General features: G+C 42.9%; 74 protein-coding genes and 1 tRNA gene (1 of these 75 only partly in view). 28 read left to right on the forward strand and 47 right to left on the reverse strand.

Going from position 1 to position 115,343, the window contains the following annotated elements; translation table 11 throughout:
* Nucleotides 1–9 precede the first annotated feature (9 nt).
* The gene (locus tag ISG33_RS06375) at nt 10–1,809 is read right to left on the reverse strand and encodes an acyl-CoA dehydrogenase C-terminal domain-containing protein (RefSeq protein ID WP_195732654.1); all 1,800 of its coding nucleotides are present in this window, start codon (nt 1,807–1,809) and stop codon (nt 10–12) included.
* A 52-nt stretch (nt 1,810–1,861) separates the two neighbouring features.
* Entirely contained in the window at nt 1,862–3,988 is a 2,127-nt protein-coding gene (locus ISG33_RS06380; protein ID WP_195732655.1) for a 3-hydroxyacyl-CoA dehydrogenase NAD-binding domain-containing protein, read from the reverse strand.
* A gap of 340 nt (nt 3,989–4,328) precedes the next feature.
* Here ISG33_RS06380 and ISG33_RS06385 point away from each other — a divergent pair, with 340 nt between their 5' ends.
* Together ISG33_RS06385 and ISG33_RS06390 are read left to right on the forward strand one after the other, a co-directional pair.
* On the forward strand, nt 4,329–5,093 hold the full coding sequence (locus ISG33_RS06385) for an SDR family NAD(P)-dependent oxidoreductase (RefSeq protein ID WP_195732656.1): 765 nt from the start codon (nt 4,329–4,331) through the stop codon (nt 5,091–5,093).
* Nucleotides 5,094–5,349: 256 nt separating this feature from the next.
* Nucleotides 5,350–5,709: a DUF3718 domain-containing protein gene (locus tag ISG33_RS06390; protein WP_370545304.1), complete on the forward strand. Its 360-nt coding sequence runs from the start codon at nt 5,350–5,352 to the stop codon at nt 5,707–5,709.
* Nucleotides 5,710–5,821: 112 nt separating this feature from the next.
* Here ISG33_RS06390 and ISG33_RS06395 read toward each other — a convergent pair whose 3' ends face one another.
* The 4 genes from ISG33_RS06395 to ISG33_RS06410 are packed head-to-tail and all read right to left on the reverse strand — an operon-like array spanning nt 5,822 to nt 9,812.
* Nucleotides 5,822–6,796 carry an NADPH:quinone oxidoreductase family protein gene (locus ISG33_RS06395; protein ID WP_195732658.1) on the reverse strand — a complete coding sequence of 325 codons (975 nt, stop codon included), beginning with the start codon at nt 6,794–6,796 and terminating at the stop codon, nt 5,822–5,824.
* A gap of 1 nt (nt 6,797) precedes the next feature.
* On the reverse strand, nt 6,798–7,859 hold the full coding sequence (locus ISG33_RS06400; RefSeq protein ID WP_195732659.1) for a phosphotransferase family protein: 1,062 nt from the start codon (nt 7,857–7,859) through the stop codon (nt 6,798–6,800).
* Nucleotides 7,860–9,083 carry an acyl-CoA dehydrogenase family protein gene (locus ISG33_RS06405; RefSeq protein ID WP_195732660.1) on the reverse strand — a complete coding sequence of 408 codons (1,224 nt, stop codon included), beginning with the start codon at nt 9,081–9,083 and terminating at the stop codon, nt 7,860–7,862. It abuts the gene before it with no gap.
* A 57-nt stretch (nt 9,084–9,140) separates the two neighbouring features.
* Complete coding sequence (locus ISG33_RS06410) at nt 9,141–9,812, reverse strand: histidine phosphatase family protein (RefSeq protein WP_195732661.1); 672 nt, start codon at nt 9,810–9,812, stop codon at nt 9,141–9,143.
* Between the two features lie 249 nt (nt 9,813–10,061).
* On the opposite strand from ISG33_RS06410, the gene hemN reads away from it, so the two are divergent.
* Nucleotides 10,062–11,432: an oxygen-independent coproporphyrinogen III oxidase gene (hemN, locus tag ISG33_RS06415; protein ID WP_195732662.1), complete on the forward strand. Its 1,371-nt coding sequence runs from the start codon at nt 10,062–10,064 to the stop codon at nt 11,430–11,432.
* Here hemN and ISG33_RS06420 read toward each other — a convergent pair.
* Nucleotides 11,429–13,843, reverse strand: coding sequence for a zinc-dependent metalloprotease (locus ISG33_RS06420; protein WP_195732663.1), 2,415 nt, complete (start codon nt 13,841–13,843; stop codon nt 11,429–11,431). The two genes, hemN and ISG33_RS06420, sit on opposite strands and share 4 nt — an antisense overlap.
* Before the next feature lie 191 nt (nt 13,844–14,034).
* Between ISG33_RS06420 and ISG33_RS06425 the strand changes: the two genes are divergently transcribed.
* Entirely contained in the window at nt 14,035–14,445 is a 411-nt protein-coding gene (locus tag ISG33_RS06425) for a hypothetical protein (protein WP_195732664.1), read from the forward strand.
* A 20-nt stretch (nt 14,446–14,465) separates the two neighbouring features.
* Here ISG33_RS06425 and recD read toward each other — a convergent pair whose 3' ends face one another.
* The 3 genes from recD to recC are packed head-to-tail and all read right to left on the reverse strand — an operon-like array spanning nt 14,466 to nt 24,291.
* On the reverse strand, nt 14,466–16,679 hold the full coding sequence (gene recD / locus ISG33_RS06430) for an exodeoxyribonuclease V subunit alpha (RefSeq protein ID WP_195732665.1): 2,214 nt from the start codon (nt 16,677–16,679) through the stop codon (nt 14,466–14,468).
* Between the two features lies 1 nt (nt 16,680).
* The gene (locus ISG33_RS06435) at nt 16,681–20,607 is read right to left on the reverse strand and encodes a UvrD-helicase domain-containing protein (RefSeq protein ID WP_195732666.1); all 3,927 of its coding nucleotides are present in this window, start codon (nt 20,605–20,607) and stop codon (nt 16,681–16,683) included.
* Nucleotides 20,608–24,291 (reverse strand): exodeoxyribonuclease V subunit gamma, encoded by a 3,684-nt coding sequence (gene recC, locus ISG33_RS06440; RefSeq protein ID WP_195732667.1) that lies wholly within the window; start codon nt 24,289–24,291, stop codon nt 20,608–20,610.
* A 261-nt stretch (nt 24,292–24,552) separates the two neighbouring features.
* Between recC and ISG33_RS06445 the strand changes: the two genes are divergently transcribed.
* Nucleotides 24,553–25,206, forward strand: a complete 654-nt coding sequence (locus ISG33_RS06445; RefSeq protein ID WP_195732668.1) for a dUTP diphosphatase — start codon at nt 24,553–24,555, stop codon at nt 25,204–25,206.
* Between the two features lie 94 nt (nt 25,207–25,300).
* Here the strand turns inward: ISG33_RS06445 and ISG33_RS06450 are convergent, their stop codons facing one another.
* From ISG33_RS06450 to ISG33_RS06475, 6 genes are all read right to left on the reverse strand, one after another.
* Nucleotides 25,301–26,449: an outer membrane protein gene (locus ISG33_RS06450; RefSeq protein WP_229333469.1), complete on the reverse strand. Its 1,149-nt coding sequence runs from the start codon at nt 26,447–26,449 to the stop codon at nt 25,301–25,303.
* Between the two features lie 13 nt (nt 26,450–26,462).
* Entirely contained in the window at nt 26,463–26,873 is a 411-nt protein-coding gene (locus ISG33_RS06455) for a type 2 periplasmic-binding domain-containing protein (protein WP_195732669.1), read from the reverse strand.
* Nucleotides 26,874–27,202: 329 nt separating this feature from the next.
* Complete coding sequence (locus tag ISG33_RS06460) at nt 27,203–28,876, reverse strand: AMP-binding protein (protein ID WP_195732670.1); 1,674 nt, start codon at nt 28,874–28,876, stop codon at nt 27,203–27,205.
* A gap of 157 nt (nt 28,877–29,033) precedes the next feature.
* Complete coding sequence (locus tag ISG33_RS06465) at nt 29,034–33,668, reverse strand: EAL domain-containing protein (protein ID WP_195732671.1); 4,635 nt, start codon at nt 33,666–33,668, stop codon at nt 29,034–29,036.
* A gap of 191 nt (nt 33,669–33,859) precedes the next feature.
* Nucleotides 33,860–35,602 carry a D-lactate dehydrogenase gene (dld, locus tag ISG33_RS06470; RefSeq protein ID WP_195733067.1) on the reverse strand — a complete coding sequence of 581 codons (1,743 nt, stop codon included), beginning with the start codon at nt 35,600–35,602 and terminating at the stop codon, nt 33,860–33,862.
* Nucleotides 35,603–35,709: 107 nt separating this feature from the next.
* Entirely contained in the window at nt 35,710–37,413 is a 1,704-nt protein-coding gene (locus ISG33_RS06475; protein WP_195732672.1) for an L-lactate permease, read from the reverse strand.
* Nucleotides 37,414–37,631: 218 nt separating this feature from the next.
* Here ISG33_RS06475 and ISG33_RS06480 point away from each other — a divergent pair, with 218 nt between their 5' ends.
* On the forward strand, nt 37,632–38,537 hold the full coding sequence (locus ISG33_RS06480; protein WP_195732673.1) for a LysR family transcriptional regulator: 906 nt from the start codon (nt 37,632–37,634) through the stop codon (nt 38,535–38,537).
* Between the two features lie 45 nt (nt 38,538–38,582).
* Here the strand turns inward: ISG33_RS06480 and ISG33_RS06485 are convergent, their stop codons facing one another.
* Both ISG33_RS06485 and ISG33_RS06490 read right to left on the reverse strand, forming a co-directional pair.
* Nucleotides 38,583–39,719, reverse strand: coding sequence for a DcaP family trimeric outer membrane transporter (locus ISG33_RS06485; RefSeq protein ID WP_229333470.1), 1,137 nt, complete (start codon nt 39,717–39,719; stop codon nt 38,583–38,585).
* A gap of 313 nt (nt 39,720–40,032) precedes the next feature.
* Nucleotides 40,033–41,346 (reverse strand): ribonuclease J, encoded by a 1,314-nt coding sequence (locus tag ISG33_RS06490; protein WP_195732674.1) that lies wholly within the window; start codon nt 41,344–41,346, stop codon nt 40,033–40,035.
* Between the two features lie 282 nt (nt 41,347–41,628).
* Between ISG33_RS06490 and ISG33_RS06495 the strand changes: the two genes are divergently transcribed.
* Together ISG33_RS06495 and ISG33_RS06500 are read left to right on the forward strand one after the other, a co-directional pair.
* On the forward strand, nt 41,629–43,038 hold the full coding sequence (locus tag ISG33_RS06495; protein WP_195732675.1) for a DUF4397 domain-containing protein: 1,410 nt from the start codon (nt 41,629–41,631) through the stop codon (nt 43,036–43,038).
* 102 nt (nt 43,039–43,140) lie between these two features.
* Nucleotides 43,141–43,848 (forward strand): heparan-alpha-glucosaminide N-acetyltransferase, encoded by a 708-nt coding sequence (locus tag ISG33_RS06500; RefSeq protein WP_229333471.1) that lies wholly within the window; start codon nt 43,141–43,143, stop codon nt 43,846–43,848.
* Here ISG33_RS06500 and ISG33_RS06505 read toward each other — a convergent pair.
* Genes ISG33_RS06505 through ISG33_RS06515 form a run of 3 tightly spaced genes read right to left on the reverse strand, consistent with a single transcriptional unit; the run spans nt 43,833 to nt 48,967 of the window.
* Entirely contained in the window at nt 43,833–44,648 is an 816-nt protein-coding gene (locus ISG33_RS06505; protein WP_229333472.1) for a sugar-binding protein, read from the reverse strand. The two genes, ISG33_RS06500 and ISG33_RS06505, sit on opposite strands and share 16 nt — an antisense overlap.
* A gap of 15 nt (nt 44,649–44,663) precedes the next feature.
* Nucleotides 44,664–47,609 (reverse strand): gluconokinase, GntK/IdnK-type, encoded by a 2,946-nt coding sequence (locus tag ISG33_RS06510; RefSeq protein ID WP_195732676.1) that lies wholly within the window; start codon nt 47,607–47,609, stop codon nt 44,664–44,666.
* The gene (locus ISG33_RS06515; RefSeq protein ID WP_195732677.1) at nt 47,606–48,967 is read right to left on the reverse strand and encodes an MFS transporter; all 1,362 of its coding nucleotides are present in this window, start codon (nt 48,965–48,967) and stop codon (nt 47,606–47,608) included. The genes ISG33_RS06510 and ISG33_RS06515 overlap by 4 nt, the downstream gene beginning before the upstream one ends.
* Nucleotides 48,968–49,199: 232 nt before the next feature.
* Between ISG33_RS06515 and ISG33_RS06520 the strand changes: the two genes are divergently transcribed.
* From ISG33_RS06520 to ISG33_RS06550, 7 genes are all read left to right on the forward strand, one after another.
* On the forward strand, nt 49,200–50,195 hold the full coding sequence (locus ISG33_RS06520; RefSeq protein WP_195732678.1) for a LacI family DNA-binding transcriptional regulator: 996 nt from the start codon (nt 49,200–49,202) through the stop codon (nt 50,193–50,195).
* Nucleotides 50,196–50,312: 117 nt separating this feature from the next.
* Complete coding sequence (locus tag ISG33_RS06525; RefSeq protein WP_195732679.1) at nt 50,313–50,999, forward strand: ABC transporter ATP-binding protein; 687 nt, start codon at nt 50,313–50,315, stop codon at nt 50,997–50,999.
* Between the two features lie 23 nt (nt 51,000–51,022).
* Nucleotides 51,023–51,985, forward strand: a complete 963-nt coding sequence (locus ISG33_RS06530; protein WP_195732680.1) for an HlyD family secretion protein — start codon at nt 51,023–51,025, stop codon at nt 51,983–51,985.
* Nucleotides 51,978–52,967 (forward strand): HlyD family secretion protein, encoded by a 990-nt coding sequence (locus tag ISG33_RS06535; RefSeq protein ID WP_195732681.1) that lies wholly within the window; start codon nt 51,978–51,980, stop codon nt 52,965–52,967. The genes ISG33_RS06530 and ISG33_RS06535 overlap by 8 nt, the downstream gene beginning before the upstream one ends.
* Nucleotides 52,964–54,196 carry an efflux RND transporter periplasmic adaptor subunit gene (locus tag ISG33_RS06540; RefSeq protein WP_195732682.1) on the forward strand — a complete coding sequence of 411 codons (1,233 nt, stop codon included), beginning with the start codon at nt 52,964–52,966 and terminating at the stop codon, nt 54,194–54,196. Before ISG33_RS06535 ends, ISG33_RS06540 begins: the two co-directional genes overlap by 4 nt.
* Nucleotides 54,193–55,449, forward strand: coding sequence for an ABC transporter permease (locus ISG33_RS06545; protein WP_195732683.1), 1,257 nt, complete (start codon nt 54,193–54,195; stop codon nt 55,447–55,449). The genes ISG33_RS06540 and ISG33_RS06545 overlap by 4 nt, the downstream gene beginning before the upstream one ends.
* Nucleotides 55,450–55,523: 74 nt before the next feature.
* Complete coding sequence (locus ISG33_RS06550) at nt 55,524–56,312, forward strand: substrate-binding periplasmic protein (RefSeq protein WP_195732684.1); 789 nt, start codon at nt 55,524–55,526, stop codon at nt 56,310–56,312.
* Between the two features lie 63 nt (nt 56,313–56,375).
* On the opposite strand, the gene ISG33_RS06555 is transcribed toward ISG33_RS06550, so the two are convergent.
* The 12 genes from ISG33_RS06555 to ISG33_RS06610 form a co-directional block, all read right to left on the reverse strand.
* A complete protein-coding gene (locus tag ISG33_RS06555) occupies nt 56,376–57,014 on the reverse strand; it encodes a molybdenum cofactor guanylyltransferase (protein WP_195732685.1) in 639 nt (212 codons plus the stop codon).
* A gap of 43 nt (nt 57,015–57,057) precedes the next feature.
* Complete coding sequence (locus ISG33_RS06560) at nt 57,058–57,858, reverse strand: hypothetical protein (protein ID WP_195732686.1); 801 nt, start codon at nt 57,856–57,858, stop codon at nt 57,058–57,060.
* Complete coding sequence (locus tag ISG33_RS06565; RefSeq protein ID WP_195732687.1) at nt 57,855–58,445, reverse strand: hypothetical protein; 591 nt, start codon at nt 58,443–58,445, stop codon at nt 57,855–57,857. Before ISG33_RS06565 ends, ISG33_RS06560 begins: the two co-directional genes overlap by 4 nt.
* 14 nt (nt 58,446–58,459) lie before the next feature.
* Entirely contained in the window at nt 58,460–58,984 is a 525-nt protein-coding gene (locus tag ISG33_RS06570) for a hypothetical protein (RefSeq protein ID WP_229333473.1), read from the reverse strand.
* Nucleotides 58,984–59,421, reverse strand: a complete 438-nt coding sequence (locus ISG33_RS06575) for a hypothetical protein (protein WP_195732688.1) — start codon at nt 59,419–59,421, stop codon at nt 58,984–58,986. The genes ISG33_RS06570 and ISG33_RS06575 overlap by 1 nt, the downstream gene beginning before the upstream one ends.
* A 36-nt stretch (nt 59,422–59,457) precedes the next feature.
* Nucleotides 59,458–60,414, reverse strand: a complete 957-nt coding sequence (locus ISG33_RS06580) for a hypothetical protein (RefSeq protein ID WP_229333474.1) — start codon at nt 60,412–60,414, stop codon at nt 59,458–59,460.
* Nucleotides 60,415–60,423: 9 nt separating this feature from the next.
* Nucleotides 60,424–60,921: a hypothetical protein gene (locus ISG33_RS06585; RefSeq protein ID WP_195732689.1), complete on the reverse strand. Its 498-nt coding sequence runs from the start codon at nt 60,919–60,921 to the stop codon at nt 60,424–60,426.
* A gap of 250 nt (nt 60,922–61,171) precedes the next feature.
* Nucleotides 61,172–62,461, reverse strand: coding sequence for a hypothetical protein (locus tag ISG33_RS06590; RefSeq protein ID WP_195732690.1), 1,290 nt, complete (start codon nt 62,459–62,461; stop codon nt 61,172–61,174).
* Nucleotides 62,458–63,042 (reverse strand): hypothetical protein, encoded by a 585-nt coding sequence (locus tag ISG33_RS06595; RefSeq protein WP_195732691.1) that lies wholly within the window; start codon nt 63,040–63,042, stop codon nt 62,458–62,460. Before ISG33_RS06595 ends, ISG33_RS06590 begins: the two co-directional genes overlap by 4 nt.
* Nucleotides 63,032–64,843, reverse strand: a complete 1,812-nt coding sequence (locus ISG33_RS06600; RefSeq protein WP_195732692.1) for a hypothetical protein — start codon at nt 64,841–64,843, stop codon at nt 63,032–63,034. The genes ISG33_RS06595 and ISG33_RS06600 overlap by 11 nt, the downstream gene beginning before the upstream one ends.
* Nucleotides 64,840–67,209 (reverse strand): FHA domain-containing protein, encoded by a 2,370-nt coding sequence (locus tag ISG33_RS06605; RefSeq protein ID WP_195732693.1) that lies wholly within the window; start codon nt 67,207–67,209, stop codon nt 64,840–64,842. Before ISG33_RS06605 ends, ISG33_RS06600 begins: the two co-directional genes overlap by 4 nt.
* Nucleotides 67,206–69,707: a bifunctional serine/threonine-protein kinase/formylglycine-generating enzyme family protein gene (locus ISG33_RS06610; protein WP_195732694.1), complete on the reverse strand. Its 2,502-nt coding sequence runs from the start codon at nt 69,705–69,707 to the stop codon at nt 67,206–67,208. The genes ISG33_RS06605 and ISG33_RS06610 overlap by 4 nt, the downstream gene beginning before the upstream one ends.
* A 180-nt stretch (nt 69,708–69,887) precedes the next feature.
* Here ISG33_RS06610 and ISG33_RS06615 point away from each other — a divergent pair, with 180 nt between their 5' ends.
* The 4 genes from ISG33_RS06615 (at nt 69,888) to ISG33_RS06630 (ending at nt 76,758) form a co-directional block, all read left to right on the forward strand.
* Nucleotides 69,888–70,400, forward strand: coding sequence for a hypothetical protein (locus ISG33_RS06615; protein ID WP_195732695.1), 513 nt, complete (start codon nt 69,888–69,890; stop codon nt 70,398–70,400).
* 124 nt (nt 70,401–70,524) lie between these two features.
* Nucleotides 70,525–71,967 (forward strand): TolC family protein, encoded by a 1,443-nt coding sequence (locus tag ISG33_RS06620; protein ID WP_195732696.1) that lies wholly within the window; start codon nt 70,525–70,527, stop codon nt 71,965–71,967.
* Nucleotides 71,960–73,567, forward strand: coding sequence for an efflux RND transporter periplasmic adaptor subunit (locus ISG33_RS06625; RefSeq protein WP_195732697.1), 1,608 nt, complete (start codon nt 71,960–71,962; stop codon nt 73,565–73,567). Before ISG33_RS06620 ends, ISG33_RS06625 begins: the two co-directional genes overlap by 8 nt.
* Nucleotides 73,564–76,758 (forward strand): efflux RND transporter permease subunit, encoded by a 3,195-nt coding sequence (locus ISG33_RS06630; RefSeq protein ID WP_195732698.1) that lies wholly within the window; start codon nt 73,564–73,566, stop codon nt 76,756–76,758. Before ISG33_RS06625 ends, ISG33_RS06630 begins: the two co-directional genes overlap by 4 nt.
* Nucleotides 76,759–76,781: 23 nt before the next feature.
* Here ISG33_RS06630 and ISG33_RS06635 read toward each other — a convergent pair whose 3' ends face one another.
* Complete coding sequence (locus ISG33_RS06635) at nt 76,782–77,222, reverse strand: hypothetical protein (protein WP_195732699.1); 441 nt, start codon at nt 77,220–77,222, stop codon at nt 76,782–76,784.
* Nucleotides 77,206–77,772, reverse strand: a complete 567-nt coding sequence (locus tag ISG33_RS06640) for a hypothetical protein (RefSeq protein ID WP_195732700.1) — start codon at nt 77,770–77,772, stop codon at nt 77,206–77,208. The genes ISG33_RS06635 and ISG33_RS06640 overlap by 17 nt, the downstream gene beginning before the upstream one ends.
* A gap of 254 nt (nt 77,773–78,026) precedes the next feature.
* Here ISG33_RS06640 and ISG33_RS06645 point away from each other — a divergent pair, with 254 nt between their 5' ends.
* A complete protein-coding gene (locus ISG33_RS06645) occupies nt 78,027–80,114 on the forward strand; it encodes a S9 family peptidase (RefSeq protein ID WP_195732701.1) in 2,088 nt (695 codons plus the stop codon).
* Nucleotides 80,115–80,223: 109 nt separating this feature from the next.
* Here the strand turns inward: ISG33_RS06645 and ISG33_RS06650 are convergent, their stop codons facing one another.
* The 3 genes from ISG33_RS06650 to ISG33_RS06660 all read right to left on the reverse strand — a co-directional run bounded on the left by ISG33_RS06650 (nt 80,224) and on the right by ISG33_RS06660 (nt 86,500).
* The gene (locus ISG33_RS06650) at nt 80,224–83,781 is read right to left on the reverse strand and encodes an ABC transporter permease/M1 family aminopeptidase (protein WP_195732702.1); all 3,558 of its coding nucleotides are present in this window, start codon (nt 83,779–83,781) and stop codon (nt 80,224–80,226) included.
* 9 nt (nt 83,782–83,790) lie between these two features.
* Nucleotides 83,791–84,681, reverse strand: a complete 891-nt coding sequence (locus tag ISG33_RS06655) for an ABC transporter ATP-binding protein (RefSeq protein ID WP_195732703.1) — start codon at nt 84,679–84,681, stop codon at nt 83,791–83,793.
* Between the two features lie 232 nt (nt 84,682–84,913).
* Nucleotides 84,914–86,500: an ABC-F family ATPase gene (locus ISG33_RS06660; protein ID WP_195732704.1), complete on the reverse strand. Its 1,587-nt coding sequence runs from the start codon at nt 86,498–86,500 to the stop codon at nt 84,914–84,916.
* Between the two features lie 195 nt (nt 86,501–86,695).
* Between ISG33_RS06660 and ISG33_RS06665 the strand changes: the two genes are divergently transcribed.
* Complete coding sequence (locus tag ISG33_RS06665; protein ID WP_195732705.1) at nt 86,696–87,181, forward strand: YehS family protein; 486 nt, start codon at nt 86,696–86,698, stop codon at nt 87,179–87,181.
* Nucleotides 87,182–87,236: 55 nt separating this feature from the next.
* On the opposite strand, the gene ISG33_RS06670 is transcribed toward ISG33_RS06665, so the two are convergent.
* From ISG33_RS06670 to ISG33_RS06685, 4 genes are all read right to left on the reverse strand, one after another.
* Nucleotides 87,237–88,346, reverse strand: a complete 1,110-nt coding sequence (locus ISG33_RS06670) for an SMP-30/gluconolactonase/LRE family protein (protein WP_195732706.1) — start codon at nt 88,344–88,346, stop codon at nt 87,237–87,239.
* Nucleotides 88,347–88,399: 53 nt separating this feature from the next.
* Nucleotides 88,400–91,816, reverse strand: a complete 3,417-nt coding sequence (locus tag ISG33_RS06675; protein ID WP_229333475.1) for a S41 family peptidase — start codon at nt 91,814–91,816, stop codon at nt 88,400–88,402.
* A 172-nt stretch (nt 91,817–91,988) separates the two neighbouring features.
* Nucleotides 91,989–93,980, reverse strand: coding sequence for a putative bifunctional diguanylate cyclase/phosphodiesterase (locus ISG33_RS06680; RefSeq protein WP_195732707.1), 1,992 nt, complete (start codon nt 93,978–93,980; stop codon nt 91,989–91,991).
* A gap of 153 nt (nt 93,981–94,133) precedes the next feature.
* Entirely contained in the window at nt 94,134–95,390 is a 1,257-nt protein-coding gene (locus ISG33_RS06685; RefSeq protein WP_195733074.1) for a multifunctional CCA addition/repair protein, read from the reverse strand.
* A 538-nt stretch (nt 95,391–95,928) separates the two neighbouring features.
* Between ISG33_RS06685 and ISG33_RS06690 the strand changes: the two genes are divergently transcribed.
* Together ISG33_RS06690 and ISG33_RS06695 are read left to right on the forward strand one after the other, a co-directional pair.
* Nucleotides 95,929–98,574, forward strand: a complete 2,646-nt coding sequence (locus ISG33_RS06690) for a TonB-dependent receptor plug domain-containing protein (RefSeq protein WP_195732708.1) — start codon at nt 95,929–95,931, stop codon at nt 98,572–98,574.
* A 137-nt stretch (nt 98,575–98,711) separates the two neighbouring features.
* Nucleotides 98,712–100,226: a tetratricopeptide repeat-containing sulfotransferase family protein gene (locus ISG33_RS06695; RefSeq protein ID WP_195732709.1), complete on the forward strand. Its 1,515-nt coding sequence runs from the start codon at nt 98,712–98,714 to the stop codon at nt 100,224–100,226.
* A gap of 18 nt (nt 100,227–100,244) precedes the next feature.
* Here the strand turns inward: ISG33_RS06695 and ISG33_RS06700 are convergent, their stop codons facing one another.
* Complete coding sequence (locus tag ISG33_RS06700) at nt 100,245–102,188, reverse strand: M1 family metallopeptidase (protein WP_229333476.1); 1,944 nt, start codon at nt 102,186–102,188, stop codon at nt 100,245–100,247.
* Nucleotides 102,189–102,364: 176 nt separating this feature from the next.
* Here ISG33_RS06700 and ISG33_RS06705 point away from each other — a divergent pair, with 176 nt between their 5' ends.
* The 4 genes from ISG33_RS06705 to modC all read left to right on the forward strand — a co-directional run bounded on the left by ISG33_RS06705 (nt 102,365) and on the right by modC (nt 107,058).
* A complete protein-coding gene (locus ISG33_RS06705) occupies nt 102,365–104,275 on the forward strand; it encodes a methyl-accepting chemotaxis protein (RefSeq protein WP_195732710.1) in 1,911 nt (636 codons plus the stop codon).
* A gap of 170 nt (nt 104,276–104,445) precedes the next feature.
* Entirely contained in the window at nt 104,446–105,168 is a 723-nt protein-coding gene (modA, locus tag ISG33_RS06710; protein ID WP_195732711.1) for a molybdate ABC transporter substrate-binding protein, read from the forward strand.
* Between the two features lie 89 nt (nt 105,169–105,257).
* Nucleotides 105,258–105,953 (forward strand): molybdate ABC transporter permease subunit, encoded by a 696-nt coding sequence (gene modB, locus ISG33_RS06715; RefSeq protein ID WP_195732712.1) that lies wholly within the window; start codon nt 105,258–105,260, stop codon nt 105,951–105,953.
* A gap of 1 nt (nt 105,954) precedes the next feature.
* Nucleotides 105,955–107,058: a molybdenum ABC transporter ATP-binding protein gene (gene modC / locus ISG33_RS06720; RefSeq protein ID WP_195732713.1), complete on the forward strand. Its 1,104-nt coding sequence runs from the start codon at nt 105,955–105,957 to the stop codon at nt 107,056–107,058.
* Nucleotides 107,059–107,078: 20 nt separating this feature from the next.
* On the opposite strand, the gene ISG33_RS06725 is transcribed toward modC, so the two are convergent.
* Nucleotides 107,079–107,534, reverse strand: coding sequence for a DUF2721 domain-containing protein (locus tag ISG33_RS06725; protein ID WP_195732714.1), 456 nt, complete (start codon nt 107,532–107,534; stop codon nt 107,079–107,081).
* A gap of 90 nt (nt 107,535–107,624) precedes the next feature.
* Nucleotides 107,625–110,606, reverse strand: a complete 2,982-nt coding sequence (locus ISG33_RS06730; RefSeq protein WP_195732715.1) for a response regulator — start codon at nt 110,604–110,606, stop codon at nt 107,625–107,627.
* 436 nt (nt 110,607–111,042) lie between these two features.
* Here ISG33_RS06730 and ISG33_RS06735 point away from each other — a divergent pair, with 436 nt between their 5' ends.
* Nucleotides 111,043–113,160, forward strand: coding sequence for a tetratricopeptide repeat-containing diguanylate cyclase (locus ISG33_RS06735; RefSeq protein WP_195732716.1), 2,118 nt, complete (start codon nt 111,043–111,045; stop codon nt 113,158–113,160).
* Nucleotides 113,161–113,199: 39 nt separating this feature from the next.
* Here ISG33_RS06735 and ISG33_RS06740 read toward each other — a convergent pair.
* Together ISG33_RS06740 and ISG33_RS06745 are read right to left on the reverse strand one after the other, a co-directional pair.
* Nucleotides 113,200–113,276: transfer RNA gene (locus tag ISG33_RS06740), tRNA-Pro, on the reverse strand.
* 87 nt (nt 113,277–113,363) lie between these two features.
* Nucleotides 113,364–115,343, reverse strand: the 3' portion of a protein-coding gene (locus ISG33_RS06745) for a putative bifunctional diguanylate cyclase/phosphodiesterase (RefSeq protein ID WP_195732717.1). Its footprint extends 408 nt past the window's final position; only the last 1,980 of its 2,388 coding nucleotides appear in the window; the start codon falls outside the window, past its right edge — the gene reads right to left on this strand; its stop codon occupies nt 113,364–113,366.

The raw sequence follows: 115,343 nt of genomic DNA on the forward strand, positions 1-115,343 counted from the left end.
TACCAATAACTATCCATGAAAGAAATTGTCTGCATCCATTTGCATTAAGTTCTCAGATCCGGAATTAATTGCTGAAACAAGAGAGCGTGTGCGCGTAAGCATTCTATCAAAGTAAAACTGAGCTGTTTGCAATTTAGACTGATAGAAGTCAACCTCACTTGTTCCTTCATCTAATTTTTGCTGAGCTACTACCGCCATTTTTAACCAGAAATAGCCCACGGTCACATAGCCAGAATACATTAAATAATCAACCGATGCGGCTCCAAGCTCTTCTGGATTATTGGCTGCTGATAAACCAATATCTTGGGTCATCTGTAACCATTCGTCAACGTGCGACTCTATAGCGTTAGACCAGTGGTTGAACTGACTATTGTCACGAATTGATGCACAATACTCTTTGATTTCTGTTGTGAAGACTTTAAGCAATTCACCCTTAGACCCCATTATTTTGCGTGCTAATAAATCTATTGCTTGAATGCCTGTTGTACCCTCATACATTGTGCAAATACGTGTATCACGTGCCAACTGTTCCATGCCCCACTCTTTAATGTAGCCATGCCCACCATACACTTGCATGCCATAACTTGTCGTTTCTTGCGCTGTTTCAGTCAAAAAGGCTTTTACTATTGGTGTTAATAAAGCCAGTTTAGCTTCCGCAATTTGCTTTTCTGCTGGATCTTGTGAATATTGAGTTACGTCCACCATTTGCATGCAATATATCGCCAATGCTCGATTGCCCTCTCGAAGCGCTTTCTGGGTGAGTAACATACGACGAACGTCAGGATGCACGATGATTGGATCGGCAGGCCCATCAGGATTTTTAACACCTGTTAGTGAACGGAATTGAGTGCGGTCTTGAGCATAGCTTAACGCACCTTGAAAAGCTGCCTCGGTGGCAGACAAGCCTTCGACACCTGTTCCTATTCGAGCCATATTCATAAACACGAACATACAGTTCAACCCACGATTTGGTTCGCCAATCAATATGGCATTGGCTGCATCAAAGTTCATCACACAGGTTGCACTGCCCTTAATACCCATTTTGTGTTCGATTGAACCGCATTTCACCGTATTTCTATCAGTGATATTTCCATCAGCATCCACATTAAATTTGGGCACGATAAATAAAGAAATCCCTTTGGTACCTTTGGGTGCATCGGGTAAACGCGCCAATACAATGTGCACAATGTTGTCGGACATATCATGCTCACCAGCAGAAATAAATATTTTGGTACCAGTAAGCTTATAAAGCCCGTCTTCAGCAGGCTCGGCCTTACACTTAAGCATCCCCAAGTCTGAGCCACAATGCGGTTCTGTTAAACACATTGTGCCTGTCCAGCTACCCTCAACTAGTTTTTCTAGGTAAACCTTTTTCTGCTGCTCAGTACCATGAGCTTTCAGCGTCTCCATGCAGCCTTGGCTCAAACCTGGATACATGGCCCAGCTATGGTTTGCCCCTGAAAACCACTCGGCCATCGATGTAGATAAAGAGTATGGAAGCCCTTGACCACCAACTTCAATAGGATGAGACATTGAAGGCCAGCCGCCCTCAACGTACTGCCTGTAAGCTTCCTTGAAACCGGTTGGCGTTGTGACCTCACCGTCTTTCCACGTACACCCTTCGTCATCACCCACGGCATTGAGCGGTGCGAGAATGTTTTCTGCAAACTTAGCCGCCTCTGAATAGATTGCGCGCACTAGGTCGTCGGTGGCGTCTTCGAAACCAAGCTTTTGATAGTGCTTTTCAAACCCGAGTAACTCATTGGTTACAAATAAAGTATCACGTTGTGGGGCTTTGTAATTCTGCATATATTCCTCTACTTTCGATAATATGAACGCTACAGCTCATTTCGATATAAAATTATGTTAATGACGAAAAGCTTTTGCCTTCGTTCGCCAATTCTTCTAATAAACTCGATGGCTCGAACCAATGTTGTCCGTATTCTCCAAGTTCGTTTTTGTAATGATTTAGTCTGTCGCGTATTACATCGAGACCAATTTCATCAGCGTATTTCATCGGCCCTCCTCGGAAGACAGGGAAACCGTAGCCATAAACGTAGATCACATCGATATCACTCGATTTCGCTGCAATCCCTTCTTTTAATATGTCGGCCCCCTCGTTGATTAAGGGGTAGATACAACGTTCCAAAATCTCTTGGTCACTAATTTCTCGCTGCACTATGCCTAATCGAGCGGCTTCCTGCTTTGCTATTTCTAGTACTTCTGGGTCAGGAATAGGCTTCCTGCTGCCGGCTTCATAAAGATATGCTCCTTTGCCAGCTTTGAGGCCATTTCTCCCCTGCGCGACGAGTTTATCGGCAACGATGCAATAGCTAGGATCGTGGGAAATGAAATCTCTGCGTGATTCACGCACAAAGAAACCGATATCGAGGCCTGCCATATCACCCATCGTGAAGGGCCCCATTGGTAAACCAAATTGCCCTATGACTCGATCGACTTGTTCCGGAGAAGCGCCCTCGAGCATCAGTCTATTAGCTTCACGCCCATAAGGCTCAATCATTCTGTTGCCAACGAAACCAAAACAAACACCAACAAGAACACCCACTTTTCGAATCGTTTTCGCAAGCTTCATCGCGGTTTTGATCACATCATCTGCGGTTTGTTTGCCGCGCACTATTTCAAGTAACTTCATGACATTAGCGGGCGAGAAGAAATGTAATCCAATCACATCTTGAGGCCGGCTGACAGAAGATGCGATCTCGTCTAAATCTAAAGTTGAGGTATTTGATGCCAATATAGCACCGGATTTGCACACTTTGTCGAGTGCCCCAAATACTTCTTTTTTCACCGACATTTTTTCAAACACAGCTTCGATAACCAAGTCGACATCAGATAAATCATCGTAGGATGTGGTGCCTGTTAATAAGGCCATCCTTTGTTCAACTTGGTCGCTGCTTAACTTTCCTTTCTTAGCTGAGTTTTCATAATTACGTCTGATTAGCGCTAGGCCTTTATCAAGCGCCTCTTGCTTAAGCTCTAATATCACAACGGGTATACCGACGTTGGCGAAATTCATTGCAATACCGCCGCCCATAGTACCTGCACCTATAACCGCGACTTTATTTACGTCCCGGGCTTTTAGGTCATTAGATATGCCCGACACATGTGATGCCGCGCGTTCTGCAAAAAAGAAATGCTGTTGAGCGCGAGCTTGTGGCGTTTTCATACACTCCATGAAAAGTTCAGCTTCGCGCTGCAGACCAGACTTAAAATCGAGGGTATATGCCGACTCGACCGCTTTCACACAATGACCAGGCGCAAAATAGCCTTTAGTTTTTAAAGCAACACCCTTGGCATATTCTGAAAATAGAGCCTTCGTTTTATCATCAAAACTGAGGTCGATATCGCAAACGCGTTTTGCTGGTAAGTTCTCATTTACGATGTTATCAGCAAAAGCCTTTGCTGCCTGCTCAAGCTCTTGAGGCGTATCAACTATCACGTCGAATACCTTGGGAAGTTTGGTCACCTTGGTTGGTGCACCACTTACAATCATATCAAGCGCAGTTTTTGCATCAGCTAATCTTGGCAAACGCTGTGTGCCGCCGGCACCAGGCAGTATGCCTAAATGTACTTCTGGAAGTCCTACCTTATTAGCAGCATGCGATATTCGATAGTGACATGCCAACGCTAACTCAAGACCTCCGCCAAAGGCATTGCCATTCACAACAGCTATTACAGGCTTGGTAGACTGCTCTATTACATCGAGTACCTCTGGCAACATTGGGGAAAGATCACCACCGCTGAATTCTGAAATATCGGCACCTGCGGAGAATAGCGGAAGCTCAGAGCTAAGCACTATCACTTTCACATCTTCGTCAGCTAAGGCCTTGTTGATGCTATCAATTAAGCCTACTCTCAAGGCTTTTGACAAAGCATTAACGGGTGCACTGTGCATAGCTATAGAAGCAACAGTAGCATGAGCACTGTAGCTAACCACAGCCGAAGCATTTGACTTAGATTCAGACATAACTTTCCCCAAATATAAAATTGAAAGAATAAGATATGACAAAGCCTTGTATCAGCCCACTTTATTGATTTTATAAATCAGAATAACTACAACTAATCCGACCATTGATGTCTGCTACCAAAATACCCTTCAGGCTTTCGCTTTTAGAAGACAGCACCGTCCTTAGCAATATAGTTATACATTGAGAATCTAAATAGTCTTTGTAATCTTGCTTCACTATACTGAGCTACAATAAATTGAATTTACAATTGATTAACATTGCTATCGGCTTCAATAAAACGCCAAAATCAACAAATTCATAGCCTTAATACCAACTAAAAATAAAACACAAGGAAACTTCATGGATAGCTTATTAGATTTCACCAATAAAACAGCAATCATCACAGGCGCTGCCAATGGTTTTGGTCGCCTATTGGCAAAAGAACTTAATAAACGCGCTTGCAACTTGGTGTTGAGCGATATTAATCAGGCTGGACTTGATGAGACCTTAGCCACGTTAATGCAGCCAAATAACGCTAGAACACTTGTCGCCGACGTGCAACATGAATCTTCAGCTAAAGCGCTAGTTGAACTTGCTTGTAGCGAGTTTGGCCAACTTGACATCGCGGTTAATAATGCAGGAATCGCACATGAAATGGCCGCGACACACGAACTCACTGAAGAAATATTTGATCAGCAATTTGCGGTCAATGTAAAGGGGGTCGCTTTTGGAATGAAATACCAAATTCCTGCCATGCTTAAAGCGGGTCATGGACATATTCTTAACGTGAGCTCTCTGGCTGGACTAGGAGGTGCACCAAAAGCCGGCGCTTATGTTGCTGCAAAACATGCTGTGGCAGGAATTACTAAAACAGCAGCCGTTGAATACGCACGCTATAATATTCAAACAAACGCCATATGCCCGTTTTTCAGCCCAACAAATATAATGGACGTTGAAGGCCTTAACTCTGAAGAAATCAGAGCAACACTTGCCAAGGGCACGCCAATGAAAAGGCTCGGAGATCCCCAAGAAATGGTCAATGTAATGCTTCTATTATTATCGCCCGGCAATACGTATATGAATGGGCAAACAATAGCTGTTGATGGCGGGGTCACGTCCTGGTAGGGCTGCAGAGTGAACGTTTAAAAAAATAACAAAATCATACTAAATTACAAGTAACAAGCCCTAGAGCTAAGTTATTGTTTAATATAACCTTATATATTACTAAAGGATCATATTGGTATTACTTAAAATACCTTAGTATTCTATAAGGCAGTGAATCGTACTACACTTAAGTCTATATTCGCACCGTTCCCAAAACGAAACAGAGGTGTAAATCATGTTGAAAATGAAACTATGCGCTCTAGCAGTACTCGTTCCAATGGCTTTCGTGTCAACCCCGGCCAAAGCTAGCGATGATGTCACTGCTGCGCTATCAAATATATGTAAGATTGTGGTCGCCGACGACAAAAGTGAGCTTCGCAAGAAAATCAAAGTCGTGCAATCCAACTTTAGATTAAAGCTCAAAGATTATTACGAAGGCGTAAAGTGCAACGGCAACAGCATGATACGTGCCGCTGTTCTAAATAACGCGGTTGAAGCTGGTACCTTGCTAGTCAAGAAAATGCCAAAGAAAAATCTACAACAACCTGAATCCGATGGTAAGACACTTCAAGCTTGGATATCAGAGCAAGGTCTTTCTGATAATCCTATCGCAGCGGCGCTTCAGGATAGAATTTAAGGGAAGCTATGTTAATCCCTCCATATTGAAAACTTTCAACATGGTAGGCGGGGGAAACCTTGCCACTTAGGCGACTCGTCGAGAGTCGCCTTTTTTATGAGCTCAGTAAAAACTAAGGAAGTAAGACTATCTTTCCTTTGACTTTTCTATCTGTGACTTTTGCGATTGCTGCTATTGCATTTTGTAGCGGAAATGCCTCATCGATAACAACCTTCACTTTGCCCTGAGCACACCAAGTTAATAGTTCTTTCATATTCGCCATAAAATCATTGGGTTGATGTTGAGTAAAGGAACCCCAGAATACACCAACAACAGAGAAGCCTTTTACTAAAGCAAGATTAACAGCAAATTTGGGAATTTCGCCACCAGCAAATCCAATGACCAATAAACGGCCATTCCAAGCCATTGAACGTGCGCAAGTGTTAAACATATCGCCGCCTACACACTCGTACACAACGTCAACCCCTTTGCCGTTAGTGTGTGATTTTATGGCAGCTTTGAGGTCTTCTTTTTGATAATTAATGCAAATATCAGCCCCATTTTCTTTTGCAACATCACATTTGTCATCTGTTGAACATACCGCTATAACGGTTGCGCCCATTAGCTTACCAATTTGAACTGCCGCTAGGCCAGTGCCACCAGCTGCACCTGTTACCAGCAAAACATCGTCCTTACTCAAATTTGCACGCTGTTTTAAAGCATGGTGAGCCGTAGCGTGAGCTGTGACTAAGGCAGCAGCTTGATCTAAAGGAATAGTATCTGGAATCGGAACAACGTGGGTCATCGGCAGGGCCACTTTTTCAGCATAACCTCCCAACATACAAAGGCCGATCACCTTTTGGCCAAGTTTAAGGTGCTGAACGCCCTCGCCTATTTCGGCAATCGTACCAGCAACCTCACTCCCGGGAATAAAGGGCAAGTCGGGTTTCATTTGATACAGCCCTTGTACTAAAAGTGAATCAGGAAAGTTAACGCCTGCTGCAGCAACATCGATGACCACCTGTCCTTTGCCTGCTATTGGAGCATCACGGTCTTCAAACTTAAGCTCACTTACCGGAGCAAATTCATTACATACTATTGCTTTCATCTTAATCCTTTTCTTTAAGCGCCGTTAGCGCAAGTGTAGATAGTGGTTTTAACAATGCTTCTAGCTCCAGTGCTTTGGCATTTGATGCATTGCCATCTTTAGCTCGTTTAACAACGCCTTGTACAATAGAAAATAGGCGAAAAAAGCTAAATGCGATATAGAATTTCCAATTAGGAATCATATCTAAATCCATACGCTTGCAATAGCGAGCCACATATTCTGCTTCAGAGGGGATGCCTAATGCGCCTCTTTCGATCGAGCCTAAACCAGGTACATTGCCCATATTTGATGGCAGACGCAATTGCATACACTGATAAGCTAGATCTGCATACGGATGCCCTAAGGTTGATAATTCCCAATCCAATATCGCGATCATTTGATGACAACTACTGTCAAAAACAAAATTATCCAATCTAAAATCACCGTGTACGATACTTATTTTACCATCGTCATCAGGAATATTGTTGCTGAGCCATTTCATTAGCGAATCTGCATCTTTGTTGTCTTCGGTTTTCGATGCAATGTATTGCTTGGTCCAACGGTCGAGCTGGCGTGAGAAATAGTTCCCAGGCTTTCCGTAGTCAGCTAAACCTAAGTCCTGCGGATTTAATTGATGCAGCTTCGTCAGCGCTAAGTTCATTTGGTCATATATTTCAGTTCTCGACACCTTGGCTTGCTCTGTTCCGTAAAGTTCATCAAAAGTAGGCAATGCAGCATCCCAATAAATACTTCCTTTTACGAAGCTCATTATGCAGAACTGGCTACCAATCACTTGTGTATCGTTACAAAGATGAACGGCCGAGGGAACAGGCACTTTGCTATTGTGCAGAGCAGAGATAATACGAAACTCTCTATCGACGGCATGAGCCGATTTAAGTAATTTGCCTAGAGGTTGGCGACGCAACACAAACTCGCCTTGGTCTGAGCAAAGCTTAAAAGTGGGGTTTGATTGCCCACCAGAAAACTTTTCGATGCTCACAAGCCTGCCTATTTCTACAGCTTGCTTATCAAGATAAGCTTGGAGCAGAGCTAAGTCGGGTTGAATGTTATGAGAAGCTGCCATTTATGCTTTTTTCTCAGCTTGCTGCTTTACTAGGTTTCTACCCAATTGCATCATGTGCACTTGGTCTGGGCCATCAGCCAAACGTATCGTTCGGGCATAAGCCAGTGTCGCGCTTAACACTGTGTCTTGAGACGTGCCCATTGCACCATGCATTTGAATTGATTCATCGATTACTTCACATGCCATTTTAGGTGCAACAATCTTGATCGCTGCGATAATATTCTTAGCCACTTTATTACCGTATTTATCCATATGATCAGCCGCCTTCAATGTAAGTAAGCGCGCCTGTTCAATTTTACAATACATGCTAGCGATGCTTTCGCGCACCGACTGCTGTTTGCTAAGTGGTTGACCGAAAGCAATACGTTGCTCTACACGTTCGCATGCCATATCAAGCGCTCGTTGGGCACAGCCAATCAGGCGCATACAGTGATGAATTCGACCCGGGCCCAAGCGTCCTTGTGCTATTTCAAAGCCCTTTCCTTCGCCCACCAGCAAGTTAGCTGCTGGCACTCGAACGTTCTCAAATAACACTTCAGCATGACCAACAGGCTCATCGAGATAGCCCATTGCAGACATTGGACGAACTACCGTCACACCTGGATGATCAAGTTCAACGAGTATTTGCGATTGTTGCTGATGACGAGCTGCCGATGGATCTGTTTTGCCCATCACCACCATTATTTTGCAATTGCGATTCATCGCACCACTGGTATACCATTTACGACCGTTAATAACGTAGTCGTCACCCTCTTTCACAATTGAAGTTTCAATATTAGTAGCGTCAGACGAAGCCACTTCCGGCTCTGTCATGGCAAATGCAGAGCGTATTTCACCGTTGAGTAGTGGCACTAGCCATTTAGCTTTTTGTTGATCATTGCCGTATTTCGCAAGTACTTCCATGTTGCCTGTATCAGGGGCACTGCAATTGAATATTTCTGATGACCACATCGACCGCCCCATGATTTCGCACAAGGGCGCGTATTCTAAATTACTTAAACCCGCGCCATGCGGAAGATACTCTTCTGGTAAGAATAAATTCCACAGCTTGGCCGCTTTTGCTTTTTCCTTTAGTTCTTCCATCAGTGCCGGAGTTTGCCAAGGATCGTCACTAGCGTGCACCATCTGGTGATACTTTTCTTCATTTGGATAAACATGTTCATCCATAAATGCGTTTAATTTCGCGATGCGTGCTTTGGTAGAGTCGCTGTAATCAAAATTCATATTTGTGCCTCATTTACATGGTTCATTCAGTCGTACCGAGTTTGCTGTTCAATGTAATTAGCTATAGCTAATTAATTTCTCACGTTCTGGTGTATCGAGGTGCCCAACATTGTTAAAGCTAGCCAGTTGCATGCCTTGCTTGTTAAAAAAGAAATGGCTAACACTTGTATTTTTTATTTGTAAATTAACATTCACTGTATTTTCTACACTCAAATTCAACATATTCATCATCGCCATAGCGATAGCGCCGCCGGAGCTTGCTACAAGCACTTTCTTGTATGGGCTTGCGCATAGATTGTCGACTGATTGTTGAACTCTGCCCCTAAACTCCTGCCAAGTCTCCGGCAGCCCATCACCAAGCTCCTGTTTTGACCAAGCATACATCGCTACTTTCAACAGTCGATAGAAGACTGCTCTCGGCGCATCATCTTTTGGTTTTTCATTTGGATGTAAACTAATATATGCCTTAACTACCGCGCCAAAATCAAACTCATTCCAGCCAGCGTCAACCTCTTGTTCAAGATTAGATGCTAAGCCTTGTTGAATGCCGTCAGCCGTTTCTTTGTGCCGCAACATGCTGCCGGTAATGATGTGGTCAAAATGAGTATTCCGTTCAAAAAAGTATTGACCTAGCAATAAAGATTGCTGCTGACCTAACTCGCTTAACTTGTCGTAATCGGCTGCACCAAATGACGCTTGGCCATGACGAACGAGATATAGCTGCGCCATTGAGTGATTCCTCTAAAGATGCTGCTTATTGCAAGCATTAACTGTAAACAAAATGTTATTGTGTTTGAGGTCATAAGTGTAATTGATTGTAGTGATATAGCTTGATTAGCCTGCACTATTTGTCCAGTTAAAGGAGTTTAGCTAAACGATAAGTCGCAAAAAGCTGTTTGAGATCAAAGTTCGTTTGCCATTGCGCCCTTATACTAGCGCCATATAGATACTCGATTAGCAACAATAAGGTAATGGTGAATGGCAGCTTTAGACTACTTTGATAAGAAAATACTCTCGAAATACAATACAGCAGGCCCACGTTATACATCATATCCGACAGCCCTTGCGTTCAATGAGCAGTTTTCCGAGTCGAACTTTCAAGAGCTTGTTATTAATATGCATGATCAAGCTCTATCGCTGTATATTCACATTCCATTTTGCCACTCCCTTTGTTATTACTGCGGCTGCAATAAGATAGTCACCAGACACAAGCACAAGGCCGACCAATATCTCGAGTACCTTTTCAAAGAAATATCCCATCGAGGCGAACAGTTCTCATCGCAAAGAGTGTCGCAGTTGCACTTAGGTGGCGGTACGCCGAGCTTTCTTAACCGGCCACAACTCGATGCGCTAATGACTCACTTACAGAATAATTTCAATTTTTGCGAGGAGTTTGAGGCGGGTATTGAAATTGACCCACGTAATATTGAACTAAGTTACGTCGATGATCTTGCGAATGTTGGCTTTAATCGTCTAAGTATTGGTGTGCAAGACATCGATGCGCAAGTTCAGGAAAAAATTAACCGTGTTCAAAGTACAGAATTTATCGAGCGCTTGGTTGAGAGAGCTAAGCAATTCTCCTTCAAATCGGTAAACCTTGATTTGATTTACGGCCTTCCCCTTCAAACTGCCGACACCTTCTCTAAAACACTGGCAAAGGTAATTAAAATAGACCCCGATCGTATTTCTTTATTCAGCTACGCGCATCTTCCAAGCCAATTTGCTGCACAACGCAAAATAAAAGATGAGTGGCTACCAACAGCCCACGCCAAGTTCGATTTACTGCGCATGGGCATCGATGCTCTTACTGAAGCGGGATACGTTTTCATCGGTATGGATCATTTCGCCAAACCCAATGATGAACTCAGTAGAGCGCTTAAAGGTGGTTATCTGCATCGCAATTTCCAAGGTTATACGCCAAAGCAGCACTCTGCTTTGCTTGGTCTTGGTGTGTCATCTATTAGTAGTGTTAATGGTTTTTATGCGCAAAACGAAAAAGACCTGCAAGGCTATTACAAGATGATCAACACTGCGTGCTCAGCTATTGTAAAAGGCGTAACACTGACTGAAGATGATAAGGTACGACGTGCTGTGATACATGGTTTGATGTGTAACTTTACTTTGCAGAAAAAACATATCGAAGAGATTTTCAACATCGATTTCAACAGCTACTTTGACGCTGAGCTACGTGACCTACAGAGCTTTGTGGAAGATAAGCTTGTTAGTATTGATGATAAGCGCATAACGGTAGCACCCAAAGGAAGGATGCTAGTCCGTAATATTTGTATGAGCTTTGATCAATATCTAAGCCAGCCCGCACATCAAATGCGCTATAGCAGGGTCATTTAAATGGGTGAGCCCGGTGGCAATTGTTTTACTGCAAAACTGCCTAGCCATACGCCGGTTTGCCAATAATGAGCAAGATACTGTTTAAGCACCTTAGCTTGTGGCTTACGATCATTCTTTTCTAAGTAACGCTGATAGTCTAATAACTGGGCTTGCATTGATAGTTTTAACTCAGGGGCAAGCTCATCAGAGGCCATAGCATCGAAATAAATACTCAAAGCCGTTTGTCGAATGCGCTGCTCGAGCACGTCATCTGACCAGGTTTTAATCAAAGTATCAAATACCTGCTGAAAGACTTCCTCGGGGCTTGGGATAGTATTGTCTTGATTATGCTGATACGCGAGTCTGTTAAGGCGAGTTGGTTCAAGGATCTGATTCACAGAATACCCCGAAGCTGCCTCAGCCGCACTGATCGCGTCAAAGGCAATTCCCATGCGCCCGTTTGTGCTTTCCCGTGTTCGATTACTACCATAAGCTTTAGGGGTAATAAGTGCGTTAAGTGAAGCAGGTATTCGCAGATAGTCTGCACTTGCACTTTGAAGCATTAGCTCAAGGGCTTGATGTTGCTTTTTACCTTCAACAAAACGAATACCTTTTGGAGCATCTTTCCCTTTCACCTCATAGTAATAGTGAACACCTGATAGTTGCTTCACCAGAGCATTTAACTGAAAGCGATGAGAATAGTAGATAGGTACAAGTCGTTCTTCAAGAGAAGATAAGGCGTCACCAATGGGAAGTGAATTTACACCGAAGTTCTCTAGTGCAACTTTTCGCACTTCACTAAGGCGTTGAAACTCATCGATTGCATCCCTGCCGTTATCCCATAAATGGCCGTCTGCCGACGCTCTTTTGGAAATTCTTGCATCTGGATCAGATTTATATAACAGGCCTTTGCGTTGTGTTGCTGCAACGAGCTCTGCTAATTCTATTGATTCATCAACTCCCGCTGGAAAGTCTTGGTAGCCATACTGTACGACGTACTTATCCCACTCACCAATACCTTTATCGTAAGCGTTTTTAAATACGACTTTGCCTTTCTCCAACTCGAACAGGGGGTGAGGATAGTCCATCACAGATGCTCTGTTGTTTTCGCTCGCTGCAAAATTATGCGCTATTCCTAGTGTGTGTCCAACTTCATGCGCTGATAATTGACGAATACGGTCCAAAGCCATGTTTTTATGCGTACTGATATCACTATTTTCGGTATCAAATGGACTTGTCATGCCAAGGGCAATTAAATAGTCTTGTCTGACTCTTAAGGAGCCTAAAGTCACGTGCCCTTTTATTATTTCACCCGTGCGCGGATCGATGACAGAACTTCCGTAAGACCAGCCCCGCGTTGCTCTGTGTACCCACTGAATAACGTTATATCTTACATCCATAGGGTCTGCGCCCTCGGGCAGAACTTTTACTTGAAAGGCATTTTTGTAACCTGCTGCGGCAAACGCTTGATCCCACCAAAGCGCACCTTCACGCAATGCTGTCATCACCGGCTCGGGGATCCCTGGGTCAAGATAATAAACAATAGGTTCAACAGCTTCGCTAATTTCTGCCTCAGGATTTTGCTTCGCTAAGCGATGACGAGGAATGAAGCGTTGCTCCATATTTGCTTCAATTGGAACGGAATAATCCACAAAACTGTGTTTCCAAAAGCCAGAGTAAGGATGAAATACACGCGTTTCATAATTATCATCTGGCAAGGCAATAAAGGAATGGTGCAAGTGCACCGTCACACTTTTTGCGTCGGGCGCTACTTGTCGAATATATTGACCTTGAGGCTGTCCGGCGAAAGTAACAAGCGCCTCTAGCTCGGTATTACTTTGAAAGCTTTTTGTTTTCGGTAAGTAAACACCCGAACGAGAACTGTCGAGCGAATAACCACCCTGCCCGGTACGACTTAGCGTACTCGACACACCGTGGATATCAGAAAGAAGAAATGCAGTATAATCAATAAAAATGGTTGGCACACCGTTCGCATCTAAAGATTCGTTCGCAATAGTAAAGCCTGCGATAACAGAATCTGCAAAAGCTTCATCAATACTCTGACGCTCCGCGGCATTTGTTGAACTCGCTCTATAACCCGTATTCAATTGTTTGAGTAACACTTTATTGCCAAAACGTTCGAAAGTAACCAATCGAGTATCACCCAACTGGCCGCGATCAAGGCCAATATCATTCGAGCCAACACCTTGTGGTAAACTGCTTTGAAATATCATTTGTTGCTGAAATTGCGCTGGTTTCAAACCCAGATAGACTTTGTCTTCAGTTTTGTCGTAATAAAGGTCAATGAAGCCTTCTTTAATAGTTTTACCGTCAAAAAATGCCGCAGAACTTTTTTGTGCCGCAAACGCAGACAACTGGCTCATCGTTAGCAGTAAAACAAACATCAGCCCGCTTTTAACACTTAATTTCATTTATCACATTCCTTTATTAGATTTGCTCTTACTAATTAGACCTATATTGATCTGCATCACTGCTTTTTTATAGATTATGTTCTACATTATCGGCATTATCAAAAATACATGTTAAACCAATCATCGGTGGTTTGGGCTCTACATATCGGCTTCCCTTTCCTCACCAATTAAAAAAGAGCAGCCTAAAGTAAATGTCATTACCAGAATCTCGTGTTACGGAACTGAATACAAAGCAAGCAACGGTGCTCTCTTTAGTCGCTGATGCCGACACGAAAATTACGCTTTCTGATCGACCAGTATTTGGTGTTTGCTTAACCTTCAGAGAAGATATTTGTGCTCTTGAGGGCTCAATTGTTTATCCTAAACAGGTTATTGGTTGGATTGACTATTCAGCGTCAAGCAAGCTAGCTTGTTTGCATCAACACCAGTACTTCGACGCACAGCAATTCATCAATATAGACAGTAACGAGATATCATTCTTGCAAGCTGTGAGAATACATGAAGTAAATCGTAATTTGAACAATTCCAATCAAATACTCACTTTCTCAATTGTGAGAAGTGCTTTTAATAATACGCTGACACAACTTAATCGTAGTGAGTAAACAGTCTGTGGTTTTCGCGATTAACACTGTGTATTTGGATGCAACTTTTCGATTAAACCACTCGCTCTGTAGTCAGAATGCGCACAAGCGCTTAGAAAAAGGTCTTGATTACTTATCAATCTGACACTCGTTCTTGCTCGAGTGACCGCCGTATACAACAATTCTCGACTTAAGTAAGCTTTGTCTTTATTCGCCAATACAATATCAACATTATCAAACTCGCTGCCTTGTGTTTTGTGAATAGTCATCGCATAAACTCGGTGATAATTTGGAAGCGCTGAGAGGCTTATCGACCTCAGGTCGTTTTTAATACCTTCTTTTGGCGATGTTACGGCGAACCAAGCTTTCAACACAGCGTTGTCATCTGGCCAGATTATACCGACATCACCATTAAAAATATTCAGGCGATAGTCGTTCTGCACAACCATAATGGGTAGGCCACGATATACCCCACCCTTAACAATATGAGAATGGCTTTTTGACATTGTATTTTCAATTTCATTATTCAATGCATGGGTGCCAAAAGGACCCGTATTTGTTGCGCTCAAACACCTATATCTCAGCAGTTCTTGCAGTGCGTCCTTTACCGTATCACAGCCAAATACCCTCTTATAATGAGTCGCAACAGAAGCATAAAAAGCCTCGCTTAGTTCGAAGTTATTGACATAGCAAGATTGGTCAATCATCACTGCTGCGCGATCGAATTCACCTTGTCTATTTTGTAAGTCATTCATTGAAGCAAAAATAGTCCTAATGCTATGTATATCGTTTGTCTGAATTGCTTGCGAAAACTCGCTTATCTCAGAGTTAGAACGTCGGCTTTGTTGTAAGAATGTAACGTGATTATTGGCATTGTCGGCATCTTTAGCCCCACCATCACATGCTTGAATAAGCAATGATTGGAGAGCGTCAATATTGGCCTTATCTGAGTGAAGCGTTGAACATAAGCTGATTAAACGCTTGATATGTGCATGAGAAAACTGGTTGCGACGCGACACCGTAGTCTTTTTTCCCTGCCATGGACCAGCCACTAAATCACTGAGCACAGAACCACTCTCAACTGATGGCAATTGGTTTGCATCTCCAAGCAGCAAGAGTCGTGTGCCTTGAGGCAAGGCACGAAGTATTTTAGTCATCATCGAAACATCTAGCATTGATACTTCATCAATTAACAAAATGTCGCAGTTAAGTTGGCGTTCGCTATTAAATTTGGGAGCACTGTTGCCCCAGCCAAGTCCTATCATGCGATGCACTGTTACGCTTTGCTTTTGCTTATCTAAGCTATTTACTAGAGGTAATAAAGCACTAGCGGCCTGAGGATTTGCCTCGATCATCGACCTAAGTTCTAAAAGTTCCTTCTCAATAGACTCTTGCAAACGCTGAGCGGCCTTGCCAGTAGGAGCAGCAAGCATAATGCTAGCCTCGCCACTCCCACGCAAACTATGCACATGAAGCAAGGATAACAACACTCGGGTTGCGGTGTAGGTTTTACCGGTGCCAGCACCGCCGCTAATAATAGACAGTGGTGATAGCAGAGCATTAAATACTGCGAGCTCTTGCCAATTAATTGCCTCTGATGAAAATTGAAACAAGTGGCTCCAAATTTCAGACAAATGCATGCTTAACTCATCTATTGAAGTCGAATCAGCTTCTTTTGCAGATTCGAGGGAACGCCTAACAAATCGAGCGCATTCCTGCTCGTAGCACCAAAGTCTTGACATAAATAACTTATGATTGATTTCATCAAAAATAAGATAAGCCTTACTTTGTTTATCAGTTGAATACGCGCTTTGCTTGCCAGCAATCATTAGTATTTCACCAGCGACCTCGTTACTCTCGCTTACCGCTATCAATAATGCAGATAATGCGACTTTCTCTGGGAAGAAATACCCTCCGGAATCTTCATCTTCATTATTTTGATGAACATCGACAGCTTCGTTTGGCATGTCGGAGGCTTTGACAGTATCGCCCCGACCTACTTTCCATAGACATTGCCCTGCAAGCCAACCAAGATCGAGGCAACTATGTCCTTGGCGCTGAAAAAAAGACAAGGCTAGGAATAAATGAAAAAGAAGATCAAGTTCATCATCACCTCTTTTAATGTCGCTCGTTAACAGTAAATTTACCATCCTAAGCGCAAAGAAGTAATCTATGGCTTCCACACCTTGTAATACTGATTGGCAATGACCACTAGAGTAATAAGGACTTGCTGAGCTTTGCATTTTTGAAAACATCTTAACTATCCTCATCCGACTTCGTCGACGATATGCTAAACGCTGACTCCAATGCCTGTATCCATTTAAATTCAAGCTGATCGCTAAATACGCCCGTTACTGTATTGTCATCTATTTTTTTCATGCCTCGCAAATACAGATATTTCACGCCACCAAAATGCTTGTCAAAACGATAATCAACTAGATTTGTTTGTAGATATTTGTGCAGAGCAAGGCTGTACAATAAATACTGAAGGTCATATAAATGATGTTGATTATTAAGGTGACAAGCTTGGGCCTTGTACTGAGCAAAACTATCGCCTAAGTGAGTCGATTTATAATCGGCAACGTAATAGCGCTGGTCGTGTTCAAAAATAAGATCTATATAACCGTGCATCATCCCCCTCAAATCAGGAATATTTTGCATATTCACGGCATTAAAACTGACATCAAAAGACCCACACCTCGACAATCTATACTCATTCAAGATAGTCGTTAATGCCCTCAGATTGAGCGCTTCCATCGGGAAATAGAATTCGGCCTCTCTTAAAGTACTGGTTTTGGCTAGAGAAGACAGTGAAATATTATCGACAATAGGTACCTCGAGGCATTCTTGCAACCAGTCGAAAAGTAGGCTCTTGTCGGTATCATTCAAAGATAGATATTTCGCTAGCGGCGCACTTGCTGCCTCATTCCAATTTGCTGCAGTAAAATCAATATGTTCCAAAATATCATGCAGCAAATTTCCAGCATCAGCGCCTTTCTTCATAGTAAAGCGGAATTTATCAGTTGAGCTAAGTTTCTCGTTCTGCGCACTGAGCTCGAATAATGAGTCATTAGCATTAATTAATGGTGTAAGAGTAGCGCTATGCTCTAATGAAGATTCAACGGCATGCATGCTCAATTCATTTGGTTTGGCAATATCAAAGCTAGTTTTAGAGGACGAGGATTGAAAACGCAGCATGTTTGAAAACGAACTGATGATCCAAGGCTTTCGCTCTTGCAGATCAAGCGGCGCTGGCGAGCTTCGCAACAAGCTTGAACCTTGATCACCCTGCTCTTGAAAAGATGATCGAGAACGCTCTGTCGACGCCGCCCATTCGGTTCCGATAGTCATCATCGATTGCGTTTTACTGTTCGCTTCAATAAGTTGAGAGTAAAACCAGGCCAGTAAAAGGGAATGAGCTTCGTCATCGGCATGATATGTATTATGCACTTCCTGAGGAACACCGAGTACAAGGTTCAAAGCAGAGTTCTCACTTTTTTTATCATCAATGTAGCCCAAATAACAGCGATGTTCCGCCCGAGTTATTGCCACGTATAATAAGCGGATACTTTCAGCATGCTCTTGCTCTTTGTACGCATCCAATGCCGACTGTAAACTACCCAATTGATATAGTGCTTTTCCATTGTCGATATCTTGATAGCGGAAGTGTGTGATTTGCTGTTGCTTGCTGGTTGTGGGATCTTTGTAGCTTGATGCAAATGGCACAAAAACAATAGGATATTCCAAGCCTTTTGAACCATGCAGGGTAACTACTTTGATTAAGTTAGCATCGCTTTCCAAACGTAATTGAAGCGCTTCGTCTTTGCTAGCATTGGCGATTTGATGACTCAACCAAGCTAATTGTTGGTCGCAAGACCGATTTAGCGCGGCAATACCCGCTAGCGACTCAGCAATGTGCATCATATTCGTTATTGCTCTTTCAGCTTTGTGCTTGGGTACATAGTTAGTTTTTATCAAAGTCAATAGCAAGTCGAAAATACCACGCTCCTGCCATTGCTCTTGATAGGCGATACACACATGATAAGCAGCGTCCCAATAGTCATGTTCAATATCATTCAACATAGCTTCAAGTAGCGCATCACCTCCGCTAACCTGCTCCTGTTCATAGGATATCATTGCTTGTTTCGCGACGGCTGTTAAGAGCAGAGAGCTGCTTAAACCCGCCGTTAGTTTGTCACGTTTGTCTACGTTTACGATTGCATTCAAAACACGATAAACCTCTACCGCTTCGGCTGAAACAAACAAGGGGCTTTTCTGACTAAGATATACACTGGCAAGAGCCTCTTCCAGCAAAGCATCTTGTACTCTTTTAGCCTGGTTACCGTCCCTGACGAGGATCGCAATGTCAGCAGGTTTGGTCTTATTAGCGCCAATTGTTGACACCGCTAATAAACGCTTTATTTCTTTCGTCATCCACGCTAGCAAATCATCTTCGAGCTCTTTTGGTTTGCGCCTATGTGATGCTTTACCAGTAGCTATTTGCACTTGCTCTGCGTTAGTTTGGATGACAGGCACGGTATCATCATCAATGCTGATATCATTACCATCAGTGGCGATCATATAGCTTATTGCGCCGCGTATGACCTGCTCGGCATTGATGGGATCATGCAAAGGCATGCTTGCCGCAGAGGCATGCTCCGTAGAGGCAATCTTTTCGTAATGAATATCGAAACCAAATACCGGTAGTGCTGTTTTTTCTGATAAATCACAACCCCAGAATACTCTGTTATAAGCATTAACCATAGCGCTACTTGAACGCCAATTTGTGTCCATAAACCACTGATAAACCGCATCTTTTTTTGCTTTCAAATAGACGAATATATCGCCCCCTCGAAAACCATAAATAGCCTGTTTAGGATCGCCAATCATGATCAACAAGCTATGCTGACTTTTCGCTGGATAAAGTGCATCTAATATTTGATATTGATGGGAATCCGTATCTTGAAACTCGTCAACCAAGGCAACAGGAAATTGCGTTCTAACCGCGTCGACCAAATGAGTGTTCGAGCCAATTACTGAGGAAAATTGTCGAATTAAGTCGTCAAAGCCCATCACTTTTTGCGCGACTTTCGTGCGTTTAACATTTTCCCTTATCTCATAAATCCCTTGTTCAACAATGCTCAGCACAGCTTGTTGCTCGCGCTTTCTATCGAGTTTCTTCTGCCATTTAGGAAGCGCTTTATGAAGCTCATCTTTTAGTGCTTTTAGAGAGGAGAAAGCGGCTTTGATGTCCGCTTTACCCCGATAACGATTTCCATTAATAAAGGCACTCACACTTTTAGGAAGTGTAAGAGTGTCGATAAGGCCAGAGTAAACTTCCATACTTTTCTCAACACTTATTTTTAGCAATGTGTTGAGGCTACTGGCTTGTTTGGAGGCTGCAATAAGTGACGCTAACCATGTCACTAGGTCTTGCCATTCTTGGCTGCGCACTAAAGCGTCATTGTGACTATTAACTAAGGCTTCAAAAATCATGTCTTTTTGAAGAATAAGTTCGTCATAAATACTATCGATAGATGAAGACTCAAGAAAATGTAGACACTCACACACTATCTCTTGTATACAGTCGAGCTCAGTCATCAAGGTAAGTTCTTCATCACTGTCTATCGCATTTCTAAACTCAGAATAAAAAAGCTCAGGATCATGCCAGTTGTGCTGAGAAAGTGCTGTTAACACTGCATCATTACCAGAAAGCCTTCTTATCCAATCTTGTGTAGCTTGCAAGTTAATATCGGAGGTGTCGGCAAGTAATTCAGGTTCCATATCTGCATTTAAACCCACGGCAAATTGCTTTAACACCCGCTGACAAAAGCCATGAATTGTAAAAATAGAAGCATCATCAAGAGATAATAAGGCGGATAACAGCAATGCTTGACCTTCTTCTTGGTCTACCCGTTGCTTCATTTCCAAGGTAAATTCGCTCGGTTTATCAAGTGTCCATTCGGCTTCGACTTCACGTATGAAAGCGGCTATTCTTGCCTTAATCTCCTCTGTTGCTGCTTTCGTAAACGTCATCACCAAAATTTGTTGAACACTGAGTTTCTTCTCTAACAACAGGCGAACGTACAAACGGGTAATATTGAATGTCTTTCCAGTGCCAGCACTCGCCTCAATCAAATGACGAGAATGCAAAGGCAGAGTTAAGTTGTTTAGCATTTCCATTTACTTTCCCTCCCCTAACAACCAAGCATCGGCATTCGCAGGATCAGTAATCACTGCGCTTGTTGTCTTCACTGAGCCAACCATTAGTTGGAAACAGGAAAGCAATGGGCGAAGATTCTCGGCGTTAAAAAGAGGCGGCTCAGGAAAAAAATGTTGGAAGTACGGCGACTGAATAAAGAAAGGTATATTGAATTGGCTAGTGAAGCTATCTTCCCATTTAGCCTTAACTGAACGATGTTGCAGATAGTCATCAAGACTTGCGCTCTCACAACTAAATGATTTATCACCCCGAAAATTCTTGATTATGCTCGCAGCTAAATCCGGAATTGCCAATATCGGCTTTTGCTGACCTTGATTGTAAAAATGCAGCAGAGTCGATAGCTGGCTTTGGGCTTGGGCCTGAGTGATGTCAGAAAAACTCGTCAGCTCTAAGGTTGCTTCGTTTTTAGTATTTTTTCCGATGTTATAGAAGGCAACCTTGATGTCACAGTCTTGCTCCTGAGCGCACTCAGCCAGATAAACAAACCAGACTCTTATGAGGTTTTTGAGAGAGTGACTACTTGGCGCAAATGCTACTATTTTATTGTCATTGCTTCGTTGATATGAATACTCAATACGAATTTCATCTACACCAACACTTTCTGCATTCACAAGCAATGTTTGATGTTTATGATCCATCGGATAATGTTGTGCCAAAGCGGATGCCAAAGAACAACTTTTTTGCAACCATTCCTGTAGTAGTGTTCTGCTGACTATGTCGTTTGGTATATTTCCACTGGCGAGATGTTCTCGCGCAATATTTTCTAATAGCTCGTTAATTTCAAGTCCTGCTCCACTGTCTTTATCAGCAGACATGCACTTTGCGATGCTGTGTGTAGTTTCTGACATCACCGTGTAGCGATCAAGCTGATTTGCTGTGAAGGGCTCAACATCTGAAAACTCTTGCTCTATTTTATCGAGGTAAAGACCTTGGCTTCTATTAGCAAATGATTTTAGAGGATCGGAATAAAAACGAATCAAATCATCAAGTGAGAAAGTGTTGCTGAGCAGACTTTTGTCACCGCCACCGCTTTGTTCTTTTGACTGAATGGTGTTTGTATCTGGGGTGTTGAGCGACAACTTCCTTATCGTATTCATTAAACGAAACCACCCAGTATCATAGCTTGTTTGAAAATCGTGAATTCTGGGCTTTCCTTTTTCATCACGAGAAGCGAAATTGTGTTCTGAAAAGGGATGCAAAGCCTGCTGTGCAATGTAGCTCGGTGTGTTACCGCCATTTCTGGCATCGAGTGTTTGCAGATGTTCAACAAATTCAGTGAAAACAAGACTGGGTTCTTTGACCTTATTCGTTTTGATACTCTTGCCTTGATAGCTTAAATACAATGTTTCTCGTGCCGACAATATCGCCTCGAGAAACAAATAACGGTCATCCCCTCGGCGTGAACGATCTCCTACCATCCGACCGACATGAGTGATCAGGTTTACGTCAACTTGATTATTTTTGCGAGGGAAGTCTTCGTCATTTAAGCCTAAGATGGCAATGATCTTAAAGGGAATACTGCGCATGGGCATCATGGAGCAAAACGTCACTTGACCTGTCATAAAATGATTTCGAGAGTCGGGACTGGAGAAAGCTTGCTCGAGATTTGCTCTAAGACTAGCAATTGACCACGTCTGTGTGCCTAGACTTTCAAAAGACATACCTTGTTCCGTTATTAAATTGGAAGGCAGGTTTGTTGCCATATCATAATGTTCAAAAAAAGTACCAAGGATCTGACTTAACATATTTTCAGCGAAAGCGTCACTACTCATTTCTTTCGCTGTTGATTTGACGCCGTCATGTGTTTGTTCACTGGTATCAAACAAATCGCTTTTTAACTCAAACAAATAATCCTTCCACTGCGACATGGTTCGGAATGTGGACAATAAACGTCGATGTTTTTCTAAGCGCTCAATCACCTGCATTAGTCGACCAAGGGCAATCGACTGCTGGCCTTCAACATCATCTATTAGCAAATTACCATCAACACCGAATTGAGTATGGTCACCACAAATAAAACCATCAAGCAAGCGTGACAAGCCCCATTCCCAGGTATAGTCGACAGCAGTCGTAGCTTTAGCTCCTTCATCAGTGTTGGTTCCAAGCACGGCACTGCGATGCTGCGCATCGAGCCCCCAAAAAATATTACTCTTTTCAATCCATTGCGTAAATAAATGCAGGTCGTCGTCATGTAGGTTGAACTTAGCCATTACCGACGAATTCCTGCAAAACGAAAGTAAGTCGACAACACTGAAACGGCTATCAGGCAATGCAAGCATCTGCATAAAAACAGCAATAAGAGGCTCTGCATCTAAAGGATTTCTATCGGCAATAGAGCAAGGCACTTTCTTTTCTCCTTGGCCATTAAGAGCGCTGATTCCACGTGAGAAAATAGCATTAATAAAAGGAGAGTAATCTTCGATTGCTGGGCACATCACGAGAATATCATGAGCTTCTAGTGTTGGGTCTTCATTTAATTTCTGCAGGAGATAATCATGTAGTACCTGCACCTCGCGCAAAGCACTATGGCAGGATCTGAGTATTATCGAGTCATCATACTCCTGTGCTACTATGTTTTTTGCCTGTTCATTGCTCAGCTCACTCTTGCCCTCAAGAATACCCAATTGAGTAGCTGCTAGTCTGTTTAACATACGGCGCTGATCGTTATCGTCATCACGTCTTAGATTCGTAAAGTCTTCGGCGCTGTCAAAAGCAGCAATTTCATAGTTCTGTGCATTAGCTAATAAGTTAAAAAGATCCTTTCCTTGCTGACCAAGATTCCTGAGTAAGGGATGTATCGACTGTTGTTCAATCCAAGCATCAATCTTGCCCTGTCGAACTTTTGCGGCAAGTGACTTATCTGAGCGAATATCACCCCAATAATCAACACAAGGATTAAGATGGAAAAAGTGAACGTGACTGTACTTTGCTATTTCACTAAAAAAAGACAGTGTTTGCGGTGCCATGGTATTGATACCGAAAAAATAGATCTCTTTTGGTAATACATGGGCCATTTCCGCTAAGTGTTCGATAGCTTTTTGTTGAAGACGAACGGGATGATTTGGCTCCTCGTCAACCAGACGCTTCCATAGCCAAGACTGCCAAACTTCATGCTTTTCAAAAGCGTTTTTCTGCAGCTGAGTTAATTCACCAACGTCAATGCTACCGCCATCCTCCCATGTTAACAGCCATTGTGGGCGGAACATTAAATACTGCTCAAAGGTATCCGCTATATGCCGACTTAGCTCAATTCGTCGTGTTTGCAAACTTGCAATATTATCTTGGGATTGCCAATAGGACTCAATTGAAGCCTCGAAATCCATGTCCAGAAACTCTCTAGACTGCAGTATTTTATCAATGCGCCATTGCATTACCTCTCTCTTGTAGACGGATTGATATGGTACCTTGTCTTCACCTAATATACTGCGGCATAATTGCCAAACGAAACGCGTCGGCATTGGGAATTCGAGGTTCATTGCAATGCCATTATGCTGAGCAATTTGCATATTCAACCAATGCTGCATACCCGTACTTTCAACCAAAATTGTTTTGGCTTGAAGAACCGCTTGTTCGCTTTTTTTCAGCACAGCATTAAGCAAAAGACTTAAGTGTTCGAGCTTGTTAGATGGATAAAGAGTTAGCATTTAAGCTTACCTGCTCCTTGGTTAGTGTCGTTTGCAAGATAATACAATGTGATGGTAGAAGCCCTTCGACAATAGTATTGTGTAGGCTAAATCGCTACACTATACACTACAGTAAAACGCTGCGTTGTTGCGCTGTTTGCTTTGTATATCGCTATTTCCGCGATTTTTGCTAACCGCCACGAGCGACAATATTGGATTAAAGTGTAAACGATACAGTGCTCACAATCATCAAAAAATAATGATAAAAATATAGGAAGTAACATGCTGAATAAGACTCAACTTGCCACCATGCTAGATTTGCAAGATGCGATGAACAAAAAGGTCAATCCAGATTGGCTTAACGCAGGTTATGCTTACTTAAGAGCAGCAATGATAGAATCAGTCGAGGCGATTGAACACCACGGCTGGAAATGGTGGAAAGCGCAGTCTTTGGATCTCGCTCAAGTTCAAATGGAACTTGTTGATATTTGGCATTTTGCACTTTCACACTTAATCATTCAGCACAAAGGCGACATTGCCGCCGCGGCGACGGACATTGAAGCCTCTCTAAAGCTATCTCATCGGTCCGTGACCTTTGATGGCAAGAGCATCGATTTTAGCGAGGCATCATTGGTTGAAAACTTAGAGTTAATGGCTGGCCTTTGTATAGCTAAACGCTTTGATGTACCACTGTTTATTCGTATCGTCTCGCAAGCCGATATGAGCTCTGACGACCTTTATGCGCAATACGTTGGTAAGAATGTACTGAACTTTTTCCGTCAAGATCACGGGTATAAAGATGGCAGTTATATCAAGATTTGGAATGGTCGTGAAGACAATGAACACTTAGTTGACATATTAGCTGAAACCAAACCAAGTGTTGAATCTTATGCTGATGCCCTATATCAAGGCTTGCAAGCAAGATACCCTGCATAACACTCGAGCGCATACGAAAAAGGTGATTTAACTTCACGTTAAATCACCTTTATTTATTTACTCATCGCGAGAAAAGTCACTCGCTGAGTGTGACTTAAAACACGTAATTAACACTGAACTTGATAACGTCAGTATCAACTGCATCTTCAGGGTTTGCCTCGGCTACGTCGATCTTATTATCATAGCTGGTGTATTCAGCCTTCAAGGCAACGTTAGTCGCAATGTCGTAGCGCATACCAACAGTTATCATTGAATACTCTTCAAAGAAAGAAGACTGCAAGCCAGCGTTTATGCCAGTAACAACGGTTCTGAATGGTTCGGGTAACACGTTAACGCTTTCTTGGAAACGCACATCGCCTCTACCGTCGCGTTCTTGATAAGTTATGTGCGGAGTAAACTTACCAAGACGAGTACCGGCGGTCACATAGTACGCCGTGTCTTTAGGCGAAAATGAATCCTCTATATCAATGGTTGTATACTCAGCGCTCACAAACCAATCAAAGTTGTCATATTCGAGACCAAAGCCCAGAAACACCCCCTCGTCTCCATCTATGGCCAATTCATCAGCCAATACTGGTGATATCTCGGAGATGCTGGCTAGAGCAGCGTCTAAGGCGCCTTGTGAGAATTGGTTTTCACCGCGGCCCCAGACAATTCGTCCTTTAATATTACTCATGTTGCCTTCAAAACTTGCTAAAACAACATCTTTTGCCTTATTAATTCCGCCACCTATCTCATCTTCGTAATTACCATAGGAAAACTGCAGCACGTATTCAAAATCACCGGAATAATTCGTGTAATCATAGCGAATACCGTTGATATTGTTAAAGGCTACGTCGTAGACTGTTTGTGGTGCTTCAATCCAATGATATGAGTAACCCACATCTAACGATGCGCTGTAACGAAAGACTGGTAAACGGAAGCGACCAGCAATTATTTCTGAGTTATCACTTGCGGTATAAGTAAGATACGCCCACTCAAACTCTGCTGAATAGTCATTTGAACCACGCGCAATGACCTGTGCTGTTGCCATCCACTTATCAGATATATCACCAGAGAACTGAATCGCAAATAAGCTGTCGTTTGAGAAGTCAATATCCTCGGTAGTACCAAATAGATTAGTATCTTCAGTGGTTATGCCCGTAGTTAAGTTAGCGAAACCATTAATACGTATGTCGGCTTGTGCTTGGAATGTTGCTAACACCGCTACTGCAACGATAGAAAGTTTTTTATTAATTTTCATAATGATGGCGTCCTTACAGTTCGACAACTTTAACAGCATCAGTAACTGATGCTTTGTTTATATAACCGATTACACTCGGATTCTTAGAAACAAGGTCAATCACTTCCGCATCGCTTGCAACTTCCTTAGGTGGAATGCCTTTACCGGTAAATACCAATTTTGACCAGTATGCAGAAACTTGGCTTGAACTTCTTCCTAGTACATTTTGATCAAAGTCTTGGCGTATTTGATTATCAGCCACTTGGTTAACCGCGATAGTTTCAGCGCCGTCAGCAAATTTTTTGTCTTTACCTAAGAAGATGCGTTGTACGGTTTTTGAATCAAGAGCATTTGCATTCGCTGGATTAACAACAACCACTATTTCAGCTAAAGCCATATTTGCTGCAAAAAGCAAGGTAGCTGCAAGCAAGAATTTTTTGAACATGTGTGAGTTCCTCGTTCTATATAATTAAAACATTGTTTTGTAAGTAAGTTATATCGGCTCGAAAATCTGCTTCATTAATACAAGCAGCATCGCTGATCCATCTCCGGCATTACTATCTAACTCATATGGGCAACATGTATGATCCTTTGCAGATCGCCCGTGCGCGTTTGTGTATGGCTTTAAGCCAAAAAAACGCTGATGTAAGTCACTACATAGCGCGAAGTATACCCAGTGGAACAGAAAGTATAGGTATGACTTTACATACTCTATTATATTTTACACACAAAAAAAGCGACGATTGCCGCTTTATAACGAAAAATGTTGAAGACTTAATCCTTCCAGACCACGCTACCGCTATGTTCCTGCAATATCACGCTTTTAAATTTTTCTTCGATAACATGACGTTTTACTTTTAAGGTCGGCGTTAGTAAGTCGTTCTCAATAGACCACTCTTCCTTGAAAACAACAATGCGGTCCAATCGTTGGTGACTTTCAAGACTTGAATTGACATGTTGCAAGGTCGCATTCAAGCTCTGCTCAATCCCGTCCTTGTTATGAGCTCTTGCTTCTTCAGATAACACCAATAGTGCAATCGGTTGAGGAAGGTTAGTACCGGTAACACATACTTGCTCAACTATTGGATTCTCCATCAGTTTTGCCTCAATTGGCGCAGGTGTCACATATTTACCCTTTTCAGTTTTGAAAATGTCTTTTAAACGACCGGTTATTTTAACGAAGCCTTCACTATCAATAATACCTTTGTCACCCGTTCGCAAGTAACCGTCATTGGTGAATACACCGGAGGTTTTTTCTGGCTCTTTATAATACCCGATCATATTGCAAGGAGAGGCGACTTGTATTTCACCATCTTCAGCTATTCGAACATCCACCCCATCATATGCTTTACCGATACTGCCAATTTTATCCAGCCTAAATGGCACACTGCTTGTGCCATAGGCACTATTTTCAGTCATTCCCCAGCCTTCGGATATATCAATCCCTATCTTGTGAAACCACTCGATAGTTGCCGGTGCCAGCGGTGCAGAACCAGACGCCCACAAACGAGCAGAGCCGAGGCCCATCTCAGCTCTGATTTTCTTCGCTACTTTTTTGCCTACAAATGGAATACTCAACAGAAAGCTAAGCTTTTTCTGGGGTATTTTAGCTAACACACCCATTTGAAATTTCGTCCACAAACGTGGCACCGAGATAAATAGTGTTGGCTGACATGTCTTCACATCGTGCGTGAAAGTCTCAAGAGACTCAACAAAACGAATTTGCATGGTCGAGTAAAAACTGGCGAGTTCAACAAGCACTCGCTCTGTAATGTGGGCAAGCGGTAGGTAGCTGACTATCCTGTCATTATCGTTAACCGACAAGGCATTAAGTGAATTGCGAGCAGCCCAACAAATCGTTTTATAGGTATGCACAACGCCCTTAGGTTGCCCAGTGCTTCCTGATGTATAAATAATAGTCATAATATCATTCATATCAGGAAGAGGACTATCTTCTATAGGGGCATTATTGGTAAAGCTGTCCCATGATGTCTCGACGGGAATATCCGGATAAGGAAAACCGACTTTAGCAACACCATCGGGAACGGAAGCAACTTGCTCGTCCATATTATCAAGTTTTCCAATAAAAATAAGCGGGCAATCGGCGTGCTTGAGAACATATTGGATGGTGTCTTTACCCGCCGTAGCGAATATCGGGACCGAAATGTGACCAGCCATCATAATGCCAAGGTCAGCTATCATCCATTCGGCGCAGTTTTTCGATAGAATAGCGATCCGTGATCCCTTAGGATAATTCAGTTCTCTGAGGCCTGCAGCCACCCTTCTAGCTTGATTTGCAGTCTCGGCCCAAGTGAAGGTAACATCGCTACCATTTTTAGGCTGAGTTAGGAAAAGCGTATTCGGCTTTGTCGACTCCCATTGATATAAAAGTGCCAAAGGCGATAGTATATTTTCTTGTGATATCAGGTTCGCATTATCTAAAGGCATTGTATGTCCACAGTTTACAATTAATTCACATAACTATAATAATGAGCGAAATTCGTAAATATACAACTGGTTTTTTCCATACAAATCATCAGTTTTATACGAAGTGAATTTTTTATAACGACAAAAATTACGATGAACTGAGCTGAAAGAAGCGATTTTACTTGTTTGTGGTCTTATGAGCCGATGAGTTGCGTCGGCTATTCGTTTCCATCAACCACGTTTTTTGAAACAATTCATAACAACTTTCTTCAGGTACAGGCTTTGAAAAGAAGAAACCTTGTAGGTAACGACAACTGGTGTTGGAAAAATAAGCAAGCTGACTTGCAGTTTCTATTCCTTCAGCAACCGTGTCCATATTCAACATATCCGTCATTATCAGCGTAGACTTAATTATCGACTCGGTTGCACTGTCGATGCCAATGTCATCCACAAAGGACTTATCAATTTTCAAGACATCAATAGGAAAGTCTTTTAAGTAACGCAAACTCGAGTAACCCGTTCCAAAATCATCCAGCGATATTTTAAAACCCAACTCTCGCATTTCATCCATGTAGTCCAAGGTGTTATCGTCGTTATCAACAAGTAGGCCTTCCGTTATTTCAAAACGTATCGCACCAGTCGGCAAATCAAAGGATGCAAGGAGGGCTAATATCGATTCGAAATCTGGCCGTGTACTAAATTGTTTGGCTGATAAGTTAATCGCAACATAGCCTCTAAAGCCCTGCTTGTACCAAGACGATAGATCACGGACCGCTCGCTGGATGGCTTGCATTGTCATTTCACCAATCAATCCGATCTGCTCAGCAATCGGGATAAACTGCCCTGGAGAAATAAACTGATTGTTGCTCTGCCACCGCATAAGCATCTCGAAACCCGCTGTGCGTTTTTCTTTTATATCGATTATGGGTTGGTAATAGTTTTGAAACTCGTTTCGGCTTACGGCTACCTTTATCTTGTTTTGAAGAAGCATGTCCTGCTGCACGCGCTCGTTCATCTGTGCAGTAAAATGCTGAAACTTGTTTTTGCCAGCCTCCTTCGCGCTATACATAGCAACATCAGCATTTCTAAGCAAAGTGTCGGCATCATTAGCATCATTTGGATACATAGAAATGCCCGCGCTGGCCGACACGCTCACCGTTTGCGTGCCCAACATAATGGGTTTTTCGATTTCCACGAGCAGTTTGGCAACGACTCTGTTAACTTCTGTTATGCTATGTACTTCTTCCAGTACTGCCACAAATTCGTCCCCTCCTAGACGGGAAACAACGTCGCTGGCACGTAACACCCCTTTGATTCTCTTTGCGATTTCAATGATAACAGTATCTCCAGCCTTATGACCGAAAGTATCGTTAATAGGCTTAAATCTGTCTAAGTCAATAAACACGGTAGCCAAACTTGTGCTATGTCGCCTAGCAAAAAGAATCGCGCCTTTAAGGCGCTCGATAAGCATGGTTCTATTTATGAGGCCAGTGAGAACATCGTAGTTGGCTAATTTTTGTAAACTGACCTGTGCTTCTTTTTGTTCACTAATATCAGTCATAATAACTAAGTAGTATTCGACTAAACGCTCATCACTCTCGTCAGCGATTGCGTTTATGTCAGTAATAGTAGATATCTTTCTGTTTGAAAGTTCCAAATCAATTTCAGACTTCCATCTCTCGCCAGGTTTTAAACTGGCTAAGCGATTGAAAAAGGCATGTCTTACCTCGCCAACTTGCTTTCTCACTTTTTTTAGCTGAAAAGATAAGTCGAGTGACTCATCGAGACTGAAAGCCTTATAGAAGCTGGGGTTTGCCCCCAACGGAACTTTATTGCGGTCGAGAATAATAACCCAGTCTCTAGTATGTTTGAATGCATCACCAAATAATTTCAGCCGCTCTTTTGAGGCCATCGTTTCAGTGACATTGGTGTAAGTTCCGGTTACATTTACATCACCGTCTAGTGCAGAAGAAATGCTTCCCGCATCTCTAAACCACAAGTAGTTCCCACTTTTATGCAACATGCGGTAGGTGTTATCAAATTGTTCATCTTCACCACGTATAAATTGACGCCATGCCGATAAATATTGAAGGCGATCAAGTTCATGTATTAACGACAAGTGCTTTTCAAAAGCAACCGTTGGCCCATTGCCCGTGTAGCCTAATTCATGCTCTATACGTTTGCTTGTAATAAGTTTTGTGTTTGATGACCATTCCCAAATATCTGAATTACTCGCCTTTAAGGCATTTGTAAGACGTTGGTTATAAAGCCCAATTTGATAATTTGCGTCGGCAAGTCTGTTTTGAGTGATGTTTCGTCTAATAATAAAAACAGCTAACAAGGCACATATAATAAAGGTATAAATAGTGATCGCGGTGGGTGACCACCAAGGCGCATATTTTACACTAAGTTCCAATCTTGCTGGGTTTATATCTTTACCGACGCCTCTTTTTTTGTAAATTTCGAGCGTATGTTTGCCCGGAGGTAGACTTGAAAGCTCTATTCTATTTATGACTGCTTTAGGAGAATTAAACACCTTATCATTGCTCACCAATCGATAGTAAAAGCGGTCACTTTCAACTGCACCAAAATCTAGTGAAGAAAAATTAACGCTCAAACCATGATCATCGTGCTCTAACTCTAATTTTGTTCCATTTAGCTTTCGATAAGGAAAATCTATACTTCTAGAGTGCAAAGAGATCTGAGTTATTACGGGAGTCTTTTCAATTCCCGATGAGAGCAAGCTTACTTTTAGCGGCGAAAAAATAACTAGCCCTTTGCTAGAGCCGTATACCATCTCGCCATTAGTAAGTACCGTATGGGCGCCATCGTTAAATTCGGACGATGAAACTCCTTGCATGTATTGGTAGCTAGCAACTAATTGCGAATTACCATTAAATTCATGCAAACCAGAATGAGAGCTAAACCATATATTGCCTTGGTAATCCAACGCAAGGTCGTAAACTAAGTCAGTGGGAAGAATATTCGCAGACGAGAACTCATTCTCTTGCTCTAAGGTGGAGCCGTCTAATTGGAATAAGCCCTTACCAGCATAACTAAGCCAAATGTTGTTTTCGTTGTCGCGCATCCAATCAGTCGGGATCATGTCTAAAGTTGCTCCCTCTTGAATAATGGAATGAAGCACCTTCATTGATTTGCTTTCAGTGTTATATCCCAGCAGTTGACCCGACGCAGATATAAGTAACTGCGAGGTTCTAATATCAAAGCCTATTAGAGTGTGGTTAATCGCGGAATTAAAGCCCATGTCACTAACAGAAATTGCTTCAATACTTTTGTTTTTATAATCGATTCGGTAAAGGTTGCCACTTTCATTAAGCGACCAAAATATGTCTGAAGATTCCTGAGCGAGTCCGAATGAGTATTCTTCGAACACAGCATTAGTCTCGTTATCTTCCAAGCTAAATTGAGATAGCGTTTCATCTTCCGTCGAGAATATGCGTAAGCCAGCACCGGTTGCTATGAGCAGATTACCATCACTGAGCGTAACAATTTGTTGAATATAAGAAGTGGTATAACGATCGGTTTCATCGTTTGAGAGCAAAAAACTCTCGATTTTTTCAGTCTGTAGATTTACTTTGTCGAGCCCTTTTTCTGAACCAACCCAGAGAAGATCGCCTTTACCCTCTACGATGCTCCATATTACGTTGCTACTCAATAATTCGTCACTTGAGCTATCAATTTTGTTATAAATAGCGCGAAAAGCAACGCTGTCTGGTGACCAAAACATCGCCCCAGACATCATTGTTCCAAACCAAACCCCGCCTTTTTTGTCTACCTCCAAAGCTGTCACACTTTTATCAGTTATTGCTTCACGATCTTTTTGCGGCTCAAGTAGCAGACTAAACGTGTTTGTATCTTGTCGATATTCATAGAGTCCTTTGTCGCTGGCAACAAATACATCATTGTTTACCCCATTGCGAATTCTCCAAACGTTCAAGGTGTCGTTGAGCACATTGACCTGAGGTAATTCCCAATCATTTTGTAGATGTTGCTGAATTGCGGTAAAAGGTATCTCAAATAGACCATTCACAGTCCCAATCCACAAGGAACCACTTGGGCGCAGATTGAAATGCTTTACGTTATTTGAATTGTCGTAGATGTTTTGATCTAACGATAAGAAATCAACATAGCGTAGCGTGTCATTGACCAAATCTTTTGCATATAAGCCATGATCAGTGCCGATAAGCAGGATGCTTTCCCGTTTCATAACAGTGCGAATGTTATTGCTTGCGTTAACCTTATCCATGCTTAACTCATAAAGCGTTTTCAGGTTTTTCTCTGCTGTCTCATACATCAATACTTGATGATTTGATGCAATAATTATATTTCCATTTTCATCTTCTGTGATGGCCTCAGCATATTGCATCCATTGCTCATCATTTTTGTAGGCCTCTGCGAAAATTTGTTCAGTTTCGCGAGTGTCGAGGTTGAAGCGATAAACGCCACTTAAGCCTGTAGACACCCATAAAAACCCTTGTGAATCTTGGTATATCGCATATACAGGATTGTTGAGAAACTCCCCATTATTTCCTTTGATAGGAACAACTTCGTGCCCATCAAAGCGATCTAAGCCTTGTTCAGTACCAAAAAAAACAAAACCGTCACTATCAATATGCACATCAAAAATAGTGTTTTGACTGAGTCCTTTGCCCGTGTCGACGTGAAGTAAACGAGGAGATTCGTGTATTGCTTGGTCGTTTGGCGCAGACAAAGCTGGGGCGACCGCAAAAATAAGGATGAATGCGGTAAATGCAAGCAGTTGAATTAACAACCTAGGTGATAAATGATTCACCGCTGCTCGGTTTGAGTGGCCTATATATGTATCAATAATTAGCTAACCATATGGCGTGTTAAAGCGCTAGTATGTTACTACGTTGTGCTTACAATTCCAAAAGAAGCTAAATTTAGTCTTTTTGCGGCCATATGTCATGAATTAATCGCGCTCAAAAGCCATGACATTTTATACCATGGTATAACACTTCCCTATAAACAACAGGAACAGTTGCGCTGTGTTTTCTCCATCTTTCCAACCCCAGGATTAAAAGTATTTGTTGGGTCGAGCTGCTTGTAGAAAGACTTTAACTGTGGTTCGGCTTCATATAAATGGCCTACGTTATGTTCCGCAGGGTATTTTGCCCCTCTTTGATTCAATAAATTCAACATGGCTGCTTTGACTTCACTGGCATTCGCGCCTTTTTTTAAAATGTAGTCTTGGTGAAATACGTAACAGAAGAAATGACCATAATAGAGCTTCTTATCTAACTGTTCGTCTATTTCTTTTGGCAACGTTTCTAACCAATTCATTTCATTCCGAGGTAAGGCAATATCTAAGGCTAATATTTCCCCGACTGAGTTTTCTTTCATTGTTTGATATCGAATAGCGGCACCCGCTGCAGCAAAGCGATTGAGATAAGCTTTTTGAGCCTCGCTTTCATCACAAATAAGAAAACTACCTGTGTCTGATTTAGCAAAAAATTGACTTAAAAATACTTCCGCCTCATTAATGCCCTCATCACTCATCTTTAAGATTAAGTGGTGTTCGTATTTGTCTCTGTAGTCTAGTAGTCGACGTGGAAGATGGTTTGGGAACAAATAGCTGAGCACTTGCATGCATTTGTCGCTAAGATTACGCGGTAACCATGACTGCTTATTTAGCACAGCGTCAATTCTACCTTTGATCGAGAAAAGCTTTGGAAGACGGTCGGTGCCTAAGTGCAGCACGCTTAGGAAAGTATCCTTCCCGTATTTTTGTGAAATATCAAAGATATCCCTGTGCATGTATTCACCCACTTCAGGGATATTGGTAAAAGATGACAGAATTTGTTTGCGTAAATTAGCGAGCTCTGCGGTATCGTTAGTGCCAATGTAAAAAGTCTTTTCTTGCTTATTCACTGGGTAGGTGTCGAGTCGCACAGCAAACACCGCTAACTTGCCCGCGCATCCACTAGCTTCGTAGAGTCTGCGCTCGTCTGCATTAAAGCGACTAGGAGTATTTGCCTCTACATCTCTAATCCGTTCAATATATTCTTTATCCGACGCCATTCGATCCGTCGTCCGCTCTTGTTGCTTTACGAACTTACCCGCTTCCAGATTGGTTAATATTTCCTCAGGCGTGTTACCAAGCTCAATACCGAGGTGATTTACTAACACAAGCTCACCATGCTCATTCACTTGTGCATAAACTGAAAGTTCCGTGTAAGAAGGCCCCCGTTTTACTAGTGCGCCGCCAGAATTATTAGCTACCCCACCCACAATTGATGCGCCTAAACATGAGGAACCAATCACCGAATGAGGGGCTCGCCCTACTTCTTTCAGTTCTTTTTCAAGTTGATGCAGGGTTGCACCTGGCAAACTAACAACTTGCTCTCCTTCATTTAGCAAGTACAGCTTGTCGATTGCCAGAGTATTGATCACTACTACTGGCCGGTCATAGTCATTACCGCTGGGCGTAGACCCTTCGGTAAGACCCGTGTTGGCAGCTTGCATCACGATTATGACATTTGACGATACACACACTTCGAGGCATTTCCAAAGGGCAAGCAATGAACTTGGGAAAAGAACGGCCAGTGCCGCCCCCCCACCTGAACGCCAACCTTTGCGGAAATGTTCGTTCTTCTTTGGATCAGCCTTGATGTATTCAGCGCCAATCGCATCAATGAATTTATTGAGTATGTCAGACTCACTGTTTGCGTGTTTACCACGATTATTGATACCAGTATTTATCATATCTTCAGTTGATTTCACTTTTGATAAAGTGTGAACCACTCCTAATCCTGAATCGCTAAAGTCACCATGAAAATCGCCATGTTGACCTCGAACTTTGCGTAGTTGACTCATGCTAATGGCCCGGTATAGCCGACGACATAAATAATGAACATTGCTATTAGGCCTGTAAACACAACGTAATACAGCGTCGGCAAAATGGTACGGCGCAAGGTTGCGCCTTCCTGCCCTAGCAAGCCTACCGTTGCCGACGCGGCAACGACATTATGAATCGCAATCATATTTCCTGCAGCAGCACCAACCGCTTGGGCTGCAATAACAACGACTGGTGATATTTGTAAACTCATTGCGGCTTCAAACTGAAATTGACTAAACATCATGTTCGATACTGTATTCGACCCTGCTATGAAAGCTCCTAATGCACCAATCGTTGCACTAACCATAGGGAAAGCCGATCCAAATATATTCGCAAACAACTCGGCACTTGCCACTGGCATGCTCACAATGTCGGACATATTTACACCAGAATTAATGAAAATTCTTACCATGGGAATTGTGAATATCAGAACAAAACCAGCGCCAAGTATTGTTTTACTTGAATCTTTGAACGCTGAACCTAATGCATTACTGGGCTTTTTACTTTGGATTAACGCAGCAAAGATAGCGCTAATGAGCAGTAAGCCGCCCGGAAGGTACAAAGGGCTGAAGCCAGCATTGATACCTGTTTCCCCTAGTATAGACGAAAAGTTCAAGCTAAAGTCGGTAAGTAAAGATTTAAACTCAACAAACACTCGCGAACAAACTAGCAAAAGAGCAACCAAAAGGTAGGGCATCCACGCTACGACAGGCGAAATTTTGTCACGAGCGCTCTGCATTTCAGTTTTTATTTCGTCAACAACAAGCTTACCAAGCCATGCCCCCGGCCATTCATCTTTGGGCGCAAAATCCCAGGTTTTTTTCGGCATTAAAAAGCCATGTTTCGCCGCCGTTACAACAATGGCCATACTTACCAGCCCCCCCATTAAAGATGGGAATTCTGGCCCCAGGAACACACCGGTTAATGCATAAGGGACAGTAAACGCTAGGCCCGCAAAGATAGCGAAAGGCAATACACTTAAGCCCTCGCTCCAACGCTTGTTTTTGCCAAAAAAGCGGGTCAGCATCATCACCATAAACAAAGGCATAAAGCTGCCAACGATCGCATGAATAATAGCCACCTGACTGGTAATCAGTTGCAAAAATGCGTCCCATTGCCATCCTTCCTGTAGTAATTGAGCACTAATTGCTTCTGTGTTTAAACCTTTATTAACGCCTATGACGATGGGGGTACCAACTGCCCCGAAAGACACTGGCGTACTTTGTATCATCATTCCCATTAATACTGCAGCGAGTGCTGGAAAGCCAATCGCTACCATCAATGGGGCTGCTATGGCAGCGGGAGTGCCAAAGCCTGAAGCACCTTCAATAAAAGTCCCAAAACACCATGCAATAATAATCGCTTGTACACGTCTATCCGGTGACACATTGGTAAATCCGGCTCTGATAACCGCAATAGCACCGGTGTGTTTCAGGGTATTCAGAAGAAAAATTGCACCGAATACTATCCAAAGTACTGAGCTTGTAATTACCAAGCCTTGTAGGATTGAAGATGACACTCTAGTTAAGGTCATGTCCCAGACAAAAACGGCAATAACAGCTGTTACCAATAGTACAACTGGCATTGCCTTTTTTGCCGACCATTGAAGGCCGATGAGTAGAATGCCCGAAAGCACAATCGGTAATAACGCTAATAGCCCATAAGTGATTTGGTTCACAAGCTTATCCTCTACTGTAGTTGTTAATAATTGTTTTACTTCTCTGTAAATCGCACTTATTAAGCATTTGTTAATAATGTTGCAAGTTAGAAACAACTCTACTCCTTGTATAACAATTGATATATTATGTATAAAGAGAATGATTTTTTCTTTTTATGACATAATCAAGCATCACGCAAACAAGAGCTACGACCATAGTCGTATATAGGAAGGAATATATGGCAAAAGCAGACGATATTGTATTATTCGTGCAAGTTGTTGATGAGGGCTCGTTTTCGAAAGTTGCGGAGAGGCTAAATCTAACTAATTCTGTTGTAAGTAAAAGGATTGGGCGTTTAGAAGCGTCTTTAAATGTGCAACTTCTCTACAGAACCACCCGCAAGCTTAATCTTACCGATGCTGGAAGGACTCTTTATGGCAAAGCACGCCTCGCAAAGTTGGCTATTCAGGATGCTGAAAATGCGGTAACTGGCTATGCTAATGAAATGCGAGGGAATATTCGTATTACTATGCCCGTTGTTTCGGCTAATTTATTGCTCAGCGCAGCAGTCGCTGAGTTTTGCAAACAATATCCTGATATTCATGTCGAGCTTCAGATTAATAATCGTTTTGTCGACTTAATAGGTGAAGGTTATGATCTAGCTATAAGAACTGCGTATCTTGAAGATAGTAGCTTGATCGCAAGACGCTTGATCGATAGTCAATGGGTATTTTGTGCCTCGCCTGCATATTTGCAAGAAAAGGGAATTCCGCGTGAACCTACTGACTTAGTTGAACATGAATGTTTGATTTATAAATTTGAAAGCGCTGGAAGCGACATATGGCCAATAAACGTAGAAGGTGAAAATAGCCAATTACAGATCCATGGTCGCTTCCACACCAATAACTTGAATGCTATTAGGCATGCGGCATTGAGTGACCTTGGAATTGGCTTTTTACCGAAAGCCTTAGTTCACGATGACTTAGGTGATGAAAAATTGATAGAGATATTGCAGGGCTTCGCCGGGAAAAGAATGGGGATGTATGCGGTCTATCCTAAAAGTCGACAACCTGATCAAAAGCTTAAATTGTTGGTAGCGCACCTCCGAGATGCGCTACACAACAAACAAGAACACTATTGCTAACCTTTACACTATCAATAGCGTGCTTGTAAACTTTTAGCTAAGTTATTAGAAAGTAAATTTCAGGGAAAATTGTCCATAAGCTGAGGCAATCCCCTGTATATTCTCGTCGTCTATAGCGTACTCGCCAATTTCAAAGCCTGCATCCATCTTTTCGGTAATGTCAGTAATTAGATTTACTCCCCAGTGCGAACGCTCTCTTCCTAACACGTCAGTTTCGGCGGCGCCATAAAATATCGTAGAACGCAGTTTTTCAGTCCAAAAATGTCGATAGGCAAGCGTGAATGCAGTAGTCTTTTCAACCACAACCTCGTCTGCATCGGTGCTTACGATATCAGGGGTCAAACCTGCGGCAACATAGCGCCCTGGTTCACCAACGCTAACTTGAAAGCGCAGATCATCTTTGCCTATCGTGTTTATTCGACCCGAAAAATTAGCCGCTAACGACACCTCATCAATACCGCCTTGATCCACTTGTCGAATTAAGGTCCCAAACGACAACTGCCCCCAATCAGCCTTGTGATTATATCGAATAACAAAATCGGGAATTGCTTCATCTTTATCTATCTGCGTGCCCGTGCCACCGACAGCGCTTGCAGGGGTTCCATTATCACCATCACCATTGGTTTCAGGATTTTCAATTGCGAACTGCCAGTTCCCACTGGTATAGCGAACTTGTGTTTGACGAATGAATACTTCACCAACGTGAGGACCACCAAAATCGAGCGCTTCTGGCAAGGCAGCTAAGGGCATGAACGTAGACCAATTTTGACCCACCATCCAATTTTTATAGGTAATATAAAAATGACGTAAGCGCTCGTTCGAAGAATTGCTTACAACCTCATTACCTCCGCCACCGTAAAAATCCCATTCAATAAAACCACTTACCTCGCCGTGCGTCACTTTGAAATTTACCCGCGACTCGCGGACGTTAAAACCAGTGTGAGAGGTTTCAATGGGCTCGCCGCCAGGAAAATTTGCCACCCAATAATCTTGATAGGCGATATCGCCATTAACATGTCTAATATCTGCTTTCGCATAACCGCCAAGAACGACTTTGGTAGCGCCGTTTTCTGTATCGACATTTAGCAACTCAATGCTGGCAAAACTAGACGGCGCAACCAAGCTCATAGACAAGCCCATTGCAACAGGCAAAAATGACGCTCGCTTATAAATAGATTTCATGAATAGCCTCTTGATTTATTATCACAGTAAAGTGATTCCAATCTAAGAAGAAAATTAGGATAGAAAAACCCAATAAATGCTAATGTGTTATTCCAAAATTGCCATAATAACAACAAGAAAATGAGCAGTGTTAACAAAATGTAAGCAAAGCAGAGAGCCGTAGGCCAATCGTATAAACACACTGTAAGGCACTGTTTTGTAATATTTACGTTTATATTTTGTAAATAATGAGTGTGGAGGCTAACGAGGCCGAATCATAAACATAGGGTGTTTATTTACTCGAACACTGGGAGCTAGCAAGTGTTGATCGAAATCAATTCTTTGCTTTATTTTCAGTAATATCTATTCGTCCTACTTGTACTGCATGATTGATAACAACGACCTGCGGTGCCAATTGGAACAAATCACCATTTTTGCCAACGAGCTGTTTTGCTATGTTAGCTTCTGCAGCCACTTTTGCATTAGCAATCATGTGCTCCTTTTCACCATGCACAGGTACTGCTATGTGGGGATTTACCCACGAGTACATATCGTGAAGGTCGCCTTGGCAGGGGTGCCCAGAAGCATGAATTGTGTGCGGCGAATCAGAGCTTTGGATAACCGTCACCCCCTTTTCTCTCAATCCTGACACCAATTTTTCAATCGCTACTTCATTTCCAGGGATGGATATAGCACTGAAAATAACGGTATCACCCGCTTCTAATTCACAATCTCGATGAGTGCCATTTGCGAGCTTCCCCAGCGCAGCTCTTGCTTCTCCTTGACTTCCTGTTGCGACAATTAACACCTCATGTTTAGGTAAGTACCCAATATGTCGCCTGTGTGCTATTTTCAATTCATCGGGCCAGTAGCCAGTTGCGCGTGCAATACCGTACATATTATCGAGCGAGCGACCCAACAGCGTCATATAACGACCAGTTTCCTCGGCCACGCGAGCTAAGCTTATTAATCTAGCAACATTGCTTCCGAAACAAGTCACAATCACTCGGCCCGTCTGCGCTTTGATAGTGCGTAACAAACCTAGCTCACAGTCTCCCTCAGATACAGAATGCCCCGCTTTTAATGCATTTGTTGAATCGCATACCATTGCCGTTGGCCTATATTTCGACAGGGCCTTAAAAAGGGCTGGCTGAAAAGGTTGATCAGTTATAGGGTTAAAATCAATTTTCCAATCAGCGGTATGAAATACACTCGCCACTGGTGTTTGAATAAGCAAGGCTTGCGCGTCGGGAAGAGAATGTGTGATCGGTAACCACGAGACCGTGAAGGGACCAATATCTAACTGGCTATTCGGCTCGACCACTACAATGGTGACTTCCTCAGCGATGGCTGTGTAATAGAGCTTTCGTCTTAATACCTCTGCGGTAAAAGCCGTGGTGTAGACTGGACACTTAAAACGAGCCCAGAGAGCAGGTAGTGCACCGATGTGATCCTCGTGAGCATGGGTAATAATGATCCCACACAGCTGCTCTTGTCTGTTTTCTATGAAACTAGGGTCAGCACTTACCACATCACAGGTTTTCACGTTTTCTTTATGGTCATCACCTGCGTCAAGTGGTGCTTTAAAAGTAGCACCGCAGTCGACCATTAGCCAATTATCACTATGTCCGTACAAATTCATATTCATACCAATCTCCCCTGTTCCTCCCAGCGGTAGAAAATAAAAATCTTGATGGCTTGGTCGAACTTTTTGGAAATAGCTGATAGTGAGATCCTTTAATAAACACAAGGTTTGTTTTTATTACAAAAGTTTAACTTAAAAACAGTGATTAGAAGAAAACCGATCAAAAAAAACTGATGTATTATTAGAGTGACTTGCAATTTGTAGCTTCAAACGCCTTGTTATATGCCAAAGGAATTAGCTATCAATAAGTTAACATTCACTCATTAGATATCAAAAGGAAAGACCATGAAACTTAACAAGAAATTTAAATACATGCTTCCGGTGCTCGGATCTGCACTCATTCTTCAAGGTTGCTGGCTTGATGATGACGATGACGACATGATGGACGTTGTCGAAACACCTTCTTCGGCTAATATTCGCGTAGTACACGCATCTCCAGACGCGCCAAGCGTCGATATTATCGTTGGCGGCACCGCACTTGCCAGCAAATCTGACCTTGACTATCAGGACGCTTCTGCCTGGTTTCCTATTCTTTCAAATACCTATGACATCGCTGTTGAAGCAAACCTGCCAGGCGATGACGCAAATGTGCTTTCGTTAAGCGCGACTCTCGAAGGTGATCAAACCTATTCGGTGCTAGCCATAGGTTCAGTCGCTGAAGGTACACTTGAAACTCTCATTGTACAAAACGCTTTCACGGCGGTATCTGCTGGTAGCGTTCGCGCTCAAGTAGTTCACGCGGCACCAATGGCTCCTGAAGTCGACGTATATGTTACTGCTCCTAACACTGACATCAGCTCAGAGCAGCCGCTCGCTACCTTGGCCTACAAAGACTTTACTGGTCAGGTTGAAGTGCCAGCAGGCGATTACCAAATCCGAATTACACCAGCGGGATCAACCACGGTAGTATTTGACTCGGGCTCGCTTAGTTTAGATGCCGGCGCAGATCTTCTTATTTCAGCGACTCAAAACGTCGTTACCGGTGATTCACCAGTATCGCTAGTCGTAGCAACAGGCGCTGGCTCAGCCACCATCATTGATGCTGCTTCGCCAGCTAGTCTTCGCGTAGTGCACGGCGTTGCTGATGCTCCGGCGGTTGATATCATCGCCAACAATGCTCTCACGCTAGTAGACGGCGCACCTTTCCTAGCGGCAACTGGATATCTAGACGTTGCGGCGGATACATACCTTATTGACGTTGCTGCGGACGCTGACAACAGTGTTGTGGTTATTGATGACGCAGAAGTAACGCTTGAAGCAGGTGTTTTCTACACTGCCATTGCAAACAACAACTTAGCAAACATTGACCTCGACCTTATCGTCGACACACCGCGCTCTATTGCGACTGCTGCACAGGTTCGTATTTTCCATGCCTCACAAGCCACACCTGCTGTTGATATCTATGTCACAGCAGACGGTATGATCGATGACGTGAGCCCTGCATTTGCTGGCGTAGAATATATGGAAGGCACTTTATCTGAAACAGGTTATGTGCAACTTCCAGCGGGTGACTACGTGGTATCGGTTACTCTTGCTGGTTCTAAAGATGCGGCAATTGAAACAGGCACCCTATCGTTAGAAGCTGGCGGCATATACACAGCCTTTGCTGTTGATGGTAGCGAGGAAGGTGATGCTCCTCAGTTGATTACCCTAGACGACTTAGCTGCACCTCAGGACGAGATGGTCGCTGAGTAAGTTAAGTCTTTATCTAAGCCGAGCATTAGCTCGGCTTTTTTGTGCCCTCAAAAGTGTTATTATGCAAAATATGACCATGTTAATTTTCAATTAGGCCCTTAGTTGAGCGCTCAAAGAATAGTCACTATTGACCTACTCAGAACTTTTGCCATCGTATTGATGGTCATTTTTCATTTCATTTATGATCTCAAATTTTTTGGCTATGTTGACTGGAACACCCCAGATGGGCATGGCTGGAGAAGCTTTAGACATCTTATACTGATTTCCTTTTTCCTCTGCTTAGGGGCATCTTTACACCTCACACATGCTCAGTCGTATCAATGGAAAAAGTTCTGGAAGAGATGGGCACAAATAGCTGCATCTGCAGGTATTATTACCGCAACATCTCTTATCATGGTGCCTGCCAATTATATCTACTTCGGCGTTCTACATTTCATAGCGATAGCGAGTATGTGTTGTGTGCTCTTCGCACCCTTTCCAAAAACGAGCCTAGCCATTGGAACAGTAATTATTGCAGTTTATCAACTTGGTTTCGTCAGTGGCTTATGGCCTTTCACAACAATTAGACCGCTTTTGCCAGCATATTCGAATGACTATGTCGGGATCTTTCCGTGGCTAGGTGTTGTATTTCTTGGTATCTACTTGGCGTCAACTCATTGGTTAAGAAGCGATCCCTTTTCCCAGTTAACAGTAAAGCCACATTTATCAACATGGCTTACCAAACCTGGCCAACATAGCTTAATAATATATTTGCTTCATCAGCCTTTATTTTTTGCGGTCTTTGGTGGCATTGCTTATTTAACTAACTGAACTTTTTCAAATACATCGGCTGTTTTATAACCGAGGTTTTTGTCACCATTGATACCCTCAATAGGATATGAACCAATGAAATGTTCTCTACTACCCTTACCATCAGCGTCGCAGTAGGCAAGCATAAAACCCATTTCTTTATGTTGTTTCAGCACTTGTGGCTTTGCGTCTGAATTTGGTAAGAAACTATCATCGAAAATAGATATTTTTAATTCCCAGGTAATCGTATGAGTATCAAGCGCTCGTGACCATTGGCTTTGAATATGGTCATTATATGTTTGAATGACTGATTCTGAAGATGTCGCCGTTGGGCCCATATCACTCACATGACGATCCAAGCCCACATGGTAAGCAAAAGCATTGTAATTAAATTGATGATCACCGCCTGAAGCATCTTCGTCGATAAAAACTTCAACACAATCGTCGTCCCAGTAATTTACCAATGGATCAGGATGAGAATCTGCTAATACATCATCCTGTAACTCTACTAACAAGTATAAAGCTTCGCTATCCCACAACAGCTTATAACGACCATTGAAATCGTCTTCACTTAGGTTTTCGCCTATCAGCACTTGATCAAGCGCTCGCCAAGATGCCTTTTGCCAAGCGCTTTCGAGCGCCTTTGCATCTATGACTATTGCCTCATCTGCACGATAAATTGGTGTTAATGCTTTACTCGCATCGTCAATAACTGCAATGGAATGCGCAAGATTGCCGGTAGTCATCATCGCGATTGTTAGAGCGCTACCAGCTAGCCCATTATTTTTTACATACTTCGAAATTAACGTTTTGCTGAACACAGTTATTCCTTTATTTTAATTTAATGCCTTTACGATAGGCTCATTTGTAAGACTATTAAGTGCACACTCGACGGTATTTTCAAGGCTTAAGTGAGCCATTCCCTTGCCACTGCTCAGGGAATATGACTTCAACACATCGTTATCAATGAGCACGGTATTCGTTTCATCATGACTAAGCGGCTCCATACTATCAAGCTGAGATTGCAATAAACTCGGCGCGAAAAAATGCGCTTTGCGGGCTTTCAAACGTTTCTCGAGCTCTTTTTTAGGCGGATTAAGCATTAGCAAACAAGCATTCGCACCCAAACTCATTAGGCGTTGGCGGTGCTTTTTCGATAAGCCCGAGAAACACAGAACAGTATCATAACCATGAGCTAATTTCTGTTGAGCTGATTCAAACAAGCGCTGAACCCATGGCTCTCTATCCGCTTCACTCAACGCAATTCCTTGGGCCATTTTATCTTTTGCTGCTCGAGAATGAAGATCATCTCCCTCAATAAACATCGCATTCATGTGCGAGGCTAAGCGAGAGGCTACGGTTGACTTTCCTGATCCAGAAACACCACACACAATCACTAATCGTGCTGCTTTAGACTTGTCTTGTTTTGGGAGCTTTATCTGCACGCTGTAGTGTTTTCCTGCTACGATATCGTCTATCGCATTTTGAGCCAACAACACTGAATCGACATATGTTTCTTGCTTTAGCAAAGCTGACACATAATTTATTTTAATTGTGAAAGTTGCATCCCTGAAGCGATAAAATAAATCGCAATCACCTAAACTAGGTAATTTACTTGGCTCGATTATTAGTCTATTAGCCTTGCCCTGCAAGCCAAATACTTGTTGAATCACTGTTCTATAAACCCATGCTGCCGTACCGGTATTAAATAAGTGGCTCGATTTACCGGCTGTTTCGGGGAATTGTTTATAAGCACCGCGAAAATAGTTGGGTAAATATATCGGCATTTGACCTGCCTGCTCGCTATGGGCGGCGTTAAGCATTTCCTTTAGGTTGAGAAAACCTTTTTCTGCCTCACCACATTCGAACATCGCAAAAATCCAAAAAGCAAAAGCGTGGTTATACACTGAGCCATTTTCAGCAGAGCCTGGAAATTTCTGAGTCACTCTGCCAACTCGCTCGTCCATTTTGGTGTAGCAAGGTGCTAACATTTGATTACCATAAGGCGTTTGCAGATGTTCATCCACTGCTCGTAGTATTTTACTTTTATAGGGTTCCTCATCAATACCTGCCAAAAGAGCCCAAGTTTGTGGGTTAAGAAAGATTCTCCCTTCTACATCTTCATCTACACCAAAAAGCTCATTGTTGTCGGTAATACCGCGAGCAAACCAGTTTCCATCCCAGCAATGCTTTATTACCGTATTGCGTAGGCTTAATAGTTGACTTTCTAAGGCAACGACCGATACATCTAATTTGTAATGTTTGGCTATACGCAACCAAACCTTAATTGCATAAGTGAGTGCCAGTGTTAACCACACTGATACCCCCTTACCTTTCGGCCCAACCATATTCATTGGGTCGCACCAGTCGCCCTGTTCAATGAAACACAAACCTCGCTCATCGCGCTTTGCCAACACCCAATTGAGGGCGAGTTCAATGTGCTCGATTACGCTCTTTTCTTCTGTTGAGTCATTGAAACACACTGACTCATGCAACAACGCAACATCGTTTGTTTGGTCAAGATAAACCTCTAACAATAAGGGTAACCATATACAGTGGTCTGAATGAGGAATTTCATTGATGTATTTTAATTCGGCATCTGGATGAATAAGAATACCATCTGGCATTTCGCCACTTCTATGTTGCTGCGTTAATGCCGTTAACAAACACTCTCTGGCCGACGACGGACGCAGGAAACACATGCCAATGTTATCTTGAATATAGTTTCTTGTTTGTGGATCGGTCGTTAGACGGTTAACATCACCATGATAAAAAACCTGCCTTGGTAACCATTGATTTATAAAGCTATCAAACTGCGTGTCGGCAGAAATGACTTGAAAAGGAAAATCGCTAGATTCAGTGGTTTGGTTAGCCGACGAAAACGCGCTAATACAAGCTTCAATATGCTTTGTTTTTAGGGCTACTGCCTCTTCCTCATTGTGCATCGGCCCGAAAACACAATGCAAGTTTTCAGTACTCCCGCTAAGTGCCATACGAAAATGTGATGCCGCGCATGGCGTTTCATAAAAAGCCGCTTCGTTTGGGAGCAGGCTTTTGTTTAAAGCTTCTGGTTGCATTAATCCACCAAAACCTTCAAAAGCGCTCTGTTTTGCACACCAACTATCTGGCTTGCGGTCACTAGCAAAAATGGTCATTTGGGCAGTTTTTTTCAGGGCAGGATAATCAGCTAGTTTTTGATAAGGGGTCACATATTTTGCAACGATAGAGTGTGACCTAGCATCATAATTAGCGCTTTGATTCATCCAAGACATATAACCGAGGGGAAAGTAACTGATGACACTGAGTTGACGGGGCTGATTGTTAACATCTTCAATGCTCACCTTCCAATATTCAAAAGGGTCATCAATCGCTAAGCATAGGCGCAGCTCAATTTGCAGTCTCATGTGCCTTATATGCCAAGTCACTTGTTTATTATTAGCCACAAATTCGAACTGCTCTGCTTCAATGTTGCATGGAGCGAAAGGTAAAGAAAAAAGTTCGCCACTTTCCTCATCTCTGATGTAAAAGTAGCGGCCAGGATGGTGAGCAAAATAAGGGTGCTCCGGCTGCATGAAAGTCTTAGCTTCAAGACTCGGAGCAAAAGCATATTTGCTTGGTTCTGGTTGCATAAACTGTGCATTTGCATAGCCTCTACAATTCATATTTAGCATCATCTTTTTGTTCCAGAGAAAGGCACTCGCATCGGGTTTCTCTGTTGCTGAAAATAGTGATTCAGTGAAGGCCATGGGAGCTAATTTCTTATTAATTATTGGCTTAGTCATTTTGCGCCTGCTTCAGCATCGATATCATCAAGGCCCAACTCTGCGTGGATGGTCTCTAACTGCTCCTTTGATAATGAATAAAAGCGAATGCAAAAAACCGAGAGTAAAGCAAATATGCCGGGAATTACGGTCATCAGTAAAACGATACCCAATTGCGATTCACTGCTCTGAGTAACATTTGCGGCATAGCCCATATAAGCAAGCACCCAACCTATTGTTGCCCCAGCTACGGCACCACCTAATTTCTGCGCAAATGAGGCGGCACTGAATATCATTGCAGTTGCTCGTCGCCCCGTTTTCCATTGCGAATAATCAGCGGTGTCGGCATACATTGAAAATACAATAGGTGATTTAGGCCCTAAACAGATCCCGATAGCCGCTTGTAGCACGAACATCAATGCTATTTGGTCTTTCGGAATGAAGAAAAATAAACTTGATAAAAGCGCTACTGCGATCATCAGGATGACGAGTAATTTCTTTTTATCGAACCACTTAAGCAACAGTGGTGTGAGAGCCGTTCCGACTAATAAAGAAACCATATATAGGGAGGTAAAATCACCGATGAGATCCTCCCGTTCGACATAATATTTAAAGTAGAAAGTCCCACTGCTAGCGCGCAAGGAAATTGTTACCATAATAATCATTGCCAATACAAATAGTACTTTCCACGGGGTATTTCCGAGTAAGTCCTTAAAGTCAGTTTTGATCGGTGTAGACCTAATCTGCGGTGGCTGAATTCGCTCTTTTGATGCAAAAAAAGTAATTGCAAATAATATCGCGGCAACGGCCCCATATACGACCATGAGCAGTTGCCATCCAAGTTCATCGTTACCTCCACCTAACCATTCCACCATATCATTGGTGATGTAGGCAACCAAGGTTCCACCGCTGAAGGCACCAATGAAGCGAATGCTAACGAGTGTAGTGCGTTCTTTCGAATCCGCGGTCATCACTCCCATCAATGCGCCATAGGGTACGTTAATAAATGTGTAGGCCAACATCATGAAGATATAAGTAGAAAATGCCCAAATAACCTTGCCAGTGTCATTTAAGTCAGGCACGGTAAAGGTGAGTACACCAGCAGCAAAAATAGGAATGATTCCCCACAGCAAATAAGGCCTAAATTTCCCCATACGAGTTTTGGTGCGATCTGCCAACACGCCCATCATTGGATCTGATACGGCATCAATAATGCGAGTTACTAGCATCATGGTCCCAACAATCGCTGGGTTTAGGCCAAACACATCGGTGTAAAATATGAACAAGAAGACATCAAACACTCGCCAATAGAAATTCGACGCGACATCACCACAGGCGTAGCCAACCTTTTCTGACAAAGGCAATTTTTTCGAATGCATAATAACTTCCTGTTACTTTCAAACCGAGATTGTTAATAGGGATCTTCGAAAATGTAAAATTTACGTTAATCACACTGTAATTCTCTATAGTTATACATGCAAATGTAAGCGCTTTCAAATATGTTTAATCATTTCTTATTATTTTGTGCGAAAGTGATGTGGGGAAGACAAAGCTTGTTTCATTGTTTACACTATTAACAATAGCCTAACGAAATAATAAAAAAGAATATAAATGGCAACGATATATGAAGTTTCGAAGGCGGCCGGCGTGTCGCTTGCAACAGTATCAAGAGTGATTAACAAAAACGCAGCAGTTAGCCCCAAAACTCGCGAAAAAGTTGAACAAGCAATGGTTGAATTAGGTTATCGACCCAACACCATTGCGCAGTCCCTAGCTTCTAGTAAAAGCAATAGCGTAGGCGTATTAGTGTCAGAACTCGACAGTCCATTTTTTGGTGAAATGATGTCGGGGATTGAAACTGAACTTCGAAGTGCCGGTAAGCAAGTGATTTTTGCGGCAGGACATAATACTGAAAAAGTCGAAAAAGAAAGCATTGAGTTTCTTCTCAGTCGCTTTTGCGATGCGCTTATTATTCATATAGAACAAACTCCGAACGACTATTTAGTTGAGTTGTCTAAAGGTAAAGTACCAGTCTATCTTATCAATCGCTATTTAGAGCCTCTTAAACAAAGATGCGTTTATATGAACAATGAACTGGGCGGCTATCGAGCAACAAAATTCGCCATCGACAAGGGTCATAAAAATATTGCCTACCTTTGTGGGCCTGAATACAAAGATGACGCTATGGAACGTTTAAAAGGCTACCAACGCGCATTAGAAGAAGCTGGTATTGACTATGATGAAAGCTTGATAGTTAAGGGCGACTATTCGGAAAGAAGTGGTTCAGAGCAATTTTCAATACTGTATCAACGAACACAGAACTTTAGTGCTCTGGTATGCGGCAATGATGAAATGGCCTCTGGAGCAATGAAAGAAGCCCGAGATTTAGGATTGGATATCCCCAGAGCAATCTCGATTATCGGCTTTGACAACACTTCTTTTGCCAAATATTTGTATCCTCAGCTCACAACTATTGATAATCCCGTAGGCGAAATGGGAAAAATGGCTGCAAAGCTTGTATTAAACGAAGTATATGAGCAAAAGCACTTGGTGCAGCATTATTTCGAGCCTGAATTAGTCGAAAGAAGCTCGGTACTGACGGTGTAGCATATTAACAATTTAATAAGCACTTTTCAGGTCCATGCTGTTCTGTACTGTTCTGTGCACGCGACAGGCATGGCAGTTTTTACATGACTCGCATTTAATTGGGATTAAACAAATTACATGATAGAAATACAAGCCATTAAAAAACACTTTCAAAATGGCGAGGAAGTGGTCACAGCAATCGATGACGTGTCCTTGGTGGTCAATAAAAATGAATTTGTTGCTATCATGGGCAGCTCTGGTAGCGGTAAATCGACACTTATGAATGTGCTTGGTTGTTTGGACACACCGAGCTCTGGTAAATACCTGCTCGACGGTCAAGATGTAGCGAGCTTAACCGACGACCAGCTCTCTCGCATTCGCAACGAACATATTGGTTTCATATTCCAAACTTTTCATCTTTTACCGAAGCTTGATGTAAGTGAGAACGTCAAGCTGCCGATGCGCTATTCCTCAGTCTCCGAGGATGAAGCCAACGCGCGAGCAGAGCGACTAATCGAACGCGTGGGTCTATCTCATCGCAAGCACCATAAGCCCTTTGAAATGTCTGGTGGCCAACGTCAGAGAGTGGCCATTGCCCGTGCCCTTATTAATCAGCCGAGTGTGATTTTGGCCGATGAACCAACGGGAAATTTAGACAGTAAAACCTCGAACGAAATAATGGATTTGTTAACCGAGTTACACAAAAGCGGCCAGACGATTGTGATGGTAACTCACGAAGATGAAATTGCAGCTTATGCTCAGCGCACTATAAGAATGAAAGATGGCAAAATTATTTCATCTGAACCTGCAGGTACAAAGCCATGATATTGAGTTTCAATAGCAAAACTATGGGTAGAGCTTTCGCCTTTGTCATACTATTTATATGTTCTTTTAAAGCTCTAACTAACGAGCTTTTACTTACAGGGCAAATTAGTTCTTCTGCTAAACAAGTGGTAAATGCACCGCAATCAAGCCGCTGGCAAATTCAAATTCAATGGATGGAAGAGGAAGGAAAAATTGTCTCTGAAGGAGACGTTATTGCCGTATTCGATGGGTCGAATGAACAGAGCCGGCTTGATCAAAACCAAGAGTCACTCGAACGACAAGTATTAGAGCTTGAGCAACTCAAAATGGAGCAAGAGAGGAAACTATCTGAAGCACAAGGGAGCTTAAAACTAGCCTTAATGAGAGTTAAAAAGGCGCAAATCGAAGCGTCGGTGCCGGCGACTGAAGTCAGTCGTTATGATAAAGGGCAATATGACTTAGCATTACAACGAGCATTGCTCGAACAAGTAAAAGCCGAAGAAGCATTGCGTCGAGCCGAAAAAGAACGAAGCACAGAGCTGGAAAAGAAACGCATCGACATTCAAAAAGTTGAAGAAGAGATTAACTATTTGAATAGCCTTTTAAACCGGATGAATGTCACTGCAACGCTCTCAGGCCCAATCACTTATGGCATTCACCCTTGGACTCAAAAAAAGATAGCGGCAGGTACGAATCTGCAGCCTAGCTGGAAGGTGTTGGATGTTCAGGCAAGTTCTAACTTTCAAATCGAAACTTGGATCCATGAAATTGACGCGGTGGGTCTAGAAGCCGGCGTAGAAGTAGAACTCGTCATTGACGCATTTCCTGATAAACGCTTTATTGGTTTATTCGATAGTATATCGAGCCAATCAGAAAAGCGTTCACAATGGAGCGATAGTGCTTACTTTCCGAGTATTATTCAATTTAAAGACGCGCCAGATGTGAATTTGGCACCTGGCATGAGTGTTCGTATTCATGTTAACGCTGGGGATAAAAACGATGCGTAGAGTGTTACTTACAAGCAGCATTTGCCTGTTACTGCTGGCCTGCTCAGATGAAAACGATAATCTGGCTCAGCCGAAAGAGCAAAGCAAAGCGGAAATTAGTGCTCCTGCGGAACTGGTTAGTATGCAAGAAGTCACTATAGGCCCTCCTAATATTAGGCGCATGTGGAATTTCAAAATCGAATATCTTGCACGAGAAAATGCGATTGTTAAGCCAGGTGACGTATTGGCTCGTTTTGACGGGCAGAGAATTCGAAACGATTTAGTTGGACGTAAAAGTGAACTTGAAGCTGCAATAAAAGAAGCAGAGCAAAAGAAACTGAATAACGAGGCAAAACTTAAAGACTTATTGCTGGATTTGGCAGAAGCCAAAATGAATGAGGACAAAACCAAGCGGAAAGTGGAAATTACCGACGCGTCCAGATCCGAGATTGAACGACAGAAACAGCAGGCGGAGTACTTAATTGCGAAGGAATCCCACGATCAAGCCAAACTTCGTGTAAAACAGCAAAAAGAAGAAATGCTTGTAAATGAGAAGGTGCAAAGAGCACGTATCGACAACCGACGCGTCAGAGTGAAAGACTTAGAGGAAAGTATTGCTAAGCTCACCATCAAGTCACCAAAAGACGGTATGGTTATTTATTACAACTGGAACGACGACAAACCTGCCGTCGGCGATACTGTGTATATGGGCGCTACGCTCATGACACTGCCTTCTCTTGATAAAATATCTGTAAAAGTTGAGTTTGATGAATCTCACACGTCAAAAGTGAGTCTTGGACAACAAGTAAAAGTGACTCTGGATGCTTTCCCTGAGCGCCCCTTCATTGGAAAGATCAGTGAAATCGGTAAAGCCTACAGAAATAAATCTCAGCGCAATTTGAAAGTTGTGTTCGACGCTTGGGTCACTCTTGATGAAATGGATACCACTATTATGCGCCCTGGTATGAAAGCAAATGTAGAACTTGTGAAAGGTGAAGTATGAGCAATAAACACGCTGTTGTATTGTTGCTTATATGTTTTGTAAGCCTAATGAGCGGGTGTGCTGAAGAAGAAATTTCCAGTACCCCTATTTACACCGTCACCGACCGAGATTTTGGTATCACGGTTGCCGCGTTTGGTGAAATCGAAGCGGCAGAGGCGCAACGCATTCCGTCGCCGGGTAATCAACCGATGACCTTAGAGTGGCTTATTCCGGAAAATACCGTAGTGGAGAAAGGCGATGTTATTGCCCGTTTTGATGCTCAACAAATTATTAAAGACAGTCGTTCCGAAGAACTTGAAATGTTGAAGTTACAACAAGACATGGCGAGGAACAACGCGGTTCAAAGTCAACAACTCAACGATATTGAATCTGATCAGACTTTTGTTAAACAAGAATTTGAATTTGTTGACCGTTTCGCTATCGACGATTTGCGTATTTATTCTCAGCTAGAAATCATAGATACTTTACAAAATCGAGATTTTTTGGAGGCAAAAGACGAATTCTTAGAATGGAAAGAGTCAAGTATCGACGAGCAGCACCAAAGTGAATCAGCCGTACTAGATATTCGTAAAAGTGGACATGCCGCAAAATTTAAACGTTATCAACAAGCACTTTCGAAATTAGAGGTTGTTGCGCCTTATTCTGGCTTACTTATTTATGAGAAGGACCGACGCGGCGAAAAACCCTCGGTAGGTCAGACTATTTTCCCTGGTCGTCCAATTGCCCAAATTCCTAACTTGGATAATATGCAAGCAAGGGTTTATGCCCTCGCTAATGATGCAATTGACCTAGCTAATGAACAAAGTGTCACGCTTCGCTTAGACGCCTTTCCAACAGAAGAGTTTAGTGGAAAGGTGATTAATGTGGCAGGATTTCCCCGCTCTATAGAGCGCGGTAACCCAGTAACTTATTATGAAGTAACGATAAGTCTCGATAAGCAAGACAAAAACCTAATGCAGCCAGGGCGAAAACTCACTGCCGAGATACAAGTAAAAGTGGCCAGTAAATCAGTCGTCATACCCTTACAAGCCATACACCATGACCAAGGAAGATCATATGTTTATCTCAAACACGATGGAAACTTTGTGCGTCGAGAGGTCAGTAGCGGCAGGAAAAATCAATATCTCGTTGAGATTACACAAGGTGTTGTTGTTGGTGACCAGATTGCGCTAAGCGTCCCTGATGGTGTAGAGAACGAGCTCAACACCGAAAGCAAGGTAGCATCATGATTGGAAAATACAGTGTATTGCTTAAGGATGCCATTGCAGAATTATCCGCCCAAAAGCTCCGAACCTTCCTCACGCTTCTAGGCATGATATTTGGTGTAGGTGCGGTTATTGCCATGCTCAATATTGGCGAGGGAGCAGAGAGACAAGCCTTGAAACTCATAGATTCGATGGGAGTTAACAATATCATACTAAACGCCAAAGACTACTCAAGTGAAGAACTTGCCGAAATTCGGGAAGAAAGCTTGGGTTTATCAATGGGCGATATTCACGCTGCAGTGGCCACTTTGCCCTTCGTTGAGGCTTACAGCGCAAGCAAAAAAATACGTGTACACGATATTTATAGCGAAGAACGAAAGTCACAGGCTGAGGTTTTAGGTGTAACCTTAACCTATTATGATCATGCTAACCTCAAATTAAGTGCTGGCAGATGGTTGAATGAAACAGACAATGCTCGCATAGCACAAGTTGCTGTACTCGGCTCAAGTGCTGCGCGCGAATTATTCCCAAATTTAGTTGACTCCACTGATGAGATTATCGGGCAATATGTGAAAGTGAATCATGTTTGGCTAACTGTGGTTGGTGTATTGAGTCAGCCTCCTGGCGATAAAAATGAATTTCAAGGGGTACAAATAGGTGGCGATCGTTATCGAATCTTTTTACCACTGGCTACTAGCATCCAAAAGTTTTCAAGTGACACATTAGCAAGCGAACTTGACTCAATTAAGTTAAATATCATTAAAGGAAGTGACCCTGTTATCGCAGCTAAAGCCGTTGAGCAACTGATGCAGCTGCGCCACGGTGGGGTTGACGACTACGAACTAATTATTCCTGCAGCTTTGCTAGAACAACAAAAACAAACACAACAAATATTTAATATAGTAATGGCCTGTGTTGCCGGCATCTCCTTACTTGTAGGTGGCATTGGCATAATGAACATCATGTTAGCCAACGTGATGGAGCGAACAAAAGAAATTGGATTGTTACGTGCAGTTGGTGCAACTCAGCAGGATATCAAAGAGCAATTCTTAGCTGAAAGTTTTGCCATATCTGTACTGGGAGGTATGCTAGGTATTGTATTTGGTTTAATTTTATCTGAAATTATAGGCACCTACTCTGGCTGGGCCGTTAGCTGGTCAATACCGGCTATCTTTCTGTCCTTGAGTATTTGTATGATAGTCGGTGTTGGCTTTGGTGTATTCCCCGCTATAAAAGCATCGAAACTCAACCCTATCGATGCCTTGCATAGCGACTAGAGGCTTAGCCGTGATGAACAGCGAGATGATGATATACCTTGCGCCTTATTATTTATGTTTAAGAAGATAGTAAAATGACACTAGCAGAAACAAAACATTTAATTCGTAGTGGCTACGTTTTCATTGCGATGATCTTGCTAGCCTACCCTGCCGCAGCTCAAGAATGTGCAGTGACTCATAGCGATACTTCGCAGATCAACCTAGCGGTTGCCGTATACGAGCCTTGGATGATAGTGAATCAGAAGGGCGTTAACGGCATTGATGTGGATATTGTACGAGAAATCGCGAAACGCATGAACATTAAGGTCAACATGATAGAGTGTAACTGGACGGACTGCCTTAAACGTAGCAGAACTGGTAGCGTTGATTTGCTCACCAATCTTTTTAGAACGCCAGAGCGAGAAGCTTTTCTCTCTTTTTTAGAACCACCATATTTGATCGGCACTACCAGAGCCTTTTATGCGCTTGGCGATGATAAATACAAAGTAGCCAACTATGACGACTTACAGGGCATAGAGATTGGAATTGAGAACGACGTGTTACAGTTTTCTCGTTTTGATAGCGACAAAACCCTATCCAAATCAACTTTTGAAAGCAGCCAATTAGTTATCAAAGCATTGTTAAACGAAGATGTAGATGTGATTGTCGGCCAAGAGAACGTATTTGATTACATCATTAATAACAGCGCCGAATTTAGCGAGCTAATCACCAAACAACGTTTTTCGGTTTATGCCGAGGAAGACGGCTATTTCGGCGTTTCCAAATGCAACGATAAGGATGCGTTTTGGCAGCATTTCGAGAAACAGCTGATTACCGTTATCAACGAGGGCTTTGTAAATAAAGTAATCAATAATTACCGCTAACACGATATTTTTACTCTTGGTGTTTTAAGACAGTGCCTGAGTAAATAGCTTAAAGTTGCTGGATTACATCGAAAGCATGTCAGGGCTATTGATATTGTGAAAGTCATCACGACTTACCTTTAGCCCCTTACCTTGCAAATCATTTAGCGAAATACTGATGGCACCAGAGAGCACGTATCTCATTGATACGCTGTTGGCGCTTTTGACTGTCTTCAACAAAGCAATATTTTCGTTACTTAAGTAAAACGCAACAGGGAAATAGTTTGACTCGAAATAGCAGCTTTGCAGCTTACACCTAGCATGCTCTAGTAGAGCTTCTAAGTATTGGCTTCTTAACTTAGGCATATCGTTAGGGATCACCAATAGAATATCTCCAACTTGCAATTCTGCGTGCTCAATGGCGGATAATATGCCCCCGACAGGGCCCTTATCACCAAATTCATCATAGCAAAGTTGTATATTCTCTCTGCTAAGCAAAGTAGAGCGGCTAGTATCATTATTCTCACCCTGGATAGGTTTTTTATCCTTCAGCCCCACATAAAGCTGCTCGATTGTGGTTTGCTGTAAACAACGTATAGCGTGTTCAAGAAATGACACACCGTGATAAATCACCTCGCCTTTAGGTCTTCCCATTCGTGTTGAGTGTCCGCCGTTGAGAACAAGCCCCACCACTCTGCTCTGCGTTTTTTTACTCTGCGACATCGAATGCTATTACTCTTAACAATTTTTATATGAGCTTACGAGCTTACACACATTGCTTTTCAGATAAAAGCCACTTTTCAGAGAGCGACTTATGGTTTACTTGAATATCAACCAACAGCAGAGACCCTGCGCTCAAACGATAACGTGCACTGAACTGCGATAAGGGAATATTCTCGCCAGCCTTTGTACTTTGCGAGTATAACACTTGAGCAATATGAGCCGACAGAGCAGTGTCTAAGCGCATCGGAAACAGTCGAATTGGTATTGCATCTGGTGCATAAGTTAACAACAAGTTTTTCTCTTTTCCACTCAAGCCCTCATTAACCACTCTGAACCATTGACTGTAAGTCGCTGCAAAATCTATCTGAGCGTTTTTTGGCGCCAGAATCATTAAATTCGGCTCTTCTATCGACTTTAAGGTCGCGAAGGCAATCCCTTCACATTCATATAAGTGTTCAATTAACAGCTTTCTTTGCTTTGCTTGTCGAGGAAAATATAAGTTTACGCTCTTAGCGTCGAGTTCTTCTAGTTGCAAACGGGTTTGGCTTATCTTTTCGGCTGACGCTTGCTGTTCAGCTTTTTGCTCAGGCTTAACTATTGCACTGTTTTTCACAGACGCTTTCGGAGCGACTGTATCAATTGACGCGACACTGGGCAGCATGGTGGCCAAAGGTAAGTGAATTGGCTTCAGTTCTGCCGGTGATTTAAGATATTCGGTTTCTTTGGCTATCGTTGAATTCAATGAAACAAGAACAACATCAATGCACCAAATAAACGTCACTAGTACTAAAAAGCTGAGCAAAAGCCTTTTTAAGATGCGAGTATTGTGTTGCACTTTTGTCATTGACTTAATGCTTCTAACGCCGTCATTTCCATTTTATTCATGACTGCCTGAAGGCGACTTAGCTGCTGGCGTTTGTCTTTCTTAATCTGACTTTTTGTATTTGACTGAAGCTGAGCTTCAATGCCGTCCGAAAAAACACTGTTCGAAGGCTCATTACTGGTACTTGTAGGGACCACGCTTGCAACAAATTCAGAAGATTTTGCTACACTTTCTTTTTCGTCGGGTTGCCACAACTCCCTTTCAGGTAACATTTGGCTTTGCTCTTCAAGTGCTAACAACAACTCTCTATTAGTGTTGGCGAGCTTATTATCCAACTCTGTTATTCTAGTCTTAAGAATAGCTATCTCATGTTCCAGCCGCTTCTCAAGTTCATGGTGACTAAACATAGCAGTTTGCTTCTCGTCATCAAGCTGACCACTCTTACTCTCGTGCTCAGACACTATTGTAAAAAACTGCGAACGATGTTTTAACCACTTCTTACCTGGGTCGGACTGTAAGACTAAAAAAGCCAACGAGGCGATGAAAGCAGCGAGGAAAAGCCATCGAAAAATACCTTGCGAATTTACCCTTGAAAATGAATTTATCATGTACAAATCTCCTTCTAAGAGCCTATGCTTAAATCACTTTTAGCCAAAAATACGCTGGCTAACGAACGAATTAGTGTAGAGCAAGGCAAACCAACAACCGTAGTCATAAAGGCCATCGAAAACTGAGATGTAAGTTCAGAAATGACGGCATTTACCGTGTCAGGTCCTAAGCTCTGATGCGACAAAGCACCTATCCCTAAACTAATTCCTAACAAAGTATAGGTTAACGCTAGTGTTGATATACCGTTGGCCGTTTGCTGAGCTATTTCGGCCCAATAGCGCTTTTCCTGTATTGTTCTTTGCGAATTCAGAATGTTGCAAATACTCAATAATCCAAGCCCACATAGTGGTACAAAGAACAACAAAAAAGAGGTCGAGAACATTTTCTGCAGACTCTGAATCAGCTGCATTGCATCAAGATTTGTAAGGTAACTCAGTATTGCCAATACAATGGTGATCGTTCCGAAACCACCCACAACGAACTTCATATTGAAGATAGATGTTTTAGTACTGTCAGGCTGATGAGATAAAAGCAACATTATCGATACCCTGCTTTAGTAGCCATAATACCTTGGTTAGTAATATTGGCGTTTTTTAACCATTTCCCCATTGCTGATAGTTCATCTTCGGCCCCGGCATGAACTAAAAAAGTCATGTCGTAATCGTTAAAAGCTCGTTTGACCACTGAAGAAGATGATGACAATAGGCGCTCATCACGCAAAACCATGCGCTCTACATCAGCTAACTGCCTTTGCTTAAAAGTGAGCAACTCATGTTTTTTACTCATCTCAATATCATTATTTAAGAACACAGCAATAAGTGCTGCTCTTTCACGCTCAAGGTTTATCAAGGTATATAAGTTCTTATCCTTTGTATTAGCATGAGCTTGGCTTGAAACCCCAGCTAAAAGTAAACAGCTTACGGCTAAGCTGATTAGCGCAGAAACGCCGGATTTTGTTGCTGTATGTAGAGTCATATTATTTCCCCTTCAAAGAAAATGCAGTGTGTTTAGCTATAAAAATAAATCTGCCGCTTGCGCAGGCTTTGTAAAGTTATTAATGATTGCGCCGTCTTCTGTTTCTTCATAAGCGATAGTGAATTCAATCGACTGCGCATCCAAAGCAACTAACTTGGCCATATAACTGATCATTAATGATTCTTGATCGAGCAAAGATTGGTCGCTCGCCGCTTGCATCAAGAGCTGGCGAACATACTCTTGAGCGCTTACCTCAACCCCATCAATCATTGGTGCCATGGCAGCTTGATGTTTGGAAATCGCTTCTTTCAAGAGCTCAATTTTGTTTAAATTAGCAGCAAATTCATCAGCATAGGGACTTTGCTTTCCCAAACCTTGGCCCAGCAAGCTATCGTCTACTCGCGCTATCACTTTTTCCATCCGTGCTCTCGCCGCCTCTTGACTCGCTTTCAACTTTTGAAAATCGACACTTGCTGAAGCATTTTCTTGCCTGAGTAGTTTTTGCAATACATCTTCATACAGCGATTGTTTTTGATCCAAAGCTTGTTGGCGCAACACTTGGCTTTGCTGCATATCATCTAAATAGCTCGATTTCAGTTGCACCAACGACACTCGTTCCTCAATCATGTCGTTGTCACTTACATCTACTAACAGAGATTGAAGCGCTTTAATTTTTGTCGCCTTTGCAACAATACGCTCTTCAGCAGCAAGTAATTCATTAGCAAGTGGCGACAAGTCAAAGTCTTGCTGAATACGCTTTTCAATTAAGTTCGCAGGCAGCTTAATAAGGCTTTCCGACGCTAAAGGCTGCCAGCCATCGTTCGAGCTTGACGTCGCATGCGCCAAACCAACATGCATGGCAGTGGTCAATAGCATAGCCATGCTTAGAAAAGCAGCGCTTAGAGAACGTCGCTTTTTGTGTTGATGTTTACTTTTTGCTAACGCAGGCTGTTTTTCTTCCACAAGAGTTCTTGGGCATATTACACGCATCATCTTACACTCCTAATTTCTACGCCAATGATACTGACGAACCAGATCATCGCGCATAGCTTGGTTAATATTCAGCACCATCAGTTGGTTCTTCGACAAAGATTTGTGATTGAGTAAGGCCGTTGCAGTATCTACAAACGAACTATAGTCAGAGAAAAATAAGTCTTGCTGCGGAAACTGACGAATAAACTCATCAAAGCTCTTTTTGGCACTTTTTGAATCACCGGCTTTGATAAAATTCATTACGGCTAAGGCTTTAAGTTGCATTGCCTTTTCTTTGTGTGGATGCTGCGAATCAAAATGAATGCCGTCGACACAGCGTTCAGCGTTTTTGGCTAAGGCAAGGTTTTGCGCTGCACTGCCGTTCTCACCAATGCTAATTTGCATATCGCTCACCCCATCTAAGCATGATGTACTTATGTGCTCGTACGATGCAGCGTTCGCCGCAGCTTCTTTTGCAACTGCGGCGTTTGTGTGTGCATCGTTTAGGGAATTAGATGAGGTGCTCATGCAAGCGCTTAATGTAAAACTAACAGTCACTAGCATCAACATGCTTTTGATTACGCGAAATGCGCGGGATTTATTTTTAGGTAGCTTCATTGTAGCCTCCAGTTTTAGTCGTACTGAGGGCTATGAAAAGCTTAGGCTGATTTTTTTGAAAGTGGATAAAATGGTGTGCACCTAGCAGGTAGCCGAGTGCTTAACGCTCACTGGATTACTAGTAACGTGTATACTGCAATACTTAAGCTAATGTTGGTAATCAAGGCTTTTCCACCATCAGTGTTTGCGTGAGATAGCGTGGATTGATATGAGTCCTTGTAAAAAATTCAGCTAAGGTCTCGACTGATGCCTTCTCTTCTACTGGCAAGCCCGACAAATAATCAGTTAGGCTAGCTAAGTCACTCAGGTCAAGTTTCTGAGATGTGACTAGCAGAATAAATTGCCGGTTCTCTGTTTGCATGCGCGGCAAGTTAATACGCCACATTTGTTGCCCTGATGACTCAAAAGAACTTAATTCCATTACTGTTTTGGTATCGGTAATCATCCAAATCTGTGGCAAATCGACATTAGTCACCAAGTCAATGCTGCATAATTCCGAGATAAATTGAGCAGGCAATTTACTCACAAATTGCTGTTTAATGTCTTTCTTAATGAGTAAGGAATTCGCATCGCATTTGCCGCCATTTTTGCTTGTAATGAAATATGAAAGATTCAGGTTCATGGTATCGTTATGCTCTGTTTTTGAAAACGATAGATAAATGGCCGCAGATACAGCAGCGAAAAGTACTGTTAACATTAAGATTAAGACTTGCTTTAGTTTTCCTTCAGGGATGGACTTAAATATAGAAGTGTCTCGCTTATAATCGTTAGCGGCATTAGCACTTATTTCATGAGCCAAATTGCTAGCTCTGTCGCTAGCCTCACCTTCCATTTCATAATACGTCGACACCTCACCTTGCATAGAGTTTGTTGGTAAAAAGTGGGCGAAATGTGTATGTAAATCGTCAATATGCTTAAGGCTATGAGCTTTACATAGCAATTCTGGGAAATGCGATAAAGCATTATCTTCAGGATAGAAAAAACTCACCAGAGCGCCTTTTCTGGCCCATGCGCTTACATGCGGGTTGGCGCTAGTGATTTTCTCTGCTAGACCGCTTATTGATTCTACTTTGCCGCTAGAGGTATTGACTTGCCCAGTAAGGCAAAAAACAAAATCGCCAGCCTCAACATTACCGTCTCCCAGGCTGTACGCAGTTTCTGATTCAATACTCTTAATCCAGTGAGCGGTAAAAATACCAAGCTGCCAACTGCTACCTTGTTCGATGTTGCTCGCTAAATTAGTGCGATAGGCAGCTCCACCAAAATGACGCTTTATAATACCGGTGTTTTTTTCAATAAAGCCGTGGTACGCAGCACTTACGTTGACCAAATCAGGCGAACCATTAATTGTCAGCACCGACTGTAAACTGGCATCCTGCAGATCAACAACACTTTGTACGGCGACTAAACCTTTAGTTGTTGCAATAAAAATATGTACTTTTTGACTCATTCTCTATCTTTCGCCTGCAAAAACATATGTGTGTCGGGGTGACTTAGCACAGTATACAAACGGCTTTGCTTTTCTATCAACTTTTGTGCTGTTCCTTCAATCGGCTTTGGAAAGTGAAATACAGTGAATTGCTTATCAAGCAGCAAATGTAGAAATACACCATGCTCCATCGACGATGACACATCGCTATCATGCATTTTTAGGGTCAACAAAACATACACTTGATCTGGGTTGATCGGGTCGGGCTTTAATCTCAGCGAGAAACGAGCACTATCTCTTTGGGTAATTAAGTCGCTAGTGCTTGCAGAGACTTGTTTCGCACTGTCGTCCCAACAGAGTTGTTCTAATACCCGAATATATTGACTACGCAGAGCCAAGTTTGTGTTTATCGTCTTTAATATTTCTTTAGCGCGCTCAGTGCCGGGTAATTGGGCACAAAAGACTAAATCATTAAATAGCAGTTTTTGATTACTGCTACTGCCCTTTTGTTTCAGTTCTCTCAATTGCTGAGTGGCCACAAAAAGGCTTTCGGAAAACGCACTTTGTTCTTTGCTTTGCTTGGTCGGCTTATTAGTTGCCATTGAAATCTCCATGTCGCTTTTCTAATTCATCATTGAATATGAAAAGATCAGCCCTAAAAATTTCATCTAAGCCTGCATTTAGCTCATTGTGGTCTGTGTCGTCGTCAACGCTACCTTGCTCATTAACCTTGTCCCGCGCTACCGGTAAAGAGCTTACTGTGGAGGCTAAGCTTTCGCATACGCCCTGAAAGCTATTTGTAAGTTCAAGGCAATGGGAAATAGCCTGCCACGACTCTATATATAATGTTGTTTCAGTAAATGAATCTTCACTCTGAAAACCTGACCGATTATTTTTAGATAATGCTCGGTAGGCGCAATCAACCAGAGTGTGAAGCCCATCGCAAGCAAGTATCAGCTTTTGAATTTGGGTAAAGCTCGGGTTTCGGCATGATTGTTCAGTTAGTGTAGCCACAGTTTTATCGTACGCGCTTTGCAAGCAGTCGTGCGAGATAGCCAATTTTGAGCTTTGTGTAAAAAATGTTCTGTCACTTCTAAGCGCGAAAGCAACTGCCTCTAGTAGACAGGCCAAGCTGCGCTCGTCTTTTTTCACAAGCAATACAGCTGCGCAACACAATAAGGCATTCGCAGCAATCGCTTCCCATTTTTTTAGTGACGCATAGTATTGGGAGTATGGCGCAACCGGATGTTTTAATATCGTATGTTGTGAGGCCTGCGTCGTTTTATCCAATACACCGCCATTACCCTCGTCGTTTATTGCAGACACATTATTTCGCTTGCGCTGTATCAGTATCGCTTGCAAAGGAGCAAAGCTATTGAGTCGTAGTATCGACATTGGAAAGTCTTTTAGCACTCGTCGTGTCGCTAAAATTGAAGAAATATTGTGATACTGTGCTTTGGTAAGTGATTTAGGTGACTGACATAAGAATTCATAATCAAGGTCACTCACGCTACAAGCCGAGACCTGCTCATACAAGCCGTTTTTTTGAAGGGGGTCGTTAACGTCAGTGTCGAATGAATGCGCGTGTTTGATGTTGAGCTTGTCAAACTCAATACGCTGAGTTTCTTGGTAATCGAGCATATCAAAAAAAGCACTTTGAAAGCGAACAAAACCTTCTTGCTGACCGCTTTGCTGCCAAAAAGCCAGTATCGCGGCGTCGTCTAATGCGTCAAAAGGCTTAATAGCCTGATGTTGTCGACACTCTTGGTGGTAGTTGTGAAGCCAATTATCTATATAACGATATTTTTGTTGTAAGCCTGCATTGCGCAAATGCTTTTTAAGAAGGTCGTATATTTTTTTCTGCAGGAGCGATGCGAACTTCGAAACACCTTTACTATCGCTACCTTTTAGGTTTAGCTGAATTTCGTCAATTAGCCCATGAAAGTGACTTAGCAACCACTCGAGAAAGGCTGCCAATAAATTCACCCGTGTTGCTGAAACAGTAAAAGTATCTTTGCCCGATTGGTAGTGTAATCCTTGGGCGTTTAAACGCCATTTCGCGTCATTAGCGAAAGGCTGAGCCCCCTGGCTTTTGGTCGCGTCCTGTTGATTGTTAAGCAGGGCCGATATTGCCACTCTAAATGTACTTGCATTGCAGCTATCTTGTAGCCAAAAAAATGATAATAGAGCATTCGACTTATGTTGGTTAAGCTCTATGACAGGCCAGCATAAATAGCAAAGCTCCAAACATAACTTTCCGTAATTTCTGCATACAATATATTGCGCCAATTTATCGATTGTTTTGTGTGAATACTTTAGTCGACCCTGCAAGTTTACGGTTTCTCGAAGTAACTCGAAGTCTGCTTGAAGTTGCTCACTAACGCCGCTTGAAATCGTCGTCATAGGTCGCCCTGTTGCTGAGGTTTTTTCTGAGCATGCGCTAGTCCCTCAACTGCTATTTCGCTTCCGTGCATAGCTTGACTTATCTGCTCACTGTAAACTGTTTCACCAATAATATGATTCTCGCTATCTGCTGTTGCTGGTTGGGCATCGTGCAGATTTAGCGTAAACACCTGACTCCCTATTTGTAAGGTTAACGTTTCTATCAGCGGCATAGGACCATTAAGCGGCGCACCATCAACCAAAATATCATTGGCTTCTGCAATGTGCGTTTGCGACTTATTGGGCATAGGAAATAGCCACATAGATGGATAAATCTGCAATCTTAGTAGTGCTTTATTAGCGATTTCTGTTTGTGTCTGATGATGTGATTTAGCGAAATACTCACTCGCGCTCAGCCATCGCAATTCGTGTTTGTCTTGCATTAGATAAAAATCGCTTTTACTCATGTACCATTTTGTATTTATGGAGGAACTCAAAAAGTTCACTGCAGAATTCATCTCAGGGGGCGGCATTATCGTGTTTTGGCATAAGCTCAAACATAAACATTCATTCCCAAAAACATGTTCAACTTGAATCCCTATTGGAGCCATCTCGTCGGGTGGCAGTAGATGAATTTGGTCCATTGCGCTTAACCGGTGGGTATGCTGTTGTCTCACTTTGATATATTGAAACCATACGCCGTTAGTTGAGCCCAAGTCTGATAGACTGTAACCATGATCATCACATTCAATCACCGCACTTCGACCAACTCGAGACACATTTTTTTGTGGTAAAAGAATTTGCACCGCCATACATAGATTAGTGTCTGGCGAAGGTCTCCCCAGATGAAGCTTTTGATTACAGTTGATGATTAATTTTTGCTCATGGGACTGAATTGATAGACCTTGCCCAGTAAGACTCTTGTTTTTAAGTAAGCGGGTTAATAGGCGTTTTATTGAGTCGATTTGGAAGTCGATAACAGGGCGATCATGTTGCTCATGATTCTTACACAAGGCGAGCGCTTCATAAGCTTGAAATAGAGACAGGTAGAGTCTACCTTCCTGTGCCAATTTAACAGCACTCTCTACTCGCTGTTTCCATTCTTTGCGCTCATTTTTAGTCTCTCGATTTTTTTCTCGTTGAGCATTAATAGCTGATGAAAGGGCTAACGCTGAGATATTCGATGCATTTTGTTCTATTGCCCTTTTCACGTACACACTCGCTGAATCCACCTCATAGTTATGCAAGAGATCTGTCGCATTCTCAAACCACATACTCGACTGCTCTACTCGCTTTTCAATCGCCTGCTTCTTTTTCAGGCAAGTCTTGCTTAACAAAAATGGATAAGGAAGCACGAGAATTCTGTTCACCAAGCTTAACCATTTTCCTGACTGGTTGCCTGCTTCCAATTGATTTAACTTCCAGGAGAGTGCAGAGCGCGCAACAAGAGTGAGACTTAGGAGACATATTCCAAGCAATGCAAACCATAAAAGGACAAGCTCCAGCGCGTAGGGAGTATGTGCTCTTTGTAGCTTAAATTGATTGTCTTGCTTAACAAAACGAAAATTCGTAGGCGCATCTAAACGTTCTATTAATGTTAAAGCCTGTTGCCGAAATTGTGCTGGCGTGAAGGGAGAATCTACTTTGTACTCGACACTTTGTATGGGTAAGAGAAGCGATAGGAAAGCCCGCTCAGTTTCTTCGCTACTTAACTCAGATTGGATATCTGCTGTGCTTGGAAGCAACAGGCTCGCCAATATCCTTGCTTCTTGCTGACTATAATCCTCAAGTCGTAAATGATATGTATAGCGCTTATCTTGATTCAGAAGCTCGGCTACGAGCTGGGTCGCTAGCGATTGGTTTACAATCGCAATATTTTCCTGCTTCGTATTTGCTCCGGCTGCGCCCTCATTCACATCTGAAGCTTGCGCAAGCTCAAAATTAAGTCGCTCAGATTTTGAGAAAAGCACCACTGCAGACAAGGTATCGATCGCTCTAAGGCTCACTTCATATCGCCAGTTTTCATTTTCGCCAGCTTCCGACACTGTGCTTGATTGTTGAAGTTTGGCGCTGTAAAAAAGCAATAAATTGACTTGCTGCTTTTCGGGTTCAAGCGCTTCATTCACTAGCGAGAATTCGTCAATAAAAACGCGCATATTTGGTTTACCGCAGAAGCTCACAAGACAATCGAGACCAAAGCTTTCGGGTGCCCTCAATGTTATCGAGCGCTCAATAAACGCTTCGGTGACAATTTGCTCGAAGTGCTGATTAAGTTCGCGATTGTCGTCTTGGGCTACTAGGATAGCTTGCCATTGATTAGCGCCTAAGCTATCGGCAGAAAGTGCACTCAGTAGGATTAGAACAAAGGCTTTCATGGCTATTTTCATGTTGGTCCTTGATGATGAACAATTTCCACCAAACGAAAACCAGTGGTGTGAGATCTCACTGTCTTTTTTAATACTTGATAATGTTCAGGTGACATTGTAGCTGCATTGTCAAACCACGATCCCCCCTTCACTACTGCTTGATCACAACGAGGGGCGAGCGTCTGACTTGCAGCTTTGCCACAATCTTGCATCCATTCTTGTACATTACCCTGCAAATCATAAAGTTGCCATTGATTTGCGGCAAAACTCCTCACTGGTGCAGTCGTTCTGGCATACTGACCAGCAAAACTGGAGGTGCTAATACAATCTTTACAATGCCCCATACTGCGAGTTTTACTCAAGGCTAAGTTGCTATTATCGCCATTGCCATTGACAGACCGAGTAGCGAATATCCACTCTTTTTCGGTAGGCAATCGCAACTCAGTTCCAGTGATAGACGATAGCCAGGGTATGAATTTTTCTTGTATATCATACCAGCTCACGTTGACTACGGGGTGGTTTGGACGACTAAAGATAACAGCCCGCTGATCAGTCGACACCCTAGAGCTCGTAGCGCATTTACCGGCAGCAACGCACGCCATATAAAGGCTGTTGCTGACTTCGGTCGACATCATTCTAATTCGCTTTTGTGAATCAGGGATCTTAGGCAGCAATATAAATTCAACGGGAATGCCATCTGCAACTCTTGGGTCGCTATTGCCAATAAAGTAGCGACTATCAGATAAGCTCAGTGTTGCGTTTATATTGAAACTTGGTAAACGTAAAGACACTTTCTTTTTTATCGTGGTAAAGCCATTTCTACTCAACCTTAAGATGTAGTCGCCTTCAGTGAGTTGCCCACTAAGTACTTCATCACCACTGAGGGACTGAAAGCTGACTACCGCGTCTGCGGGCTGAACATTCAGGCGCACTTGCACTACTTGCGCAGGTAACGACGATTCGATGCGCATTGTTTTATCGCTCTGGTGGGTATCGATTTGGTTCGTATGGATCGCTTCCTGATTATTAGCACTAGAAGTATTAGCCGTTGAAGGCGTTACCCGTGGTTTAGAAAACTCGACAATGTTAGGAATCAGTGCGGCAAGCAACACCCCCCCCATTACTGCACAAAAGCGAAAGAAATAGCGCCAACTTAATAAGCTAGTTGTCTTGATTTTAGCTTGATGAGTTTTAGCTTGATTAGTATGACAAAACACTAAGTTTTCCCGAGCGGCAATTTTTTCCTCCAAGTGACTTGGTTGCGACAACACAGCATTGCCTAATTCAAGTAGACGCGCTTTGTGTTGCCCATCAAGAGGCCCATTGGCAGCAATAATTGCCTGATCTACCTGCTCTATCCAGAGCGAAAAGCGAGCAAAATCAGGCCTCTCTTTTTTGAGTTGTCGCGTTACCCTTTCTATAAATTGAATAAATCCGGCTTCGTCATAGTTTTCATGAAGCACAGCTTTGGCCTGTAAAGAGAGACGTTGGAAGTTTTTCTCATCAACTTCAGCCTCACTGACTAAAAGGGCAATAATATCATTTTTTATGGCTGATAAGGATTCTGTCTCAGGTGAAGAAGCCGCTGACCATTGTTGAGTAGTCGCATGGTAAGAGGCGCGATTTTTTATGGCTTGTTCATCGTTTGTGTTATCGCTAAACGCATCGTCGATTTCTGATGCATCAATTTTTTGGTTTTGACTTTGATATTCCCTGCTAGAAGATAAATCGCTTAGCACTTGCTCGATTAGTCCTTGGATTTGAAGTGCGTTATGGGGCCTATGTTCGGGTGCAGCCGCTAGCAAACTGCGAAGCAAATAGTAGATTTTCTCATGTGCAGTTGACGTTGATTGCTCCGAGTCGTGGGCTTTGGGTCTGCAAGGCAGTCGACCAAATAAACAACGAAACAAAATCTGACCGAGTGAGTAAAAATCCGAATGAACGGACAAGTTAGTCTTACCCAACATTTGCTCTGGACTTGCATAGGCGGGCGTGCCAGCTAGATTATAATGAGTGTACGATAAATATGAATTGGATGTTCGCGAGTCGTTCTGAGTTTTAGTGTCGGAATTTACCGATATCCCAAAATCAATAATTTGCACTTCGTCGTTATCGTCGAGAAGAATATTGGCTGGTTTTAGGTCCAAATGGAGAATACCCGCTCGATGAATACAAGCTAGACCTTTCAGCAACTGCAAAGCAATCGACAATGACTTTGTTACACTGAGTTTGTTGTCCTCTCCTAATAGTGTAGCTAGGCTTCGCTTGTAATAAGGCATGACGAGATAGGGCTGTGCTTGATCATCATCAACAAAGCCATAACTCATGAAATTTATGATATTGGGAGATGATGCCAAACCATGCAAAAGCTTCGCTTCGCTTAAAAAGTTAGTGGTTGAGCCAGTAAATACTTTAACTGCAACTTGTACATCTAACAAAGGGTCTTGAGCCAGGTAAACCGACGCACTTCCTCCTCGGTCGATAAGTCCAAGTACTCGATATTTACCTATAGTGTTCAACCAAGTCTCCTTGTATTAGCACAAAATCAACAACGCTGTTACTTTGGCTACTTTTTCTTATAAAGGCAAATTTACCAGCCTCACTAATACACATTATAAATTTTTCGCTCCCTGGCCTTTGTGTCGAACAAATGGCGCTAGAGTAGTTTTACATCTTCAAAAAGCAAAAAACATGCAAATATGCAGAATTTCCCCACCCTTTTCTTTACAGCAGACTTAGCCTATACTTCTAGCATGAAAAAGAACATGTTTGTGTATTTCGTAGCGATAGTCCTCCTATTGGCTCAAGTTGGCCAAGGCTTCGCTGTTGCAGCTAACACACTCACTGCGCAGCCGGCTTGCAACATGAACGACGCCGACATGACCATGATGATGCAGAGCAGTGACATGCGCGACGCCGAAGGTGACAATGAAAACGACGTTCTAGAAACTGACGACAACAGCAACACAAATGAGTCGCATTGTTGTGAAATGAATGCAGAACTGAGCAATGAACTGGGCAAAGAACCGAGTAAGTGCAAAAATGACTGCAACGAATGTGGTTGCGCTCATTTTGCCTCAGCAAACTTCATGCTCTTTGCGAAGTCTCCCTCGCTCACCACCAATATCATTAGAAGTAAGGTAATTCGCTTTTTGGGATTACAGCCAAGCGCTGCTTTTAGCAACAAAAACCACCGCCCTCCTATTTCTTAAACCAACATTAGAAGCGTAAAGCATTCGCTAAGTTTTACCAGACTCGTGAGTATATGAATTATTAATGCGCACAGGACTCGGTAAGCATTAGCGTATCGTCTATTTTGTTTGTTTGAGATTGACCATGAAAAAGAATTTGCCTAGCTCTATGAATCGAGCTTTTTTCACCGTTTTTAGACCTAAGTTATACCTGTCTATTGCCTTAACCTGCTTGCTTAATGTTCCGCTAGCTTTTGCTAAGCTGCCAGAAAAGACGGCGATAAAGCAAAGTTATCCTGATCAACATACCGTTCAACTCTCGCTGAGTGACGCAAAAGCAGCGGTATTGCAACAAGATCAATGGTTGCAGAAAAGCCAGTATCAAGAAAAAGCGCTGCGCTCGAAAAGTAGCGCAGCTCTTGCCCTTCCCGATCCGGTAGTAAATTTGTCGGTGTTGAACCTACCTACCGATGGCTTTGCTTTCGATCAAGAAGCAATGACTCAGCTAAAAGTGGGGATTCAACAAGATATACCACAAGGGAATAGCAGAGAGATTGAAAATCAACGCTTACGAACCATGGCCAAAGAAGAGCCCCTATTGAGGGAGTATAGAAAAAAGCAGCTAGTATTAAGAACGACCGTACTGTGGTTAAACGCTTATCAAGCACAAAAAAGCGTAGAGCTCACGCAAGAAGCATTACCACTGGTGAAGAAACTGCAGGATCTCAGCGAAGCAGAATATTCGTCGAGCTTTAGCGATGTGACCCAGCAAGATGTCATTCAGGCTGAAATCGATATTGCAGAACTTAGTGAGCGCCTAATTCGATTCAAAACCGAAAAAGAAAACGCGACAGCCCAGCTAGGTCAGTACCTATATCCCATTGAATCGCCAACCGACCTTAGCAAAGATTTCAGCAATGATTGGCACTTTAATTTTGAGGATATCGCCGAGCAAGAGTCGCAATTGGCTAGTGTTATTAAGCTACTCAGCAAAGATAAACACGAGTTGCTGTTGATGCTGAAAAATCACCCCTTGTTCTTAATTAACAAGCAACGCATTGCAGCGGGAAACTTGTCGACCGACCTAGCCAAGCAAGCCTACAAGCCGAAATGGGGGCTTAATGCGAGTTACGGCTTGCGTAGCGATTCACCTCAGGGCAATAGTCGAGCAGACTTCTTCTCGGTCGGCGTTAACGTTAACCTGCCTCTATTCTCCAATACCAAAGTTGATGCAGAAGTGGCTAGTAGTATTCAATCAACAGAAGCTATGCGCACCGATGGATTATTGTTACTCAAAGAATTGTTATCGGGCTTAACTGTTGCTTTAAGTAGACTAGACGGCTTGCAACAGCGCCGCCAAATTTATGAACAAAATATAATACCAAAACTACAACAACAAGTGAGGTCTAACCAAAGCGCCTATGCCAGTGATCGAGGTAGTTTATCCAAGCTAGTGAAAACAAAACTCCGTGAAGTGAAAGCTAATATCACTTTATTGCAAATCCGAAGCGAACAATACAAAACGCTGGCAGAAGTTCACTACCACATTAGCACTTCGATAACACCAATGGAGAAAAACAATGACTAAATTATCGAATAAACGCGACGCTAGAAAATGGTTAATCGTACTTTTTGTTGGGGTTTTGGCAGCTATGTTAATTGCCCTTGTTGTTTCTCGTCTTTATGTTAGTGCAAATGGAAATGGAAGTGCCAGCGCTCATAAAATGGGTGATGAAGGGAAGAACATGGCTAGCGAAGCTGAAATTTTGTACTGGGTAGCGCCCATGGATGCAAACTTTAGGCGAGATAAACCAGGAAAGTCGCCTATGGGCATGGACTTAGTGCCAGTTTACGCCAACGATAATGGAGCTGCTAGTGCTGACGCAGGCCTAGTACAGATTAGTGCCAGAATAGAAAATAATTTAGGAGTGAAGACCGATGTTGTTAAGTTCATTCCAAATGAAGTCAGTTTGCATCTGAGTGGTCAGCTTGCATTCGCTCAAGATAACATTGCCCACATTCATCCTCGGGTCACTGGTTGGATAGAAAAGCTCTATGTGCGCAGTGTCGGCGAAGAAGTCACTCAAGGAGACGCGCTTTATACCTTGTACTCCCCAGAACTGGTTAACGCACAAGAAGAATATTTACTGGCACTCAAACAAGCAAACAGCAATATTATTAACGCCGCACAGGCGCGTTTGCAGGCGCTTAACTTGCCTTTAAAAGCAATTGAAGAAATTCGACAAACTCAGCTTATTCAGCGAGAAGTGACATTTTATGCCCCTCAATCTGGCGTGATTAAAGAACTTAATATTCAAGAAGGTTTTTACGTTAGTCCATCGAAAACCATGTTGTCTATTGCGGCCATTGACCAACTCTGGGCCATATTGGATGTGTTTGCCAGTGACGCGGCCAAGCTTGCTGTCGGCCAGACTGTATATCTGAATTCTGAGTTTTTCCTGGCGCAACAGATAACAACTCAGGTCGCTTACATTTACCCGACTCTTGAGCCGACAAAAAAAACCTTACAAGCACGTGTAAACGTGAGTAATACCGATAAACGCCTTAAACCCGGCATGTTCGTTAGCGCTCAACTGGATACAAAAATGCAAAACACTCACCACGAAGCAAGCGAAGTCTTGGTGGTGTTGCGAGATGCAGTAATCGACACCGGCAAGCAAACTCGGGCTGTTCTGGCGCTGGGCGATGGTCAGTACAAATCGATAGCAATCACGACGGGCCGACTCTATGGTAGCTATATTGAGGTAGTTGAAGGCTTGCGCGAGGGCGACAAAATAGTAAGCTCCGCTCAATTTTTACTAGATTCTGAGAGTAGTATTAGCTCTGACTTTTCTCGGATTGACGGCAATGATACGCCACTACCTGACACGAGCGGTGAAGTGAGTGCTTGGACCCATGCGACAGTTGAAGAAGTGTTCATTGATGAGGCAATGCTTAAGCTCAGTCATGGTCCGCTTGCTGAATTCAATATGATGGGGATGACAATGAATTTCCTAATTTCAGACAGCCTTAATATTAACGACTTCAGAGCGGGGCAAGATTTACACGTAGAAATCGTGAAAAGCAATTCTGGTATGTATAAAGTTTCTACCGTTCATTTTATGCAGGATTCAACAGAGGCTACAGTAGACAGCCCAACAACTGCCAATGAAGAGAACCAATTATGATTGCTAACCTCATTCATTGGTCGATTAAGAATCGCTTGCTGGTACTCTTGGTTACGCTATTGATATCGGGCTTTGGTTTATATTCCGTACAAAAAACGCCAGTAGATGCAATACCCGATCTCTCAGATGTTCAAGTGATTGTAAAAACATCCTACCCAGGCCAAGCGCCTCAAGTAGTTGAAGAGCACATAACCTACCCTATCAGCAGTGCAATGTTGTCGGTGCCGGGAGCGCATACTGTAAGAGGCTTTTCATTTTTTGGTGACTCTTACGTGTATATTATTTTTGATGACAACACCGATATTTACTGGGCACGTAGCCGGGTTTTAGAATATCTTTCGCAAGTCAGCAGTAGCTTGCCACCGAGCGCAAAAACTCAATTAGGGCCCGACGCCAGCGGTGTTGGTTGGGTATATATGTACGCCTTGAGTGACGAATCTGGCAAGCATAGCCTTGCAGACCTCACTAGCATTCAGAATTGGTTTTTAAAATATGAATTGCAAACCCAGTCAGGAGTCGCTGAGGTCGCCACGGTAGGCGGCATGGTGAAGCAATATCAAGTGATAGTCGACCCCATGAAATTGCAAAGCTATCAGTTACCACTAGCCACAGTGCACAAAGCAATAGAGCAAGCAAATCAGGCATCCGGCGCTTCTGTGATTGAAATTGCTGAAGCCGAATACATGGTGACAACCTCTGGCTATCTTAGCAAACGAAGCGACATTGAAAACATTCCAGTGCTGCTGTCAGGCCCAAAGACGCTTAAAAAGCGCGATGATAATTACGGCACGAGTACATCTACAACAACGCCTTTGCTGCTAAAAGATATCGCAAGAGTAGAGATTGGCCCGCAAATGCGCCGCGGAGTTGCTGAGCTTGACGGCCGTGGCGAGAGTGTTGGCGGCATAGTAGTCATGCGCCACGGTGAAAATGCACAACAAACAATTAACGCTGTGAAGAACAAACTCAAGGCCTTGCAAAATAGTCTGCCAGACGGCGTTAAAATAACCACTGTCTATGACCGCTCAGCATTAATCGAGCGATCGATCGACAACCTAACGATGAAACTACTTGCTGAATTCGCGGTCGTTAGCATTATTTGCATTGTTTTTTTGTTCCATTTACCTTCCTCTTTCGTTGCCATCATCAGCTTACCCATTGGTATTTTGGTAGCTTTCAGCATAATGCACATGCAGGGAATTAATGCGAATATTATGTCCTTAGGTGGCATTGCTATTGCCATTGGTGCGATGATAGACGGTGCAATAGTACTTGTGGAAAATATGCATAAGCACATTGAAAAGGAGCCTTTGACACAGCAAAACCGATGGAAGATTGTTGCCAAATCGGCCAGCGAAGTTGGCCCTGCCCTGTTCTTTAGTCTGCTAATCATTACCGTTAGTTTTATACCTGTATTTACCCTAGAAGCACAGGAGGGGCGAATGTTTACTCCTCTTGCGTATACCAAAACCTATGCAATGGCAGCGGCTGCTATACTAGCAGTTACCCTAGTGCCAGTGCTGATGGGCTATTTTGTACGAGGTAACATTCGCCCAGAAAGTACAAATCCACTTAATAAAGCTCTCATAAGCGTTTATCGCCCCATATTGAGAGGCGTTTTGCACCACCCCAAACTCACCTTGCTGATGGCACTTGTCATTATGGGGCTAGGCTTGTACCCCTTAAACAAAATGACAACTGAATTCATTCCGCCTTTTGATGAAGGGGATTTGATGTATATGCCAAGTACCTATCCTTCGATATCAGTGGGTAAAGCACGACAAATATTGCAACAAACAAACAAGCTGATAAAAACACTTCCTGAGGTTGAACATGTATTTGGCAAAGTAGGTAGAGCCGACACCGCCACCGATCCTGCGCCACTCACAATGATCGAGAGCAATATAAAGCTGAAACCCAAGTCAGAATGGCGTGACGGCTTAAGCACCGACGACCTCATTCAGGAATTAGATGCCCTAGTCGACTTCCCGGGAATAACGAATGCTTGGGTTATGCCGATTAAAACACGAATCGATATGCTTGCCACTGGCATCAAAACGCCAATTGGTATCAAAATCAGCGGGCCAGATCTTGCAACGATTCAACATATTGGTGAAGAAATAGAGAGTACTTTATCGAACATGGAAGGCTCTGCCTCTGTGTATGCTGAACGCTCAGTGGGCGGGCGCTATATTCATATCGACATCGATCGAGTGGCAGCAGCACGCTTCAACATAAGTATAGCCGAATTACAAAAATTCATTGCTAGCGCAGTTGGTGGACGCAATATTACCACTACCGTAGAGGGCCTCGAACGTTATCCAGTGCAATTACGCTTTGCGCAATCCTATCGAGACTCACCTGAACGCTTAGCGCAGCTTCCTTATATCACAGCAACAGGAGCCCATGTACAACTGTCGGATCTAGCAACAATCAACATAGTGAATGGTCCTGCTGGCATCAAAAGCGAAAATGCTCGCCCTTCTGGCTGGGTATATATCGACATTGAAAATATCGATGTGCAAGGCTACGTTGACGCAGCATCAACAAAGATTGTTGAGCAAGTCGCGTTACCGCCAGGCTATTCAATCAGCTTCAGTGGCCAATTTGAATACATGCAAAGGGCAAAAGATAAATTGAGCTATGTGATCCCACTCACCCTTGGGATCATCGTGCTGCTACTTTACTTAAGTTTCAAAAGTTTCGCGCAAGTTACTCTCATATTAGTCACTTTACCCTTGGCCCTTATTGGCGGATTGTGGCTAAGCTACCTGTTAGATTTTAGCTTATCGGTAGCTGTTGGTGTGGGTTTCATTGCCTTGGCAGGTGTTGCCGTTGAAATTGGGATAATTTTGTTAAGCTATCTTGATTCAGCCTATGCCAAACTGCACAACAAAAAAACGCAAAATGGCGCAGAATCTACTGCATTTAACACCGACATTTTGCAAGAAGCGATCATACAAGCATGTGAGAAACGAATACGCCCCATTATGATGACTTCAACCTCCATTATATTTGGCCTGCTTCCTGTCTTGTTCGGTGACGGTGCTGGCTCAGAACTAATGAGTCGCATAGCGGCGCCCATGGTAGGAGGAATGATAAGTGCTTTATTCCTAAGCCTGATAGTATTGCCGGTGCTTTATTATCTGTGGAGAAAGTCAAGCGATGGAAAAAGTGTGTCATCACAGTAGCTCGCCGCAAATATGACTGTTAGTCACCATCCATAATAGATTGGCGCGTTGTTTTTTTGTGATTCGGGTTGGGTACTGGTATTTTCCAGCGAACTCTTAGGCTCCAGCCCGCTTGTTGATGGATTATCAATAAGCATTGGCGAGCTTTCTTCAGAGCTCAGTGAATTTGATGCAAAGTGTCTGCGTATATTCTGCATTCTCAGCGTTTGCAAACGCTCAATGAGCAGCGCTTTGTTACTTTCAGATTTTGCTGTGATTATTGCTCCCATGGCACTGTAAGCGCGGTTGGATAATGCGATTTGCTTAGCCTTAATCATTGCGCTTTGTGCTTGTGCGCGTTGCTCATATAATTGCGGCTCTGGCATCGCCGAGTCGCTTGTGTGAAGTGTTAAGGAAGCGCTAAAAGTGACAATAACAAAACCCGCTACCAAGGCAAATACGCCTTTATTAACCAAATTTTGCATTCAATACCTCAAACCATTCGTCATTCATTAACGCTAATTCAAACTTATATTGTGAAAAGTGTTGTTGTATTTCAGTCAGTTCGGAAATAGATGTGTGTGGTGCAAGCACTAAAACAAGCTCGACACTTTCTGAATCGCTGCCTCGTTTTGTTTTCGCCATGTTAAGTTCTTCAAACTCAAAGGGTAATAGTGATTGGTTATAAAACTGCTTGTTAAAAATAAAGACAAAATAGCGTTTGCTTGTTTCCTCGTTTGCCTTCAGTGCTTCGCTATCATTAGCAGGAGCATCCTCTGCATCTCTGACTTTTTGAATGTGGCTTTCTATATTTTGTTCATCCATCATCGTTTTCGGTAGTTCGCTTGATGACGATGAAGACGCCAGAGAAGGAGGGAGACCAATAGATATGAGAGCAAGCATCAGCAAGGAGAAAAACGCCATCGACAAGGCCAAAGCAACTTCGGTCATAGCTTGGGCACTCGTGTCATGCACATGTAAAGACGATGCACCACGCGGAAGAGTATTTCCGTCTTGTATTTTTATTGAATTCATTTACCAACCTCTTTGCTTATCGCTTTACTTATCGCTTTTCCTAGGCATCAAGCCTTAATACTAAGTGCTAAATGGTGATTAGTGGCTACATCCCATTTCAATATGTAAGCTTTATTTCACTGTTTTACTGATTTAGTGATATGAAAAGTTTAGGGATATTTTTTCTTTATAGTCGCAATTGTCGTAAGCTAGAGTAAGAAATATTGAAGTAAACCCACAACAAATTACTATGAGCCCATTGCAAAGGAATCTACATGAAAATAATAAGGCCCCTGTCAATATTCAATACGAGCTTAATAGCATGCTTGATGAGTTTTTCTCAGTTTAGCTTTGCTGATACACAACATGATACTGAGAAACTCGATTACCAAGATGTGTTTGAGCTTGAATATGCAGCGTCACCTGTATTTCATCCAAAAAGAGAAATGTTAGTGTACGAACGTCGTTCCATGGATATCATGCAAGACCGCATGAGAGTTCAGTTATGGGCCGTAGACTTAAGTTCAAAACAGCACACACCTTTGCTTGCCGACGAACACAGTTACACTTCACCAAAGTTCTCTCCGACGGGCGACCGCTTAGCTTATTTATCAGCCAAGAGTGGCAGTCAACAAATTTATGTACATTGGTTAGCACAAAACCGCAGCGCGAAGCTGTCTAACTTGCAACACAGTCCATCAAACATTACGTGGTCTCCCGACGGTAAAACAATAGCATTTACCATGTTCACCCCCTCTAAAGCAGAATCACTCTTCACAGAAATGCCTCAGCAGCCCAAGGGAGCAAGCTGGGCGGGGAGCGCCAAATATATTGATAGCACGCAATACAGAAGTGACGGCGCAGGCTTCAACCAAGCCGGGAATTCACAGGTTTATATACTGTCATCCGAGGGTGGCACACCACGCCAATTAACTTTTGGTGCTTACAATCATAATGGCCCCTTAAGTTTTTCAAAGAATGGAAAGTCGATATTCTTCAGTGCAAATCGCAACAAAGATTGGGAGTTGTTACCTCTTGAAAGCGATATTTACAAGGTCGATATTGCCTCTAGTCAGTTAACAAAGACAACTCATAGCTCGGGGCCTGAATCATCCCCTATGCTTAGCCCGGATGGTAAGTATCTGGCTTACCAATGGGTGAATGATAGAAAGCTAAGCTACCAAGTAAATCAGATCATGTTACAGGCTTCGAATTCAAACGATGGAAGTTCCGAAAGCAAAGCCAATGCACGCTCGCTAACTCCGCAACTCGACCGTCAAATCGGGGCTATGAAGTGGGCAAAAAATAGTAAAGGCCTATATTTTAGCTACATCGATAAGGGCAAAACCAAGTTAGCCTATGTATCAACAGCAGGGAAACTAAAAACCTTAGCTGCGGAACTTGGAAGCCAAGCCTTAGGTCGCCCATATACTTCTGGCGAATTTGCAGTGTCAAACGACGGTGAAGTTGTGTATACCATCAACAACCCGCAACGTCCTGCCGACTTGGCTTTAATGAAAAAGCGCGGAAAACCAGAACTTCTCACCCAGCTTAACGAAGATGTTTTTACTGGTACAGCGTTGGCGAGCGTTGAGAAACTTCCCGTTTTATCATCAATTGATCAACTTGAAATTGATGCATGGATTGCTTACCCACCTCACTTTGATAAGAGCAAAAACTATCCTATTATTTTAGAGATCCACGGCGGCCCTCACGCGGCTTACGCTTCAACTTTTAGTATGGAATTACAACTGATGGCAGCGAAAGGCTATATTACGGTATGGTCTAACCCGAGAGGGAGTTCGTCGTATGGTGAAGATTTTGGTAATTTAATACACCACAATTATCCATCTCAAGACTATAACGATCTAATGGATGTCGTTGATGCAGCCATTGCCAAAGGCAATGTCGATACTCGAAACCTGTTTATAACAGGCGGTTCAGGTGGCGGTGTGCTGACCGCATGGAGCATAGGTAAAACTGACCGCTTTGCCGCGGCAGTGGTTGCTAAACCAGTGATTAATTGGCTGAGCTTTGCCTTAACCGCTGACGCTTACCCATTTTTCACACAATATTGGATGGAAGATATGCCGTGGAATATCAGTGAAAAGTTATGGGCTCGCTCACCTTTATCACTAGTTGGCAATGTAAAAACGCCAACCATGCTATTAACGGGCGAAGCTGATTATAGAACCCCAATGAGTGAGACTGAGCAGTACTACCAAGCATTGCGTTTGCAGAAGATCCCCTCAGCCATGGTAAGAATCCCAGGCGCCTCACACGGAATAGCCTCTCGACCAAGTCACTTAATTCAAAAAGTAGGAAATATCGTGGCTTGGTTTGATAAGTACAAAAGCGAATAAGGGCAGTTCAATCATTAAGCCACTGCGAGTGAGCTTAAAACACTATTGTGCTTGAGTAACAATGATACACTGAGAAAAAGTGGGGAAACAAACCCCACTTACTCCACTATCACTTCAACGCAAGCACATTATCTCTGCTGTCTCGGTCAATGAAGCGAACAAATGGATCAACCCCTGCATAAGCGGGCTTGGTCTCCACGTCGATCACTAGCTTATTTTCACCGCTTACTAAACGATGTTTCTTCCGGTACAGAATTTGGTTTTCCACATCAAAATCATTGGGGTTGTGCGAAAACAGCATAATGTCGACCACATCATCAAAGTCTTGTTCTAACTCTTCGCCCTTGCCGCTTGCTTGAAGCTGCTTGGCCGAAATGGTCAGCTCGATCTGAAAGCCACCATCGCTCATTTTCGTCACCGTATTATCTTCAAGTGCAAGATCGTACAAACTAATTTGATTGAACTGTGCATCGATGAACTCATGATTTTCGTCGCTCGTATTTTGCTTAAGTGCAGCGATAAGGTCGAGAGTTGTTGGCTGGCGTCCTTCGCTAAACTTATACTTTTCAATCAAACCCGCTAGTGCCTCATTTAAGGCATCTTCACCCATACGATCACGTATTGCCATCATCACTACTGAGCCTTTGCGATAATGAATATACTGCTGATTTTCAGAGCGTAGCATTGGCATTTCTTCTAAGTACTCATTCGCTCTGCCGCGCAGATAACTGTCGAGTTCGTAGGTAAGAAATTTACGAATTTTATCTTCGCCGTATTTCCGCTCCATCACCATTAAGGCCGCATACTGGGAGAGTGACTCAGACAATACCTGACTTCCCTGCACATTTGCTGCGCTGAGTTGATGACCGAACCATTGGTGGGCAACCTCGTGAGCCGTAATATAGTACACGGGGTCAATTTCCTTCTTGTCTCGTAAATCGGTAATAAAGCCGATATTTTCTGAGTACGGTACCGTATTAGCAAAGCTTTGAGCGAAGGACTGGTAACCTGGAAATTCAATTATACGTAATTGACGATGTTGATATGGCCCAAAGGCCTGTGAAAAATAGTCAAGGGAATCTTTCATTGACTCTATCATTCTGTCAACGTTCCAATAATGGTCCTTGTGGTAATACACCGCTAATTCTACGCCTTTGTGCATGTCTTTTTTCAGCTCAAGACGCCCCGACATTATATTGAAAAAGTTAATGATGGGCTTGTCCATTTCATACTGAAAGTAACGCCTACCATCTTGTTCCCATTGCTTGCTTAAGTAACCTGGGGCAATAGCAATCTGATCAAGTGACGTTGACAAAGTTGCTTTGAAGTCGATGAGTGCTGCATTAGGCCCGAAGAAAGTTTCGTTATAACGGCTTTCATCTTCTAAAGCATAAGCTCTTTGCGGGGGTGGAAGGTCACGCTTCCTGCGCTCGTGTTGATCAGCCAAATAATAAGCTTTGTTGACACCAAAAGACGGATACAAGGCAAAATTATTGATAAAAGTACCATTTTGAATCAGAGTGCTGTCTTCTCCTCGATCTTTGAAACCTTTGTTCGCACGCACCACTTTGAAACTTCCGGTTCGCTTGTCACCGGGAAGCATTGGCTCATCGAAGGTAAACCAAGCACTATTAAAATCAGGATCGCGCTCCCCTATCGAGCCACCTTGAATGTTTACCTCCGAAATATCGTGGTCGCGAGGGTGGTTCACTAAAAAACGCTCAATGATAGTGCCGCTTCGATTTTCAACAACAATATTGCTTATCGTTTCTATTCGGCGCGCACTTGGGAAAATAGCAATATCAGCATCTACAGATATGATAGTAGGCACAGGATCATCTTCATATTCGACAAACTCTTTTTCATAAAACTCGCTCAGCGCTTTACTGTCGTCGTTTGTTATGAAGTCATTAACCACCTTTGTGTTGTAGTGAATAACCGAGCCTGAACTCACAAATACTATCGCACAAATGCCAACAATCACCGCCCCCCTGCGACCTATCTGATAGCGTAATAACGCAAATCGTGAGCGCAGTCCTGAGTGAGGCCCACGATGCCATAAACCAAAAGACACAATACTGAATATTACGGCTAAGGAGCCCCAATATAAGGAATACCAGTTTTGAGTGACTAGAAACCAGCCATAAGCATTCATATCGGAGTATTGCAGCAAGGGCATTGAGCTATATTGAAACATATTGTGCTCTAGGCCTATTGCAGAAAAAATTAAGGATACGAAAAAATAGCCAACAAAAATCAACATACCGATATATTTATTTGGGCTCATGGTCTGAATAAAAAATGACAATACAACTAGTAGCACCAGACTCACGCCACCAAAGTAAAACAGTGATATCAAATATTGACCAATTTCAAGATTGGTATAGCCAGCACTTACCTGATTGATGATGGTCGACAACATTCCCACTAGAAAAATGCTAAAAATAACCAGACATACCGCCAAGAACTTCGATAACCAATAACTAATATTTGCGACAGGCATACTATCGGTAATGTCGCCCATACCAACGCTTCGCTCACGCCAAATCACCTCAGCGCTGTAGTAGGTGATAACAACGATGTTGACTAAACCAAAAGCCCCCTCAATTAATTGCACCATAGTTTGGGTTAAGGGGTAATTGGCAGCGCCGTATAAGCCTTGAGGTTCGAAAAACTGCGCAATGAGGTTGAAGGCACAAAATATCATCAATATGGGGAATGCAGGACTGAAAACAATCTGCTTAATTTCAAAGCGAGTTCTTGTAAAAAATTGCTGTAAGCCAGAACCCTCTTGGTACTTTACCGAACTCATTTGCAAAGCGGGCACTTCAGTAGTACTACTATTCTCTGTCTTTTTATGCCTGTTCGATTTTATTTTAAGGGGCGAAAACAAGCGGCCGAAAAGCAACAAACATAGTGCGCCAACACTCAGCCATATCGCTCTATTGGCTATTACATCTGCATTTAAGGGAATGCTCTGGCTGTTACGCTCAAAAGGGCTCCAGTATGCTGATACTTCCGCGTAGGTCCGTAAGCCAAAAGGGTCAATCAAGGCCAAGGTTTGTTGTTGGCTGGGTTCATCAAAAACGGCTGGCGCTACCAAGTAGATGATAAACAAGGCTAGCGCGGCCAAGTAAACCGCCATGATGCTTCTAAACCGCAAGGCAACGGCATAAAATATCGTCGACAACACGAAGATCGTTGAGATCGAAAATATCAAAAAGGGTGATAGGTAGTAAATGAGCTTAAAGTCGCCAAGACGCTCTTGATCTAACCATGGCATTAACGCACCAATAATTAGTGCAAGAGGAACCATACTAAAAACCGTCACGCAGACCAAAAAAGCCCCGAAAAATCGTCCTAACTGATAGGAAGTTGGCGGTATAGGCTTGGTACAGACTATCTCAGACATAAATGAACTGTCGTTACGAGTCGCCGTATTTGCCACAAAATTCACCACAACGAAAATAGCAAACACCCCAAACAAAAGCAGTATATTTGCAATCGCATGAGGGCTATTTAGATTAGTGTTGCCGCCGCTTCCAATCGACACCTGTTCAATTGTCATCGCAAGGAAAGGCAGTAGGAAGAACACCATACAAGTAACAATAAATGAGGGCTGCTTAGTGTAATAGCGCCATTCGAAAGCGAGCATTTTTAAAAACATTATTTGCTCCTAAGCCACTGCATTCGGTTGTGTTAGTCTTTGTTTGTGCAAGGTCGAAAAATATACATCTTCAAGATTCGTCGGAGCAGATTCGAAGCCTTCGGGTGCCTCTTCAGCAAGCACATGCACAACCGTTCGCCCAGCAAATAGACGCTTGGATATTAATGCCATGTTACTTTCGATTTCTTTTGCTTCATCCATGCTAACGGTTTTACGCCAGATTTTTCCTGCGAGGTTTGACGTGACTTCGATCGGGTTTCCTTGCAACAAAATTTCACCCGCCCCCAGCACCGCCATGTCAGCACAAAGCTCGGATACATCATCAACAATATGCGTAGATAAAATAATGACTTTTTCTTCACCCAGGGTGACTAATAAGTTATGAAAGCGATTTCGTTCTTCAGGATCCAGACCTGCGGTAGGTTCGTCCACAATTAACAAGTCAGGATTACCCAATAGCGCTTGTGCAATACCAAAGCGTTGTCGCATACCGCCAGAAAAACCGCTCACTGCATTCTTTCGGTGTTGATATAGATTAACGTGTGCTAACAAAGCGTTTACTGCCTCAATACGTTCGCCTTTATTGGCAATGCCCTTAAGAATTGCCAAGTGATCAAGAAGATCATAAGCGCTCACGCGTGGGTACACGCCGAAATCTTGAGGAAGATAACCAAGTCGGCGTCTGAGTTCATTTGGTTGTGAGAGTACGTCAATTCCGTCGAATGTAATCGTGCCAGCATCTGCTGCCTGTAACGTGGCAATCGTGCGCATTAGAGATGACTTTCCTGCACCATTAGGCCCCAGTAAACCGAATAGACCTTTCGGAATCGTCAGATTGACATTGTTCAAGGCCTTTACGCCATTATCATAGGTTTTTGTGACGCCAGAAATACTTAACATAACTTCCTCATTATTATCATGTTTCAGGCCTATATGAAGGGCTTTACGATATCGTTTAATAACACTATCAGTAGCGTCGCTCGAAGTGTATGTTTGTTCTTCTAAAATCCTATAAATTCTGTATCTAAATGTTACAAAAAAGCGCACTAACTCGGTCGAGTAAGTGCGCTTCTACTATTTTTGACTATCCCTAAACATGTCCAACTTATATGGTTGAGCTCAGTGACTCGTCTTAGTGTTTGGGGCTTGCGTATTCGTCGTAAGTACCTTGGAAATAGTGTAATTTCTGGTCTTTGATTTCAATAATGCTTGTGGCTAGCGTCGATACAAACTCACGGTCGTGACTCACAAAAATTAAGGTTCCATCAAAAGCTTTCAATGCCTTGTTTAGCGCCTCAATTGCCTCCATGTCCATGTGGTTGGTCGGTTCATCCATTATCAAAACATTGATGTCTTGCATCATCAATTTACCAAACAACAAACGGTTTTTTTCACCACCAGAGCAAACATTGACTTTTTTATTCACGTCGTCTGAGCTAAATAACAAACGACCTAAAATGGCTCTCACAGCCAAATCGTCATGTTTAGGTGTACGCCATTGTGACATCCAATCGAACAAAGTAAGGTCGCAGTCAAAGTCTTTTGTACTGTCTTGAGGGCAGTATCCAATGCTGGCATTCTCAGACCACTTAACAATACCCTCGTTAGCTTTTAGTTCTTCTACCAAACAACGAATGAAAGTGGTTTTACCCGCACCATTTTCGCCAATGACTGCGAGTTTAGAACCTGCCTCAAGCAATATCTCATTGCCAGAAAATAAAGTTTCACCCTCAAAGCCATGGCTCAAATTAGTCAATTCAAGCGCTAAACGATGTAACTTCTTATGCTGTTTGTAGGTGATATACGGTGACTGTCGACTAGACGCTACCACCTCAGTCAACTCAATTTTTTCTAAGCGTTTGGCACGAGAGGTCGCCTGCTTAGCCTTCGACGCATTTGCCGAGAAACGCGCAACAAAACCTTGAAGCTCTTCTATCTCTGCAGATTTTTTTGCATTCTCAGTCTGAATTTGATCTTGCGCCAACGCAGCAGCTGCTTGGTATGCTTCGTAATTTCCTGGATAGATACGCAACTCACCGTAGTCTATGTCGGCCATGTGCGTGCAAACAGAATTAAGGAAGTGTCGGTCATGTGAAATAATGATCATGGTGCACTTTCGTTGATTAAGCACATCTTCTAGCCACTTGATTGTATAGATGTCCAAGTTATTTGTTGGCTCGTCAAGCAATAAGATATCAGGGTTGGCAAATAGCGCTTGCGCTATCAAAATCCTTAGCTTCATGCCCGGAGCAACTTCCGACATTAAGCCGAAGTGATAAGCCTCTTCTATTCCAGCTTCAACTAAAAGCTCGATAGCGCGTGTTTCTGCAGTGTAACCGTCCATCTCGGCGAATTCCGATTCTAAATCGGCCACTTTCATGCCATCTTCTTCAGACATTTCAGGTAAAGAATAAATACGGTCGCGCTCTTGCTTCACTTCCCACAGGTGAGCGTCCCCCATTATCACTGCATCAATAACGGAGTACTTTTCAAAAGCGAATTGGTCTTGGCTTAAGGTGCCTATTTTCTCACCCGGAGAAATCGAAACATTACCCGACGTTGGTTGTAACTCACCACTCATTATTTTCATGAATGTGGATTTTCCGCAGCCATTAGCGCCGATTAAACCGTAGCGGTTACCGTTACCGAATTTTGCCGAAATATTTTCAAACAGTGGCTTAGCGCCAAATTGCATGGTGATGTTTGCTGTTGTAATCAAAAGAAGTGCCTGAGTAATATATTGAATAAATAAAAGAGTGAATCGCGCGGAGGATATGCCGAGTCGAATCGCGCGCGGAGTATACAGCAAATAAGCATTTGGATAAACACCAGAGCGGGTTTATCTTTTTGCAACGCTATAATCTATATTCACTATCCGATATACTTCGAGCATTATTACTTTACTTGGCCATTTATGATCCATAACGATATTCTTCGACGCTTGCGTTTCGCGCTTTCAATTAACGATGGCGCCGCTATCGATATCTTCAAATTGGCAAACTACGATATGGAAGTCGACTATCTTCATCACATCATGAAACGCGAAGAAGAAGAAGGCTTTATTCGATGCCGAGACAAGATCCTAGCGCTCTTTTTAGACGGCTTGATCATCAAACGAAGGGGGAAACAAGAAGGCGTTGAACCCAAAGTATTAAAAGGTGAAGAACGCATTTCTAATAACGAAATACTGCGCAAAATTAAAATTGCCATGACATATCGTGATGATGACATGATAGAAATTTTAAAGTATGCGAACTTTCGCGTGAGTAAGGGCGAGCTATCAGCTCTATTTCGCAAACCTGACCACAGGAGTTATAAGGCCTGTGGTGACCAGCTATTAAGAAACTTTCTTCAAGGTATGGTCAAAAAGTACCGTCCTGAGACGAAAAACAAGCCATAAAATACCACTAGTGTAAACGCCGTACCAAATATACAGTATTTGGCACGGGTAAGCCTTACTGCAAGGGGGTCACGGCAATGGCGTTGTTTTGTAGTGAACCTAAAAATAAATGCCCTTCGTGCTCTACAACCGCTGTGATAACTTGGTAGCCTTCGTCTGATTGAAGGCTATGCAGCACCTCAGCATTTTCATTTAGGCCAAGCACAAAAGCATAGTCAGAACTCGCTTGAAGAAAAAGTCTTGGCAAGCCGCCTAACAATCGCCTGAGAAAGGGATATTGCGCCAGCGCCTCTACCTTTGGGTCGCGCAGAGCGACCATCGCAACCCAGATCGTATCATCCTTGGTGTAAATGTTATCGGGCATGGCAGGCAAGTTCTCAATGAAGATGTCGCTGCTACCCTTTTTATCGCCGCTCAACCAATAGCGATGGATACGCGACCTACCCGTTTCATTGATGAGCACAAAGTCATTTTTCGGCGAAATAGTCACGCCATTGGCAAAGAATAAACCAGATATGTGTACAGAGGTTTTTTTTGAAATAGGGTTATAGCTCATCAAGCGACCAGTGGCACTGGCTTCAATAAAATCATACACGTAATTATGATAATCAAAGCGTGATGACGCATCACTAAACCAAATACGCCCTTGCTTATCAATTGCAAGGTGATCAACAAACTTAAGTTTTTGTCCCTCGTGCTCGTCAGCCAATACTGTTATCGTGCCGCCTGTATCAATCGACAATAAGCCTTTAACCGCATCAGCCACGATAAGATTATTGGCAGCATCGAATTTTAATCCAAGCGGTCGACCGCCTGTATTGACAACGAGAGAATGCGCCACATTTAGCCTTGCTCCTATTTTAGCATCTTGCAGTTTTTCCATTATGCTTGATACAGGAACTTTTATAATGCGTCCATCATCATAGGCAGTATAGAGATATCCATCATCACTTATTAGGATATCTTCAGGACCCTTTCCCAAGCCTTCTAATAATAAGCTATTCGAGAAATGGGATGTTGGCGTAAACTTTGTATCCAAACCGTCAGAGGCCGACGGAAGCCACTTAATAGGCCTCACAGGAGAAGTAAACCATAGCGCAAGTGCTATAAGACTGATGAATACGACTGAGGAATAAACTACCCGCCACACGGTTGTCGCTTTCATTTATTCCGCTCCTGTATAATACGAGCCGCTTAAGCTAATAAGCGGCTATTTGCTTAGTTTACGTCGGCTGCAGGCTCATCAACTGGCGGAAAAGGTTTAGCTTCAAGCTCGGCTACGGCTTGGTTTGCAATTTTTTCATTCAGTACGCTCACCGCCTTCATTAATTGAGCATCTTCGCCTTTGAAAGTTGCGTGAGGCAAGTTTGACACTTCGATATCAGGGGAAATACCACGCCCCTCGGTTATCCACATGCCATCCATTCTATACACAGGAAACTGGGCAACGCGAGCAATTCCGCCATCAACCACGTTATTTCCACCACTTAACCACACACCAGCGCCGGCAGTTTGCTTTCCAATAACGGTTCCGAGTTCAAGTGCTTTAACGCCTGCGGTAAAGGTTTCACCATCGGAGTAGGTAAACTCGTCAGCCAAAACAACTAAATGCCCACGAAAGGCTTGTTGCATATTCGTAGAGCTTTCACCCGATTTATCTTGCCAAAATGACCAAGCTCTCCGAAGCAGCTTTTCAATAATGATGGAGTCAATATTGCCCCCTCGGTTACGTCTAACATCAATGATCAACCCTTGCTTTTTGTATTGTGCATAAAACTCCCGAGCAAAGGTCGATAGGTCGCTAGAGGTCATTGCATATAAGTGCAAATAGCCCAAATCAGGATTTTGCTTAGTGACTTTTTGGGCATTGCTATAGACCCAATTTCGATAGCGATATCTCGACTCATTGCGGCTCGAGTCTGGTTTAACAATGTTAAGAATAGTGTCATCACCGCGCGTGGTGGTTAATAATACTTGATTGCCAGCTTGGTATTCTAATGCCAACACTAAATCGGCCTGAGTACGCACAGTTTTATTGTTAACCGCCACGATGATGTCACCTACCCTTACATCTATACCGGGCTTGTTCAGTGGCACTTGTTGCGCGGGTAGTTCTGGGTCGTGCAAATAAATATGGGTAATTTCGACACCCTTATCAGCATCTCGATAAACACCGCCTAAAACCGCTGATTGCGCAACTTGGTCGTTGTCGTTAGTGTCGCCACCGCGAACCTGAGAATGCAAGGCATTTAGTTCCCCCATCATCTGTTTGAAAATATCATTCAGCTCTCGACGATCAGTAATACGATCAACTAGCGGTGAATAACGTTCCTTAGCCGCTTGCCAGTCGATACCTCTCATGTTTGCATCAAATAAACCATCGCGATGCATTAACCAAGCATCCCGGAACATTTGATGCCATTCTTCTCGTGGCTTAACGCGTATTTTCCAATCTGCGCTCTGCACACGGTGCTCATTAGCGTTATTTGGGAATGACGAACCCGCTTGTACTATGTACATGCTAGTAGATGCTCGTCGGCCTTTTACCACGAGCATTTTTTCACCATCATTCGAAAGTGTGTAAGCGTTTATATTTGAGGTAAAGGTACGTGGTTTCGTGTTGTGTTCAATGCGAATAGACTTGAGCCTTTCACGCTCGCCGGGCTCTGATACTTCGTCTTTAACATAAAGGAAGCTTTTGTTTGCCGACAAGTCAGAATAATTACCTGCACTTACTGGCACTTGCCACAAGCGCTCTGATAATCCTTCCCAGTTTATATCGAGAAAGCTTAATTCATCGTCACTGTTCGCATCGCCATTATTCTCAGCGTCATCGTTATCGTCCTTAGTTACATCGTCTGGTTCTTCAGCCCTTAGTGGCTCTATTTCTTCAGCAAAACCAAACTCAGCATCTTGATTGAGCGCGATGGCGAAGATGAGTGTTTTTCTATCAAAAGCAGGGCCCATATTTCGGTCTCCCCATGGGCTTGCTGGAGAAGCGTCAAAATTTCTATCTGACAAAAAGTATAACCAATGTCCTTTAGCGCCAAAGGTTGGGCTGTACGACTCGTACTTTTCTGATGTCAGCTTCTGCTGTTTTTCTTGCGAAATAGACTGCAAAATCACCGAACTTCTCTCTTCACCTTTAAGCTGAGCAGAAAAGGCAAATGTATCGCTGTCTTTCGACCAAACGAAATCACCAATACCATTAACCAAGTCACTTCGAATAAGGGTATTAGTTTGAGCTTCAATATCGTAAATGAATAGCTTACCGTCTGCGCTGTTATGGGCAATACTTTCACCATTTGGCGATAGCCACATAGCATCGCGGGCTGCACTTCCATCGTTCGTCAATTGTTGAGGAGCAGATAAACCGTCAACGGCGAAAGCCCAAATCTCGTTTTCACCGGTGATATTATTGAAGGCATAGACTGTTTTAGCATCTTGACTGAGAATAGCATTTCGGCTTCGTGAGACAGGATCGGTAGCGACTTCAACTAAGCGCGCCGTAGAGCTATTTGCTACCGCAATTTTCCCGCGTGCGGTAATAACCACTTTATCGGCTGTCGGCGACAAACTCACATCATTTAAGTTGGCCAATGGTGTTTCTATCCAGCGTTCGCGCAAATTTGGAAAGTCGGAGGCCAGAGATATATTGGCCAATTCACTGTGATTTTTTACCAAGTCAAGCAAGTAGATGTCGGCACCGAGTTGGTAAGATATTTTGCCTGCATGCATATCAGCAGAGCGTACGCCCCATTCTACATGCTTGGTGATTTGTTCAATATCACTGCCATCGCTTGCCATGCTCCATAAATTGTCAATACCACTTTCATTACTAATGAAGTAAACCCGTTCGTTAAACACCATCGGGTTTTTAATTGAGCCACTGTGGCTATCGCTAAGACGCAGAGCCTCTTCAGAAGAATTTAACTTATAGCGCCAGAGTTCACCTGTGGCACCACCTTTGTACTGATTTGCATTATCACCGCTAGACTGCAGGCCATGTTGAACGAAGTAAACATACTCCCCCTTGCTGTCTATGACGCCTTCAATCGCATCCGATAAAGCGATTGTGGACGTCTTTAGACTATCGGGTTCAACTGTTTTTAGTACCCAACTATTTGCTGGCCCCGTTACTGTTGTTGCGGTTCGATAGAGTACCTTGCCATCTGAGGTCCACGCTTGAGCATGTGCACGACTGTTTTCAAAGGACACTCGCTTGGCCTGTCCGCCACTCATAGGCATAACGTACACCTGCGTTGTTCCAGAATAATTAGCAGAAAACGCAAGATACTTACCATCGGGGGAAATATGCGGAAATGTTTCTTCTGCTGAGTGAGTAGTGATACGAACAGCCTCAACGCCTTTATTAAAAGAATGAGATGTTGCTCGCCAAAGGTCCCCATCTGAAGCGAAAACTAGAGTATTTAAGGTATCAGAAGACTCAGCGTGCGGGCTTTTTTCATCTATTGAATGTTGGTAAATAGCGGGGCTTTGAAAATACCCTAGTTTGTCTGAAGCGCTTACCATAAAGGAAGGTGCTAATAATCCGATTGCCGTGACAGAGAAGCTGGTTTTTAGAACAGATGTCGCCAGAGTTTTCAGACGAGCAGATTGAGCTATTCCTTTCATTGTGTTCCCTTTTTTGCGTTTCTACTAATACAATTTGGCGTTTTGATACACGGTTGGGCTCCATGTCGCAGAGCTCACTAGTCTGTTATTTAGAAAACAAAAACCGTGACGCAAAATAAATGAACCCAAAGCATAAAGAGTTTCTCAATCAATTTCCAACTTCTGATAAAACTTATGATTTTTTGAACTTCTGATACCAGTCAGTCAACTCGGCAATTGGCATTGGATAACTGAAGTAATAACCTTGGGAACATTGGATGCCAATATCAGCAAGCTCGTCTGCCTGAGCTTTGGTTTCAACACCTTCGGCAACCACAGAGTAACCCAGCTCTTTCGCAATATATTGAGTCGCTTGGATAATGGCTTGGCCGCCTGTGGCCATAGATGAAATGAAAGACCGATCTATTTTGACGATATCTGCAGACAATTTCTGGAGTTGCGACAACGAAGAAAAACCGGTTCCAAAATCATCGACAGACACTTTAATACCTAAGCCTTGAAGAGCTCGAATTCGCTCTAGCATCATGTCAACATTGCTTTCAAACATTGACTCCGTGATTTCTAAGTGTAAATTGCTCGCACTGAACCCTGACGAAACAAGGGCATTTTGTACGATAGCAATAAAGTCTGCCCTGACCAATTGTGATACTGACACATTCACTGAAATATTAACGTGGTCGTCAAATATCCACGAACTAGACTCACGGCAGGCCTCCATTAACACCCATTCTCCGATATCATGGATAAAGCCATATTGTTCAGCGATAGGGATAAACTCATGTGGCGGGACCATTTCGCCTCGATAACGCCAACGCAGCAAGACCTCACAAAATGAGACTTCTTTTGATTCATTGTCGATAACGGGTTGATAAACTAGATGGAACTCATTCTTTTGCAGAGCCAGGGCCAAGCCCTCTTTGATCTGTTGCTCACGAATTTGAGATTGACGCATCTCATGAGTAAACACCGATACATCTGCCTTATTTTTTTCTTTTTGGATATACATTGCGGTATCGGCTAATGAGATAAGCTCAGTTTCATCACTTCCATGCCGTGGGTACATTGCCACCCCAATTGTTGCGCCTACCGACAGCTTGTTTGAATCAACCTTAATATGTTGAGATAAGGATGCTATTAAGTCGCGTCCAAATTCAACAGCCTCACCTTCATCTAAATCTTCAATCACCACAATAAATTCATCACCGCCCCACCGGCACACATGCCCTGCACCGTTGGCGAACAAAGTAATACGCTGTGCAATAGCCACAAGGACTTTGTCACCAACGTTATGCCCTTGTGTGTCATTTATCGCTTTAAAGCCGTCAAGGTCGATAAATAGGAGCGCAAAGCCACGAGCTTGAGACTGACAGAGAGAAATAATGTCGCCCAGACTTTTTGAAAATGCAGTTCGGTTAAACAGTCCAGTTAGGGGATCAATATTTGACAGTTCAAAAATTTCCTTGGTACGCAGTCTTACTTTATTTTCTAAGTCTGCATTCACAGCGAGGATTTCTTCGTTTTTATCAGCCAAAGCTTTCACAAAATCAGTGTTTTGGTTTTTAGTCACGATGGCGTTCCTCGTAAACGCCGCCGTTCTCCAACTCCCCAAAATCATGATAAGAGAGAAAAACAAACCCAAATAACCCAAAACGTTTTTATTTGGGTCTTCTCCTATCGCCATTAAAAAAGACATAGGAAATATCAACAAGAATGAGTAACAAACGCCGAGTGTTCGATTACCAGAGAGTACCGTTGCACTGCCACCTGCTAACGAGGCTAGTATGATTATCGTCATGCTCAATTCGAGCCAGCTAGCGTGGTCAACGATAGTGATGGCGTAAGTTGTCCACGCGAAGCTACTAAGTGCAGCCATGCTAATAAAGCGGCGCTTAGCTTGCAGAAATGCATATGATGTACCGCGGAGATTCTTATGCCAATATGAGGTGTCTAACAGTCTGATTGTTAGCAACAGCATAAAAGCGATAAACCAGTAAAGCTTGAACTCGCCAAGTACTGGGTCATCACCAAATATCAAAAACAACGCGCTTGCGCAGGCGATCGAAACAAGCACGCCGCCAAAGCTATCGTCATAAAGCGCAGTAACTAGGTCACGCTCTATAGCATCATTAGGTTGTTCATCTGGTGTCTTAATAATCTTTACCATCTGGTTGCATGAAACACGGTTTGGAGTGCAAACTTCAGCGAAGATTATACGTTATTTGGCATTTTTGGCTTCGGTATTGCGCGCGCATTGGGTATGAAAATTAATGCCAATGTATCTATTTATGAAAAAAGTAAACGCATGATTCTGAGTACTTCAGGTTTGCGATAGCGTCTTCTTTATTTCTCTGATGCAATCTATCTGAGCTAAACGCAGCGCTTCACCCAAGGCTTTTCCCTTCAAACCTTTGGTGATGGCATCTTGCACCACTTTTTTAGCATCCAAGCTTTGCAACGCCGACAAATACGACATAGCGATATCTGCCTGTCGATATTCTCTATCCTCGAGCATTGGCCCTCGGCCTTGGCTATCACAAACACAGGCTTGCAAAAACTGCAAGAAGCGTTGTGGCTGTTTAATCGCATTGAGACTATCGACAATCAGGCCTTGAATACTTGCTGCTTTTAATTCAGTTATCTTGTGACATTTAGTATGAAATTCGGCCATTAAACAGCCCAAGTTCACCAACTTTTTTGGCACTCGGTAGCGGTCTCCAAATGCTTTGATAGGCTCTACACCGAGTTTTTCATGTCCGTGCAGTTTTCCGTGCTGCGCATAAGCGACGGGTTTGCCAAAATCATGAGTGAGAGCGGCAAAACGAGTTGGTAAATCAAAATCTAAATCGGCAGCTCTTTTGAGCACTAGCATGGTGTGAATGAATACATCACCTTCTGGATGATGCTGTTTGGGCTGTGGGATATTATGCATCGCAATAAGCTCAGGAAATAAACCAAGATCGCAAAGAGTTTCGAAAAACAAATGAGGATGTTTCTCCATTAGCGCCTTTTCCATTTCTTTCCAAACTCTTTCTGCGACTAAGTAATCGAGCTCCCCCTTGTCGCGCATCACTTGCATGAGTGCTTGGGTATCAGGATGAATTTTCCATTCAGGGCCAAAGCGCGCCAAAAAGCGGGCAACCCGCAATACTCGCACGGGGTCTTCCTGAAACGCTGCGGTGGTATGCTTTAATACTTTGTTTTTTAAATCTTGCTGGCCATTAAAGGGGTCGATTAATTGCCCCTTTGCGTCCATCGCCATTGAATTAACCGTTAGATCGCGACGAGCCAAGTCTTCTTCCAAACTTACCGTGCTATTCGCATCAGTAACGAAACCAGCATAGCCTCTTCCACTTTTACGTTCGGTGCGAGCGAGAGCGTATTCTTCTTTGGTAGTTGGGTGAAGATATACAGGAAAGTCGGCACCAACAGGCAAGAAACCGGCATTTAACATAGACTCAGTTGTTTCTCCCACTACCACGAAATCCATATCCACAGTTGCTCGACCCAACAATTTGTCGCGCACAGCACCCCCCACTAGATACACTGCGTTGAGCTGGTGCGGAGGCTCAAAAATAAGAGCATCAGAATTAATCAGGGCTTTTTCGGTAGGCAAGCTAGGTTTTTGAATGAGTATTCCTCTGTTATTTTTAGTAGGTGCTTCAACACAATTATTATTCAACGGCTACGATTGAATGTAAATGACCTATACACTTACAAGCTTGTAAAAAAATATATACATGATGATTGCTTTGCACACATGGTTAAAAAAACAGCGAGCAAACGATGAAATAAAGTAAAAAGGAATATAGTAAGTGCTATCACCCTTGCGCTGCTAGCCGCATAACTATTAGGGTTCAAGTAAGGTTCAAGAATAGTATAATAAACAATCAAAACGATAACGCGCGAAAAGCTCATCACAATTACTAGAAATAAATGAAAATTTCCTCACAATTGCATTGAAATTTAAGTATAGGCACGATATACCTATGCTAGCGATAGGAAAGTAACAAAAGATACCTTCTAGTTATATCGCGGACATAAACCAAGAAAATAAAAACAATAAAAATCAAAAAAATTGGTACTGGAATCAATAATTACATTTGGGATAACACATGAAAAATAACATAAACTTCTTGAGCAGAAGTGTGCGCGTCGGTCTTGCGACTGCTGCAGCCGCCTCTCTCACCATTGCCTTGCCTACCATGGCACAAGAAAACGAAGAACAAGCTAAAGCCGTTGAAAAAATCGCGGTAGTTGGTAGTCGTGCTGCGCCGCGCTCTATTGGTGATTCACCAGTACCAATTGATATTATTGGTGCCGATGAGCTGTCCAAATCAGGCAACACAGACATGCTAGAGATTTTGAAAGGCACCGTGCCTTCATTGAACGTGCATGCAAATCCAATCAGTGATGCAGCAACACTGGTACGCCCTGCAAACCTTCGTGGCTTGTCAGCAGATAGCACCTTAATTTTATTAAATGGTAAGCGACGCCACCGTTCTTCTGTTATCGCCTTTTTAGGTGGTGGCATAAATGATGGTGCTCAAGGCCCTGATATTTCGGTTATACCAAGTATTGCTTTAAAGCAAGTTGAAGTGCTTCGCGACGGCGCTGCCGCACAGTACGGTTCTGATGCGATTGCTGGTGTAATGAACTTTGTATTGCGTGATGATGCTGAGGGCGGTTCAATTTCTGCTCGTCACGGCGAATATTATGAAGGTGACGGCACCACTACACAGATCTCAGGTAACGTAGGTCTACCATTTACCGATAACGGCTTTGCTAACCTAAGTTTTCAGTACAAAAATGCCGACGCCACTAGCCGAAGTGTTCAGCGCCCAGACGCTGCAGCTTTCGCGAATGCTGGTTTGGACGTAGCTGACCCTGCGCAAATTTGGGGTTCTCCAGAAGTTAAAGACGACATCACTATATTTGGTAACGTTGGCTTAGACCTAGGCGACGACAAAGAATTCTACATGTTCGGTAACTACTCTGAACGTGATGTACGTGGTGGTTTCTATTATCGTAATCCAACCACTCGCCCTGGTGTTTATGGTGGTGTTGTTCGTAACGTTGGTGGTACGCCAAGTTATCGCCCAGGTGATGATGATCCAGCAGGTCAAGATGCGTGGGACGCGGCGCCTGCAACGATATTAGTAGGTTCACTTGATGGTTTATCGCAACAACTCAACTGCCCTGTCGTGGAAATAGGCGCAAATGGTCTTCCTGATGCAACAGCTTTGGGCTCTTTAACTGCAGCAAACTGTTTTGCTCATAACCAGAATATTCCTGAAGGCTTTACACCAAACTTTGGCGGCAATATCACTGATACATCACTCACTATTGGTACAAAGGGTGAAATTAAAGAAGGCTTCGCTGAGGGGTGGTTCTACGATATTAGTGGTTCTGTAGGTCGAAACGAAGCGCAATTCTTGATCTTCAATACCCTTAACTCTTCTCTTGGTCCTGATACTCCCCGTGATTTTGCACCGGGTAAATACATTCAGTTAGAGAAAAGCTTTAACTTCGATATGGTTAAGCAATTTGACTGGGACTTATATGATGTAGTTAACGTTGCCGGTGGTTTAGAGTGGCGCGAAGAGAGTTTTGAGGTGATTGCGGGTGACGAAGCGTCATTCACCAATGGCCCATTGTTCGACCAAGGCTTTAGTGTTGGTTCAAATGGCTTCCCTGGCTTCAAACCTTCAGACCAAGGTGTATCGACCCGTCGTAACTATGCACTTTATTTAGATACTGAAATTCCGTTTACTGAAGCTTTCTTGGCGGGTGTTGCGGTTCGTTATGAAGATTATGATAGCTTTGGCTCAACAGCCAACTTTAAACTAAGTGGTCAGTTCCATGCTACCGATGATCTGAACTTCCGTGGCTCGGTAAGTACTGGCTTCAGAGCACCTACCGTTGGTCAAGCTAATGTGAGTAACGTACAAACTAACCTCAGTTCAGGCGTTTTAGTTGATTCAGCCTTGTTGCCACCAACGAATCCGATATCAGCTTCACTTGGCGGATCTGAACTAGAGCCTGAAGAGTCTGTAAGTTATACCTTTGGTGCTGTATATACTCTCGGCGATGTATTTATTACACTTGATTACTACAACATTCAAGTGGAAGACCGCATCAGTCAATCTGAAAAAATTAACCTTACCGAAGCTGACAAAGAGGAGCTTATCGCTGCTGGTGTCCCGAATGTTGCTGGTTTAGCTCAGGTAAGTTTCTTTACCAATGACTTTGATACAACCACAACCGGTATTGATTTAGTGGCTAACTATAACGCTGACTTATTTGGTGGAAGTTCATTATTCAGCTTAGCTTATAACTGGAATGAAACAGAAGTTGATCGCTTCTCAGACATCACTGGTGCCTTCAAAGTGAAGCGCCTGGAAGAAGATTTACCTAACCATCGTGCTACAGCGACTTGGGCACAAAACATGGAAAGCTATTCTTTCTTCACTCGTGTTAACTACTTTGGCGAATATCAAGGTGTGCATGTAGATTTTGATGCTACTGCTATTACAGCAGACGCGGCTGTCACCGTAGACTTTGAGTTTAACTACTTCTTAAGCGAAGAAATCACCTTAACAGCCGGTGCTCAGAACATCTTTGACCAAGATGCAGAGCGTATCGACATTCCGGATGATGTGGGTATTCCGAACAATAACTGGGGCGGTATCTATTATGAAACTTCTCCATTTGGCATAAATGGTGGTTACTATTACTTGCAGGCAACCTACAACTTCTAAGGCTTCAAACGCTTAGAATCACTGTACATAGAAAGCCTTATCAGCGGATAAGGCTTTTTTTATTCCTATAAAAAAGTGTTATTATTGAAGTATAGTGTTGTATTCACCTCTATCACCTATACGAGGCTTCCTAAGCAATGGCGCAAGAATTAACCTGGCAACAAGCGCTTGATGCCGCCTATAGTGCATTCGATAAAAGCGATTATAAAAGCGCTTACTCGCTGTTCAGCCAGTTGCTACGAGCTAAACCCAACAATGGCAGTGTGCATTTGGGTTTTGGTAAGTTACTCGCTCAGCTTGAGGAATTCGACCAAGCTATTCAGCACATTTCTAATGCCTGTAAATTGCTACCACAGCGCTTTGACTGTTTGCTGGAGTTAGCCCATCTATTTGACCTGGTGCATTCACAAAAAGACGTTAAAACAACCTTAGAGTTCGCACTAGATCAATTCCCTAACGAAGTAGAGGTGATTTACCACTTAGCCACTTTCGATAAGGAGACGGGCAACTTTCAACGCGCTCTTACACTCAGCCAAAAAGCTTTGACGCTGCTTAGGTTAGAGGAGTTAGATAAGCAAGAAATTAGCGGTATCGAGAACGGTCAGCACGTCATTAATTTGGCCTTGCATTTCTACTTATTACAACTGAGCTTGCCACTCAAACAAGACTACGAAGCGATGTGTGAAGCTCTTCTTAGTTTGATTAAGCATGTGAGAGTTGACGACAACAAAATGTTATTGAATTATGCATTAGGTAATGTCGAAGAAAAGCGCCAACACTTCGCACAAGCATTCGATTATTGGTATCACGCGAATCAATACCAACGAGGTTTATGCAGTTTATCCACCGGCGAACTCGCCCCCTTTTTTAACAGCATAAAAAACCTACGCTCAAATGAGCATCAATTGCCTACAGCGGAAGAACAGCCCTCAGAGAATTTTTGTCCGATTTTCATTTTGGGTTTACCGCGCACTGGCTCTACTTTGTTAGAGCAGCTCTTGTGTGAATTTGAAGATGTTGATAGTCTCGGAGAAGAGCCGATTTTAGCAAAGCACTGCGCTGGATATTTGGCACACACGTTACAGCAGCCCTTTCCAGAGTTCATAACAAATATAAAACAAGAAGATGCAAGAACAGCTGCCAACATTTACATTAATGCACTTCGTAAAAGACAGCTCAATTCAAGCTTCGTGATTGATAAACTACCCTCAAACTTTCAATCAATCGATTTGATCGTTGCCCTATTTCCAAACGCAAAGATCGTCCACATCAGAAGAGAGTTCAAAGATACTGCTATTTCTATCTTTAAGAACTATTTTGCCGAAAACGAGCCTTACTTTTGCGACCTGCAGGAATTAGATATCTACCGAGCTCATTACGAAGACTTGATGGCTCATTTTCATAATAAATACCCTAGAGCAATTTTTGACATTAACTACGAAGCTTTAGTTAGAGACCCTCACGCAAACATACAAGCCCTTATCAATTTTTGTGGTATCAAAACGAAAAAAGCCCAGCAAAAGTCTGAGCTTAATTCCTTAACACGTATCAAAACCCTTAGTTCCACGCAAGCAATAGCGCCAGTAAGTGCGGGTTCTATCGGTAGTTACAAAAACTATGAAGAACAACTCCGTCATGCAGGGTTACTCTAAACCCGATAATGGTTGCTCTTAGTTAACAAACGCTTCGTTAGCCGATACTGTAAGTGGGTGGTAGCCAGGTTTAGCAGCATCGAAAGCTCTTTTTGCAAATGCTTTTCCCTCTGGCGTTTTACTCAGTTCGCGATAAAGGGGTTTCACTAGTTTGTTGCGCCCAATCGACGTGAGATACTCGTACAAGCGCGGGAATGCTATTTGATAATCATTCTTTACCGCCATCATTAGCCAACTATGCGCAATTTCGTTATTTTTACTTGCTGTTAGCGAGAATGCTTTATCGAGCGATAACATTTGTTGCTCAGACAATGCGTCGGGCATGTTATTCAAAAAATAAAGCCACTGATGAACCGTCCAAGCTGATGTTTCAATCTTTTGTGCTTCAACAATGCCCTCTAACCATTGCTTTCTAGCCAAGTCGACATTGACAAAGGCATCAGACTGGGGAACAGGTGCGCCTTCAGGAATACCAGCTTGGAAAATCCATTGATTTATTCTGTCCGAGTCGAGTTCCTCTGAGTACTGCACCAAAAGCGTTTTATTAAGATAAGTAATAAACTCATCTGTAGTAATACTCTTGAACGCAAACTCATTAAAATAGGTCAGCAAAAATTTGTCGAAATTATCTCGGCCGATTTTCTGTTCAATTTCGCGAAGAAACAAGGCCCCCTTCTCATAGGGAATATTGGAAAAAACATCATCAGCATCGCGACCTCGGAGGTCGATAGCGAGAATCTGATCGTCTGCGCTTAGGCTGGCAATGTCAGCTTGTAAATCTTGATACCCAAGTACCGCTTCCATATTGTAGCGGTCTTCGCCATATATCATTTCCATTATGCGATAGGTTAAGTAGGTGGTAAAACCTTCATTTAACCACAGATCTCTCCATGTTGCGTTGGTGACGGTGTTTCCCGACCAACTGTGCGCAAGCTCATGTGCAATAAGCGCCACTAAGCTTTTATCACCGGCAATAACAGTGGGAGTAATGAAGGATAATCGCGGGTTTTCCATACCACCAAAGGGAAATGAAGGCGGCAGTATTAATAGATCGTAGCGATCCCAGCTATACGGGCCATATTTAGCCTCTGTGGCAATCAGCATACTTTCAGTATCTTCAAACTCAGCAGCAGCTGAGGCTAGCACCGACGGCTCGGCATATACCCCCGTGCGCTCACCCATGGCTTGAAATTCAAGATCACCAATTGCCAAGGCAATTAAGTAAGACGGAATAGCTTGCGGCATAGTAAACTCATATACACCATCGCGCTCCGTGTCGGGGGCATTAGATGCACTCATCACAGCAAGCAACTCCTTAGGTGTGCGGATCACGGCATCGTAGGTCACCCGAACTAATGGTGAATCTTGCAGGGGAATAAAACTACGTGCATGAATTGCTTGTGCCTGGGTAAATAAGAAAGGGTGTTTCTTGCCAGCAGTTTGCGCCGGTGTGAGCCACTGGGCACCCGACGCAGATGGCGAAGTTGCATAATTCACGGTTATCACATTCGACTTCTGTGGCAGAACGATATGTAAAGCTGCTCCTAAGTTCTCGTCAGCAGGCTTTAACTCAAAGTCTAGTGCTTGCCCTTCGGAAGTGATTGAAGAAATAAGTAAATCACGAGTATCTAAAACAAGTTCTTTGACCTCAGGGTTTAGGCGTTCAACGGTTAATTGAGCGCTACCAGTTAACTTTTTGGCATTAAAGTCGGCACGTAAATCGAGCGTAATATGCCTAACCTGAACATCTTCAGAATTTGCATAGCTGTGATAGTCTTTACCAGAATCAATGTCAGATAGTTGTTTTTCCGCTTGTGTTTGCTTCGCTAGAACTTGCTCTGGGCTTTGTTGTAGTGGTTTTGCTGTTGCTTGTTCATTATCGAGGTCGGTTTTTGAGCAAGATGAGAGCGTTATAAGCAAACTAAGAACTAAAACTCTTTGTTTAAGGGGCGTATTCTTCACAATATTGTCCTGTCAGTGTTAGATGCATTCTACAGTGTGCATTTATGTCCATACCCTGAAATTAACAGAAAGCAGCATTGCCTACAAATTATGTCTAACTTGGATACTTTTTTACTAGTGCTACGGCACTTCCTGCCGATACATACACAGTATTTAATTTATTAAGGCCTGTCTAAATGCTGAATGCGTCGATTCGTCAAAAACTCATTGTGTTAATTTGCTTTCTTATTATTTTTACAGCCACCTCGGTTGGTAGCATTGGCATTTTTACTGCAAAGAGCGAGATTTCTGAACGGGCTTTGAAAATCGAACTACCAACCACGGTAGCTAAGATCGCCAATGAAATAGACGCCGACATAAGCAAAATGCAAATTATTGCACGGAACATCGCTAGCGATCCTTTTATTCTCTCATGGGCCGAGGACGGTTTCGATTCAAACGGTGAACAAAAGCTCATTCAAAAGCTAGCGTCCATTGCTACAGAGAATGAGCTATCGAGCACCTCCTTCGCTGACAAGAAAAGCGCGCGATATTGGAATCAAGATGGTTTTTTAAGGGTCTTGCAGAATGACAATGCCGACGGTTGGTTTTTTGCTTATGTAGGCAGCGGTAAAGAAAATTCGGTGAGTGTCTACAGCGATCCTAATACTGGTAAAACGGACCTGTTCGTAAATTATCAACAACGCAATGGTCGGGGCTTATCAGGCACAGCAAAGTCTTTCAATACTGTTGTCGATATGCTCAAGACCTTTGCTGTAGAAGAAACTGGCTTCGTTTATTTAGTTGATCAAGATGGTAATATTCCGCTTAAAAGCCATCCGCAACTAAGCAATTATTCATCACTCACTGCCATGTATTCGTCTGACACTGCCAATGGCTTGCTTGATAACAAGTCTTACAATGTAGTCAGGTCAGAATTCAACGGCGAAAGCGTTATTATTGTGTCGGCATATATCCCAAGCATGAATTGGCACATCATTGCCCAAGTACCAGAACATGAGGTTTTTGCTGAGGTAAATAAAAGCAAGTGGACGATAATTCTGTGGTCGCTGATTATCACCATACTCGGCGCAGCGCTTGCCTACTTTGTCTCGAGTGCAATTACAAAACCCTTTATTCACCTTGCCTCACTATTTCAGCGGCTGGGCAACGGTAATGCTAACCTGTCATATCGCATGCGCGTTTCGGGTCAAAAAGAGGTGATTGAAGTGGCTAAGGGCTATAATGAATTTGTCGCGAAATTAGAAAGAGTATTTTCTGAAGTAAGAGGCAATAGCCAAGAGTTGCGGGACATTGCCAATATACTCAGGACTGACTCTCTTAACACCATGGAAAATGTGCAATCCGAGGCGCAAAGAACTGAGCAAATAGCGTCGGAACTGGACGTAGTGAGAGCTAATATTTCGCAGGCCTCAGCGAGTGCCGAAGAAGCAAATAAAGTGTCACAACAAGTCGCTGAAAACGGTAGCCAAATGCGCACGATTATCGACAGCTCGAAAAGCGATATCGAACAGCTTGCATCAAAAATTGGGCACGTGTCGACCGTGATAGGCTCACTTACCACAAACACCGAAACTATTGCCGGAGCTTTATCTACTATTCAAGCTATTTCTGACCAAACCAATCTATTAGCGTTAAATGCGGCCATTGAAGCAGCGCGAGCTGGAGAGCAAGGCCGAGGCTTTGCGGTTGTCGCTGACGAGGTGCGTACGCTTGCTAAGAGAACAGCCGACTCCACTCAAGAAATACAAGGTATTATGGATATCTTGAAACAATCATCGGCTAGCGCAACCAACGAAATTACGCAAATTGTGGAGCAATCAACGACATCATCAGTTAGCATTACTAACGCCCAAGAAATCGCAAGCAAAAATAGGGGCTTGTTCAAGCAAATAAGTGAAAGTAGTGCCAACGTTGCTACCAGTATTAACCATCAATCAAAATCGATTGATGAGATCAATAGCCATATGGGTGAAATACGTCAGAACTCAGCGGCGAATGCCGATAGAGTGCATGAGATAGCCGATGAGACAGAAACCTTGAACACGTTGGCAGAGAAGCTAGACAAGCTGACTGGTGATTATTGAGTTCTGCGCCTCAATAAGAATTCGCCTAGCAAGTGACTCAACTAAGTTACAGGTGTATTATCCGATATATCATTAACCTAAGCTTTATCATCTATTGGTAGCGAATGCCTGTCTTAGCACTAACTAACACTATGCGATGTTTTACTCAGTTGTGCGTGCTTGTCGCAGCTATGATTGTCAATGGCTCTGTTAACCATGCGCATGGCACCGACATTAAGCGCCAACATGCCCATATTGCAGTTGCTAGTAACTTTATAAAGCCAATGACTTTATTAGCCCAAGATTTTGAAAATAAATCAGGGCACACTCTCACTATTTCTTACGCTTCGTCTGGAAAGATATACGCTCAAATTATACATGGCGCTCCCTTCGACGTATTTTTATCGGCAGACCAAGAAAAGCCCAAGCAGTTAGCAGAAAAACAACTCATTCATTCAAACTTCCACATAACGTATGCCATTGGCAAGCTTGTACTTTGGTCAAATACCGTGGGCCATGAGTCACCTATTGAGCGTTTACAATCAAATCAATACAGTAAACTGGCCTTGGCAAACCCAAAATTTGCTCCCTACGGACAGGCAGCAGTGGCAGTATTAGACAAACTGGCGATAAAGGAAAAGTCGCGGCCTAAGTGGGTTCTAGGAGAGAGTATTTCACAAGCTTATCAGTTTGTTGCAAGCGGCAACGCCGAGATTGGTTTCATCGCGAAGAGTCAATTACCAAAACAAGGCGCTTTTTCGACTATTGATCAAACACTTCACCCAGCAATAAGACAAGATGCGGTATTGCTTAAAAGAGCTATGAACAATAAAAGCGCCATGGCTTTTTTTGAGTATTTACAAAGCAATGATGCGAAAAAAATCATACAATCATTTGATTACGATACAGAATAAAATACGATATAAGATAAGTAACGATACAAGATAAACAACGATACAAGATAAATAACCAAGCCCCAGCTAACTACAAGGAAAGAGTGTGAATGTTTTTGTCTGACAGTGATATCGACGCCATTATCCTTACATTAAAACTGGCCAGCACCGTTACCTTTATACTCTTGCTGCTATGCACCCCACTTGCCTACTGGCTGGCCCGAACACAATCATGGTTGAAGGCGCCTGTAAGCGCGCTTGTCGCGATGCCTTTGATTCTGCCACCAACGGTCATAGGTTTTTATTTATTGATTGCAATGGGTCCAAACGGGCCGATTGGAGAGCTAAGCCAGTCGCTTGGCATAGGCTTACTTCCTTTCAGCTTTTGGGGCTTAGTGCTCGGCTCACTTTTCTATTCCTTACCTTTTGTAGTACAACCTATTCAAAACGCTATTGAAGCAATTGGCACGAAACCAATTGAAGCAGCCGCCACTTTACACAGTACACCGTTGTCTACCTTTATTTATATTGTTTTACCCCTAGCCAAACCAGGCTTCCTGAGCGCAGCTGTACTTGGTTTCGCGCACACAGTGGGAGAATTTGGTATCGTATTAATGATAGGAGGCAATATACCAAAGGAAACCAAAGTCGTATCAATTCAAATATACGATAATGTTGAAGCACTCAATTACACGGGTGCCCACACGCTGTCGGCAGTCATGCTTATATTCTCCTTACTTGTTTTGTTGAGCTTATACACTCTCCAGCAACAATCCAAAAGCGCCATATTCTCAGTGGGCCGCTAAGATGAGCAATACAAATCTAAATATAAAACAAACACTTACACGTTTGAATCAAAATAAGCTTCCATCATTCAGTTTAGCAGTGGATATTCAACTTCCATCGCAAGGCATCACGGCAGTGTTAGGTGAATCGGGTTGTGGGAAAACTACATTATTACGCTGCATTGCCGGCCTTGAAAAAGACGTAAGGGGGCACGTAATTGTCAACTCTGAAATATGGCAAAACGATGACTTTTATTTACCTGCTCATCAACGTAAAACGGGTTTCGTGTTCCAAGATGCTCAACTATTCTCACACATGACGGTTAAACAAAACCTCGCCTTCGCAGTGAAACGTAGCCACACAAAAGTCGACAACATCTATTACACCGACGTTATTACGACATTGGGTATTGCTCATTTGGAGCGGCGCGATAGCATCAACTTAAGTGGTGGAGAGCGTCAACGTGTCGCCATTGCTCGTGCCTTGTTAATTAGACCACAGCTATTGTTAATGGATGAACCACTAGCATCGCTCGACGCAGCTAGAAAGAGAGAAATATTACCCTATCTACTCTGTATTCAGCGACAATTTAATATTCCCATCGTTTATGTCAGTCATTCAACGGATGAAATAACAAAAATCGCTAGTCATGTCCTCATCATGGAGCAAGGAAAGGTGGTGAGGAATGCGCCAATCAATGAAGTGTTTTCTGTCAATAATTTACCCTTGAATTATGCGCATGAAACCAGCTCTATTGTTGATGCAAAGATTATTAGCAGGCATCAACAGTGGCACTTGCTTGAAGTTAGCGCAAATGGTTTCAGCCTTTTCATTGAAGACACAGGTCAAGCTATAGGAGACGAGCTAAGACTTAGGATACATGCCAGCGACGTCAGCGTTGCATTGAAAGAAGAGCAAAGCAACTCCATCATTAACAAACTCGCTGCTGTTATTAGGAAAATAGATATTGACGACAATAAAGCATCACTCATCATCAAGGCTGATGTAACTGGTAGTGACTCTAGTCTAGTGGCTAAAGTAACGCGAAAATCTATTAATGATCTTAAATTGAAGGAGCAAATGACGGTATGGCTTCAAATAAAGTCAGTTGCCATTTTAACCTAGCATAGTTCGAACATTCAACGCTATGTATCAGACTTCAGACGACTCGAGCTTATTTTCAGGGTTGCTGTTGCAAGGCTTACTTCCAAAAAGAACGCGATTATTCCCCCTGTTAAAAACATCATACTTAGCATGAACATAACAAGAATAGTGACATCTAGACTGGTGCTTACTAAGCCGTTTACCATCAGTAGGATAACATCAATACAGATGATTAAAGCAGACGCTATGAGGAAATTGATCGACCAGTTAGCAAGCCTCATACGCTTATTGAGGGTTGAGATTTCTTTCAGTGCTTTCTGATCAATACGTGAAGCGTTTTTTCTAGCTTCTTCTTCAAACCACCTCGCTCTGTCGATTACGCGGGCGACGCGTCCGGTCGCAACGTTAACCATCTGACCAATACCGACTATTAGAAATATAGGTGCCAAGGCAAGTTGAATGATCTCGACAGCGCTTGTGCTAAGTGTAGTATCCAAATTTATCTTCTTGTTTTAAATAGAATATATATGCATTAATAAACAAATAATGACATTAATAACAAGCTCTCGCTAGTAGTTTTGAAGCAATTAGTTCATCTTTTGCACTATTCGAGAGATAAGGGTATTTCTGGTGATGGGTTTCGCTAAGTAATCATTCATGCCCGCGGCTAGGCATTTTTCACGGTCACCGAGCATTGCATCAGCGGTTGCCGCGATAATATGTATGTCCTTGTTCGTTTCGCCCGCCTCACCGTCTCTTATGCGTCTAGTGCACTCAAAGCCATCCATTACAGGCATATTACAATCGAGCAGTATCAGATCGATTGTTAGACCAGACTTATGTGCTTTTTTGAGGAAGGCTAATGCTTCTTGTCCGTTCTTTGCCGTAAACACCGTAAGTGCGGTGTCCTCGAGCATACCACGTAAAATAGCCAAGTTAATTTCATTGTCATCAACCACCAATATGCGACCGGGTTTTAGTTCTGCCTCATCAAGATCAATGCTTTCCACTAAGCTTTCTAACGAATTGATCCTTTCTCGTACATTCTGGTTGTTTGGAAATAAAGCTGACATAATTGGTAACAAGCTTAATATTGCAAAGGGTTTGGCGATCACCGCATTTCTACCTGCAATATTGATATTAGGGCTTCGGCTCAGTTTCCCGTACTCCACCCAACATATAGATTCACTTAATTCAGCTTCGTACTGTTGGCGAATAAGACTGGCGTTAGGGTAATGGTCTTCGACGATGACCATATTGACACCCTCGTCGTTAAGCGAGTTACACACCTGCCCTCCAAAAGCACTTATGTTTTTCGCTACCAAGCTGTACTCATCGTGATTATTCAATAACAGCGCAACCTTTAGGCTATTAAATAGCTGAGTTTCGCTATTATGAAGTGATATTTTTCGCTGTTTTAATTCTACTGAAAAAACAAATTCACTTCCCTTACCTTCTTGGGATACAAGACTCACATTACCATTCATTAAATGGCATAGTTGCTGGGTTATCGACAGACCAAGCCCAGTACCACCGTAAGTGTGGGAGGTATTGACGTCCTCTTGCTCAAAGGCTCTAAAAATATCCTTTTGTCGATGCTTAGCGATGCCGATACCAGTATCCTTGACTGAGCATGTGAATTGCAATTTGTCGTTCTTTAAAACCGTCGACGGGCTGATCGTGATGCTGCCTTTATGAGTAAACTTGCTCGCATTACTTAACAAATTATTGAGTACTTGTTTTACCCTGTACGCATCACCAAAAGCCCCTTGATGGCTCAGCTTTGATAAGTCAACGAGCAAGCTAAGTCCTTTTTCATAGGCAATCGGTTGAAATATTGCAACCGTCTCTTCAACTATCTGCACTAGATCAATGGCTTGTTCTCGGAATTCTAATTTACCTGCCTCAATTTTTGACAAATCGAGTATGTCGTTAACAAGATTGATCAAATTTTGGATGCTGATATCAGTGAGGTTTAGGTAGCTCAATTGGTTTTCGCTTAAGCCCTCATTTTTAATTAGCTCCAAACTACCCAAAATACCGTTAAGTGGTGTGCGCATTTCATGGCTTACACTAGAAATAAATGCGCTTTTAGTTCGACTTGCGTCCTGCGCCGAGTCAAGCGCAATCTTCAGTTCATGAGTTCGCTTCTCAACTTGCTTTTCTAACTGAATATTACTTTCTTTTATCTTCTTTTCAGCTTCTTTATGCACCGTGATGTCACGCAACACCAATGCGACACCGGCAATCTTGTCTGAACCTATAGAAATAGGCGTGGCGAGTAATTGAAGCTCGATGTCAGAGAGTCTCGTCTTATAAGTCAAAAATTGCTGCACCGACAATTTTGATTTTTGGACTTCCGCAAATATGCTATCAAGGTTAATGCTGATGTTAATTGGCAAAGAATCGAATTTTACACCCTGAAAATCTCCACCTTGTAAGCCAAATAGTTGCATGGCCGCACGGTTTATAGAAGCAACTTCGCCGTTCGCATCGACAGATATAATGGCATCTTGGGTGCCATCAATAATCGCCTTGTATTCAGACTGACTGCTCAGTAGCTCATCTTTCCGGCGAATGAATATATTAAAAAATATCAATAGCATGACTAAAATAACAACCCCAATTGCTGTCAGAATGAGCAATAAGCTATATCGCTCATTAAGTATCTCTTGAAGGTCTTTTTCAGGCAGCGAGACTAAGAGCGTGAGGTCTTTGTTACTTTGTTTGCTCTTAAGCGCTATCTCTCTTTGCAGAAACAAGGCAGATTCAAGATTGCTATTTTTAGGAAGTAACAAAGAAAACTGTTTATCGTGATTAACATCAAGGTCAAAGTCGGTATTGAGGTTTCGCTTTATGCCAAGTTCATGTCCAAAAGCAATTTCACTAATGGGGTGGTATAGGTACTCTTGTTTTTTATTCAGCAGATAAACGTCGTATCGCTTATCAACTGCTTGGCGCATAGCATCAAACATAGCATCGGCATGTACATTCATTACGAGTAGCAGCTTAGCTTCTGAGTAACTTCCTCTCACTTGGGCTGCAAGGCGAATAGTCGGCGTGATAGGATATTCAATTTCACCAAATTCACGGTTTAAGGTAATTTCAGAGATATAAAAGTCATTGGGTGCTAAGGCTTTCGTTTCCAGAAAATAGTCGCGGTTATTTTTTATCTGCAGATCTTGCTCTTCAACGACTCTCAATCCGCCGCTCATTCTATCAACTTTCACCAGCTCCTTTCCACTATCGGCACTGAGGAGTCGTAATTGGTCTATCGCTTCTTGTTGCCGCATCAAGGCAATGAACGACTTCTGTACATGTTCGCGCGCTTGCTCGAGCTTAGCGTTTAGCCTTGTTCCTTCTATAACCATATCGCCGTTAATTGAATGGTCGTTTTGATTACTAAAGGCTGTAACGCTGGATGAAGACTGTAAAAATAACAAGTGCCGACGATAAGAGTCGAGTTCAGTTGCGACTCTCTCGCGAGCAACATTCGCCGACTGGTTTATCTCTGAATAGGTCGCATCATTAACGCTTTGTGTTATTTCCAACCTAAAATATAGGGTCAATAGTGACACTAATATAAGCACGAACAATAACGATACTGGCAGAAAAAGTCGCGACCACCGCCCGTCTAACAGAAAATTGACTATAACCTAGCCCTCGGTGTTTTTAGTTTTCATGGCATTTACGACTTTAGTATAGGTTGAGATGAAGGGATTTGTCTATGTTTGGCTGCTATTCACATTTTTGGCGTGTCGCTTACGAAAAAATGCCTTGAAACATGACATTGCAGCACTGACCCAAGTGATTTGTTATGTTTGAGTCTTTAAAGGCCCTAGCGAAAACGCTCATCTAAGCACATCAAATATCAAGTTTAATGGCCAAGAGACGATACAATAGTATTGAGCGTAACACCTTAGCGTTTATCAATTAAACGTATACTAATGCGCAGTTAGGTAACAGTGAATGCTGGCAAAGGCATGTGCAGTAAAGAGGCATAGTGTGGAAACAAAATCGTACCCTGATTCTGTCCAACGAGGACATCGAGTTCGTGCTATGCCGCGGACTCATTTGGGGGGCATTTGCTCAAAATTGAAGCTTTTTATTAGCCTTGTTATTGTTGCCAGCGTCGTAACACCATCGTTCCAAAGTATCGCTGTTGATTCGTCATCGGACCAAAGTAGCCTTGTAGGACAGAGCTATCAGGAAAGTGAAGCAATACCAACTCAAACTCAGCATGCTGAGTTTGATGAAAACTTAGCATATGCTGATGACCTTCATTCGCGAGGAAAAGAAGCCTATTACGACCAGCGATATGAAGACGCAAAAACGCTCTATTACCAAGCAATGGAACTGCTAACCAAAACAACACCCAATTACCTTGCTTTAAAATCGAGTATTTTTCACGAACTAGGACAAGTTCAAAAACAAGCGAAAAATTGGAAGGAAGCCATCTCTTATCATGAAAAAGCGCTTCATCTTAGGCGTGAAGTTGCCGACCCCATTCATATTGCCGTCACGCTAAAGAACCTTGCTCAAATTGAGGCTAAGCAAAACAATTTAAGTCGCTCACTAGATTACGCTTTTCAAGGGCTAGAAGTACATAAAAGTATCGAACAACCCGAGGATCATGCGGAGCTGATGGTATTAATTGGGTCGACTTATCGTCAATTAAACAGACTGGATACTTCTCTAATCTATTTAGATCTTGCTGTAAGCCTTTACACAGAATTAGACAACAAAAACCAAATCGCCAATAGCCAAAATCAAATGGGCTTATTGTACAAAAAATTAGGAAAATTCTCCGAGGCCAGAGCAATTTATGAATCATCGGCGTTCTTGCCAGATGACAGCATAGAACCGACAGTTCGCGCTACCGCTTTTCGAGAATTGGCAAAACTGGAGTTAGCCGATAAAAACTACGATAAAGCCCTCATGCTTGCAAACAAGGCACATGTCATATTTTTAGAACTCAATAGCGTCAATAAAGCAATTGTGACGGCTCGCACCATAGCAGAATTACATTCACTTAAAAACGAGGCCGATGAAGCCCTTCAGAGCTTTAATGAAGCGCTAGCGTTGGCGGACCAGGCCAATCGCTTAAAGGACAAAGTGAAAGTCTTGGAAAAGCTTGGCCATCATGTAAAGAAAACCGATGCGAGTAAGGCTCTCGATATTTATTCAGAAGCCTTAGTCATTTCTAAAAAAGCTGACTTTAAAAGTGAGCAGGTCCGTTTACTTGACTCAATCATGCGTATTTTTGAAGCTCGAGAACAATATCGAGATGCTCTTAGCACAGCAAAAAGCCTTATCAAGGTACGAAAAGCAATTTATGCAGAGAATGAAAAAAACAAACTTGCTTCAGCAAAAGCTGAGCTAGAAGTGCACATTATCGAAAACGAGCTCGATTCACTTAGAGAGAAAGCAGAGATTGACCGCCTATCTCTAGCCCAAAAAACCTCTGAAATAGAGATCATTCAGCAAGCAAATCTGATATCAGAGTTAGAGCTTACCAAGAACCGCTACGCTAGCTTCTTTTTAGCCACCATGGTATTAATCTGTTTGTGTTTTGCTATTTATATCTATCGAGTGTTCATTGCGTCACGCCGAGCAAATAAAAAGCTACACTATTTAGCAAACTATGATGCCTTAACATCCTGCCTCAATCGCAGAGGATTTTTTAACGCGCTAAAAGACGTTGATGCCGAACACAATGCAAACGTAAACTATGCAATTATTATGGCCGACATCGATTACTTCAAGGCTGTAAATGATAATTACGGACACGATGCTGGCGACATGGTATTAGTTGAGGTAGGAAAAACCTTGAAAGCCAGAACTCGTAAAAATGACATTGTTGCTCGCTTCGGCGGAGAAGAATTTTGTATCGCGCTTCAAAGCCTTGAGCCTGAGCAGGCAGAAAAAGTTGCTGAAGATATGCGTAAAAAAATTGAAGCCTTGACAATAGATGGCATCGAGATCACATGCAGCTTCGGCGTGGCATACTCTAGCTCAGAGAAAGACGATTATACTGAGCTCATTTCTAAAGCCGACAAAGCACTTTATACTTCAAAGGCTAATGGTCGTAATCGAGTCACGGTGAGTGAATCGCACAACTAACCTATTCGTCTTGGGGCAAAACGTCGAGCTGTTTAGAATTGGTCGGTGTGAGAGGATTCGAACCTCCGACCCCTGACACCCCATGACAGTGCGCTACCAAGCTGCGCCACACACCGACCGAAGTGCGCATTATATTTGCCAAGAATAAAAAAGCCAGCAATTTCTTTTAAAATCAGTGTTTGCGAGCACTGGCCGCACAAAATTTATGCTTTTTGTTTCAACTCATCGGCTTCGTCAAGCACAAAGCCCTCGACAAAAGCAGGTACATCATCAACGCAAAGGGGCTTGGAAAAGTAGAAGCCTTGAATAGTGTAGCCACCTAATAAATTCACTTTTTCTAACTGGCTTTGCGTTTCGACCCCTTCTATTGTGACTGTCAGCGCCAAGCCTTTTGCTAGTTTGAGAATAACATCGACAATCGCACTTGACCTTGCCTCACCCGCTTCAGTGTCTAACTCAGAAATAAACGAGCGATCAATCTTTAAATTATCAATTGATAACTGCTGAAGATAAGACAAAGAAGAGAAACCGGTGCCAAAATCATCCAGCGCGATGCCAACACCTTGCTTCTTAAGTTGTTTTAACTTGCTGTTCACTTCAACAATATTTTCTATTATTGCTGACTCTGTAACTTCTAGCTCCAAACGAGCAGCTGGTAAGCCCGTAGTATTTAGCGTCTCTGTTACCATATCGAGAAAGTCTTCTTTTAAAAACTGTACGCCCGATACATTCACACATACTTTTACATCCGACGGCCAACTCAGCGCGTCTCGACAGGCTTGCTCTAAAACATACTTGCCAATTGCAATGATATGCCCGGTTTCTTCCGCCAACTCGATGAAGTCTGCAGGTGAAATCCGTCCTCTAACTGGATGTTCCCATCTTACCAGCGCTTCTAAGCCAGTAACCTTCCCTTCAAAACTGTCTATCTGCGGTTGATATTCAACAAAGAACTGCTTTTCCTTCACCGCCAGCTTTAAATCAGACATCATTTCAATACGTTTGTTATTCTGCTCTTCAATCTCAGCATCAAATATCGCAAACTGCCCTTTACCACTTGCTTTAGCTGCATACATTGCAATGTCGGCTTTCTTAACGAGATCATTCAAAGCAACCCCATGTTGTGGTGCTATGCTCACGCCAATACTTGCCCTAACTTCAATTCGGCTATTTGTTAGCTTTACGGGGCTTTGAAAACATTCGAGAATTTGCGATGCTCTTCTACTTGCTTGTTTAAGCTCTGTACTGAGTAAAATGAACTCGTCACCACCAAGGCGCGCGATCATCTCTTTCGGTTTCAACATTTTCTCAAGTCTTGATGCTAGTAGTTGAAGTAGTTTGTCGCCCTCGTGGTGACCAAATACATCGTTTACCTCCTTGAAGTTATCAAGATCGATCATCATGATCATAAAGGGAATGGCTCCTGACTCAAAGCGAGTAGCATACGAATTAAACTGAAAACGGTTGGGCAAGCCAGTAAGTAAGTCGGTTTTTGCTAGCTTCTCTATTTCGGCTTTGTGCGTGAACTCCGAGGTCACATCTTTGCACACGCCTCGCCATCCAATAATATGATTTTTGGCTCGCAATGGTTTACCCGAAAGCGACATCCATACAATTTCATCTTCAACATATAAAGGTAGTACGATTGCTGAGAACTCTTCAGTATTTTTAATCGCACTCGTTATTCTCTCAATACGTTTTTGATATTGATGTTCAGAGCAGTGAAAATGGCTAAGTAATAGGCCAGGTAAATCAAGTGTGGAAAGTTCTTCTTCGGAAATGTTAACCGCTTGCATTACTTTTGTGGGGAGATGAGATAGCTTTCCATGCTCGTCAAGCTCCCAAAGCCAATCACTCACGTGATTTTCGAAATCACTCATCAGCACACTCATGGTTTGCTTTTGTGTTTCGGCTTGGATTTTTTGCATAGTTGCTTTGTTTTCAGCAGCAATTCGCAGTAAGTAGGTTTTATGCAAATTTAGCGTAATCGTGGCAACCAGACCGGCGTAAAACAATGTGATAAGACTTAATATCACGCTAAATGTGAAGTCATCTAACGTAAATCCAACATGTATTGATGTTACCGACAAGGGAACAACCCAGAAAAACGCCGCTCTTGGCACCATACACAGAGCAAATGCACCACCGCAAATCATACCTGTAATAAGTGCAACGAGCAGTAA

It is taken from the genome of Marinibium conchae, assembly GCF_015595035.1.
Classification (GTDB): domain Bacteria; phylum Pseudomonadota; class Gammaproteobacteria; order Enterobacterales; family Alteromonadaceae; genus Glaciecola.

Coding starts and splice junctions, on each gene's coding strand:
- ISG33_RS06375 (WP_195732654.1), bottom strand. CDS start 1,809: ATGCAGAATTACAAAGCCCCACAACGTGATACTTTATTTGTAACCAAT.
- ISG33_RS06380 (WP_195732655.1), bottom strand. CDS start 3,988: ATGTCTGAATCTAAGTCAAATGCTTCGGCTGTGGTTAGCTACAGTGCT.
- ISG33_RS06385 (WP_195732656.1), top strand. CDS start 4,329: ATGGATAGCTTATTAGATTTCACCAATAAAACAGCAATCATCACAGGC.
- ISG33_RS06390 (WP_370545304.1), top strand. CDS start 5,350: ATGGCTTTCGTGTCAACCCCGGCCAAAGCTAGCGATGATGTCACTGCT.
- ISG33_RS06395 (WP_195732658.1), bottom strand. CDS start 6,796: ATGAAAGCAATAGTATGTAATGAATTTGCTCCGGTAAGTGAGCTTAAG.
- ISG33_RS06400 (WP_195732659.1), bottom strand. CDS start 7,859: ATGGCAGCTTCTCATAACATTCAACCCGACTTAGCTCTGCTCCAAGCT.
- ISG33_RS06405 (WP_195732660.1), bottom strand. CDS start 9,083: ATGAATTTTGATTACAGCGACTCTACCAAAGCACGCATCGCGAAATTA.
- ISG33_RS06410 (WP_195732661.1), bottom strand. CDS start 9,812: ATGGCGCAGCTATATCTCGTTCGTCATGGCCAAGCGTCATTTGGTGCA.
- hemN (WP_195732662.1), top strand. CDS start 10,062: ATGGCAGCTTTAGACTACTTTGATAAGAAAATACTCTCGAAATACAAT.
- ISG33_RS06420 (WP_195732663.1), bottom strand. CDS start 13,843: ATGAAATTAAGTGTTAAAAGCGGGCTGATGTTTGTTTTACTGCTAACG.
- ISG33_RS06425 (WP_195732664.1), top strand. CDS start 14,035: ATGTCATTACCAGAATCTCGTGTTACGGAACTGAATACAAAGCAAGCA.
- recD (WP_195732665.1), bottom strand. CDS start 16,679: ATGTTTTCAAAAATGCAAAGCTCAGCAAGTCCTTATTACTCTAGTGGT.
- ISG33_RS06435 (WP_195732666.1), bottom strand. CDS start 20,607: ATGGAAATGCTAAACAACTTAACTCTGCCTTTGCATTCTCGTCATTTG.
- recC (WP_195732667.1), bottom strand. CDS start 24,291: ATGCTAACTCTTTATCCATCTAACAAGCTCGAACACTTAAGTCTTTTG.
- ISG33_RS06445 (WP_195732668.1), top strand. CDS start 24,553: ATGCTGAATAAGACTCAACTTGCCACCATGCTAGATTTGCAAGATGCG.
- ISG33_RS06450 (WP_229333469.1), bottom strand. CDS start 26,449: ATGAAAATTAATAAAAAACTTTCTATCGTTGCAGTAGCGGTGTTAGCA.
- ISG33_RS06455 (WP_195732669.1), bottom strand. CDS start 26,873: ATGTTCAAAAAATTCTTGCTTGCAGCTACCTTGCTTTTTGCAGCAAAT.
- ISG33_RS06460 (WP_195732670.1), bottom strand. CDS start 28,876: ATGCCTTTAGATAATGCGAACCTGATATCACAAGAAAATATACTATCG.
- dld (WP_195733067.1), bottom strand. CDS start 35,602: ATGATAAATACTGGTATCAATAATCGTGGTAAACACGCAAACAGTGAG.
- ISG33_RS06480 (WP_195732673.1), top strand. CDS start 37,632: ATGGCAAAAGCAGACGATATTGTATTATTCGTGCAAGTTGTTGATGAG.
- ISG33_RS06485 (WP_229333470.1), bottom strand. CDS start 39,719: ATGAAATCTATTTATAAGCGAGCGTCATTTTTGCCTGTTGCAATGGGC.
- ISG33_RS06490 (WP_195732674.1), bottom strand. CDS start 41,346: ATGAATATGAATTTGTACGGACATAGTGATAATTGGCTAATGGTCGAC.
- ISG33_RS06495 (WP_195732675.1), top strand. CDS start 41,629: ATGAAACTTAACAAGAAATTTAAATACATGCTTCCGGTGCTCGGATCT.
- ISG33_RS06510 (WP_195732676.1), bottom strand. CDS start 47,609: ATGACTAAGCCAATAATTAATAAGAAATTAGCTCCCATGGCCTTCACT.
- ISG33_RS06515 (WP_195732677.1), bottom strand. CDS start 48,967: ATGCATTCGAAAAAATTGCCTTTGTCAGAAAAGGTTGGCTACGCCTGT.
- ISG33_RS06520 (WP_195732678.1), top strand. CDS start 49,200: ATGGCAACGATATATGAAGTTTCGAAGGCGGCCGGCGTGTCGCTTGCA.
- ISG33_RS06525 (WP_195732679.1), top strand. CDS start 50,313: ATGATAGAAATACAAGCCATTAAAAAACACTTTCAAAATGGCGAGGAA.
- ISG33_RS06530 (WP_195732680.1), top strand. CDS start 51,023: ATGGGTAGAGCTTTCGCCTTTGTCATACTATTTATATGTTCTTTTAAA.
- ISG33_RS06535 (WP_195732681.1), top strand. CDS start 51,978: ATGCGTAGAGTGTTACTTACAAGCAGCATTTGCCTGTTACTGCTGGCC.
- ISG33_RS06540 (WP_195732682.1), top strand. CDS start 52,964: ATGAGCAATAAACACGCTGTTGTATTGTTGCTTATATGTTTTGTAAGC.
- ISG33_RS06545 (WP_195732683.1), top strand. CDS start 54,193: ATGATTGGAAAATACAGTGTATTGCTTAAGGATGCCATTGCAGAATTA.
- ISG33_RS06550 (WP_195732684.1), top strand. CDS start 55,524: ATGACACTAGCAGAAACAAAACATTTAATTCGTAGTGGCTACGTTTTC.
- ISG33_RS06555 (WP_195732685.1), bottom strand. CDS start 57,014: ATGTCGCAGAGTAAAAAAACGCAGAGCAGAGTGGTGGGGCTTGTTCTC.
- ISG33_RS06560 (WP_195732686.1), bottom strand. CDS start 57,858: ATGACAAAAGTGCAACACAATACTCGCATCTTAAAAAGGCTTTTGCTC.
- ISG33_RS06565 (WP_195732687.1), bottom strand. CDS start 58,445: ATGATAAATTCATTTTCAAGGGTAAATTCGCAAGGTATTTTTCGATGG.
- ISG33_RS06570 (WP_229333473.1), bottom strand. CDS start 58,984: ATGTTGCTTTTATCTCATCAGCCTGACAGTACTAAAACATCTATCTTC.
- ISG33_RS06575 (WP_195732688.1), bottom strand. CDS start 59,421: ATGACTCTACATACAGCAACAAAATCCGGCGTTTCTGCGCTAATCAGC.
- ISG33_RS06580 (WP_229333474.1), bottom strand. CDS start 60,414: ATGATGCGTGTAATATGCCCAAGAACTCTTGTGGAAGAAAAACAGCCT.
- ISG33_RS06585 (WP_195732689.1), bottom strand. CDS start 60,921: ATGAGCACCTCATCTAATTCCCTAAACGATGCACACACAAACGCCGCA.
- ISG33_RS06590 (WP_195732690.1), bottom strand. CDS start 62,461: ATGAGTCAAAAAGTACATATTTTTATTGCAACAACTAAAGGTTTAGTC.
- ISG33_RS06595 (WP_195732691.1), bottom strand. CDS start 63,042: ATGGCAACTAATAAGCCGACCAAGCAAAGCAAAGAACAAAGTGCGTTT.
- ISG33_RS06600 (WP_195732692.1), bottom strand. CDS start 64,843: ATGACGACGATTTCAAGCGGCGTTAGTGAGCAACTTCAAGCAGACTTC.
- ISG33_RS06605 (WP_195732693.1), bottom strand. CDS start 67,209: ATGAAAATAGCCATGAAAGCCTTTGTTCTAATCCTACTGAGTGCACTT.
- ISG33_RS06615 (WP_195732695.1), top strand. CDS start 69,888: ATGCAGAATTTCCCCACCCTTTTCTTTACAGCAGACTTAGCCTATACT.
- ISG33_RS06620 (WP_195732696.1), top strand. CDS start 70,525: ATGAAAAAGAATTTGCCTAGCTCTATGAATCGAGCTTTTTTCACCGTT.
- ISG33_RS06625 (WP_195732697.1), top strand. CDS start 71,960: ATGACTAAATTATCGAATAAACGCGACGCTAGAAAATGGTTAATCGTA.
- ISG33_RS06630 (WP_195732698.1), top strand. CDS start 73,564: ATGATTGCTAACCTCATTCATTGGTCGATTAAGAATCGCTTGCTGGTA.
- ISG33_RS06635 (WP_195732699.1), bottom strand. CDS start 77,222: ATGCAAAATTTGGTTAATAAAGGCGTATTTGCCTTGGTAGCGGGTTTT.
- ISG33_RS06640 (WP_195732700.1), bottom strand. CDS start 77,772: ATGAATTCAATAAAAATACAAGACGGAAATACTCTTCCGCGTGGTGCA.
- ISG33_RS06645 (WP_195732701.1), top strand. CDS start 78,027: ATGAAAATAATAAGGCCCCTGTCAATATTCAATACGAGCTTAATAGCA.
- ISG33_RS06650 (WP_195732702.1), bottom strand. CDS start 83,781: ATGTTTTTAAAAATGCTCGCTTTCGAATGGCGCTATTACACTAAGCAG.
- ISG33_RS06655 (WP_195732703.1), bottom strand. CDS start 84,681: ATGTTAAGTATTTCTGGCGTCACAAAAACCTATGATAATGGCGTAAAG.
- ISG33_RS06665 (WP_195732705.1), top strand. CDS start 86,696: ATGATCCATAACGATATTCTTCGACGCTTGCGTTTCGCGCTTTCAATT.
- ISG33_RS06670 (WP_195732706.1), bottom strand. CDS start 88,346: ATGAAAGCGACAACCGTGTGGCGGGTAGTTTATTCCTCAGTCGTATTC.
- ISG33_RS06675 (WP_229333475.1), bottom strand. CDS start 91,816: ATGAAAGGAATAGCTCAATCTGCTCGTCTGAAAACTCTGGCGACATCT.
- ISG33_RS06680 (WP_195732707.1), bottom strand. CDS start 93,980: ATGGTAAAGATTATTAAGACACCAGATGAACAACCTAATGATGCTATA.
- ISG33_RS06690 (WP_195732708.1), top strand. CDS start 95,929: ATGAAAAATAACATAAACTTCTTGAGCAGAAGTGTGCGCGTCGGTCTT.
- ISG33_RS06695 (WP_195732709.1), top strand. CDS start 98,712: ATGGCGCAAGAATTAACCTGGCAACAAGCGCTTGATGCCGCCTATAGT.
- ISG33_RS06705 (WP_195732710.1), top strand. CDS start 102,365: ATGCTGAATGCGTCGATTCGTCAAAAACTCATTGTGTTAATTTGCTTT.
- modA (WP_195732711.1), top strand. CDS start 104,446: ATGATTGTCAATGGCTCTGTTAACCATGCGCATGGCACCGACATTAAG.
- modB (WP_195732712.1), top strand. CDS start 105,258: ATGTTTTTGTCTGACAGTGATATCGACGCCATTATCCTTACATTAAAA.
- modC (WP_195732713.1), top strand. CDS start 105,955: ATGAGCAATACAAATCTAAATATAAAACAAACACTTACACGTTTGAAT.